General features: G+C 70.1%; 108 protein-coding genes (2 of these 108 running past the window's edge). 48 read left to right on the top strand and 60 right to left on the bottom strand.

Annotation, left to right across the window (positions count from 1 at the left end; translation table 11 throughout):
• The 4 genes from mmsB to AC3WSN_RS12445 form a co-directional block, all read right to left on the bottom strand.
• On the bottom strand, nt 1-579 hold the 5' portion of the coding sequence (gene mmsB, locus AC3WSN_RS12460) for a multiple monosaccharide ABC transporter permease (protein ID WP_192708985.1). Its footprint begins 651 nt before the window's first position; 579 of the gene's 1,230 nt are visible here — the first part of the coding sequence; its start codon is at nt 577-579; the stop codon falls past the left edge of the window.
• Nucleotides 576-2,111, bottom strand: a complete 1,536-nt coding sequence (gene mmsA, locus AC3WSN_RS12455) for a multiple monosaccharide ABC transporter ATP-binding protein (RefSeq protein ID WP_492538316.1) — start codon at nt 2,109-2,111, stop codon at nt 576-578. The genes mmsB and mmsA overlap by 4 nt, the downstream gene beginning before the upstream one ends.
• Before the next feature lie 95 nt (nt 2,112-2,206).
• The gene (gene chvE, locus AC3WSN_RS12450; RefSeq protein ID WP_492543098.1) at nt 2,207-3,265 is read right to left on the bottom strand and encodes a multiple monosaccharide ABC transporter substrate-binding protein; all 1,059 of its coding nucleotides are present in this window, start codon (nt 3,263-3,265) and stop codon (nt 2,207-2,209) included.
• A 624-nt stretch (nt 3,266-3,889) separates the two neighbouring features.
• Entirely contained in the window at nt 3,890-4,642 is a 753-nt protein-coding gene (locus AC3WSN_RS12445; RefSeq protein WP_492538314.1) for an SDR family oxidoreductase, read from the bottom strand.
• A gap of 215 nt (nt 4,643-4,857) precedes the next feature.
• On the opposite strand from AC3WSN_RS12445, the gene AC3WSN_RS12440 reads away from it, so the two are divergent.
• The 5 genes from AC3WSN_RS12440 (at nt 4,858) to mutS (ending at nt 11,187) form a co-directional block, all read left to right on the top strand.
• Nucleotides 4,858-6,591: a patatin-like phospholipase family protein gene (locus AC3WSN_RS12440; RefSeq protein WP_492538312.1), complete on the top strand. Its 1,734-nt coding sequence runs from the start codon at nt 4,858-4,860 to the stop codon at nt 6,589-6,591.
• Nucleotides 6,592-6,692: 101 nt separating this feature from the next.
• Entirely contained in the window at nt 6,693-6,860 is a 168-nt protein-coding gene (locus tag AC3WSN_RS12435; RefSeq protein ID WP_192709085.1) for a hypothetical protein, read from the top strand.
• 59 nt (nt 6,861-6,919) lie between these two features.
• Nucleotides 6,920-7,777: an alpha/beta fold hydrolase gene (locus tag AC3WSN_RS12430; RefSeq protein WP_492538310.1), complete on the top strand. Its 858-nt coding sequence runs from the start codon at nt 6,920-6,922 to the stop codon at nt 7,775-7,777.
• 233 nt (nt 7,778-8,010) lie between these two features.
• Nucleotides 8,011-8,319: a hypothetical protein gene (locus tag AC3WSN_RS12425; protein WP_492538308.1), complete on the top strand. Its 309-nt coding sequence runs from the start codon at nt 8,011-8,013 to the stop codon at nt 8,317-8,319.
• Between the two features lie 150 nt (nt 8,320-8,469).
• Nucleotides 8,470-11,187: a DNA mismatch repair protein MutS gene (gene mutS, locus AC3WSN_RS12420; RefSeq protein WP_492538306.1), complete on the top strand. Its 2,718-nt coding sequence runs from the start codon at nt 8,470-8,472 to the stop codon at nt 11,185-11,187.
• 221 nt (nt 11,188-11,408) lie between these two features.
• Here mutS and AC3WSN_RS12415 read toward each other — a convergent pair whose 3' ends face one another.
• Together AC3WSN_RS12415 and AC3WSN_RS12410 are read right to left on the bottom strand one after the other, a co-directional pair.
• Nucleotides 11,409-11,846: a response regulator gene (locus AC3WSN_RS12415; protein WP_192708978.1), complete on the bottom strand. Its 438-nt coding sequence runs from the start codon at nt 11,844-11,846 to the stop codon at nt 11,409-11,411.
• 57 nt (nt 11,847-11,903) lie between these two features.
• A complete protein-coding gene (locus tag AC3WSN_RS12410) occupies nt 11,904-12,941 on the bottom strand; it encodes a histidine kinase dimerization/phosphoacceptor domain -containing protein (RefSeq protein WP_492543096.1) in 1,038 nt (345 codons plus the stop codon).
• 244 nt (nt 12,942-13,185) lie between these two features.
• Between AC3WSN_RS12410 and AC3WSN_RS12405 the strand changes: the two genes are divergently transcribed.
• From AC3WSN_RS12405 to AC3WSN_RS12395, 3 genes are all read left to right on the top strand, one after another.
• Nucleotides 13,186-14,571, top strand: coding sequence for an AmpG family muropeptide MFS transporter (locus tag AC3WSN_RS12405; protein ID WP_492538304.1), 1,386 nt, complete (start codon nt 13,186-13,188; stop codon nt 14,569-14,571).
• Nucleotides 14,572-14,596: 25 nt separating this feature from the next.
• On the top strand, nt 14,597-15,535 hold the full coding sequence (locus tag AC3WSN_RS12400) for an EcsC family protein (protein WP_492538302.1): 939 nt from the start codon (nt 14,597-14,599) through the stop codon (nt 15,533-15,535).
• An 82-nt stretch (nt 15,536-15,617) separates the two neighbouring features.
• Nucleotides 15,618-16,277 (top strand): MgtC/SapB family protein, encoded by a 660-nt coding sequence (locus AC3WSN_RS12395; protein ID WP_192708974.1) that lies wholly within the window; start codon nt 15,618-15,620, stop codon nt 16,275-16,277.
• Between the two features lie 13 nt (nt 16,278-16,290).
• On the opposite strand, the gene ilvA is transcribed toward AC3WSN_RS12395, so the two are convergent.
• From ilvA to AC3WSN_RS12370, 5 genes are all read right to left on the bottom strand, one after another.
• On the bottom strand, nt 16,291-17,820 hold the full coding sequence (gene ilvA / locus AC3WSN_RS12390) for a threonine ammonia-lyase, biosynthetic (protein ID WP_492538300.1): 1,530 nt from the start codon (nt 17,818-17,820) through the stop codon (nt 16,291-16,293).
• A gap of 87 nt (nt 17,821-17,907) precedes the next feature.
• Entirely contained in the window at nt 17,908-18,255 is a 348-nt protein-coding gene (locus AC3WSN_RS12385) for a diacylglycerol kinase (RefSeq protein ID WP_192708972.1), read from the bottom strand.
• A complete protein-coding gene (locus AC3WSN_RS12380) occupies nt 18,252-19,307 on the bottom strand; it encodes an AbrB family transcriptional regulator (RefSeq protein ID WP_492538298.1) in 1,056 nt (351 codons plus the stop codon). The genes AC3WSN_RS12385 and AC3WSN_RS12380 overlap by 4 nt, the downstream gene beginning before the upstream one ends.
• 122 nt (nt 19,308-19,429) lie before the next feature.
• On the bottom strand, nt 19,430-20,917 hold the full coding sequence (locus tag AC3WSN_RS12375; protein ID WP_492538296.1) for an argininosuccinate lyase: 1,488 nt from the start codon (nt 20,915-20,917) through the stop codon (nt 19,430-19,432).
• A 155-nt stretch (nt 20,918-21,072) separates the two neighbouring features.
• Entirely contained in the window at nt 21,073-22,008 is a 936-nt protein-coding gene (locus AC3WSN_RS12370; protein ID WP_192708969.1) for a LysR substrate-binding domain-containing protein, read from the bottom strand.
• Between the two features lie 134 nt (nt 22,009-22,142).
• Between AC3WSN_RS12370 and AC3WSN_RS12365 the strand changes: the two genes are divergently transcribed.
• A complete protein-coding gene (locus AC3WSN_RS12365) occupies nt 22,143-23,732 on the top strand; it encodes a catalase (RefSeq protein WP_192708968.1) in 1,590 nt (529 codons plus the stop codon).
• An 87-nt stretch (nt 23,733-23,819) separates the two neighbouring features.
• Nucleotides 23,820-24,296 (top strand): cupin domain-containing protein, encoded by a 477-nt coding sequence (locus AC3WSN_RS12360; protein ID WP_492538294.1) that lies wholly within the window; start codon nt 23,820-23,822, stop codon nt 24,294-24,296.
• Here AC3WSN_RS12360 and AC3WSN_RS12355 read toward each other — a convergent pair.
• The 7 genes from AC3WSN_RS12355 to AC3WSN_RS12325 form a co-directional block, all read right to left on the bottom strand.
• A complete protein-coding gene (locus AC3WSN_RS12355) occupies nt 24,248-25,507 on the bottom strand; it encodes an MFS transporter (RefSeq protein WP_373622615.1) in 1,260 nt (419 codons plus the stop codon). The two genes, AC3WSN_RS12360 and AC3WSN_RS12355, sit on opposite strands and share 49 nt — an antisense overlap.
• Complete coding sequence (gene lnt, locus AC3WSN_RS12350; protein WP_492543094.1) at nt 25,504-27,183, bottom strand: apolipoprotein N-acyltransferase; 1,680 nt, start codon at nt 27,181-27,183, stop codon at nt 25,504-25,506. Before lnt ends, AC3WSN_RS12355 begins: the two co-directional genes overlap by 4 nt.
• Before the next feature lie 22 nt (nt 27,184-27,205).
• Nucleotides 27,206-28,339 (bottom strand): hemolysin family protein, encoded by a 1,134-nt coding sequence (locus tag AC3WSN_RS12345; RefSeq protein ID WP_492538291.1) that lies wholly within the window; start codon nt 28,337-28,339, stop codon nt 27,206-27,208.
• A 36-nt stretch (nt 28,340-28,375) separates the two neighbouring features.
• On the bottom strand, nt 28,376-28,855 hold the full coding sequence (gene ybeY / locus AC3WSN_RS12340; protein WP_492543092.1) for an rRNA maturation RNase YbeY: 480 nt from the start codon (nt 28,853-28,855) through the stop codon (nt 28,376-28,378).
• Between the two features lie 2 nt (nt 28,856-28,857).
• Nucleotides 28,858-29,964 carry a PhoH family protein gene (locus AC3WSN_RS12335; protein WP_192708964.1) on the bottom strand — a complete coding sequence of 369 codons (1,107 nt, stop codon included), beginning with the start codon at nt 29,962-29,964 and terminating at the stop codon, nt 28,858-28,860.
• 28 nt (nt 29,965-29,992) lie between these two features.
• Entirely contained in the window at nt 29,993-31,330 is a 1,338-nt protein-coding gene (gene miaB / locus AC3WSN_RS12330; RefSeq protein WP_492538289.1) for a tRNA (N6-isopentenyl adenosine(37)-C2)-methylthiotransferase MiaB, read from the bottom strand.
• Nucleotides 31,331-31,703: 373 nt separating this feature from the next.
• A complete protein-coding gene (locus AC3WSN_RS12325; RefSeq protein WP_492538288.1) occupies nt 31,704-33,440 on the bottom strand; it encodes an L-lactate permease in 1,737 nt (578 codons plus the stop codon).
• A gap of 300 nt (nt 33,441-33,740) precedes the next feature.
• Here AC3WSN_RS12325 and AC3WSN_RS12320 point away from each other — a divergent pair, with 300 nt between their 5' ends.
• On the top strand, nt 33,741-33,977 hold the full coding sequence (locus AC3WSN_RS12320; protein ID WP_492538286.1) for a pentapeptide MXKDX repeat protein: 237 nt from the start codon (nt 33,741-33,743) through the stop codon (nt 33,975-33,977).
• Nucleotides 33,978-34,098: 121 nt separating this feature from the next.
• Here AC3WSN_RS12320 and AC3WSN_RS12315 read toward each other — a convergent pair whose 3' ends face one another.
• The 4 genes from AC3WSN_RS12315 to AC3WSN_RS12300 form a co-directional block, all read right to left on the bottom strand.
• Entirely contained in the window at nt 34,099-34,968 is an 870-nt protein-coding gene (locus AC3WSN_RS12315; protein ID WP_492538284.1) for a lysophospholipid acyltransferase family protein, read from the bottom strand.
• A gap of 4 nt (nt 34,969-34,972) precedes the next feature.
• Nucleotides 34,973-35,488 carry a GNAT family N-acetyltransferase gene (locus tag AC3WSN_RS12310; protein WP_492538282.1) on the bottom strand — a complete coding sequence of 172 codons (516 nt, stop codon included), beginning with the start codon at nt 35,486-35,488 and terminating at the stop codon, nt 34,973-34,975.
• Entirely contained in the window at nt 35,485-36,159 is a 675-nt protein-coding gene (gene tsaB, locus AC3WSN_RS12305; protein ID WP_492538280.1) for a tRNA (adenosine(37)-N6)-threonylcarbamoyltransferase complex dimerization subunit type 1 TsaB, read from the bottom strand. Before tsaB ends, AC3WSN_RS12310 begins: the two co-directional genes overlap by 4 nt.
• Before the next feature lie 259 nt (nt 36,160-36,418).
• Nucleotides 36,419-36,985 (bottom strand): NifU family protein, encoded by a 567-nt coding sequence (locus AC3WSN_RS12300; RefSeq protein ID WP_192708957.1) that lies wholly within the window; start codon nt 36,983-36,985, stop codon nt 36,419-36,421.
• A 69-nt stretch (nt 36,986-37,054) separates the two neighbouring features.
• Here AC3WSN_RS12300 and AC3WSN_RS12295 point away from each other — a divergent pair, with 69 nt between their 5' ends.
• From AC3WSN_RS12295 to AC3WSN_RS12280, 4 genes are all read left to right on the top strand, one after another.
• The gene (locus AC3WSN_RS12295; RefSeq protein WP_492538278.1) at nt 37,055-37,627 is read left to right on the top strand and encodes an atp-dependent helicase; all 573 of its coding nucleotides are present in this window, start codon (nt 37,055-37,057) and stop codon (nt 37,625-37,627) included.
• Between the two features lie 237 nt (nt 37,628-37,864).
• Nucleotides 37,865-38,266: a DUF2934 domain-containing protein gene (locus AC3WSN_RS12290; RefSeq protein ID WP_492538276.1), complete on the top strand. Its 402-nt coding sequence runs from the start codon at nt 37,865-37,867 to the stop codon at nt 38,264-38,266.
• 155 nt (nt 38,267-38,421) lie between these two features.
• Nucleotides 38,422-39,087: an HAD family hydrolase gene (locus AC3WSN_RS12285; RefSeq protein ID WP_492538274.1), complete on the top strand. Its 666-nt coding sequence runs from the start codon at nt 38,422-38,424 to the stop codon at nt 39,085-39,087.
• A gap of 190 nt (nt 39,088-39,277) precedes the next feature.
• A complete protein-coding gene (locus tag AC3WSN_RS12280; RefSeq protein ID WP_492538272.1) occupies nt 39,278-39,484 on the top strand; it encodes a hypothetical protein in 207 nt (68 codons plus the stop codon).
• A 17-nt stretch (nt 39,485-39,501) separates the two neighbouring features.
• On the opposite strand, the gene AC3WSN_RS12275 is transcribed toward AC3WSN_RS12280, so the two are convergent.
• The 3 genes from AC3WSN_RS12275 to AC3WSN_RS12265 form a co-directional block, all read right to left on the bottom strand.
• The gene (locus tag AC3WSN_RS12275; protein ID WP_373622614.1) at nt 39,502-39,744 is read right to left on the bottom strand and encodes a hypothetical protein; all 243 of its coding nucleotides are present in this window, start codon (nt 39,742-39,744) and stop codon (nt 39,502-39,504) included.
• A gap of 166 nt (nt 39,745-39,910) precedes the next feature.
• A complete protein-coding gene (locus AC3WSN_RS12270) occupies nt 39,911-40,186 on the bottom strand; it encodes a hypothetical protein (RefSeq protein WP_492538270.1) in 276 nt (91 codons plus the stop codon).
• A 161-nt stretch (nt 40,187-40,347) separates the two neighbouring features.
• Entirely contained in the window at nt 40,348-40,728 is a 381-nt protein-coding gene (locus tag AC3WSN_RS12265) for a DUF6481 family protein (RefSeq protein ID WP_192708952.1), read from the bottom strand.
• Between the two features lie 951 nt (nt 40,729-41,679).
• On the opposite strand from AC3WSN_RS12265, the gene AC3WSN_RS12260 reads away from it, so the two are divergent.
• From AC3WSN_RS12260 to AC3WSN_RS12225, 8 genes are all read left to right on the top strand, one after another.
• On the top strand, nt 41,680-41,874 hold the full coding sequence (locus tag AC3WSN_RS12260; protein WP_192708951.1) for a DUF4089 domain-containing protein: 195 nt from the start codon (nt 41,680-41,682) through the stop codon (nt 41,872-41,874).
• Nucleotides 41,871-43,268, top strand: a complete 1,398-nt coding sequence (locus AC3WSN_RS12255; RefSeq protein WP_492538268.1) for an AtzE family amidohydrolase — start codon at nt 41,871-41,873, stop codon at nt 43,266-43,268. The genes AC3WSN_RS12260 and AC3WSN_RS12255 overlap by 4 nt, the downstream gene beginning before the upstream one ends.
• The gene (gene hpxZ, locus AC3WSN_RS12250) at nt 43,268-43,651 is read left to right on the top strand and encodes an oxalurate catabolism protein HpxZ (RefSeq protein WP_192708949.1); all 384 of its coding nucleotides are present in this window, start codon (nt 43,268-43,270) and stop codon (nt 43,649-43,651) included. Before AC3WSN_RS12255 ends, hpxZ begins: the two co-directional genes overlap by 1 nt.
• Before the next feature lie 110 nt (nt 43,652-43,761).
• On the top strand, nt 43,762-45,384 hold the full coding sequence (locus AC3WSN_RS12245; protein ID WP_492538266.1) for an ABC transporter substrate-binding protein: 1,623 nt from the start codon (nt 43,762-43,764) through the stop codon (nt 45,382-45,384).
• 191 nt (nt 45,385-45,575) lie between these two features.
• Nucleotides 45,576-46,529, top strand: a complete 954-nt coding sequence (locus AC3WSN_RS12240) for an ABC transporter permease (RefSeq protein WP_192708947.1) — start codon at nt 45,576-45,578, stop codon at nt 46,527-46,529.
• A 14-nt stretch (nt 46,530-46,543) separates the two neighbouring features.
• On the top strand, nt 46,544-47,479 hold the full coding sequence (locus AC3WSN_RS12235; RefSeq protein ID WP_492543090.1) for an ABC transporter permease: 936 nt from the start codon (nt 46,544-46,546) through the stop codon (nt 47,477-47,479).
• Nucleotides 47,476-48,531, top strand: coding sequence for an ABC transporter ATP-binding protein (locus AC3WSN_RS12230; protein ID WP_192708946.1), 1,056 nt, complete (start codon nt 47,476-47,478; stop codon nt 48,529-48,531). Before AC3WSN_RS12235 ends, AC3WSN_RS12230 begins: the two co-directional genes overlap by 4 nt.
• Before the next feature lie 8 nt (nt 48,532-48,539).
• The gene (locus AC3WSN_RS12225; RefSeq protein WP_192708945.1) at nt 48,540-49,565 is read left to right on the top strand and encodes an ABC transporter ATP-binding protein; all 1,026 of its coding nucleotides are present in this window, start codon (nt 48,540-48,542) and stop codon (nt 49,563-49,565) included.
• A 126-nt stretch (nt 49,566-49,691) separates the two neighbouring features.
• Here the strand turns inward: AC3WSN_RS12225 and speG are convergent, their stop codons facing one another.
• From speG to apaG, 3 genes are read right to left on the bottom strand one after another with little or no spacing between them, the layout of a single operon-like run.
• Entirely contained in the window at nt 49,692-50,261 is a 570-nt protein-coding gene (speG, locus tag AC3WSN_RS12220; RefSeq protein ID WP_192708944.1) for a spermidine N1-acetyltransferase, read from the bottom strand.
• Complete coding sequence (argE, locus tag AC3WSN_RS12215) at nt 50,258-51,427, bottom strand: acetylornithine deacetylase (RefSeq protein WP_492538263.1); 1,170 nt, start codon at nt 51,425-51,427, stop codon at nt 50,258-50,260. The genes speG and argE overlap by 4 nt, the downstream gene beginning before the upstream one ends.
• A 34-nt stretch (nt 51,428-51,461) precedes the next feature.
• Nucleotides 51,462-51,854 (bottom strand): Co2+/Mg2+ efflux protein ApaG, encoded by a 393-nt coding sequence (apaG, locus tag AC3WSN_RS12210; RefSeq protein ID WP_192708942.1) that lies wholly within the window; start codon nt 51,852-51,854, stop codon nt 51,462-51,464.
• 269 nt (nt 51,855-52,123) lie between these two features.
• Here apaG and AC3WSN_RS12205 point away from each other — a divergent pair, with 269 nt between their 5' ends.
• Together AC3WSN_RS12205 and AC3WSN_RS12200 are read left to right on the top strand one after the other, a co-directional pair.
• The gene (locus AC3WSN_RS12205; protein WP_492538261.1) at nt 52,124-53,248 is read left to right on the top strand and encodes a 2'-deoxycytidine 5'-triphosphate deaminase; all 1,125 of its coding nucleotides are present in this window, start codon (nt 52,124-52,126) and stop codon (nt 53,246-53,248) included.
• A gap of 36 nt (nt 53,249-53,284) precedes the next feature.
• On the top strand, nt 53,285-53,746 hold the full coding sequence (locus tag AC3WSN_RS12200) for an Lrp/AsnC family transcriptional regulator (RefSeq protein WP_192708940.1): 462 nt from the start codon (nt 53,285-53,287) through the stop codon (nt 53,744-53,746).
• Nucleotides 53,747-53,798: 52 nt separating this feature from the next.
• On the opposite strand, the gene AC3WSN_RS12195 is transcribed toward AC3WSN_RS12200, so the two are convergent.
• From AC3WSN_RS12195 to AC3WSN_RS12160, 8 genes are all read right to left on the bottom strand, one after another.
• On the bottom strand, nt 53,799-54,320 hold the full coding sequence (locus AC3WSN_RS12195; protein ID WP_192708939.1) for a cysteine dioxygenase family protein: 522 nt from the start codon (nt 54,318-54,320) through the stop codon (nt 53,799-53,801).
• A 243-nt stretch (nt 54,321-54,563) separates the two neighbouring features.
• Nucleotides 54,564-55,673: an HD-GYP domain-containing protein gene (locus tag AC3WSN_RS12190; protein WP_492538259.1), complete on the bottom strand. Its 1,110-nt coding sequence runs from the start codon at nt 55,671-55,673 to the stop codon at nt 54,564-54,566.
• Nucleotides 55,674-55,727: 54 nt separating this feature from the next.
• Entirely contained in the window at nt 55,728-56,453 is a 726-nt protein-coding gene (gene pgl, locus AC3WSN_RS12185) for a 6-phosphogluconolactonase (protein WP_492538257.1), read from the bottom strand.
• Between the two features lie 9 nt (nt 56,454-56,462).
• Nucleotides 56,463-57,440, bottom strand: coding sequence for a phosphogluconate dehydrogenase (NAD(+)-dependent, decarboxylating) (gene gnd / locus AC3WSN_RS12180; protein ID WP_192708937.1), 978 nt, complete (start codon nt 57,438-57,440; stop codon nt 56,463-56,465).
• Between the two features lie 319 nt (nt 57,441-57,759).
• Complete coding sequence (locus AC3WSN_RS12175; protein ID WP_492538255.1) at nt 57,760-60,606, bottom strand: bifunctional transaldolase/phosoglucose isomerase; 2,847 nt, start codon at nt 60,604-60,606, stop codon at nt 57,760-57,762.
• Nucleotides 60,607-60,789: 183 nt separating this feature from the next.
• On the bottom strand, nt 60,790-62,865 hold the full coding sequence (tkt, locus tag AC3WSN_RS12170; protein WP_492538253.1) for a transketolase: 2,076 nt from the start codon (nt 62,863-62,865) through the stop codon (nt 60,790-60,792).
• Nucleotides 62,862-64,751, bottom strand: a complete 1,890-nt coding sequence (locus AC3WSN_RS12165) for a glycoside hydrolase family 15 protein (protein ID WP_192708934.1) — start codon at nt 64,749-64,751, stop codon at nt 62,862-62,864. The genes tkt and AC3WSN_RS12165 overlap by 4 nt, the downstream gene beginning before the upstream one ends.
• 220 nt (nt 64,752-64,971) lie before the next feature.
• Entirely contained in the window at nt 64,972-65,607 is a 636-nt protein-coding gene (locus AC3WSN_RS12160) for a hypothetical protein (RefSeq protein WP_492538251.1), read from the bottom strand.
• 415 nt (nt 65,608-66,022) lie between these two features.
• Between AC3WSN_RS12160 and AC3WSN_RS12155 the strand changes: the two genes are divergently transcribed.
• From AC3WSN_RS12155 to cysG, 9 genes are all read left to right on the top strand, one after another.
• Nucleotides 66,023-66,610 carry an ANTAR domain-containing response regulator gene (locus AC3WSN_RS12155; RefSeq protein ID WP_192708932.1) on the top strand — a complete coding sequence of 196 codons (588 nt, stop codon included), beginning with the start codon at nt 66,023-66,025 and terminating at the stop codon, nt 66,608-66,610.
• The gene (locus tag AC3WSN_RS12150; protein WP_492538249.1) at nt 66,607-67,605 is read left to right on the top strand and encodes a CmpA/NrtA family ABC transporter substrate-binding protein; all 999 of its coding nucleotides are present in this window, start codon (nt 66,607-66,609) and stop codon (nt 67,603-67,605) included. Before AC3WSN_RS12155 ends, AC3WSN_RS12150 begins: the two co-directional genes overlap by 4 nt.
• A 145-nt stretch (nt 67,606-67,750) precedes the next feature.
• Nucleotides 67,751-67,912: a hypothetical protein gene (locus AC3WSN_RS12145; RefSeq protein ID WP_492538247.1), complete on the top strand. Its 162-nt coding sequence runs from the start codon at nt 67,751-67,753 to the stop codon at nt 67,910-67,912.
• A gap of 144 nt (nt 67,913-68,056) precedes the next feature.
• Nucleotides 68,057-68,290 carry a hypothetical protein gene (locus AC3WSN_RS12140; RefSeq protein WP_492538245.1) on the top strand — a complete coding sequence of 78 codons (234 nt, stop codon included), beginning with the start codon at nt 68,057-68,059 and terminating at the stop codon, nt 68,288-68,290.
• Between the two features lie 106 nt (nt 68,291-68,396).
• A complete protein-coding gene (locus AC3WSN_RS12135) occupies nt 68,397-69,665 on the top strand; it encodes an NAD(P)/FAD-dependent oxidoreductase (protein WP_492538243.1) in 1,269 nt (422 codons plus the stop codon).
• Between the two features lie 10 nt (nt 69,666-69,675).
• Nucleotides 69,676-71,493 (top strand): NirA family protein, encoded by a 1,818-nt coding sequence (locus AC3WSN_RS12130; RefSeq protein WP_492538241.1) that lies wholly within the window; start codon nt 69,676-69,678, stop codon nt 71,491-71,493.
• Entirely contained in the window at nt 71,490-73,091 is a 1,602-nt protein-coding gene (locus tag AC3WSN_RS12125) for a sulfite reductase subunit alpha (RefSeq protein WP_492538239.1), read from the top strand. The genes AC3WSN_RS12130 and AC3WSN_RS12125 overlap by 4 nt, the downstream gene beginning before the upstream one ends.
• A 178-nt stretch (nt 73,092-73,269) precedes the next feature.
• Nucleotides 73,270-75,966: a nitrate reductase gene (locus AC3WSN_RS12120; protein WP_492538237.1), complete on the top strand. Its 2,697-nt coding sequence runs from the start codon at nt 73,270-73,272 to the stop codon at nt 75,964-75,966.
• Between the two features lie 203 nt (nt 75,967-76,169).
• A complete protein-coding gene (gene cysG, locus AC3WSN_RS12115) occupies nt 76,170-77,642 on the top strand; it encodes a siroheme synthase CysG (protein WP_492538235.1) in 1,473 nt (490 codons plus the stop codon).
• Nucleotides 77,643-77,792: 150 nt separating this feature from the next.
• On the opposite strand, the gene nudC is transcribed toward cysG, so the two are convergent.
• From nudC to AC3WSN_RS12090, 5 genes are all read right to left on the bottom strand, one after another.
• Nucleotides 77,793-78,695 (bottom strand): NAD(+) diphosphatase, encoded by a 903-nt coding sequence (nudC, locus tag AC3WSN_RS12110; RefSeq protein ID WP_492538233.1) that lies wholly within the window; start codon nt 78,693-78,695, stop codon nt 77,793-77,795.
• Nucleotides 78,696-78,704: 9 nt separating this feature from the next.
• Entirely contained in the window at nt 78,705-79,124 is a 420-nt protein-coding gene (locus AC3WSN_RS12105; protein ID WP_492538231.1) for an HIT domain-containing protein, read from the bottom strand.
• Between the two features lie 92 nt (nt 79,125-79,216).
• Nucleotides 79,217-79,810, bottom strand: a complete 594-nt coding sequence (locus AC3WSN_RS12100) for a hypothetical protein (protein ID WP_492538229.1) — start codon at nt 79,808-79,810, stop codon at nt 79,217-79,219.
• Between the two features lie 113 nt (nt 79,811-79,923).
• Nucleotides 79,924-80,787, bottom strand: a complete 864-nt coding sequence (locus AC3WSN_RS12095) for a universal stress protein (protein ID WP_492538227.1) — start codon at nt 80,785-80,787, stop codon at nt 79,924-79,926.
• Nucleotides 80,788-80,813: 26 nt separating this feature from the next.
• Complete coding sequence (locus AC3WSN_RS12090; RefSeq protein ID WP_492538225.1) at nt 80,814-81,962, bottom strand: acyltransferase family protein; 1,149 nt, start codon at nt 81,960-81,962, stop codon at nt 80,814-80,816.
• 295 nt (nt 81,963-82,257) lie between these two features.
• Between AC3WSN_RS12090 and AC3WSN_RS12085 the strand changes: the two genes are divergently transcribed.
• The gene (locus AC3WSN_RS12085) at nt 82,258-82,962 is read left to right on the top strand and encodes a DUF4142 domain-containing protein (protein ID WP_492538223.1); all 705 of its coding nucleotides are present in this window, start codon (nt 82,258-82,260) and stop codon (nt 82,960-82,962) included.
• 88 nt (nt 82,963-83,050) lie between these two features.
• Here the strand turns inward: AC3WSN_RS12085 and AC3WSN_RS12080 are convergent, their stop codons facing one another.
• Genes AC3WSN_RS12080 through AC3WSN_RS12070 form a run of 3 tightly spaced genes read right to left on the bottom strand, consistent with a single transcriptional unit; the run spans nt 83,051 to nt 85,093 of the window.
• On the bottom strand, nt 83,051-83,716 hold the full coding sequence (locus AC3WSN_RS12080) for a carbonic anhydrase (RefSeq protein WP_492538221.1): 666 nt from the start codon (nt 83,714-83,716) through the stop codon (nt 83,051-83,053).
• Between the two features lie 45 nt (nt 83,717-83,761).
• Nucleotides 83,762-84,277 carry an NUDIX hydrolase gene (locus AC3WSN_RS12075; RefSeq protein WP_492538219.1) on the bottom strand — a complete coding sequence of 172 codons (516 nt, stop codon included), beginning with the start codon at nt 84,275-84,277 and terminating at the stop codon, nt 83,762-83,764.
• A 54-nt stretch (nt 84,278-84,331) separates the two neighbouring features.
• Nucleotides 84,332-85,093 carry a DUF429 domain-containing protein gene (locus AC3WSN_RS12070; RefSeq protein WP_492538217.1) on the bottom strand — a complete coding sequence of 254 codons (762 nt, stop codon included), beginning with the start codon at nt 85,091-85,093 and terminating at the stop codon, nt 84,332-84,334.
• 137 nt (nt 85,094-85,230) lie between these two features.
• Between AC3WSN_RS12070 and AC3WSN_RS12065 the strand changes: the two genes are divergently transcribed.
• The gene (locus AC3WSN_RS12065) at nt 85,231-86,112 is read left to right on the top strand and encodes an HpcH/HpaI aldolase/citrate lyase family protein (RefSeq protein WP_492538215.1); all 882 of its coding nucleotides are present in this window, start codon (nt 85,231-85,233) and stop codon (nt 86,110-86,112) included.
• Nucleotides 86,109-86,579, top strand: a complete 471-nt coding sequence (gene dut / locus AC3WSN_RS12060) for a dUTP diphosphatase (protein ID WP_492538213.1) — start codon at nt 86,109-86,111, stop codon at nt 86,577-86,579. The genes AC3WSN_RS12065 and dut overlap by 4 nt, the downstream gene beginning before the upstream one ends.
• An 8-nt stretch (nt 86,580-86,587) precedes the next feature.
• Here dut and AC3WSN_RS12055 read toward each other — a convergent pair whose 3' ends face one another.
• On the bottom strand, nt 86,588-87,463 hold the full coding sequence (locus AC3WSN_RS12055) for an ATP-binding protein (protein ID WP_492538211.1): 876 nt from the start codon (nt 87,461-87,463) through the stop codon (nt 86,588-86,590).
• Between the two features lie 164 nt (nt 87,464-87,627).
• On the opposite strand from AC3WSN_RS12055, the gene AC3WSN_RS12050 reads away from it, so the two are divergent.
• The 5 genes from AC3WSN_RS12050 (at nt 87,628) to AC3WSN_RS12030 (ending at nt 91,537) form a co-directional block, all read left to right on the top strand.
• Nucleotides 87,628-88,071 (top strand): OsmC family protein, encoded by a 444-nt coding sequence (locus AC3WSN_RS12050; protein WP_492538209.1) that lies wholly within the window; start codon nt 87,628-87,630, stop codon nt 88,069-88,071.
• A gap of 78 nt (nt 88,072-88,149) precedes the next feature.
• Nucleotides 88,150-88,515 (top strand): nuclear transport factor 2 family protein, encoded by a 366-nt coding sequence (locus tag AC3WSN_RS12045; protein WP_192708911.1) that lies wholly within the window; start codon nt 88,150-88,152, stop codon nt 88,513-88,515.
• Nucleotides 88,516-88,767: 252 nt separating this feature from the next.
• Nucleotides 88,768-90,114, top strand: coding sequence for a serine--tRNA ligase (gene serS / locus AC3WSN_RS12040; RefSeq protein WP_492543088.1), 1,347 nt, complete (start codon nt 88,768-88,770; stop codon nt 90,112-90,114).
• The gene (gene surE, locus AC3WSN_RS12035) at nt 90,114-90,878 is read left to right on the top strand and encodes a 5'/3'-nucleotidase SurE (protein ID WP_492538207.1); all 765 of its coding nucleotides are present in this window, start codon (nt 90,114-90,116) and stop codon (nt 90,876-90,878) included. Before serS ends, surE begins: the two co-directional genes overlap by 1 nt.
• A 62-nt stretch (nt 90,879-90,940) precedes the next feature.
• Entirely contained in the window at nt 90,941-91,537 is a 597-nt protein-coding gene (locus AC3WSN_RS12030; protein WP_492543086.1) for a protein-L-isoaspartate O-methyltransferase family protein, read from the top strand.
• Nucleotides 91,538-91,645: 108 nt separating this feature from the next.
• Here the strand turns inward: AC3WSN_RS12030 and AC3WSN_RS12025 are convergent, their stop codons facing one another.
• The 6 genes from AC3WSN_RS12025 to AC3WSN_RS12000 all read right to left on the bottom strand — a co-directional run bounded on the left by AC3WSN_RS12025 (nt 91,646) and on the right by AC3WSN_RS12000 (nt 97,131).
• Nucleotides 91,646-92,524 (bottom strand): phytoene/squalene synthase family protein, encoded by an 879-nt coding sequence (locus AC3WSN_RS12025; RefSeq protein WP_492538205.1) that lies wholly within the window; start codon nt 92,522-92,524, stop codon nt 91,646-91,648.
• Nucleotides 92,524-92,922, bottom strand: coding sequence for an Mth938-like domain-containing protein (locus AC3WSN_RS12020; RefSeq protein ID WP_192708908.1), 399 nt, complete (start codon nt 92,920-92,922; stop codon nt 92,524-92,526). The genes AC3WSN_RS12025 and AC3WSN_RS12020 overlap by 1 nt, the downstream gene beginning before the upstream one ends.
• Nucleotides 92,923-92,934: 12 nt before the next feature.
• Nucleotides 92,935-93,876, bottom strand: coding sequence for a protein translocase subunit SecF (gene secF, locus AC3WSN_RS12015; RefSeq protein ID WP_192708907.1), 942 nt, complete (start codon nt 93,874-93,876; stop codon nt 92,935-92,937).
• Nucleotides 93,877-94,122: 246 nt separating this feature from the next.
• Nucleotides 94,123-95,727 (bottom strand): protein translocase subunit SecD, encoded by a 1,605-nt coding sequence (gene secD / locus AC3WSN_RS12010; RefSeq protein ID WP_192708906.1) that lies wholly within the window; start codon nt 95,725-95,727, stop codon nt 94,123-94,125.
• A gap of 57 nt (nt 95,728-95,784) precedes the next feature.
• Nucleotides 95,785-96,117 carry a preprotein translocase subunit YajC gene (gene yajC / locus AC3WSN_RS12005; protein WP_192708905.1) on the bottom strand — a complete coding sequence of 111 codons (333 nt, stop codon included), beginning with the start codon at nt 96,115-96,117 and terminating at the stop codon, nt 95,785-95,787.
• 132 nt (nt 96,118-96,249) lie between these two features.
• The gene (locus tag AC3WSN_RS12000) at nt 96,250-97,131 is read right to left on the bottom strand and encodes an alpha/beta fold hydrolase (protein WP_492538202.1); all 882 of its coding nucleotides are present in this window, start codon (nt 97,129-97,131) and stop codon (nt 96,250-96,252) included.
• A gap of 125 nt (nt 97,132-97,256) precedes the next feature.
• Between AC3WSN_RS12000 and AC3WSN_RS11995 the strand changes: the two genes are divergently transcribed.
• On the top strand, nt 97,257-97,679 hold the full coding sequence (locus AC3WSN_RS11995; RefSeq protein WP_492538200.1) for a YidB family protein: 423 nt from the start codon (nt 97,257-97,259) through the stop codon (nt 97,677-97,679).
• A 429-nt stretch (nt 97,680-98,108) separates the two neighbouring features.
• Nucleotides 98,109-98,438 carry a YidB family protein gene (locus AC3WSN_RS11990; RefSeq protein ID WP_492538198.1) on the top strand — a complete coding sequence of 110 codons (330 nt, stop codon included), beginning with the start codon at nt 98,109-98,111 and terminating at the stop codon, nt 98,436-98,438.
• A 346-nt stretch (nt 98,439-98,784) separates the two neighbouring features.
• Here the strand turns inward: AC3WSN_RS11990 and AC3WSN_RS11985 are convergent, their stop codons facing one another.
• Nucleotides 98,785-100,275: a peptidoglycan DD-metalloendopeptidase family protein gene (locus tag AC3WSN_RS11985; RefSeq protein ID WP_492538196.1), complete on the bottom strand. Its 1,491-nt coding sequence runs from the start codon at nt 100,273-100,275 to the stop codon at nt 98,785-98,787.
• Nucleotides 100,276-100,465: 190 nt separating this feature from the next.
• On the opposite strand from AC3WSN_RS11985, the gene AC3WSN_RS11980 reads away from it, so the two are divergent.
• The gene (locus AC3WSN_RS11980) at nt 100,466-101,020 is read left to right on the top strand and encodes a GNAT family N-acetyltransferase (RefSeq protein ID WP_492543084.1); all 555 of its coding nucleotides are present in this window, start codon (nt 100,466-100,468) and stop codon (nt 101,018-101,020) included.
• Nucleotides 101,021-101,174: 154 nt separating this feature from the next.
• On the opposite strand, the gene AC3WSN_RS11975 is transcribed toward AC3WSN_RS11980, so the two are convergent.
• The 7 genes from AC3WSN_RS11975 to AC3WSN_RS11945 all read right to left on the bottom strand — a co-directional run bounded on the left by AC3WSN_RS11975 (nt 101,175) and on the right by AC3WSN_RS11945 (nt 107,057).
• Complete coding sequence (locus AC3WSN_RS11975; RefSeq protein ID WP_492538194.1) at nt 101,175-102,452, bottom strand: porin; 1,278 nt, start codon at nt 102,450-102,452, stop codon at nt 101,175-101,177.
• A 223-nt stretch (nt 102,453-102,675) separates the two neighbouring features.
• Nucleotides 102,676-103,524: a 23S rRNA (adenine(2030)-N(6))-methyltransferase RlmJ gene (locus tag AC3WSN_RS11970; protein ID WP_492538192.1), complete on the bottom strand. Its 849-nt coding sequence runs from the start codon at nt 103,522-103,524 to the stop codon at nt 102,676-102,678.
• Nucleotides 103,525-103,588: 64 nt separating this feature from the next.
• The gene (locus AC3WSN_RS11965; protein ID WP_492538190.1) at nt 103,589-104,251 is read right to left on the bottom strand and encodes a ribonuclease T2 family protein; all 663 of its coding nucleotides are present in this window, start codon (nt 104,249-104,251) and stop codon (nt 103,589-103,591) included.
• A gap of 2 nt (nt 104,252-104,253) precedes the next feature.
• Nucleotides 104,254-104,715 carry a hypothetical protein gene (locus tag AC3WSN_RS11960; RefSeq protein WP_238195525.1) on the bottom strand — a complete coding sequence of 154 codons (462 nt, stop codon included), beginning with the start codon at nt 104,713-104,715 and terminating at the stop codon, nt 104,254-104,256.
• Between the two features lie 178 nt (nt 104,716-104,893).
• Nucleotides 104,894-105,151, bottom strand: a complete 258-nt coding sequence (locus AC3WSN_RS11955; RefSeq protein WP_192708896.1) for a hypothetical protein — start codon at nt 105,149-105,151, stop codon at nt 104,894-104,896.
• Nucleotides 105,152-105,341: 190 nt separating this feature from the next.
• A complete protein-coding gene (locus AC3WSN_RS11950; protein ID WP_492538187.1) occupies nt 105,342-106,634 on the bottom strand; it encodes an App1 family protein phosphatidate phosphatase in 1,293 nt (430 codons plus the stop codon).
• Between the two features lie 24 nt (nt 106,635-106,658).
• Nucleotides 106,659-107,057, bottom strand: a complete 399-nt coding sequence (locus AC3WSN_RS11945) for a DUF3775 domain-containing protein (RefSeq protein WP_192708894.1) — start codon at nt 107,055-107,057, stop codon at nt 106,659-106,661.
• 194 nt (nt 107,058-107,251) lie between these two features.
• Between AC3WSN_RS11945 and AC3WSN_RS11940 the strand changes: the two genes are divergently transcribed.
• Complete coding sequence (locus AC3WSN_RS11940) at nt 107,252-108,838, top strand: hypothetical protein (protein ID WP_492538185.1); 1,587 nt, start codon at nt 107,252-107,254, stop codon at nt 108,836-108,838.
• Between the two features lie 61 nt (nt 108,839-108,899).
• Entirely contained in the window at nt 108,900-110,222 is a 1,323-nt protein-coding gene (locus AC3WSN_RS11935; protein ID WP_192708893.1) for an HlyC/CorC family transporter, read from the top strand.
• 204 nt (nt 110,223-110,426) lie between these two features.
• Here the strand turns inward: AC3WSN_RS11935 and AC3WSN_RS11930 are convergent, their stop codons facing one another.
• Complete coding sequence (locus tag AC3WSN_RS11930) at nt 110,427-111,815, bottom strand: aminotransferase (protein ID WP_492538183.1); 1,389 nt, start codon at nt 111,813-111,815, stop codon at nt 110,427-110,429.
• A 135-nt stretch (nt 111,816-111,950) separates the two neighbouring features.
• Here AC3WSN_RS11930 and AC3WSN_RS11925 point away from each other — a divergent pair, with 135 nt between their 5' ends.
• A protein-coding gene (locus AC3WSN_RS11925) for a hypothetical protein (RefSeq protein WP_492538182.1) crosses the window boundary here: on the top strand, nt 111,951-111,992 show its start. It continues 492 nt past the right edge of the window; the window shows 42 of its 534 coding nt (coding positions 1-42); the start codon lies at nt 111,951-111,953; its stop codon lies off the right edge, out of view.

Raw genomic sequence — 111,992 nt, 5'->3', positions numbered from 1 at the left:
GCCGGCGAAGTTGGCGAGGAAGCCCTTGGCGAGAAGCTGGAATACCTCCGGGAACGGCCCGATCGAGGCGCCTTGCAAGAGTGCCAGCGTCAGGCCGCGGAACACCAGCATGCCGGCGAGCGTGACGATGAAGCTCGGAATGCCGAGATAGGCGACGAAGTAGCCCTGCAGCCCGCCGATCGCGGCGCCGACCGCCAGGCACAGGACGGTGGCGGTGAATGGATCGAAGCCGAATCGGACCATCAGAAGGGCCGCGAGCGCCCCCACGAATCCGACCACCGAGCCGATCGACAGGTCGATATGGCCGGCCACGATGACCAGCAGCATCCCCAGCGCCATCACGACGACGTAGCTGTTCTGCAGGATGAGGTTGGTCAGATTCAGCGGCTGGAACAGCACGCCGCCGGTGGCATACTCGAAGAACAGGGTGATCGCCGCCAGGGCGAAGACCAAGCCGTAATCGCGCAGCTGCGCCATCGCCAAGCGCCCGCGCCGGGCCTGCGGCTCGCCCGCAGCCTTGGTGCCCGGAAGGGGTTCGGTCAGACGGATCATGGCCTTGCTCACAGAGATGTCGCTCATCCGTTCAGCTCCTTGGAGCGCATGATCGCGCGCATGATCGCTTCCTGGCTGGCCTCGGCGCGCTGGAACTCGCCCACGAACCGCCCCTCGTTCATGACGTAGATGCGGTCGCACAGGCCGAGCAGCTCGGGCATCTCGGACGAGATCATCAGGACGCCCCGGCCGGCATCGGCCAGCTCGTTGATGATGCTGTAGATCTCGTACTTGGCCCCGACATCGATGCCGCGCGTCGGCTCGTCGAGGATGAGCACCTTGGGCTGGGTGAACAGCCACTTGCTGAGCACGACCTTCTGCTGGTTTCCGCCCGACAGGTTCACGGTCTGCTGCTCCACGCCGAAGGAGCGGATGCGCATCTTCGAGCGGTAGGCATTCGCGACGCGGTGCTCCGCATCCTCGTCGATGACCGTGGCGGTGGAGACTCCGGGCAGGTTGGCGAGCGTGGTGTTCTTGGTGATGTCCTCGCCGAGCACGAGCCCCAGTTGCTTGCGGTCCTCGGTGACGTAGGAGATGCCCGCCGCGATCGCCTTGTCGATCGTCGAGACATCGACCTCCCGGCCCTCGAGGCGGACAATCCCGCTGGTGCCCTGGCCGTAGGACCGGCCGAAGACGCTCATGGCGAGTTCCGTCCGGCCCGATCCCATCAGGCCGGCGATCCCGACGATCTCGCCCCTGCGCAGGTTCAGGCTGACATCGCGTACGACCGCCCGCTCGGCATGGACGGGGTGATGGACCGTCCAGCCCTCCACCTCCATCAGCACGTCGCCGATCCGCGGCTCGCGGACAGGGTAGCGGTTGGCCATCGTGCGGCCGACCATGCCGCGGATGATCCGATCCTCGTCGATGCCGCCGTTCCGGCAGTCGAGGGTCTCGACGGTGGTGCCGTCGCGCAGCACGGTGATCCGGTCGGCGACCTTGGAGATCTCGTTGAGCTTGTGCGAGATCAGGATCGACGCAATGCCCTGGGCCTTGAAGCTGAGGAGCAGCTGCAGCAGCGCCTCGCTGTCCGTCTCGCTCAGGCTCGCGGTCGGCTCGTCGAGGATGAGCAGCTTGACCTTCTTGGAGAGCGCCTTGGCGATCTCGACGAGCTGCTGCTTGCCAACGCCGAGATGGGTCACGAGGGTGTCGGGATTCTCGGCAAGGCCGACCATGGCCAGCAGCTCCCGGGACCGGGCATAGACCCGGTCCTGGTCAATGATGCCGAAGCGGGCGGGCTCGTTGCCGAGAAAGATGTTCTCGGCGATCGACAGGAACGGGACCAGGGCCAGTTCCTGATGGATGATCACGATGCCCAGGCGCTCGCTGTCGGAGATGTCGCGGAACTGGCCGGGCTGTCCCTCGTAGGTGATCTCGCCATCGTAGGATCCGTGCGGATACACTCCGCTCAGGACCTTCATGAGCGTCGACTTGCCGGCGCCGTTCTCGCCGACCAGGGCGTGGATCTCGGCCGGTGCGATGCTCAGATTGACGTCGTTGAGGGCTCTGACGCCGGGAAACGTCTTGGAGATCCCCCGCATTTCGAGGACGGGCTGCATGCGACCCCTTCCGGCTCGGTCTGCACAGGTTTCTGCCCGCGCCGGCGGCACCGGCGCGGAGACGGGTTCGGCCGGGGCGGCGCGGGCCGCCGCGCTCACTTGAGCTGGTCGAGGGTGTAGTAGCCGGTGTCGACGAGGGCCGGCTTCCAATTGGCCTTGGTGACGATGACCGGCGTCAGCAGGAAGGACGGGACGACCTTCTTGCCGTTGTTGTAGGTCTTGGCGTCGTTGATCTCAGGCTGCCGGCCGGCCTCGATCGCGTCGATCATCGCGACTGTCACCTTGGCCAGTTCGCGCGTGTCCTTGAAGATCGTCGCCGTCTGCTCGCCCGCGATGATCGACTTGACCGCCTGCAGCTCGGCATCCTGGCCGCTGACCACCGGCAGCTTCACATTGCCGGAGCCGTAGCCGACGCTCTTCACCGACGAGATGATGGCGGTGGAGATGCCGTCGTAGGGCGAGAGCACCGCGTCGAGATGCGCGTTGCCGTAATAGGCCGAGAGCAGGTTATCCATCCGGGCCTGCGCGGTCGCGGGATCCCAGCGCAGCGTGGACACCTTGTCCATGCCGAACTGGCCCGAGCGCACGACGAGCTTCTTGGCATCGATGTAGGGCTTCAGCACCGACAGGGCGCCGTCGTAGAAAAAGTATGCGTTATTGTCGTCGGGCGAGCCACCGAACAGCTCGATGTTGAACGGTCCCTTCCCGTCCCTCAGGCCGAGCGCGTCGACGATAGAAGTCGCCTGCTGGACCCCCACCTTGTAGTTGTCGAACGTGGCGTAATAATCGACGTTCGGCGTTCCCTTGATCAGGCGGTCGTAAGCGATGACCTTCACGCCGCGCTCGCTCGCCTTTGCCAGCACATCGCTGAGTGTGGTTCCGTCGATTGAGGCGATCACCAGCAGCTTCACGCCCTTCGTGAGCATATTCTCGATCTGCGCGAGCTGTGTCGAAATATCGTCGTCGGCATATTGCAGATCCGGCTCGTAGCCCTTGGCCTGCAGCAGCTTCACGATGTTGTTGCCGTCGTCGATCCAGCGCTGCGACGACTTGGTTGGCATGGCGACGCCGATCGGATCACCACCGCCCGCCCGCGCCGCCGGCGCAGCCAGCGCGCTCAGGAGTGAGACGCCCAGGACGAACTTGAGAAACATTGGCTTGACGATCATGGCTCCCCCGTTCTTGTTGTCTTTTGCGGACCTACGGCACAATTCCAGAACCACCGACTGGATCAACGCCGACTCGGACACTCGGTTAAAATCCGATATTGATTCCTACGCGCCTCAAATATACGGCCAAATACGCGCTCCTTCCTGCCAAACTACTTACATTTACGGCAGATTTACAATCGAAGACCGACGCAAATCGTCGGTGTCACACAACAGCGCGGAGCAGCAAAGCCGGTCGAGACGGTGTGCAGTCAGCGTTTTTCCTCTCCCATGGCACCGGGTTGGGTCCCGGCCGTTCTTCGTTCTCGTATTTGTATGAGTTATGAAAACGATCGTCAATCGCGGGCGTGCGCGGCCGGCCTCGCAGCGGACCTGTGGATGGCATCTGGCGCGGGTCGGTGCGTCCGTGATCAGCGTGCAGCTGGACCGGGACGTTCGCGGTTCGGTATTTGTGCAAGCCGCCGGTTGTCGAGACGAGATTGCTCGCCCGGATCTGAAACCTGCCGGGACGAACGGGCCACGCGGGCCCGGATTCCAGGGCTCGGCGGCAGCCCGGGAAGCGCCGCTATGCGGATCATGTGGTCCGCAGAGCGGGACAGGAGCGGCGGCTCAGCCGCGTCCGACGAACGGCATCTTGGTCGCCATGATGGTCATGAACTGCACGTTGGTTTCGAGCGGCAGGCTTGCCATCGTGAGGACCGCCTGTCCGACGTGATCCGGATCCATCACGGCTTCGGGCCGGAGCGACCCGTCCGCCTGGCGGACGCCCGCCTTCATCTTGCCGCCCATGGGCGTGTCGGCGTTGCCGATATCGATCTGCCCGCAGGCAATGTCGTAGGCACGGCCGTCGAGGGACGTTGCCTTGGTCAGGCCGGTCACGGCGTGCTTGGTCGCCGTATAGGCGATGGAATTCGGCCGCGGGGCGTGTGCCGAGATCGAGCCGTTGTTGATGATCCGGCCGCCGCGGGGATCCTGGTCGCGCATGATCCGGAAGGCGTGCTGCGTGCACAGGAACAGGGCGGTGAGGTTGGTGTCGACCACCTGCCGCCATGTCTCCAGCGGCAGATCCTCGAGGGGCACCGGCGGGGCGCCGATCCCGGCATTGTTGAACAGCAGGTCGAGCCTCCCGTATGCCGCCCGCGTGCGGGCGAACAGGTTGGCGATCGAATCGGGATCGGTCACATCGGTGGGCACCACGAGCGCCCGGTCGCCGCCGATCTGGGCCGCTGTCTCGTCGAGGGGCGCGGGCCGCCGCCCGGACAGCACGACGCGCCAGCCGGCTCCAGCCAGCGCCAGGGCCGCGGCCTTGCCGACCCCCGTCCCCGCCCCGGTCACGATCGCGATCCGACCTGCTTCCGACATGCGCTCCTCCCGGCCTTGTTGTCGCCCGGCTGTAGCGGATGGCCGCCGCGGCGCGAAGGCATCGGCGTTTCAGATGCGCGGCTCGGTCACGCGGCGCCCGCTTGACGGCGGGCGCGCTATGGTGGCCCGAACATGCGAGAGCGGGGAGGGGACGGAACGATGCGGCGGAGACCGACGGCAGAGCTGCGCCGCGTTGCGTCTCCGGCGGTGCACCGGTGAGCGCGCCCGAGATCCCGTTCCTGTCCGGTCTCGATGCCGCGGCCGCCGCGGCGGTCCGGGCCCGCATGGTCCCGGTCGCGGTGCCGGGCGGCCAGATCCTGTTCGAGCAGGGCGCCTCGGGAGACGCGCTCTACACCCTCGTCTCCGGGGCAATCGGCGTCTCGGCCCGCGACCACAACGGCAGCCCGACCCGGATCGCGCGCCTGCGCCCACCCGAGACCTTCGGCGAGATGGCTCTGCTGTCGGAGGCCCCTCGGGCGGCGACCGTGATGGCCCTGCGCGACTCCCATCTGCTGAAGCTGACCCGCGACGCCTTCGAGGCGGTGATCGTCGAGCATCCGCAGACGCTCCTCTACTTCGCCCGCATGCTGGCCGAACGGCTGCGGGCGATCTACGACGGTTACTCGGTGCATCACGCGCCCCGGATCTTCACGATCCTGGCGGTGACCGAAGGGCCGAACCCGGAAATCCTCGCCCGGCAGCTCGCGGCCGCCTTCGACGCGCTCCTGCCGGGCGAGACCGGCTGCCTCACGGACTGGCCTGAGGGCGCCGACGAGGCGTGGTTCCAGACCTTCGAGGGCCAGCACGCGCGTACCATCTTCGCTGCGCACGAGATCGACTGTCCCTGGTGCCGACAGAGCCAGCGCCGGGGCGACCACGTGCTGCTACTGGCCGAGCCCGGCGCCCCGCCGCGGTCGGGGGCGGCGGAATACCTGGAGCGGGTGCGCTCCGACTGGATCCGCATGGACCTGGTGATCCGGCAGGATCCCGATGTGCGGCGCCCGAAACCGCTCCATCCCGCCGTCTCGGCGCTGCCGGCCGCGATGCGGATCCAGGTCCGCGACGGACGGCAGGACGACCTCCACCGGCTGGCCCGGCTCGCCAGCGGCGCGGCCCGGGGTCTGGTGCTCGGCGGCGGCGGCGCCCGCGGCCTCGCTCATCTCGGGGTCCTGAAGGCCCTCGACGAGGTCGCCTGCGCGCCGGACTTCGTCGGCGGCACCAGCATGGGCGCGATCATGGCGGCGAGCCTCGCCATGGGCTGGCCCCTCTCGGAGATCCAGTCGCAGATCGAGGCATTCTTCGCCACCAGCAACCCGCTCAACGACTACACCCTGCCGCTCCATGCCCTGACCCGGGGCGCCAAGGTCGATGCCGGCCTGGCGGCGCGCTACGGCGGCGTGCGCATCGAGGATCTGTGGCTGCCGTTCTTCTGCGTGTCGTCGAACCTGACCACCGGGAACACGATGGTCCATCGGTCGGGCGACCTGCCGAAGGCGCTGCGTGCCAGCATCGCCATCCCCGGGCTCCTGCCGCCGGTCCTGTGCGACGAGGGCGTGCTGGTCGATGGCGGCATGATGAACAACCTCCCGGCTGACGTCGCCGCCGGGCTGGAGCGCGGCCCGGTGCTCGCCGTCGATGTCGGCAGCGACCGGGCCTTCCAGGACATGCCCCATCGCGGCTGGAGGGGCCGGCTCGTGCGCAAGCTGATCGGCTCGCCGCTGGCCATGCCCGGCCTCGCGCCGCTGCTGCTGCGCGCCGCGACGGTCTCGAGCGACGCGCAGAGCCTGATGGCGGCGGCCCACGCGACCGCCGTGCTCAAGCCGCAGCTCTCCGGCATCGACCTGCGGGCGTGGTCGCGCTTCCGAGAATCGGCGGAGCTCGGCTATCGCGAGACGCGTGCCGGCCTCGACGCCGGCACCCTGGCGCGCTGGCTCGATCCGCTGCGCTGACGTGTCCTCGTGCGGCAGCGCACGCGCATGTCCCAAGGCCCTGTAACCCCCGGCGCCGGGCGCCGATCTCCCGTCAGAGACGGAATCAGGAGACCAGCGCCATGACCCAGTTCGCCACCCTTCCGGCCGAGGCCCCTGCCGCGGCCTCCCGGACCCTGCTGCACGGCGCGGCCTTCGTGTTGCTCTGCCTGTGGACCCGCAGTTCGCCGGACGAGCTGCGCGACCAGCTCTCCGCCGAAGCCGGCACCTGCGCGGCGCTCGGTTTCTGACGGGATCACCCGCGCGGGCGCGGGCGTTCTCCGCCGATCAGCAGGGAGCGCCGAAGCGGATGGACGTTGCGGGTGTGAATTTTCGCCAAGTCGCTCTGCCGGAGGTGCGCCTGCACGTGGCCGAGGCGGGTCCGGAGAGCGGCCCGCCGACCATCCTGCTGCACGGTTTCCCCGAGTTCTGGTTCGGCTGGCGCCACCAGATCGGGCCGCTCGCCGAGGCTGGCCTGCGGGTGATCGTGCCGGATCAGCGCGGCTACAACCGCAGTGACAGGCCGCAGGGCCTCTCCGCCTACCACCTCGACAGGCTGGCCGGCGACGTGCTGGCACTGGCGGATGCCTACGGCCTCCCCACGATCCGGCTCGTCGGCCATGATTGGGGCGGTCTCGTCGCGTGGTGGCTGGCCAGCCGCCATCCCGAGCGGATCGAGCGGCTCGCGATCCTCAACGCGCCGCATCCCGGCATCGTCGGCGCGTATATGCGGCACCATCCCGGCCAGTGGCTGCGCAGCGTCTATGTCGGCCTGTTCCAGCTCCCCGGCCTTTCCGAGCGGCTGCTGACGGCCGACCGGTGCCGCGCCCTCCGGCACGCGCTGACCTCAACCAGCCGGCCGGGCGCGTTCTCGGCCGCCGATCTCGATCGCTACGTGGAAGCGTGGCTCCAGCCCGGCGCGATGACCGCCATGCTGAACTGGTACCGGGCGCTGGTGCGTCTGCCGCGGGACGAGCCGGCCCGGGTCCGGGTTCCGACCCTGATCCTCTGGGGCAAGCAGGATACAGCCCTTCAATCCGGCCTCGCGGAAGCGAGCCTGGCCTTCTGCGACGCGGGCCGGATCCGCTGGTACGAGCGCGCCAGCCACTGGCTCGCGCACGAGGAGCCGGATTCCGTCAACTTGGAATTGACGCGTTTCCTGTCCTGATCGGCACGGGCGAACGCGACACAGGCATACGCCGCCAGATTGCACAAAGCATCTCGCTTCGCTTTTAAGTTATAGATGCCTCCGCACCGAATGTCGGCAACACGCGTCACACGAGAACTTATTCCGCGCCAGAGATGAAATCGACAGCTTCATTTTTCCTGCACGCACCGGAACTTACCTCCGACCATTCTCTTGGGTGGTGGCTCACACGGTAGGATCGGAGTTACTCGCACATGTCTATGCGTTCTCTTCTGACGGCAGGCCTGCTGATCGGCGGCCTGATGGCCGGCGCGGCGACCGCTCAGGCGGCACCGGCCATGCCTCAACCCGGCCTCGCCGGCCACGACATGGTCGAGTCCGTCGTGATGCATCGCCATCACCGCATGCATCAACACCGGATGCACCGGCACCACACCACGCGGCACGAGCGGCGGATGCGCCGGCTCAACACCATGCGTCACGGCAACCCGAACGCCAAGAATCCCGCCCTGCGCGGCTACCAACAGAATCTGGGCGGCACAACGAACGGCCCGCGCTACTGAGGCCCGGCAGATCTTCGACGCCGGCCGCGGTCGCGTTCGCCGTGCCGGCCCCAAGGCCGCGATGAACCCATCCACCGCCGACGCGGCTTCTCCCCAGCCGCGTCGGTGTGCGTGTCCTGATTCGCGGGCGGCGCTCTGCTAAGAGGCGGCATGGCCCGTACCGCCGTCCGCCCCGCCGCCGACATGACGCCCGCCCCCGGCCTGGATCCGGCCGGCGCGACGCCGATGATGGCGCAGTACATCGAGATCAAGGCCGCCAATCCGGACTGTCTGCTGTTCTACCGGATGGGCGACTTCTACGAGCTATTCTTCGAGGACGCGGAGATCGCGTCCCGGGCGCTCGGCATCGTGCTGACCAAGCGCGGCAAGCACGCGGGCAGCGAGATCCCGATGTGCGGCGTGCCGGTCGAGCGCTCCGACGACTACCTCAACCGCCTGATCGCCCTCGGGCACCGCGTCGCCGTCTGCGAGCAGACCGAAGATCCGGCCGAGGCCAAGAAGCGCGGCCCGAAATCGGTGGTGCGCCGCGAGGTCGTGCGGCTCGTCACTCCTGGGACGATCACCGAGGATCGGCTCCTTGACCCGGCCAGGGCCAACCTCCTCCTGGCGATTGGCCGCCGCAAGACCGGGGAGGGCGCCGTCGCCTACGGCCTCGCGGCGGTCGACATCTCCACGGGGCGCTTCGCCTTGAGCGAGGTCGCGGGTGGCGATCTGGCCGGGGCGATCGCCCGGCACGATCCGCGGGAGATCGTCCTGTCCGAGGCGATCCACGCCGATCCGGCGCTCGCGCGGATCTGGCAGGAGAGCCGGGCCGCCATCGTGCCCCTGGCGCAGGCCGAGCTGGAACCCGCGGCGGCGGAGCGGCGCCTGCGTGAGCAGTACGGGGTCTCGACACTGGAGGGCTTCGGCCAGTTCACTCGTGCCGAGATCGCGGCCGCCGGGGCGGTACTCCTCTACATCGCTCGCACGCAGCTCGCGGCCCGGCCGACCCTGGCCGTGCCAACCCGCGAGGATGGCGGCGCGACTTTGGCGATCGATGCGGCGACGCGCGCCAACCTCGAACTCACCCGGACCTTGTCGGGGGAGCGGACCGGGAGCCTGCTCGCCACGATCGACCGGACCGTGACGGCCAACGGCGCGCGGCTGCTGGCCGAGCATCTCGCCGGACCGCTCACCACGCTCGACGCGATCGCCCGGCGGCACGCCGCCGTGGCGCATCTGGTCGATGACGGCTCGCTCCGCGGCGCCCTGCGCGAGGCCCTGGCCCGAGCGCCGGATCTCGCCCGGGCGCTGTCGCGCACCGGCCTCGGCCGGGCGGGACCGCGGGATCTGGCGGCGATCCGGGACGGCTTGGCGGTGGCGGCGCAACTCGGCGCCCGCCTCTCCGCCAACCCGAACTTGCCGGACGACCTCGTCCGTCTCGCCGGGCACCTGGCCGAGGCCGATTCGGAGCTGATCGCGACCCTGGCGGCGGCGCTCGCCGACGATCTTCCGTTGAGCCGCCGCGACGGCGGGTTCGTGCGGCAGGGCTATCATCCGGAAATCGACGAGGCGCGGACCCTGGGCCAGGATTCCCGTAAGGTGATTGCCGCCCTGCAGGCCCGCTACGCCGAGCAGACCGGCTGCCGGACCTTGCGCATCAAGCACAACAACCTGCTCGGCTACTTCATTGAGGTACCGCAATCGGTCGGCGAGGCCTGCCTGAAGGGTCTGCAGAGCGAATTCGTCCACCGTCAGACGATGGTCGACGCGATGCGCTTCACCAGCGTCGAACTGGGCGAACTCGAATCCAAGATCTCCGGCGCCTCCGACCGGGCGCTGGCCCTCGAAGGCGGCGTGTTCGACGACCTCTCCGCCCGCGTGCTCGCCAAGGCCGATTCCATCGCCGAGGTGGCTGCGGCGCTGGCCGGGCTCGACGTCGCGGCGAGCCATGCCGAGCTCGCGGTCGAGCTCGACTGGCGACGACCCATGGTCGACGACTCGCTCAGCTTCGTCGTGGTCGGCGGCCGTCATCCGGTGGTCGAGGCGGCCCTCCGCCGGGCGGGTGAGCCGTTCATCGCCAACGATTGCGATCTGTCGGGCGACACGCGCGGCCGGATCCGGCTGATCACCGGCCCCAACATGGGCGGTAAGTCCACCTTCCTGCGCCAGAACGCGCTGATCGCGGTGCTCGCTCAGATGGGCGCCTTCGTGCCGGCCGCCGAGGCGCGGATCGGGCGGGTCGACCGGCTGTTCTCCCGCGTCGGCGCCGCCGACGATCTCGCCCGCGGGCAATCGACCTTCATGGTCGAGATGGTCGAGACCGCGGCGATCCTCAACCAGGCGACGCGGCGCTCCCTGGTGATCCTCGACGAGATCGGCCGCGGCACCGCAACCTTCGACGGTCTCTCCATCGCCTGGGCCTGCCTGGAGCACCTGCACGAGGTGAATGCCTGCCGGGCGCTCTTCGCCACTCATTTCCACGAACTCACCGCGCTGGGCGACCGTCTGGCCCGGCTGGAGAACGCGACCCTCAAGGTCGCCGAGCATCGGGACGGCGTCGTGTTCCTGCACGAGGTCGTTCCGGGCGTCGCCGAACGGAGCTACGGCCTGCAGGTGGCCCGGCTGGCGGGCCTGCCGGGCAGCGTCGTGTCGCGGGCCGGAGCAATCCTAAAGAGTCTGGAGAAGGCGGAGCGCGGCCGCCCGGCGCGGGCGCGAATCGACGACCTGCCGCTCTTCGCAGCACTCGCGCCGCCTCCGCCGCCGGAGCCGCCGCCGGAGGATCCGCTCGGGGCGCTGCTCGATTCCATCGACCCGGACGCGCTCACGCCCCGGGAAGCGCTCGACGCGCTGTACCGGCTGAAGCGCGAGCGGACGGGCGGGCGCTGAGCGGGCGATCCAATCCCATCGCCTCAAGAATAGAGGTGACCGCAACAGCCTCACGTCATCCCGGAACCGCGCAGCGGAGCCCGGGATCCAGAACCGCCGACACGCCAAGGACTTGCGCAAAGTGAGGGTCCGGGTTCCGGACTCACCTGCGGCGCCCCGGAACGACGGGACGACGCCGCATCCAAAGCGGCCCAGGATTAGGGGCCGAGCTTGCGGCCTGCTCAGACGGGGGCGGGCGAGAAGCCGTCCGGGCAGGCCGGCTCCTGGCGTCCGGACCGGCGGTCCGCCACGTAGTCGAGGGTGCTGGCCACGACGCGCTCGGAATAGGGTTTCGCGATCACGCCGATCGCGCCCGCGAAGTCGTTCGGGATGCGCTTGGCGTTCGCGGTCATGAACACCACGGTGGTGCGCTGGTCGGCGGAAAGCGCCCGGGCGACCTCGATACCAGTCGGGCCGTCGACGAGGTGGATGTCCACCAGGGCGACATCGGGCGCCGTGGACCGGCCCATCGCGATGGCTTCGGCCGCGTTGCCGGCGACGCCGACCGTCACGTGCCCGAGGTCGTCCAGCAGGCTCTCGAGTTCGAGCGCGATCAGGGCCTCATCCTCCACCACGAGGATGCGGAGCGCGGTTTCCGCGGCGGCGTTCCCGGTCCCCATGCGCTCTCCGATTCCCGGCTTCGCGGCCGCTGAGCTTGAAATGTCCGCGCGGATTTCTCAAGCCGCGGGTTGCAGCGGGATGTCGATCTCCACGGTCGTGCCGGGACCGGCATCCGACCACGCGATGGTTCCGCGCATCTGCCGGACGACCATCTCCACCAGATTCCGTCCGAAACCGGCCGGGTTGGGGGGCGCTGCCGCGAGGCCGACCCCGTCATCCCGGATGGTCAGGTGCATGCCGCCTTCGTTGCGGCGGGCCACAATCGAGACACGGCCCTCGCGCTCGTCCGGGAAGGCGTGGCGTAGGGCATTCGCGGTCAGCTCGTGGATGAGCAGGGCGAGGGGCGCCGCCATCGCGGCCGCGACCGCGATCGGCTCGACATCGGCCTCGACACGGAGGTGATCTGGGTCCAGCCCGGCATTCATGTCGGCCAGGAACTCGGCCGCGAAGTCCCCGAGATTGAAATGCGTGATGTCGCCTTCGGAGTAGAGCATCCGGTGGGCGGTCGACAGCGCGCCGATGCGTTCGGCCATGCTCTGAAGCGCGTCGCGTGCCTCGCCCTCCGGCGTCCTGCGGGCCTTCAGCAGCATCAGCGAGGAGATCACCTGCAGGTTGTTCTTCACCCGGTGATCGACCTCGTGGAGGAGCGCCGTCTTCTGCTCCAACGCCGCGCTGAGGTCATGGGTACGCGCGCTGACGAGGCGCTCCAACTGATCGTTGGTGCCGCGCATGGTGACTTCCATCTGGTGGACATGGGTCATGTCCGCCTGGGCGGCGTAGAAGAAGGCCACGCCTTCCGTGTCGGAGACCGGCGTGATGGTCATCGCATTCCAGAACGCCGTGCCGTCCTTCCGGTAGTTGAGCAGCTCGACCGAGATCGGCTCCGCGGCCCGAACCGCGTTGCGGATCCGGTCGACCGTGGTCCGGTCCGTGGCTGGCCCCTGCAGCATGCGGCAATTGCGTCCGACAATCTCCTCCGCGGCGTAGCCGGTTGCCTGGAAGAATGCGTCGTTCGCCCAAGCGATCGGGTTGTCGGGCGCGCGGGCGTCGGTGATCACCATGGGCGATGGGCTGCGCGCGAACGCGTCGACCAACGTCGCGGGCGGTGGACTGGGCTCGGGTCGGGCACTCAACTCGGTATTCCACACTCAGGCGGCGTCAACCGTTCGTCCTTCGGCACCTCGATCGCGCCGCGCCGCGCGGGACGTGGGCGCCGCGTTAAGCAAGCTTCGATCAAGATTGAGGCAAAAGACATCACAATCCAGCGAAATTCCATGCGGCGTAAGGCTGCCACGATTTCGCGGGATCAAGGCCACGAAGGCTCAGGAGTTCCATGCCATGGCCAACCAGCCACAGGCGATGCGCCGTTTCCGGCTCCGCGACATCGTCGAGGATCGGCGCATCATGCTGATGCTCGCCCTCGGGTTCTCCTCGGGCCTGCCGCTGCTGCTCGTCCTCGGGACGTTCACGCTCCGGCTCGCCTTCTCGGATATCGACGTGCGCGCCATCGGCCTGTTCAGCTACGTGGCACTGCCGTACTCGCTGAAATTTCTCTGGGCGCCCGCGATCGACCGCCTCACCGTGCCGGTCCTCGGCGCGCGCCTAGGACGCCGCCGCGCCTGGATGGTAACGACGCAAGCGGCCGTCGCCCTGTGCCTCGTCCTGATGGCCTTCTCCGACCCGAAGACCAGCCTCGCGCTCCTCGGCCTCGGGGCGTTCCTGGTGGCGTTCTGCGCGGCCAGCCAGGACGTGGTGATCGACGGCTGGCGCATCGACGCGGCCGGCAGCGACTTCCAGGGCATCCTGGCGGCGACATCGAACCTCGGCTACCGCCTCGGCCTGATCACGGCCGGGGCCGGGGCGCTGTTCATCGCCTCCGCTGGGGGCTGGACCCTGGCCTACCTGATCATGGCCGCGCTGATGCTGGTCGGGATGATCGCCGCCCTGCTGGCCCCGTCCTTCGACACGGCCCGCGCCGCCCAGACGGAGACACCGGCCCGTTCCCGATTCTGGTCGATGCGCCGCGCCGTGCTGGAGCCGCTGACCGAGCTGCACGCGCGCTTCGGCGGCGCGCTCTGGGGCATCCTGCTGCTGGTGGCGCTCTATCGCCTGCCGGACTTCCTGTCCGGCGTCATGGCGAGCCCGCTCTATCGGACGCTGGGCTTCGACCTGAAGGAGATCGCCACCGTCACCAAGCTCTACGGAATCTGGATCGGGATCGCGGGCGGCTTTGCCGGCGGCTGGGCGCTGGCTCGGCTCGGACTGTTCCCGACTCTGCTTCTGGGCGCCTTCCTAGCCGCCTCCTCGCACCTCGCCTTCGCTTGGCTCTCGGCCGGACCGGCCGACCTATGGCGGCTGACCGTGGCCATCTCCATCGAGAATTTCTGCGGCTCCTTCGCAGGGATCGTGCTGATCGCCTACATGTCGAGCCTCACCAGCGCGGCCTACGCGGCGACGCAGTACGCGCTGTTCTCCTCCCTGTACGCGCTGCCCGGCAAGCTCGTCGCTGGCTCATCGGGCTTCGTCGTCGCGGCGATCGGCTACCCGGCCTTCTTCGTGATGACCTCCCTGGTGGGCATCCCGGTGTTGGCGCTCTGTCTCGCGGTCGGACGCCGCAGCGGCCGTCCGGCCGCGAAACCCGCGTCGCGCGAGGCCGACGAGGCGGGGAACCGCATCCCGGGGCCCGAGCTTCCTTCCACGGCGCGCGCGCCGGGTGCGGCGTGAGCGGGATCAATCCAGGAATTTGCGGATGAGCACGAGCGACCTCACCCTCGCCGGCGAGACGCTGCCGGCAGCGGCCCCAGAGACGGTCCTGAGCGACGCGGATTTGGCGGCCCTGCGTCGGGCCGTTCAGGTCCTGGAGCGCCCGAGCCTCGCGGCCCGCCTCTCCGCGGCGGCGGGCGCCCCGCTCGACATCATCGGCCGCTCGCTGCCCGCCCCGGTCACAGAGGCGGTCGGCCGCAGCACCGAGGCCGCCATGCGCGGCGCGATGCGCGTCGCCCTGGCCACCCTCCCGCGCAAGGAACTCGTTCCGGCTGAAGGCGGGGACCTCGGCTCGACCGCCGGGAAGATCGAGGGCCGGCTCGCGCGGCTGCTCGGGTCGGGTGAGGCCAAGCACAAGGCGATGGCGGCCCTTTCCGGGGCGGTCGGCGGAGCCTTTGGGCTGACGACGCTGGCCGTCGAGCTGCCGGTCTCCACCACCCTGATGCTCCGCTCCATCGCGGAGATCGCCCGCGAGGAGGGCGAGGATCTGGAGACGCCCGAGGGTGCGCTCGCCTGCGTTCAGGTCTTCGCGCTGGGCGGCCGCACCGCTGCCGAGCCGGAGGCGGGCTCGCCGCTGACCGAGAGCGGCTACTTCGCGGTCCGGGCGGCCCTCGCCAAGACGCTGGCGGAAGCGGCCCGCTACGCCGGCAGCAAGACCCTGCTCGATCAATCTGCCCCCGCGCTGATCCGCTTCACCGCGCAGATCGCGGCGCGGTTCGGCCTCGTGGTCTCGCAGAAGGTTGCAGCGCAGGCCGTGCCGATCCTAGGCGCTTTCGGCGGCGCGGCGGTCAACACCGCCTTCATGAACCATTTCCAGGGGACCGCGCGGGCGCATTTCACCGTCCGGCGCCTGGAGCGGACCTACGGGGCCGCCGCCGTCCGAGCCGCCTACGAGGTCGAGAAGGCCGCCCTCGGCATCGCTTGATAAGCCGGCTCAAAATCCGCAAGGATCGTCCGCTTTCGCACATGGCGGATGATGGGAGGCGGACCTGATCGGCAACGCGGAGATGGTGGCCCGGCTGGCGCTGGCGGCACTGTTCGGCAGTGTGATCGGCCTAGAACGCGAGCGCCTGCTCTGGGCGGCGGGTCTGCGGACCCACATGCTGGTCTGCGTCGGTTCGTGCCTGATCATGCTGGTCTCAGCCTTCGGCTTCGCCGACGTGCTCGGGACCGACCATGTCGTGCTCGACCCGTCCCGTATCGCCGCACAGGTGGTGTCCGGCATCGGCTTTCTCGGGGCCGGCACGATCCTGCTGCGCGGCGAGGTCGTGAAGGGCCTGACCACGGCTGCCAGCCTCTGGGGCGTGGCGGCGATCGGGCTCGCCATCGGCAGTGGGCTCTATGTGCCGGCGCTCGCCGCCACGGCGCTGATCGTCGGCATCCTGGCCGGGGTGAAGCCTTTCGAGGAGCGCTGGCGCGACCGGATGCGGGCCCAGACCCTGCGGCTCACCGCGCGCAAGGGTGCGCTGTCGATCGACACCCTGCAGGCGGCGACCGGCGAGCGCGCCTCGCGGGTGCGGACCTTCACGGTCCGTCCGAGCGCCGACCCGGAATTTGACGAAGTCACCGTGACCTTTGTCCGCCTGTCCCGCACGAGCTTCGAAGCGATCGCCTCGAAGTTGCGGGCCATGCCCGACGTGACGGCCGCAGAGGAGGCGGACGAATGACCGGGGTGCCGGCTCACATCGCGCCGGCACCCTCGCCGTCGAGGAACAGGCGGTAGGCCGGGTTCTCGGTCTCGTCCGTGGCCGGGTAGCCGAGCGCCTCGACGACCGCATCGAACCGGACCCGTTCGCCCGGCGGCACGGCGATGCCGGCGAGCACCCGGCCGTAATCGGCGCCGTGGTTGCGGTAATGGAACAGCGTGATGTCGAAGTCCGGGCCCAACGCCTCGAGGAACTTCATCAGCGCGCCCGGCCGCTCCGGGAACTGGAAGCGGAACAGCCGCTCGTGCGCGACCCCGACGGCCCGGCCGCCGACCATGTAGCGGACATGGACCTTGGCCATCTCGTTGTCGCTCATGTCGAGGACCCGGTAGCCGGCCTCGCGCAGGGAGCCGATCAGCGCCTGCTTCTCGCGCTTGCCCCCGCTGACGTTGATGCCCACGAAGATCTGCGCCTCGGCGCCGGGGGCGTGGCGGTAGTTGAACTCGGTGACGGCGCGCGGACCCAGCGCCTGGATGAAGGCCCGGTAGGCGCCGGGCCGCTCCGGGATCGTCACCCCGATCAGGACTTCCCGCTGCTCGCCGATCTCCGCCCGCTCGGCGATGTGACGCAGGCGGTCGAAGTTGAGGTTGGCACCCGACGAGATGGCGATCAGCGTGCCGTCGCCGCCCTCGCGCTCGGAATAGAGCTTGGCGCCGGCCAAGCTCAGCGCGCCGGACGGCTCGGACACGGCGCGGGTATCGTCGAAGATATCCTTGACGGCCGCGCACATGGCGTCGGTGTCGACGGTGATGACCTCGTCGAGATGCTCGCGGCAGAGCCGGAAGGTCTCCTCGCCGGCCTGACGCACGGCGACGCCGTCGGCGAACAGGCCGACGGAGGGCAGGCTGACCCGCGTGCCGGCGGCCAGTGCCGCAGCCATGCAGGCGGCATCCTCGGGCTCGACGCCGATCACCTTCGTGCCGGGCCGCAGGTACTTCACGAAGGTCGCGATGCCGGCGGCCAGGCCGCCGCCGCCCACCGGCACGAAGATCGCCTCGATCGGTCCGGTATGCTGCTCCAGGATCTCCTTGCCGATCGTGCCCTGGCCGGCGATCACGTCGGGATCGTCGAACGGGTGCAGGAAGGTCAGGCCCTGCTCGGCCTCGAGGATCTTGGCCTGGGCCAGCGCCTCATCGAAGGCGTCGCCGTGCAGCACCACCTCGGCACCGCGGGCCCGGCAGGCATCGACCTTGATGGAGGGCGTGGTCCGCGGCATCACGATCACGGCCCGGGCGCCGAGCTTGGCGGCGGCCAGCGCCACGCCTTGCGCGTGGTTGCCCGCCGAGGCGCAGACCACGCCGCGGGCGATCTGGTCCGCGCTCAGGCCAGACATCTTGTTGTAGGCGCCCCGCAGCTTGAACGAGAAGACCGGCTGCAGATCCTCGCGCTTGAGCAGGACCCGTCGGCCCAGCCGCTGCGTGAGGCGCGGCATCGCGTCGAGCGGGCTCTCGATCGCCACGTCGTAGACGCGGGCGGTGAGGATCTTGCGGATGTAGTCCGTCACGGTGTGGGGTCTCGGCCGATCTGCGGGGCTATGTCGGCCCAATAGACCCTCCGGCCCGCGGATGCGAGCGCGCACCCCTGGCGCAGATCAGCCCAGCCGCTCGATCAGCGCCGCCACCCAGACCAGCAGCGCCGCCATCTGAGCCATGAAGGTGCCGGCGGAGGCGAGGTCCTTCACGGTGCCGATCATCGGATGGTGGCCCGGATGGACGTGGTCGCAGAGTTTCTCGACGGCGGTGTTGAGGAACTCGGCGGCCAGCATCAGCAGCAGGCTGACCATCAGCGCGACGCGCACCCACAGCGTCGCGCCGAGGAGCAGGGCGACCGGCACGCCGAGCGCCAGCAGGACCAGTTCCTGCCGCACGGCCCGTTCGGTGCGCGCCCCGTGGCGCAGGCCGCGCCAGGAATTAAGGAAGGCGAGGACCAGGGCGTTCATCGGGCCGCCTCCGGCACGGAGCGGCTGATCCACTTGGCGAGCAGCGGGCCGGTGAGCAGCACCACGAACAGGCGCAGCGTCTGCACCGCCAGCACGAAGGACACGTCGGCCTTCGAGCCGACCGCGATGATCGCCACGGAATCGAGACCGCCGGGGCTCGTCGCCAGCACCGCGGTCAGCAGATCGATCGGCAGCAGCAGAGTCAGCCCAAAGCCCCAGGCAGCGCACAGGGCGATCACCGAGAACGTCGCCGCCAGGATGCCTGGCAGGGCCGTGAAGGTCAGCCGCAGGGTCTCGCGGGTGAAGCGCAGGCCGACATAGACGCCGATGCAGGCATAGGCGAGTTCGAGAAGCGGTACCGGCAGCGCCATGCGCACGAGCCCGGTAGCGTGGAGCAGGCTGCCGAGCACCATCGGGCCGACCTGCGCGCCGGCCGGGACCCGCAGGGCGAGCGCCGCCCCGGCGCCAACAACGGCGACTGCGAGCGTCGCCAGGAGGGAGAGCGCCCCGGTCACCTCGCCGGCCCCCGCGGCGGCACCCGGAACAGGAGCCTCCATCAGGAAGCGCGCCGCCAGGGAGGCCGAGAACACCACGGCGGCGACACGCACATACTGCATGAAGGCGACGAGGCGCGGATCCGCGCCGAAATCCTCGGCCATCGCCACCATGGCGGAGGCGCCGCCCGGAGAGGAACCCCAGGCGGCTGTGGTCCCGGGCAGGACCCGCAGCCGGGTGAGGATCCATCCGACGAGGCCGCTGACTGCGACGGTCACCAATACGACCGCGACGATGAGCGGTCCGTCCTCCAGCAGGGTCTGGGCGATCTGGCCCGTGACGGCGTGGGCGACGAGGCAGCCGATGGCCGCCTGCGAGGCCTGGAATACGGCGCGGGGCACGCGCAGGCGCGAGCCGCCGACCCCGAACGCAATAGCGCCGATCATCGGGCCGAGCAGCAGTGCGGCCGGAAACTGCGCGCGCACCAAGCCGTAGGAGATGAGCGCGGACGCAGCGATGAGGGCGGCCCAGAGGCCGAGTGTGCGGGGAGAGAGCAAGGCGACCGACGAGGAGGTGCCCGCAAGGACCGTCGGGCGTCAGGCGCGCTATAGCGCAATCTTGGCCCTGTCGCGGCAGAGTTTCGGCACGGCGGCCGTGCGCGACCGTCAGGGCTCTTGGCTCAAGGATCCTGCGTCAGGGCCGCGAAGGCCTTGTCGAGGCGCGCCCGGGCATCGGTCAGGCTCTGGCGCCGGCTCTCGAGCCAGCCCTGGTCCGTCTCTAACCGCGCCCGGGCGACGCCGAGCATGCGCCGGATCTCGGCGGGCTGCGGTCCGCCGAGGCCCTTGGCGGCATCGATCATGCCCCGCGCCGACAGCGCCGCCCGGAAGCGGGCCTCGTCGAGGGGCAGCTCCGGCTTCAGCCCGGACCCGGCGGCGGCCTCGGCGTAGATCTTCTGCACCTCCGGGAAGGGGAGATCGGCCGGGCGCAGGTCGTGGCCGCGGCCGTAGCTCACAAGTTCGGACGCGAAGTGATGGCCGAGCCGGAACGGCACGTCCGCCTCGCGCTGGAGCGTGTCGGCGAGTTCGGTGGTCGTCGCGTAATCCGCCGCGACCTCGTCGGCGGCTCGCGCCCGGTCCACGACAAGCCCGTCCAGCACGCGGGTCCAGCGCCGGCACATCTCGGTGGCCTCGGCGAGGGTCCGGCCCGGCGGCTCGGCCTGGTTGCGCTTGTAGTCCGGCATGCCCGAATCGACGTTGTGCGCCATGATCACGAAGGCCTGCGCGGCACCGACGACGTCGCTCGCTTTCATCCGCAGCCCGTAGAGCGCCACCGGATTGCGCTTCTGCGGCATGATGCTGCTCGGGCCCGTCAGCGCACCCTCGCGCAGCAGGATCCACGGCCGGGTCTGGTGATACTGCGCGTAGAGATCCTGCGCGAAGCTCCCCGCGGTGGTGGCGAGATTCGCCGCGAGCCCGGTCAGTTCCAGGCCCATATCCAGCGGCGCGAGCTGGCCCGCGTCGTAGCTGTTCTCCACGGGCGCATCGAAGCCGAGCAGATCCGCCAGGCGCTTGCGATCCACCGGGAAGCTCGACGTCCCGAGCGCCGCCGCGCCGAGGGGCGAGAGGTTCAGGCGCGCCCAGGTCTCGCGCAGGCGGTCCGCGTCGCGCGCGAGCGCCCCTGCATAGCCGAGGAGATAGTGGCCGAGGGTCGTCGGCTGCGCCTGTACGCCGTTGGTGTAGGCCGGGATGATCGTGTCCGCCTCGCGCTCTGCCACCGTGAGCAGGGCCGCCCGGGTCGCATCCAGGGTCTCGGCCAGGGCGAGGAGGCGGTCGCGCTGCTCCAGCTTCAGCACCGTCGGGATGATGTCCTGGCGGCTGCGGCCGGAATGCATCCGCGTGGCGTCCGGACCGGCGATGGCGGTGATCAGCGGCTCGATCCGCAGGTAGTCGTCCGGACGCTCGGCCCCCGGCTTGGCGCCATCGGCGGCGACCTGATCGAGTGCGCGGGCGATGGTCGCCCCAAGGCTGCGCGGGACGATGCCGGTCTCAACCGTCATTACCAGCGAGGCGCGGTCGATCGCGTCGATGCGGGCGAACGTGTCTCGGGGCTCGGCGCGAGCACCGGGGGCGAGCAGCGCCAGAATCGCCCAGATCGTCGTGCGCCGCATCGGTCAGCTCCGTGGGTTTCGCGGAGGCCTGATAGACCGTTTTCTCGCCTCGTTCCTATTCACACCCTCTTGTTGAGGTGCTGCGTGAGCCGCCGCGAAGGAGGGTGTCGTCGGGAAGGCCATGCGCGTCGCCTGATCGGCCGGAACGCAGCGTCTCACGCCACAGCATCCCCGTCGCGGCAGGCCGCCGTGCCCGGGGGCGCATGCGCGCGAAAGAACGCGGCGAGGTTCGCCAGCCCGGCGGCGCGCGGGTCGCTCGCCCGCCAGACCAGCGCGATGGTCCGCCCCGGCCCGTCGACATCGAAGGCCCGGGTCACGGTCAGCCCGGTCGGATCGGGGCCGGAGGGCACGGCGAGGGCCGGGAGCAGCGTGTAGCCGGCACCCGCCGCCACCATCGAGCGCAGGGTCTCCAGGCTCGTGGCGTGCCGCCCGACCGACGAGCCGGCGCCGCAGGCCGCGATCGCTTGATCGCGCAGGCAATTGCCCTCGTCGAGGAGCAACAGGTCCGGCCCGGCGATCTCCGTCGCCGAGAGCGCGCCGCCCCGGGCGAGGGCGTGCTCGGCCGGGCAGGCCAGCCAGAACGGCTCGACGAAGAGCGGCGAGACGGCGAGCCCGTGCAGCGGCAAAGGCAACGAGATCAGCGCCGCATCGATGCGGCCGTCGCGCAGGCCCTCGACGATCTCGGCGGTGCGCGATTCGGACAGCGACAGCATCAGCAGCGGGTACTGCTCGCGCAGCGGACGCAGCACCAGCGGGAAGAAGTAGGGCCCCAAAGTCTGGATCGCCGCCAGGACCAGCCGCCCCGTCAGCGGCGAGCCCCGTCCCTCGCTGGCGAGCGCCAGCAGACGCTGCGCCTCCGACAGGACCACCCGCGCTTGCCGGACGATGGCCTGCCCGGCCTCCGTCAGCAGGACCCGCCGATTGGAGCGCTCGAACAAAGTCAGGCCCAGCGCGGTTTCCAGCTTACGGACCTGCACGCTGAGGGTCGGCTGGCTCACGTTGCAGCGCTCGGCGGCCCGGCCGAAATGCCCCTCGTCCGCCACGGCGACGACGTATTCAAGGTCGCGGAGCGACAAGCCGGCGAGATTCATAGGCTGCGCCTATCACAACCTTTGCGACGATGCATTTGCCTCGGGGTCACGCCGGGGTCATAACCATTCACCAGAACGGTTCCAGGTTGGCCTCGTCGTCTGCCGAGAGCCTTCGAAATGGAGAGACGGAACGCATGAGCGATCAACGCCCGATCCTGACCACCCGCCAGGGCCATCCGGTCCGCGACAACCAGAGCACCCGCACGGTCGGCGAGCGCGGCCCGGCGACGCTCGAGAACTATCAGTTCATCGAGAAGATCACGCATTTCGATCGCGAGCGGATCCCGGAGCGCGTCGTCCACGCCCGCGGCGCCGGCGCCCACGGCTACTTCGAGGCCTACGGCAAGATCGGCAACGAGCCAGCCTCCAAGTACACCCGCGCCCGCGTGCTGAACGAGACCGGCGTGAAGACGCCGATGTTCGTGCGCTTCTCGACCGTGGCCGGCGCCAAGGAGAGCCCGGAGACGGAGCGCGACCCGCGCGGCTTCGCGGTCAAGTTCAAGACCGTCGACGGCAATTGGGACCTCGTGGGCAACAACCTCAAGGTCTTTTTCATCCGCGACGCGATCAAGTTCCCCGACATGATCCACGCGTTCAAGCCGGATCCGGTGACGAACCGTCAGGAGGCGTGGCGCTTCTTCGACTTCGTGGCCCAGCACCCCGAAGCCATCCACATGGTGACGCACCTCAAGTCGCCGTGGGGCATCCCGGCTAATTACCGCGAGATGGAAGGCTCGGGCGTCAACACCTACAAGCTGGTTAACGACCAGGGCGAGGCGGTCCTCTGCAAGTTCCACTGGATCCCCAAGCAGGGCGTCCGGAACCTGACTTCGCAGCAAGCCTCCGAGATCCAGGCCAAGGATGTCGGTCACGCCACCCGCGATCTGTACGACAACATCAAGGCCGGCAATTTCCCCGAGTGGGAATTTGCCGTGCAAATCATGCCGGACGGCCCGAACGATCACCTGTCGTTCGATCCGCTCGACGACACGAAGCTGTGGCCGGTGGACCAGTTCCCGCTGCTGCCCTGCGGCCGGATGGTCCTCGACCGCGTGCCGGACAACTTCTTCGCTGAGGTCGAGCAGTCGGCCTTCGGCACCGGCGTGCTTGTCGACGGCATCGACTTCTCGGACGACAAGATGCTGCAGGGCCGGACGCTGTCCTACTCGGACACGCAGCGCTACCGCGTCGGCGCCAACTACCTGCAGCTGCCGATCAACGCGCCGCAGCCCGGCGTGAAGGTCTATTCCAACCAACGGGACGGCCAGATGACCTACGGGGTCGACGGCACCGGTCCGAACAAGCACATCAACTACGAGCCGTCGACGCTGGCCGAGGGCCTGCGCGAGGCGCCCAAGCCCGCCAAGGACTACCATCAGCCGGTCCAGGGCAATCTCGGCCGGTATCAAACCTCGCGCACCGAGGACGATTACACCCAGGCGGGCGTGCGTTACCGGTCCTTCGAGGATTGGGAGCGCGAGGACCTGATCGCCAACCTGGTCGGCGACATGAAGCAGTGCCCGGAGCCGATCCAGCTGCGGATGGTCTGGCACTTCTGGCACGCCGACGAGGATTACGGCCGCCGCGTTGCCGAGGGTGCCGGTATCGATCTGGAGAAGGCCAAGGCCCTGCCGCCGCTGCCGGGCCGCGCCGCCCCGGGCAAGCGCCTGCAATCCGAGACCTACTCGGACGGCTCGCAGGCTCATAAGGTCGCCGCGGAGTAAGCCTCGCGGTCTCGACCGCCTGAAGAATGCCCCGCGCGGTCACCCGGCCGCGCGGGGTTCTTGTTTGGAGACGGGGCGAGGGCGGCGATGGCGAGTCTCGTGCACCACGGCCCGGGGCCGGACGCCGTCATCGGCGGGGTGCGGATCACGTATCTGGCGCGCAGCGACGAGACGGCCGACGGCCTCGGCATCTATCGGGTCGACATGGATCCGCATGCGCCGGGCGCCGGGCTTCACCGCCACGCCCGGCTGACCGAGACCTTCGCGGTCGAGGCAGGCCGGCTCGCGCTCCGCGTCGACGGTGCAGATCACGACCTCGGGCCCGGCGATTTCGCGCTGATCCCGCCCGGCGTCGCGCACGCCTTCGCCAATCGCGGCAACCGGCCGGTGCGCTTCACCCTGAGCTTCGCGCCGGCGCTGAGCCGCGAGGGCTTCTTCGACGGCTTGGCGCGGCTGGCCGCGGAAGGCCGCCTCGCGGATCAGGCCGCGATGACCGACCTGATGGCGCGCTACGATCAGGAACCGCTGGCCGGGTTTGCCGGCTGGAGCGAGGTCAGCGGCTGAGCCGATGCGCCGTTCGGCGCCGGCTCGACCGCGTTGACCTTGCGGTCGCGACCGGCGGCTTGACCGATCAGGATTGCCGCCGTGGCGATGCCGACGAACAAGGCCCCCGGCACGCCCCAGCCGCCCGTGGCGTCATGGGCTAGGCCGAAGACCAGCGGGCCCAGGCAGGCGCCGGTATAGCCGATGCCCTGCGCCATGGCCGAGAGGCCGGCGGCGCTGGCCGCGTCGGCGGCGCGGAGCACGATCAGGGTCAGCCCGAGGCCGAAGCAGCCGCCGATCCCGAAGCCCAGCGCGCCGGCAGCTGGGATGCGCAGCCAATCCGCCCCGAAGGCGAGGACCAGGAAGGCCGCGGCGGTGAGGCCCGGGATGGCGACGATCCAAGCCCGTTGATCCCGGGCGCGGGCGGCCAGCATGGCGGTCAGCAGCGCCCCGGGCGCCTGGACCAGCGTCGTGAGCGACGCGTAGAGACCGGCATCCAGCGGACTGAGGCCGCGTCCCTGCAGGAGCAGCGGCAGCCAGCCGAACAGGATGTAGGCGAGCGACGATTGCAGGCCCATGAAGCCCGTCACCCACCAGGCCAGCGGGCTGCGGAGCAGCCGCCCGGCGGAGGGGGCCGCGCTGGACGCCGTCCGGCGGGCGAAGGGAATCCACAGGAAGGCGGCGGCGAGCGCCGGCAGCGACCAGATGGCGAGCGCCGAGGGCCAGCCGCCCGCGAGCGCGTGCTCCACCGGCACCGCCGCCCCGGCCCCGGCGGCTGCACCGAGGCAGAGGGTCATGGTGTAGAGGCCGGTCATCAGGCCGCCGCTGGCGGCGAAGTCGCGCTTCACCAGCGCGGGCAGCAGAACGTTGTCGAGCCCGATGCCGATGGCCGCGAGGGCCGTTCCGGCGAAGAGCGGTACCAGCCCGCCAAGGCCGCGGAGGGTGAGGCCTGCCGCCAGGATCGTCGAGCCGGCGAGGACCGCGAGGTCGGGACCGATCCGCCGGATCAGCGGCGCCGCCAGCGCGCAGGCGATGCCCAGGCACAGGACCGGCAATGTGGTGAGAATGGCGGCCCCGCCCGCACTCAGGCCGGTGCCGTCCCGGATGGTGACCAGCAGCGGGCCGACCGTGCTCAGTGCCGGCCGCAGGTTGAAGGCGACCAGCATCAGCGCGACGCCGAGCAGCAGCCGGCTCGACGTTGCGCGGCTCGGGGCGGCGCGGTTCGGGGTCACGGACGCCGCCGCGCGACGAGAGCGCCGCCGAGACAGGCGGCAAGCATCAGCGCGAACGCCGCGTCGCCGAACCGGCCGTACAGCGTACCGCCGGGGATCCGGGCAGGTAGGTCGGCATCGAGCCAGGTCTCCTCGTCGAGGGGCGTGCGGCCGAGGATGCGACCGTGGGGGTCGATCACCGCGGAGATCCCGGTATTGGCGTCACGGACAAGCGGTAATCCCTCCTCGACTGCGCGCAGGCGGGCCTGGGCGAGGTGCTGGCGCGGGCCCGGCGTGTCGCCGAACCACGCGTCGTTGGTCACATTCAGGATCAGTCCTGCCGGCTCCTGCGCCGGGGCCACGTGGCCGGCGGGCAGGATCGCGTGCGGGAAGATCGCCTCGTAGCAGATCGTCGCCGCCACCGGCGGCAGGTCGGGCACCGACAGGATCCGCTGGGCGGCGAGGGAGCCCGCGGAGAAGCCGCCCGGGATCGCCACGAACTGGCGCAGGCCGAGCGCCCGAAGGGCGGCGTCGAGGGGCGCCGGCAGGTACTCGCCGAACGGGACGAGGTGGACTTTGTCGTAGCTGTCGGAGATCCGGCCGTCCGGCCCGATCACCATCACGGCGTTGAAGTAGCGCAGGCGCTCGCCGGGCAGGGGCTCCTCGGCGCGGGCCGCGCCGGTGATCAGGTGCTGCCCGGGCTTCAGGCCGGCTGCCACCTTGGCCAGGGCATCGGGATCGCGCTGGATCAGGAACGGAAAGGCCGATTCGGGCCAGACGATGTGGGTCGGCTCGGGCGCGCCGGCCTCCACGGGCCGCTGACTCAGCTCGATGTAGCGGTCGACGATGTCGGCCCGGTTCTCGGGCCTGAACTTGGCGTCCTGCGGCAGGTTGGGCTGGACGAGGCGCAGGCGAACCCCGGCCACGACCGGATCAGGCGGCCCAAGGCGCTCGACCCCATAGGCAGCCATGCCGGCGAGGAGGGCGGCGGCGGCGGCAGGCGGACCGAATCGGCCGAGCGGACGCGGGCCGGTGGCGAGCGTCGCGGGCGCGGCGCAGACGAGCACCGCCAGAATGGTCAGGCCGTAGAGCCCGATCAGCGCGGCTCCCTGCATGAGCCAGAGGTTCTGGGCGAGCGACATCCCGAGGGTGTTCCAGGGAAAACCCGTGAACAGGTGGCCGCGCAGCCATTCGGCGGCGGCGATCCCGAAGGCGAGGGCGGCGATCCGCGCCGCTCCACGGCTCCATAGCAGGCCGGCGGCGCCGAAACCCGCGCCGTAGAATAGGCCGAGGGCGAAGGGGAGGCCGATCACGCCGAGCGGCAGGGCCCAGAGGAACTCGTCGGCCTCCACCAGGAAAGCCTGGCCCAGCCACCACAGGCCGGCGGTCAGATAGCCGAAGCCCCAGGCCCAGCCGATCAGGAAGCAGGGCCAGAACCGCCGCAGCGGGGTTCGGCCGGCCGCGGCGCCGTCCTGCAGCCAGACCGCAACCGTCAGCGACACGGCCAGGGCCGGCACGATGCCGTAGGGCGGCATCGCCAGGGCACCGAGCGCGCCGACGAGCCACGCGAGCCCGAGCCGGCGCCAGCCGGTCAGGCGCGCGATCGCCAGAACGGCGCCCGGCACGGCCGCGCGGCCGGGTTCAGGGTCCCGTACGGGCGCGCTCGGAACCGCAGCGGACCGTGCGTAGCCGTCCACCAACCGTGTCACGCCGGGGCCGTCACGGATGCGGTGTCTCGGCGGCCGGCGGGTTCGAAGGCGGGGGCAGGGCAAGGGGCACCACGTTACCGATCCGCGCCGCGCCCTTGTGGAAGCGCAGCCGCTTGAGGCGGCGGGGATCGGCGTCGAGCACCTCGAATTCCAGATTGCCGGGTCCGGCGATCAGCTCGCCGCGGGACGGCACGCGGCCGACCAGGGTCACGATCATGCCGCCCAGCGTGTCGATCTCCTCGGCCATCTCGCCGACCGCGGCCGCGAGATCGACGCCGGTCGCCTCCGAGACCTCCGCCAGCGGCGTGCGCGCATCGGCCACGAAGACCTCGTCCTCGCCCTCGACGCGCTGGACCTGCTTGTCTTCCGCGACGTCGTGCTCGTCCTCGATGTCGCCGACCACCACCTCGATCAGATCTTCGATGGAGATCAGCCCGTCGGTGCCGCCATACTCGTCGATGACCAGCGCCATGTGGGTGCGGGTCGCCTGCATCCGCACCAGCAGGTCGATCGCCGGCATGGATGGCGGCACGAACAGCACCGGCCGCTGGATGCGCGCGGCCGCCAGGGTCGTCGACAGGTCGACTTTGCCGAGATCGAGGCTGCGCGGCAGACGCGCCGACGGCCGCCGCGGGCGCGCGGCGGCGGACACATCCGCGGCGCCATCCAGGGCCGTGTCGGCAGGTTTCGCCGCGACCGGCGGGTTGCGCCGGGCCGGCTCGGCCTTGGCGGCGATGTGGTCGACGAGGTCGCGGATGTGCACCATGCCGCGCGGGTCGTCGAGGGTCTCGCCGTAGACCGGGAGCCGCGAATGGCCCGCGGTGCGGAACAGCTTGAGCAGTTCACCGAGGCTGGTTTCGTTGGATACCGCGACGATGTCGGCCCGGGGGACCATCACGTCGTCGACGCGCACCTTGTGCAGGCCGAGGACGTTCTTGAGCATCACGCGCTCGAGCGGGGTGAGGCCGCTCTCACCGGCATCCGGCTCCGCGAGCGCCTCCTCGAGACCTTCGCGCAGGGAATCGCGCGGCTTGAGGTGCAGCGCCTGGAGCAGGCGATCGTACCAGGGCTCCCGGTTCTGGGATTCGCCCTCGGTGGAACTGGGCGCGGCCAGGGCCGCGCCGCGACTTCGATCGTTGGTCATGTCTCTCGGATCTGGGAGCGTTCGGGCGTCGTGCGCTCAGGCGTAGGGGTCCGGGATGCCGAGAATCGCGAGTGCCGCGACCTCCAGGGCTTCCATGGCGTCGGCCTCGGCCTCGCCGATCTCGTGGTCCTGACCGAGACAATGCAGGGTGCCATGGACGAGGAGGTGAGCGAGGTGATTCTGGAGCGGCTTCGACTGCTCCGCACTCTCGCGCACCAGGGTCTCGTACGCAAGGACCACGTCGCCGAGGGGCGTCGCGGCTTCGTCATGCCGGGGCTGCGGGGCGGCCGGGAAGGACAGGACGTTGGTCGGCTTGTCCTTGCCGCGCCACGTCCGGTTGAGGTCCTGGACGGCGGCATCGTCCGTCAGCAGGACGCTGACCGCGACGGGGCCGTCGGGCTTCTCGGGGGCGATGGAGAGGCCGGCTTCCACGGCGCGCGCGACCAGGGCTTCGAGGCCGGGGATCGCGGTTTCCCACCGCGCGTCCTCGACGGCGAGATCGATCTCGTGCGGCATGCTCACGCCAGCGGCCGGCGCCGGGGATTCGGGTTGCGATCGGCCTCGCCCTCGCCGTGCGCGGCGCGCTCGTAGGCGGTGACGATCCGGCGCACGAGGTCGTGGCGCACGACGTCGACGTCCTTGAACCGCACGCGCCCGATGCCCTCGACACCGTCGAGCACGTTCACGGCCTCGACGAGGCCCGACTTCTGGCCCGGCGGCAGGTCGATCTGGCTGGGATCGCCCGTGATGATCATGCGGGATCCCTCGCCCAGGCGGGTGAGAAACATCTTCATCTGCATCGAGGTCGTGTTCTGCGCCTCGTCCAGGAGCACCACCGCGTTGGTCAGGGTGCGCCCGCGCATGAAGGCCAGCGGCGCGATCTCGATCGTGCCGGTCTGCAGGCCCCGGTCGACATGGCGCGCCTCCATGAAGTCGTAGAGGGCGTCGTAGATCGGCCGCAGGTAGGGATCGACCTTCTCGCGCATGTCGCCCGGCAGGAAGCCCAGGCGCTCGCCGGCTTCGACAGCGGGACGCGATAGGATCAGCCGCTCGGCATGACCCTGCTCGAGCAGCGACACGGCATGGCCGACGGCCAGCCAGGTCTTGCCGGTCCCGGCAGGCCCCTCGGCGAAGACCAGCTCGTTGGTGCGCAGGAGCTTGATGTATGCGTCCTGCGCCTGGTTGCGCGCCCGCACGGCGCCGCGCTTACGGGTGGCGATCTGGTCGAAATGCGGCTTGTCGGCCTCGGCAGCGACCTCGGCGGCCGGAAACAGGGTCGCCTGGGCGGTGGCCTCGCGGATCGCGCCGTCCACGTCGCCGAGCGTCAGCGTGCTGCCGCCGGTGCGCACCCGGGCGTAGAGCTTCTGGAACACCCGCCGCGCGGTCTCCACCGCATCGGCTGGCCCCTTGATGACGAGGTGGTTGCCGAGCGCCGTGGCGGTGACCTCCAGCCGGCGCTCGATATGGGCGACGTTCTGGTCGTACTGGCCGAAGACGAGGCTCGCGAGGCGGTTGTCGTCGAAGGTCAGCGGCACCTCGACCGCCTCGTCCGATCCGGCGGGCCGCGCCGCCGGGCCGCGACCCCGCAGGGCGCCACGCGCGCCCGCACCGTCCGATGCGCTCAAGCCCTCATCCTCGCCATCTTCCTCTCCGTCACGCGGCCGCGGCCTCCGGGACAAGCTGCCCGAACAGGCTGTTGGAGCCCGACTTAATGATCCGCACAGGCACAACCTGTCCGATATGGTGAGACGCGGCGTCGAACTGCACCGCGAGCAGGTGCGGCGTCTTGCCCGCGACCTGCCCTGGATGCCGCCCGGGCTTCTCCACCAGCACGTCGAACACCTGGCCCTCGGCCGCCCGCTGGTAGGCGTGGCGCTGGCTGTCGAGAAGCGCCTGCAGCTCGGCGAGCCGGGCTGCCATCACGGCCTCCGGTACCTGATCGGTGCGGTCGGCGGCCGGCGTGCCGGGGCGCGGGCTGTACTTGAACGAGAACGCGCTCTCGAAGCCGACATCGCGCACGAGCCGCAGGGTCTCGGCGAAATCCGCGTCGGTCTCGCCGGGGAAGCCGACGATGAAGTCCGACGACAGGGCGATGTCGGGCCGCGCGGCCCGGACCCGGTCGATCAGCCGGCGATACGCGTCGCCGGTGTGCTTGCGGTTCATCGCGGCGAGGATCCGATCCGAGCCCGACTGCACCGGCAGGTGCAGGTAGGGCATCAGGGCCGGCACTTCGGCATGGGCCCGGATCAGCGCGTCGTCGAAGTCGTTCGGGTGGCTCGTCGTGTAGCGGATCCGCGCGATGCCGGGGATCCGGGCCACGGCGCGCACCAATTCGGCGAGCCCGACAGGGGCATCATCTGGGCCGTCCCCGTGATAGGCGTTGACGTTCTGGCCGATGAGCGTGATCTCGCGCACGCCCGCTTCGGCGAGCTTCTCGGCCTCGGCGAGCACGGCCGCGACCGGCCGCGAGACCTCGGCGCCGCGGGTGTAGGGGACGACACAGAAGGCGCAGAACTTGTCGCAGCCTTCCTGCACGGTGAGGAAGGCCGACGCCCCGAGGGTCCGCCGCCGAGGCAGATGGTTGAACTTGTCCTCGATCGGAAATTCGGTGTCGACGACGCGGCGCTCGCGGGACCGGGTCAGCAGGTCCGGCAGGCGGTGGTAGCTCTGGGGGCCGACCACGACGTCGACGGCGGGCTGGCGCGCCTGGATCTCGGCGCCCTCGGCCTGGGCGACGCAGCCGGCCACGACGATGCGCGTATCAAGACCTTTCGCCTTCCGCTCGCCCTTCAGGACGCGCAGGCGACCGAGCTCGGAATAGACCTTCTCGGCGGCCTTCTCGCGGATGTGGCAGGTGTTGAGGACCACGACATCCGCATCCTCCACCGAGTCGGTCGCCGTATAGCCCTCAGCGCCGAGAACGTCGGCCATGCGGGCCGCGTCGTAGGCGTTCATCTGACAACCGTAGGATTTGACGAAAGCCTTCTTCAACGCGCGCCGTCCTGAACCAGTCCGCTTTGATCCTCACGGCCGCCCCGCGAGGGCAGGCCGGCGGTGGCCTGTAGCACGGATCGCACGGGCCGTCGCGGAGGATGGACATTTGGGGAGCGGCGGGTTTGACTCCTTGCGGAACCAACTCACCCTGTCATTCCGGGACTGCGAAGCAGGACCCGGAATCCAGAGCCGCTGTCGGCGCCAGGACTTGCCACGTCGGTGGTTCTGGATTCCGGGCTCCGCTATGCGGCCCCGGAATGACAGGGCGACAGAGCTCGAAAGCCGGGCGGGGATCCGTCGTGCGAAAACGTTTCTGCTCCCGGGCAGTCACGCCGGCCGCCCGTGAGCGACCGGCGTGACCCGTCTTACTTCAGTGGGCCGCCGGCGCCGCCGCGGGCAGGTCGATGACCATGTGCTGGAAGAACGGCACGTAGGCCTGCAGCATCACGAACAGGCCGACGAGGCAGGCGAGCGCGATCGAGTGCCAGAACACGAAGCGCAGGATCTTGCCTTCCTGGCCGAAATAACCGGTGGCCGTGGACGCGACAACGATCGACTGGGCGTCGATCATCTTGCCCATCACGCCGCCCGACGAGTTCGCTGCCGCCATCAGCACGCCCGAGAGGCCGAGCTGCTCGGAGGTGATCCGCTGCAGGCCGCCGAACAGCACGTTCGAGGCCGTGTCCGAACCTGTGAGCGCCACGCCGAGCCAGCCGAGCAGCGTCCCGAAGAACGGGTAGAGGATGCCGGTGCCCGCGAAGGCGAGACCAAGCGTGGCATCGACGCCCGCGTAGCGGGTGAGGACGCCGAGCGCGAGCATCGCCGAGATCGTGATCAGCGAGTAGCGTAGGGCCCAGATCGTCTCGAAATAGGCCGTCACAAGGCGCAGCGGCGAGAAGCGCATGATCAGGCCGGAGATGATCGCGGCGATCAGCACTCCCGTGCCGGTGAACGACATGTAGGTGAACAGGAAGACCGCGCTTTCGGGAGCCGGCTTCGGCACCACCGGCGGCACCTTCATGATCACGTTGTGCAGGCCCGGCACCTCGTACTTCCAGGTGAAGAGCGGGTTGACGATGCCCTTGAACCAGCCGGTTCCCCAGACCGCCACGATGACCGAGAGGACGATCCACGGCACCCAGGCTATCAGGATCTCGCCCTGCGACGCCGTGCGGGCACCAACATGAACCGGGGGCGTGCCGGGCACGCCGGCGCCGAGCGCAACCGGACGGGGACCGGCCACGGCCAGCGACGGATCGTGGCCGCGCAGAGCCGGCGAGGTCCAGATCTCGCGGGGCTGCCAGACTTTCAGGAACAGGACCAGCGCGAGCATCGAGGCGAGCGAGGCGCCGATGTCGACGATCCACGGGTTCACGTAGTTCGAGATCAGGAACTGCGCGACCGCGAAGGTGGCGCCGCAAACCAGGATCGGCGGCCACACCCGGATCATGCCGCGGAAGCCCGCAAACACCCAGATCAGCCAGAACGGCACGATTAGCGAGAACAGCGGCAGCTGCCGGCCGATCATCGCGCCGAGGATCTCGGGCGGGTAGCCAGTCACCGAGGCGAGGCCCTGGATCGGAGCGCCGAGCGCCCCGAAGGCGACCGGGGCGGTGTTGGCGATCAGCGACAGGCCCGAGGCGGCGAGCGGCGAGAAGCCGAGGCCGATCAGGATCGCGCCGGTGACGGCCACCGGCGTGCCGAAGCCGCCCGCACCCTCGAAGAAGGCGCCGAACGCGAAGGCGACCAGGAGCAGTTGCAGACGCCGGTCAGCCGTGATTCCGGCGACCGATTGCTGCAGGATCGCGAACCAGCCCTTCTCCACCGTCAGCCGGTAGAGGAAGATGACGTTGAGGATGATCCAACCGATGGGGAAGAAGCCCGTGACCATCCCGAGGATGGCCGCCCGGGTGGCGAGTTCGGTCGGCATGCCGAAGCCGACGATGGCGACCAGCATGGCCAGGCCGAGGGCGATGACGGCCGCGATGTGGGCTTTCACGCGCCCGCTGGCAATCATGGCGAGCAGTGCGATGACCGGCACTGAGGCGGCGATCGTCGAGAGCCAAGCGCTCCCGAACGGATCGTAAACCTGATTCCAGGTTTGCAACGGGCGTCCTCCACAATTCCCGACTGTTCCGGGTTGCGGCCTAGCTAGCAGAGCGGTTCAGCCCGCTCAATGCGCTGCATCATGTATTTCGAGGCCATTTCTACGGAGCTTCGCAGGTACAACCGGATCTAGACACCGGGTTCGGTACGGGCTCTGCCCCTGATCACCGCAAGCGCGGACCTGCTCGGGCACGCGCATCTTGGCCAAACGACAGCTGTCGGCTTTGCTGTAACCTTGGATTGCGACGCGTCGAAAGCCCGGAAGTGCTGCAGGAGCGGCACGATTGTCGAGGGTTACGACATGCGCAGCTGGATCCGTCTCTCCTCCGCCACCCTGCTCGCCGCCGTGGTTGCCGCAGCGCCGGCCCTTGCCGCGGAGGGCCAGGGCAAGGACGCCATGAGCAGGAACGCCATGAGCAAGGACAGCATGGCCAAGGACTCGATGCACAAGGGCAGTTCGGGGAAGCCTGATGCGATGGGAAAGACCGACGCGATGGACAAGAATACCATGAGCCGGCGTGACGGTTCGAAGAAGTAGCGCCGCGCAAGCGCGACGGGAGCAGGTGCGGTCGGAGGACACTCCGGCGCGTCTCGACCTGCCGTGTCGGGCGGGAGGGGGAGCCCGCGCGCAGCGTCAACGTGTGGCCCGCCGGCCCCGGTCAGATCGGCGCGACCTCAGCGCCGCGCAGGCCGAGGTCGGAGGACGCCGGCCTGGTGCCCGGCGCGGGCGCATTGTCTCCGGTCGCCGCACCGACGCCCCGCAGGGCGGCCCGCACCTCGGCCTCGGCGGCGGCCGTGGCCGCCTTCCTGTCGGTGCTGGCCTCGAAGGCGATCGGCGCCCCCCAAACCACATGCACGTCGATGGGACCGCCCTGCACGAAGGCGGCGACGTGCGGCGCGAGCTCCATGTCGCCGTACCAGGCGATGTCGACGCGCTCGGCGCGCGTCACCGGAAGGCCGTTGCGCCGGGGATAGGTGATCGCCAACGGCTGAAGGCGGACCCGACCGCGGCCGGCCTCGGCCTGCAGGGCAGCCCGGGCCGCGCCGACCAGGGAGGAGCGGAACGGCAGGAGCCGGGTGCCATCGCCGGTCGTACCTTCGGCGAACAGCACCACCAGCTCGCCTTCGGCTAGGCGATGTCCCATCGCCGTGCTGACCGCGGCCGTCGCGCCGCGCCGCTGCCGGTCGATGTAGATCGTGCGCTGCAGCGCCGCGAGCGCGCTGATCACCGGCCAGCCGGCGATCTCCGACTTCGCCACGAAGGAGAGCGGGCGCAGCGAGCCGATCGCGACGATGTCGAGCCAGGACACGTGGTTGGCGAGCACCAGAGCCGCCTCGCCGGAGGCGGGCGGCGTCCCGCTCTGCGTCACCCGGACCGAGAACAGGCGCAGGAAGACCCGGTGGAACAGGATCGGCGCCAGGGTCGCGCGGCGGCCCAGGAGCCGCAGGGCCAGCCAGTGCGGCGGTCCCAGGACCGCGAAGGCGAAGGCGAGGGCCGCGACGCGCCAAGCGATGCCGAAACGGCTCACGGCGTCACAGGTCGGCGCTCATCGTCAGCGCGGTCGCCCGGCTGCCGTCGGCCTTGAGATAATAGCCGGTGCGCGCACCGACCTGCCGGAAGCCGTTGCGGGCGTAGAGCCGCAACGCCGGGGCGTTGCCCTCGTCCACCTCCAGATGGACCCGCGCGACGCCGGCGAGCGCGAGGCTCGACAAGTGCTCGCGCAAGAGCTTGCGGCTGTGTCCGCCGCCGCGGAGCGCCGGAGACAGCACGACCGTCAGGATCTCCGCCTCGTCGGCCGCTCGACGCGAGAGCACGAATCCCTGCAGGGTCCCGGTCCGCCATAGGCCGTGTGCCTGGGTCGAGCGCTCGCAGAGCATCCGCTCGAACTCATGCGCATCCCAGGGCCGGGCGAAGGCCGTGGCGTGCAGCCGGGCGAGGGCAAGGGCCTGCGCGGCGTCCGTCAGCGGCGCCACGTAGGGCTCCGGGGTCAGCGCGTCCCACCACGCGAACCACCAATCGAAGGGCCAGAACGGAAGCGGACGCGTCATCGCCGGGCGATCCGCGCGTGGTCCTGGGGCCGCGCATCGGGGCCGCGCAGGTAGAGGGGACGCGCCAGCGCCTGAGCCGGATCGGCCACGAGGCCGAGCGATGCGACGGCGGCGATATCCGGGCCGCCGACACCGGCGACACGGGTGGTCACGCCGCGCTCGGCCAACGCGGTCGCGAGGATCGGCGCTCCAGACCCGGTCAGGACCACCGGCCCGCGTCCGAGCCGCTCGGCGGCCTCTTCGACCGCCAGATGAGCGGGCGCCAAGCCCTCGCCGTGACCCAGCGCCTGGACGTAGACGGCCCCGTGCCGGGCATCGATCGCGGCCGCGATGGTCCCCTCAAAGGTCTCGGCCAGAAGCGGCGCGAGCAGCGCCGAGAGCGTGCCAACACCGACGACAGGCTTTCCGGTCGAGAGCCCGATGGCTCGGGCGGCCGAGAGGCCGACACGCAGTCCGGTGTAGCTGCCCGGTCCGACCGTGACGGCGACGCGATCGATCGCCGCGAAACCACCTTCCACACGGGCGATGACCCGCTCGATCAGCGGCAGCAGGGATTCGGCGTGGCCCCGCGCCATCGGGAGCGTCTCGGCGGAGAGCGGCGCCTCGGCAGCGTCTGCCGTTACGCAGGCGGCGCAATGGTCCAGCGCCGTGTCGATGGCAAGAATACGCACGCTCACTCCCACATGCCGGTCCGGACCGGCCGCCGCCTCCCTGCGGCCCCGAGGGGCGCGAAGAGTCTCAAGCGTTAGAGCAAAACGGCCGTCCCGTCAGCGTCGCGGCGGCGGCAGCACCTGCATCTGCGGTGGAGTGTTGCCGGCTTGCGCCGGTCGGCGCGCCTCTGAGAGGCGCGCCTTCGCGAGTCGCGGCGGTCGCGGTTCCCGACGCTCTGGTGACGCCGGGTCCGATGCCGAACCGCCGCGCGGCGGCCGCCTAGATGGCCTGGACCTCGCGGATCTCCGGCAGGAAGTGCCGGAACAGGTTCTGCACGCCATGCCGGAGGGTCGCCGTCGAGGACGGACAGCCCGAGCAGGCGCCCTTCATCTCCAGGTAGACCACACCCTCCTTGTAGCCGCGGAAGGTGATGTCGCCGCCATCGCCCGCCACCGCCGGCCGGACGCGGGTTTCGAGGAGATCCTTGATGGTCACGACTGTGTCGTGGTCGGCCTCGTCGTAGAACTCGTCGCCGGCCTCGATCTCGCCGTGGCCGCCCTCGGCCATCACCGGCGCGCCGGACTGGAAATGCTCCATGATCGCGCCGAGCACGGCAGGCTTCACCTGCGCCCAGTCGGAGCCGTCTTCCGCCTTGGTGACGGAGATGAAATCGTGCCCGAAATAGACGCCGGACACGCCCGGCACGGCGAACAGCGCCGCCGCGAGCGGCGAGCGGGCGGCAGCCTCGGCGTCACGGGCTTCGAAGGTCGCTTCAGCGAGGACCACGCGGCCGGGCAGGAATTTCAGGGTCGCCGGGTTCGGCGTAGCTTCGGTCTGGATGAACATGATGGGCTTCACTCCGCTGCGCCGGTTCAAGGCCGGCCGGGACAGGCGCCGCGAGGCACCGCCTCTCATGTGGACCGGCGACCGGATTTTCTCAACCTGGGCGTGGGGCCGGGAGAGTGGACATTCCGCCGATCCCACGACAGGACGGCACCAATCATGGTGCCAGAGGAGCCGGCTTTGGATGTGACCGGGGACGAGACGCGCGCGCAGGATCTGGCGACAGAGCTGCGCGCGGTTCAGGCCAGGCTCGAGGCCGCCCTGGCAGAGGCGGCGTCCTTGAAGGTGCTGCTCGCCGTGCGCACGCACCAGCACGATCAGACCTGGCAGGCCAGACAGCGCCTCGCGGCGGAACGCGACGCCGCCGGCGCCCAGGTGGCCGCGCTTGCCGCGGAGTGCGAGGCGGCCGCGTCGCGGTCCGCGGAGGCCGTGGCCGAAGCCGACGAGCGCGCCGAGGCGATCCGCACGGTTCTGAGCGCCGTCCTCGCGAGCATCGGTGCACGCGCCCTCGATCGCCGACGGTTCCAGGATCTCATCGCCCGCGCCGGGCGTGAGGCGCCCGATCAGGGTCCCGGCGCCGCACGGCATGCCGTGCTGCTGACCGAGGCGCGTCGCGTCCTGGGGATCCCCAGCCAGGGATCCTGAGACCGCACGATGGCTTGCGCGTGTCGGGCGAGCCCTCGTCACCACGGGGGACCTGAACCCGCGCCGAGGCCATTGGACGGGGAGGTGTTCCGGCACGTAGTCCCCGCGGCGTTGTCCGTCGGCGGAAGCACTCGCGGTGCTGCTCCGTACCCTGCGTCGCGCGGCGAACAGCAGGGTTAACCGACGCTTAACCCTCGCCTCCCATCGTTGCATGCGGGACGTTGAGGAGATCACCGCATGCAGATCAGCGAGCACCACGTGCGCGAATGCGCGTACTACATCTGGGAGAACGAGGGCCGGATTCACGGGCAGGCCGCCGCGCATTGGCTCCGCGCCGAAGCCGAGCTGCGCGCCAACGCCATGCTGGCGGCCGGCGTCGCCGCCGAGGCGACCGTGAAGGCTGCGGCCCCGAGGGCTGCCAAGTCCGCGACCAAGACCACGACCAAGACCGCCGCCAAGGCTCCTGCGAAGGCCGTCGCGTCCAAGGACACCGCCGCGAAGGTCGCCGCACCGAAGCCCGCCCCCAAGGCAGCCGCCAAGCCGGCCGCGCCGAAGCCTGCCCGGGCCTCCAAGGCCGCCGTGACGGCGGGCCTCGCCGCCAAGGCGAAGCCCGCGCGCGCTCCGGCCTCGATGCACTGAAGCGCCCGCGCTTCGGCGCGACCGAGCATTCAACGGAAGCCCGCCCTGCGACCCGGGGCGGGCTTCCGCCGTTTAGGCGGCCAGCGACGGAACAGGCCGGTCTCCATCCGGTTGACTGCGCTAATGCGGGCGCCGTGCACCGCGATGAGGCTGCGATGCGCGCGGTGATCTTCGACATCGATGGGACCTTGCTCGACAGCGTCGATCTGCACGCACGCGCCTGGGTCGAGGCGTTCGCGCATTTCGGCGTGGAGACCGACCCGGCGGAGGTCCGCAGCCAGATCGGCAAGGGCGGCGACGAGTTGATGCCCGTCTTCCTTCCGCAGGCGCGGATCGACCGTGAAGGGAAAACGATCGAGGCGTACCGCTCGGACCTCTTCAAGCAGAAGTACCTGCCCGAGGTTCGACCGTTCCCCGGTGTCCGCGCGCTGTTCGAACGGATCCGCGAGGCTGGCTTGAAGATCGCCCTGGCATCCTCGGGCAAGCGCGCCGAGGTCGAGCGCTACACGGAGATTTTGGAGATCGGCGACCTCGTCGACGTCGCCACCAGCTCGGACGACGCGGACCGCTCGAAGCCACATCCGGACATCTTCGAAGCGGCGCTGAAGAAGCTCGACGGGATCCCGCCAAGCGCGATCATCGTCATCGGCGACACCCCGTACGACGCCGAGGCAGCCGCGAAAGCGGGCCTGCGCACGATCGGCGTGCTCTGCGGCGGCTTCCCGGAAGCGGACCTTTCCGCCGCGGGCTGCGTGGCGATCTACCGCGATCCGCAGGATCTGCTCGACGGGTTCGAGCAGTCCTTGCTGGCAACCAGCTGAACGGCCGCCCTGGCAAGCCATCGCCGCGTATTACGCACCGTCATCCACAGTTTCCCGCCATGCTGTTGCGCTGCGGTAACGGAGCATGATGCCGGCTACGCAATTCGACGAAAGGGGCTGGTGTCACCCGGCCGAAAGGCGTAGCGAGCCGCCCGCCAATCTGGATCCTTTCGAAGGACGAGTGCCTCGTATGCCCCAGACTCACCAGGTCAGCCCGGCCTTGCGCTTCGTGCCGGGAGCCAAGACCCTGCCGGAGCAGATCGCAGAGGCGGTCGGCAGCCGATCAACGCCCTTGAGCCAGCTCCTCCGCCTGATGGCGGCGCTGGAGGCGGAGGGCGGCAACGAGGCGCTGCGCCTTCAGCTGCGCGCCCGGATCGGCGCGCCGCTCAACGCCTGAATGCAAAATCCCGCGCGTCAGTGCCGCCGATGTCGGTGACGATGTCGGCGGCCTGATCGCCGCGCGGTCTGGACCGAGGCTGGGCTGATCCGCTTCATGCAGGTGAAGTAGATCTGCCGCCCGACCTCCTCAATCGCCAGACCGCTTGGATTCGGCGCGGAGAAGACCTTCGCGCGCGCCTCCATCCGGCAGGCCGCGTCCTCGGGACTGCGGATCGGCGGCTCGGCATGCGCCGACCCGACCCACAGGATCGATCCCATGAGGATCCCGGACGCGATCGATGCGGGACGCGTCCCTCTCCACCAAATATTCGGCATACGGAATGCTGTCCTCACGCGGTCGAAAGGCAGAAATAGAGCACCTTCGCGACCCGTGAAGCTTCGTCAGACTGCTGGCCTGGGTCGGCGGGCCCGCCGCGAGCCAGGATCACGGCACGATCCAGAGGCACCGGCCCGCGCCGGCAATGGTCATGCATTCATAGGGTGCGCCGCCGATCATCGCTCGCTGTTCCACGGTCCCGATCTCGCGGCGCGCGATCCGGCGGCATCCGGCCTCCGACGGGCCTTGGTGCCCCGACCCGGCAGCATCGATCCGGCGCGCGGCCAGCAGGGTGTCGCAGGCCGTGACGTCTGCCGCCGGAGCGCAGGCGCCGCTCGACCAGAGCACGACAGGCGCGATCACCAGAACCAGTCGGGACATCATGTTAGTCTCGTCGGAGGGCCGCGTCGGCTGTGGTCAACCTTGCGGCGGCCCTCAACGCAGGGGCATGCGCGAAGGTTGCCGATCGCACAGCTCCACAAATGCAACGACGCCCGCTTTGTGGGCGGGCGTCGTTTGATCGCGAGACTTCGGATGGATGCCGATCAGCGCTTGATCTTGGCCTTTGCCTTCCGGGCGGCGTAACGGGCGTCGCGCTGCGCCTTCTTGGCCTCAAGGTCAGCCGACTTGCGCTCCTGCGCGGCGGCGAGTTCGGCCGCCTCGCGGGCGAGTTGCGCGGCGAGCTCGGCCTCCTCGCGCTGGCGCTTCTCCTCGGCGGCCTTCAGCTCGGCGGCGATGCGAGCCGCCTCGCGCTCACGGGCGCGCTCCTCACGCGCCTGCGCGACCTCGGCCCGAGCCTTGGCTTTGGCAATCACCTCCGGGTCATCGGCCGGCGGACGAGCCTTGAATTTGGCCAGCAGTGCGGCCTTGGCATTCTGGGAGTTCTGGCGACGGTCGTCGAAGTTCCTGTAGTCGAATGCGCTCATCTGACCTTTCTCGGTTAATACGCTTGGCGTGTCCCAGGGACTTCCGGCACAGCCGGTCACGTCGTCTCTGCAAGCCCCCATGGCGTCCCTGGCCATTGGAACCGCACCGATCCATCGATTCTACCGATGGTCAGACCCGAGCGCTGGCCCACGCCGGAGCGCTCGGGTCTGACCACATGCCGAAAACGGAAAGCCCTTAACCAGAGCGGCGTGTCCTACGCAATCGCGTCGATCCGCGCCCAACGGGTGCAATGCGACAATCCTGGCAATCTCTGTATGGATTTCGCAGACCGGTGCCGAAAAACCTCAAGGCATCCAGGGCCCACCTGTCGGGAACAGAGTACGAGGTCATGCCGCTCTCTGATTGCCATCTTCAGATAGGTCGCCCAAGGATGAGCGGCAAGGTTGAAGGGCTGTCTCACCAGCGTTGCTCGATGCGTACAAAGGTGAGCCCGAGCCCGATGCGGGATTGCGGACACGCTCAACAGCAAAGCGCTGTGGCCGCAGCGCATTCGCAAGCAGCAACCCACGTCTGCAAATTTCACATCGGATATTTGATCGCTGTACAAGCCATTGATCGCTGCTGGCTGCCTGTGATGTCGATCGACCCTCGCCCCGGCTTTCCAGGCGACGGGCGGCATCTGGGGCGGAGCTGACCGTGCAAGCACGAACGCCAGCCACATGGTTGGCCCAGTCAGGCCGCAGGTGGACCTGAAAGCGGCGTGGCTCCAGGAAGCCTCAGAATGATCGGCCGCTAAGCCAACAGAGGAACGCCGAGCGAACGCCTACGAAATAGGCAAACCGCGGTGGTGGTTCCATCTCGCTCGAAGGGCGCGCTATTCTGCTGCAAAATGAGGCATACTCGGTGAAAGTCCGAAAAACGCCGTCGGCGGCATGAGCCCTGCTAAAGATCAGTCCCGGCAGCGTACCAAGGACAGCGCGAGAACCCCGATGCCCGACCCATCCGCCACCTTCGATCCTGAAGCTTATGCCGCAGCCGCGACCCCGCTGCTCGGGCTGTCCCTCGATCCACGCTGGATGGATTCCGTCACCGCCAACCTCCGCGTTCTGGCGAAAGCCGCCGAGCTGGTGAGCGATTTCCCGCTTGCCGACGAGGTCGAAGCTGCGCCGACCTTCGAGGCATGAGCGCGCCCCAGCCCCTGAGCGCGGTGGCGCTCGCCAACGCGGTCAATCGTCGGCAGCGCAGCGCGCGGGACGTCGTGGCCGAGGCTCTGGCTCGGATCAGGCGCCACGACCCATCCGTCAATGCCTTCACCGACCTGCTTGACGGGCGTGCGCTGGCGCAGGCGGACGCGCTCGATGACGCCCTGAACGGGGGCGGCCTGCCCAAACCGCTCGCGGGCGTGCCCTTCGCGGTGAAGAACCTGATCGACATCACGGGCCTGCCGACCCGTGCAGGCTCGAAGATCAACCGGGAGCGACCGCCGGCCAGCCGTGACGGCACCCTTGTTCGGCGCCTGGAGGCGGCCGGGGCGATCCTGGTCGGCGCCCTCAACATGGGGGAATACGCCTACGACTTCACCGGCGAGAACGTCCACGACGGTGACGCGCACAACCCGCACGCCCTCGGTCACATGACCGGCGGCTCGTCCGGGGGCTCCGGGGCGGCCGTCGCCGCCGGGATGGTGCCGCTGACGCTCGGCTCCGACACGAACGGCTCGATTCGCGTTCCCGCCGCCTTCTGCGGCTGCTTCGGGCTAAAGCCGACCTATGGGCGGCTCAGCCGCGCGGGGAGCTTCCCCTTCGTCGGCAGCCTCGACCATCTCGGTCCGATGGCCCGGAGCGTGAGCGACCTCGCGCTCGCCTATGACGCCATGCAGGGTCCGGATCCGGACGACCCCGTCGCGACGACCCGACCGCCGGAGCCCGCCATGCCGGCCCTTGAAACGGGGATCGACGGACTGCGGATTGCGGTGGCGGGAGGCTACTTCGCGCGCGGCGGCGATCCGGAAGCCTTCGCCGCGGTGGCGCGCGTCGCTGAGGCCCTCGGCGTGCGCCGCACCGTCGAACTTCCCGAAGCGGCACGCGCCCGCGCGGCCGCCTACCTCATCACCGCCGCCGAGGGTGCGACGCTCCATCTCGACCGCCTGCGCACCCGACCGCAGGATTTCGACCCGGCCGTGCGCGACCGGCTGATTGCCGGGGCGATGCTACCTGCGCCCCATGTCGAGCGGGCGCAGCGATTCCGCCGCTGGTACCGGGCGCGCGTGCTCGACGTGTTCGACACCGTCGATGTGATCTTGGCCCCGACCACGCCGTGCCGGGCACCGAAGGGTGGCCAGACGCATTTCGTCCTCGACGGCGTGACGCTGCCCGTTCGGGCCAATATCGGTGTGTTCACGCAGCCGATCTCGTTCATCGGCCTGCCCGTGGTGGCGGCGCCGGTCTGGCTCGATGACGGGTTGCCGCTCGGCGTGCAGGTGATTGCCGCCCCCTGGCGCGAGGATCTCGCCCTGCGCGTCGCGCGCCATCTCGAACGGACCGGCATCTGCACGGCACCCATCGCGGAGCTCGCCTGATGATCATCGACGATCCCGCCGTCAGAGCCGAGGTCGAGGCCGCCTTCCGGTCCTACGAGACTGCGCTCACCACCAACGACGTCCCGACCCTGGAGGCGCTGTTTCGGGACGATCCGCTGACCATCCGCTACGGGATCGGCGAGAACCTGTACGGCATGGACGCGATCCGCGCCTTCCGCCGGGCCCGCTCGCCGGTGGGCCTGGAGCGCGTTCTGGCGCAGACGCAGATCACCACCTACGGGCGCGACTTCGCCACCGCCATGACGCTGTTCACCCGCACGAGCGTGCCCGGAAAGATCGGCCGGCAGAGCCAGACCTGGGTCCGCTTCCCGGAGGGCTGGCGGGTGGTCGCCGCCCATGTGAGCCTGATCGACGCCGAATAGGCGCCGGACAGCCCCGGCACGCGGTGCGGACTGACTGGCCGCGGGCTTGCATACGGTCGAGCGTACCCCGGGCCCGTCAGGCTCGGACCAACGCGAGTACCCGACCCAAGATGCTGTCCCGTTTGAGAAATCTCGGCGCCCGTGCGGCGCTGGCCGGTGTCCTGGCGCTCTCCGCGAGCACCGCCGCCCTCGCGCAGGGAACGCTGCGGATCGGCATGACCGCCTCCGACATCCCGCTGACCACCGGCCAGACCGACAATGGCGGCGAGGGCATGCGGTTCCTCGGTTACACGGTCTATGACGGCCTGATTGATTGGGACCTGTCGAGCGCAGAACGCGCTTCCGACCTCGTCCCCGGCCTCGCCAGCAGCTGGGGCGTCGACGCCGCCGACAAGACCAAGTGGACGTTCAAGCTCCGGCCGGGCGTCAAATTCCACGACGGCTCCGACTTCACCGCCGACGCGGTGGTCTGGAACCTCGACAAGCTCCTGAAGGCCGACGCGCCGCAATACGACCCGCGCCAGTCCGCGCAGGGCAAGACCCGCATCCCGGCCGTGGCCAGCTACCGCGCGGTCGATCCCATGACCGTCGAGATCACCACCAAGGCGCCGGACGCGACGCTGCCCTACCAGATCGCCTGGATCATGATGTCGTCGCCGGCCCAGTGGGAGAAGCTCGGCAAGTCCTGGGACGCCTTCGCCAAGCAGCCCTCGGGCACCGGCCCGTGGAAGCTGACCCTGTTCGCCCCGCGCGAGCGCGCCGAGATGGTGCCGTTCAAGGAATACTGGGACACGAACCGCGTCCCGAAGCTCGACAAGCTCGTGCTGATCCCGCTGCCCGAGGCCAATGCCCGGACCGCGGCCCTGCGCTCCGGTCAGGTGGACTGGATCGAGGCGCCGGCACCCGATTCCGTGGCCTCGCTCAAGAGCGCCGGCTTCACCATCGTCACCAACGCCTATCCGCATAATTGGACGTGGCACCTGTCGCGGGTCGAAGGCTCGCCCTGGAACGACATCCGCGTCCGCAAGGCCGCGAACCTCGCCATCGACCGCGATGGGCTGAAGGAGCTGCTCGGCGGCCTCGCGATCCCCGCCAAGGGCTTCATGCCGCCCGGCCACCAGTGGTTCGGCCACCCGACCTTCGACGTGAAGTACGATCCCGACGCCGCCAAGAAGCTGCTCGCCGAGGCCGGCTACAGCCCGGCGAAGCCGCTGAAGCTGAAGGTCGCGATCTCGGCCTCGGGCTCGGGCCAGATGCAGCCGCTGCCGATGAACGAGTTCGTCCAGCAGAACCTCGCCGACGTGGGCATCCAGGTCGATTACGAGGTGGTCGAGTGGAACACGCTGATCAACATCTGGCGGGCCGGCGCCAAGGCCGACATCTCGCGCGGCGTTTCGGCGATCAACTACTCGTACTTCATCCAGGACCCGTTCACCGGCTTCATCCGCCACCTGCAGTGCAACTTCGCCCCGCCGAACGGCACGAACTGGGGCTATTACTGCGATCCGGCGATGGACAAGCTGTTCGATCAGGTCCGCAACACCTTCGACAAGGCCGAACAGACGAAGGTTCTGGAGAAGATCCACGAGAAGTACGTTGACGATGCGCTGTTCATCATGATCACGCACGACGTAAACCCGCGGGCAATGAGCCCCAAGGTGAAGGGCTTCGTTCAGGCGCAGAACTGGTTCCAGGATTTCTCGAAGATCACCATCGCGACGGCGGGGCGGTAGTCGGGCCAGAGATCTCTCCTCCCCTGGCGATCCCCGGCCTGCCCGGGTTCGCTCAAGCTTGCGGGGAGGAGCCGAAGGTGGAGGTGATGCAGGATCGCGCGATCGGGTTCCTTGAGCGCCACTCCCACCCCTGACCCCTCTCCGCAAAGGGGAGGGGAGTTGCCTCGGCTGTGTCGACAACAGGTCCTTGAATGCTCCTCTACATCCTCAAACGACTGGTCTACGTGACCCCCGTGGCGTTCGGGGTCAGCGTCGTCTGCTTCCTCCTCGTCCACCTCGCGCCGGGCGATCCCCTGAGCGCCGTGCTGCCGGCCGACGCAACCCAGGCGACCATCGACGAGATGCGGGCCGCCTACGGCTTCGATAAGCCGCTGCCGGTCCAGTACCTGATCTGGCTGTGGCACGTGCTGCACGGCGATCTCGGGGTCTCGATCGCCACCGGACGGCCGGTGCTGGGCGAGGTCAGCCGCGCCGTGGTGAACTCGCTGATCCTCGCCTCGGTGGCGACCGTGATCGGCTTCACCTTCGGGACGCTGTTCGGCTTCGTGGCCGGCTATCACCGGAACTCGCTGGCAGACCGGGCGGCCTCGGCCCTCTCGGTCTTCGGCGTGAGCGTGCCGCATTACTGGCTCGGCATGGTGCTGGTGATCGTGTTCTCGGCCACCCTCGGCTGGCTGCCGCCGACCGGCGCCGGGCCCGATGGCTCGGGCAACTGGCGGCCCGATTTCGATCATCTGCGCTACCTGATCCTGCCCGCGGTCACGATGTCGGTGATCCCGATGGGCATCATCGCCCGCACGGTCCGGGCGCTCGTCGCCGACATCCTGTCCCAGGACTTCGTCGAGGCCCTCCGCGCCAAGGGCATGGATGAGCGCGGCGTGTTCCGGCACGTCGTGCGCAACGCCGCCCCGACGGCGCTCGCCATCATGGGCCTGCAGCTCGGCTACCTGCTCGGCGGCTCGATCCTGGTCGAGACCGTGTTCGCGTGGCCGGGCACCGGCTTCCTCCTCAACGCCGCGATCTTCCAGCGCGACCTGCCCCTGCTCCAGGGCTCGATCCTCGTGCTGGCGATGTTCTTCGTGGTCCTCAACCTCCTGGTGGACGTGATGCAGACCGCCCTCGACCCGCGCATCGAGCGCGCCTGAGCCGGAGCCCGATGATGACTGCTCCCGTCACCGCGGCCTCCGTGGCCCTCGACGGCGGCGTGCTCGCCGCCGAGGACGTGACCCACGGTCCCGAAGCCGCCTTCGCCCCCTCCCGCGGCTTCTGGGGCCATGTCGGCCACCGGCTGGTGCGCGACCCCGTCGCCATGGGCGCCGGCGCCCTGATCCTGCTCGTCGTGATCATCGCGATCCTGTCGCCCTGGATCACCCCGATGGATCCCTACAAGGGCTCGATGCTGCGCCGGCTGAAGCATGTCGGCGACGCCACGTACTGGCTGGGCTCCGACGAGCTCGGGCGCGACATGATCAGCCGGCTGATGCTGGGCTCGCGGCTGTCGCTGTTCATCGGCGTCACCCCGGTGCTGATCGCCTTCGTGATCGGCTCGGCCATCGGCATCCTGGCGGGCTATGTCGGCGGCTGGACCAACACGATCCTGATGCGCACCATCGACGTGTTCTTCGCCTTCCCGTCGGTGCTGCTGGCGATCGCCCTCTCGGGGGCGCTCGGCGCCGGCATCTTCAACTCGATCGTCTCGCTGACCTGCGTGTTCGTGCCCCAGATCGCCCGGGTCGCCGAGAGCGTCACCACGGGGATCCGCCGCCGCGACTACATCGACGCCGCCAAGCTGTCGGGGGCCTCGGCGCTGACGATCATGCGCGTGCAGGTGCTCGGCAATGTCATCGGCCCGATCTTCGTCTACGCGACCAGCCTGATTTCGGTCTCGATGATCCTGGCCTCGGGCCTCTCGTTCCTCGGCCTCGGCGTGCGCCCGCCCGAGCCCGAATGGGGCCTGATGCTCAACACCCTGCGCACCGCGATCTACGTCAATCCGGTCGTGGCCGCCCTTCCAGGTGTCTGCATCTTCGTCGTCTCGATCGCCTTCAACCTGTTCTCGGACGGCCTGCGCGCCGCCATGGAGATTCGCCAGTGAGCGTCATCCCGGACGCCTCCGATCCGTTCGCCCGCGACCGCGGCGGACCCGCCCAGCCGCTCCTGTCGGTCTCAGGGCTGATCAAGCACTTCCCGGTCCGCAAGGCCGGCGGCAAGAAACAGGTCGTGCGCGCCGTCGACGGCGTCGATTTCGACGTCCTGAAGGGGGAGACGCTCGGCATCGTCGGCGAGTCCGGCTGCGGGAAGTCGACCACCGCCAAGCTGCTCATGGGCCTGATCGCGCGCGATTCCGGCGAGATGCTCTACGACGGCCAGGCGATCGGCGAGCGCGCCATGCCGTGGCGGGCCTACCGCCGGCAGGTCCAGATGGTGTTCCAGGACAGCTACGCCTCGCTCAACCCGCGCATGACGGTGGAGCAGTCGATCGCCTTCGGCCCGAAGGTCAACGGCGTGCCCGGCCGCGAGGCGGTGGAGCGGGCCCGCGCGCTGCTCGCCCGGGTCGGCCTGGAGCCGAAGCGCTTCGCCGGCCGCTACCCGCATGAGATCTCCGGCGGCCAGCGTCAGCGGGTCAACATCGCCCGCTCGCTCGCCCTGGAGCCGCGGCTGGTGCTGCTCGACGAGGCCGTGTCGGCGTTGGACAAGTCGGTGGAGGCGCAGGTGCTCAACCTGCTCCTCGATCTCAAGGCCGAATTCGGTCTGACCTACATCTTCATCAGCCACGACCTGAACGTCGTGCGCTTCATCTCGGACCGCGTGATGGTGATGTATCTCGGTCGGGTCTCCGAGATCGGCCCGTCCGACACGGTGCTCGACGCGCCGGCCCATCCCTATACCGGGGCGCTGCTCGCCTCGATGCCGTCGCTCGATCCCGACAACCGCACCCAGGCCGCGCTGCTGCAGGGCGACCCGCCGAACCCGATCGACCCGCCCACGGGGTGCCGCTTTCATCCGCGCTGCACCCTCGCGGAGGGGATCTGCAGCCAGAAGGAGCCGCCGCTCGACGCGATCCAGCCGCTGCATCGCGTCGCCTGCCTCGCCCGGCAACCCGGCTCCGGCCATTCCGCGGCGCCGACCCAGGCGCTCGCGGCATGAGCAATCCGATGTCGCCTTCAGAACCCGCGGTCGCCCTCAGGAACCTCCGGGTCGCATTCGGCAAGGTGCAGGTCGTCGACGGCGTCGATCTGACCGTCGAACGCGGGCAGGCCCTGGCGCTCATTGGCGAGTCCGGCTCGGGCAAGAGCGTGACGCTCCGCTCGATCCTCCGCCTGTTCCCGGAGGGGCGCAGCCGCATCGAAGGCCAGATCCTGGCCGCTGGGAAGGACGTGCAGGCGCTGACCAAGCGCCAGCTCGCCGACTTCCGCGGCGGCGCGGTGTCGATGATCTTCCAGGAGCCGTTGCTCGCCTTCGACCCGGTCTACACGGTCGGACGGCAGATCACCGAAGCGATCCTCCGTCATGAAAAGATCTCGAAGGACGAGGCCCGCAAGCGCGCCCTCGCTCTGTTCGAGCGGGTGCGGATCCCCAGCCCGGAGCGGCGTCTCGACAATTACCCGCACGAGATGTCGGGCGGCATGCGCCAGCGCGCCATGATCGCCCTGGCGCTCGCCTGCCGGCCGCAGGTGCTGCTCGCCGACGAGCCGACCACGGCGCTCGACGCCACGGTGCAGATCCAAGTGCTCCTGCTGCTGCGCGAATTGCAGCGCGACTTGGGCCTGTCGATCGTGATCGTCACGCACGATCTCGGCGCGGCCGTGGAAGTCGCCGACCGGATCGCCGTGATGTACGCGGGCAAGATCGTCGAGACCGGGACCGCCCATCAGGTGGTCCTGAACCCGCACCACCCCTACACGATCGGCCTGCTGCGCAGCCGGGCCGAGGGGGCGCTGGCCAAAGGCTCCCGCCTGCAAACGATCCCGGGGAGCCCGCCCGATCTCGCCAATCGTCCGCCGGGCTGTCCCTTCGCGCCGCGCTGCTTCCTCGCCGAAGAGCGCTGCCGCCGGGAGATGCCGCCGGTGGGCGAGATCGCCCCCGGCCATCAGGTCGCGTGCTGGCGGACCGAGGAGGCGTCGGCCGCCTATCGCGCCGGCCCGACCCCGGTCCGTGCCGCGGAGCCGGTCCCGGCCTGAGCCGCCTCGCCGCGCGGATCCGGTTCAAGAACCCGGATCCGCGCGGCGCGCCGTGGCCGGCGTCATTCCAGGGCGCGGCGGGGCAGCCCCGGGATAAGGCCGCAGGATCCGGCGATCCCGCCGTCGTCACACCTTCAGCACGGGTTCGGCGATGTCGCCGCCGCCGCCCCGGGCCTTCAGGTAATCCGGCTGGAACAGGCACATCCGCACAGCGTCCCGATAGCGCCCGTTGACGAAGAATTCGTCCTTCAGCACACCTTCGGGCCGGAAGCCGCAACGCTCGTAGATCCGCACCGCCCGGGCATTGTCCCGGTCGACGTGCAGGTAGAGCTTGTGGATGTTGAGCACGCTGAACGCGTAGTCCATGGCGATCCGGGTCGCCTGCCAGGCATAGCCGCGCCCCTGGAAGCTCGGGTGGATCGCGATCTGGAACTCGCAGCGCCGGTGAAGGTGGTTGATCTCGACGAGCTCGATCAGCCCGGCCGGCTCGCCGCCGGGATCTGCCACGATGAAGCGGCGCTCGGTCTGGTTGTGGATGTTGCGCTCGTAGAGCTGCTGCAGTTCGGCGAAGGACTCGTAGGCCTCCTCGAACCAGTAGCGCATGATGCTGTCGTTGTTGTTGAGCTGGTGGACGAAGCGCAGGTCCTCCCGCTCAAGCGGCCGCAGCTTGATGGTGATTCCGGTCACCGCGTTCATGACGCATAGGCCTCAATCAGGTTGCGCAGGAACCGCTCGCCCTGGCCGAGGGCGTCGAGGGTGATGAACTCGTCGGGCTGGTGGGCCTGCGCGATGTCGCCCGGCCCGCAGACCACGGTCGGGATCCCTGCGGCCTGGAACTGCCCGGCCTCCGTCGCATAGGGGACCGCGATGGTGCGGTTGCGCCCGGCCAGCCGCAGGCAGAGCCGCTCGGCCTCGGATCCCGGCTCGGGGGCGAGGCCAGGAATGTCGACCTCCTCCAGGGTCTCGATCCGCCCGAACGCGCCGTAGCGGTTGAGGCGCTCGCGCGTCACCCGCTCGACCTCCGCCGCGAAGAGCCGCGGGATCTCGGCCGGGTCGAGGTCCGGCAGGCCGCGATACTCCCAATGGAAACGGCACTCCTTGGCCAGGATGTTCCGGGCGGTGCCGCCGTGGATCGTCCCGACATGGACCGTGGTCGAGGCCGGGTCGAACCGCCCCGACGGGTCGCCGCGCTCGATCATCAGATCGGCGATCCGGTTCAGGCCGGCGACGAGCTCGCAGGCCGCCGTCACGGCGTTCGCCCCGAGGGCGGGCCGCGCCGAATGGGCCTCATGCCCGTGGACGGTGGTGAGGCAGGTGACGATGCTCTTGTGCGCGTCCGCCACCTCCATGCCGGTGGGCTCGCCGACGATCACGGCGCCCGGCCGTGGCAGGTCGGCCCCGAAGCGGGCGATCCCGTCCATGGAGCCCAGGCAGGTCGTCTCCTCGTCGTAGGAGAGCAGGATGTGGATCGGCCGCTTCAGGTCGGCAGCCAGCATGTCGGGCACCAGCGCGAGCGCCAGGGCGTCGAAGCCCTTCATGTCGACGGCGCCCCGCCCGTAGGCCCGGCCGTCGGCGACACGCAGCGTGAACGGGTCGCCGGTCCAGGCCTGCCCCGCAACCGGCACCACGTCGGTATGACCGGACAGGACGACGCCGCCATCGACCACCGGGCCGATGGTCGCGAGAACGGCCGCCTTGTCGCCTGCGGCGTTCGGCAGGCGCAGGTACGGAACGCCCCAGCCATCCAGGTAGCCGCAGACGGACTCGATCAGCGCCAGATTGGACTTGTCGCTCTCCGTGTCGAAGGACACGAGGCGGGCCAGCATGTCGAGCGTGCTCAGCCGCTCGCCGGTCGCAGGCATGGATTCCTCCGGAGCGGGGCCCCGGGCCGGGGCCTCAGTGCAGGCTGCGGCGGACGTGCGGGCTGTCGAGGGAGAAGGCGGGGATCTCCGCCTCGAAGCTCTCACCGGCCACCGTCGCCATGGTGTAGCTGCCGGCCATCAACCCGTCGGGCGTGTTGAGCGGGCAGCCACTCGTGTAGCAGAAGGTCTCGCCCGGCTCCAGCACCGGCTGCTTGCCGACGACTCCGGTGCCGCGCACCTCCTGGCAGGCACCGTGCCCGTCGATGATGCGCCAGTGGCGGGAGCGCAGCTGCACCTGTTCGCTGCCGTTATTTACGATCTCGACCGTATAAGCGAAGAAATACCGGCTCTCGTTCGGCGAGGATTCCTCCTCAACGAAGCGGGACTGGACCGTCACGCTGATTCCCCGAGTCTCGGCCTTGTACATCGCCCTAATAGGCCCTTCTTCGGACGGTTCGATTCGCTGAAGCCGAACGGAACGCGCTTCACCCGGGGGTGGTAGTTGGCGCCGGAATCCCCGTCAATCGCGGTGGACTACCTCGCGGGACGCCGATCCGCCTCGCAGGCTCCGCCGCGCACGGGCCGCGGGGTGCGGCACGATGAGGCGCGGCGCGGGTTAAGCCCGCATTAGCCAGTCCCGGCGGAAAACGGGCGAGGGACGCGGACCTGCCGGGGCGCGCGAAGGAGTCAGGCGCGATGAACGCGGGCGCACGCAGAGGAGCCGCCGATTCGGGCGTGAAAGGCAGCGCCGGGATCCTGCCGGCCCAGGCGATCGCCGAACTCGCTGCGGCGGGCGGCATCCGCACCGCGCGCGCCTTCGCGGCCGATCAGATCCAGCCGGCAAGCCTCGATCTGCGCCTCGGCGACAAGGCCTACCGCGTCCGCACGAGCTTCCTGCCCGGGTCGGGTCGCACGGTCCAGGCCTGCGTCGAGCGGCTGTCGCTCCACGCGATCGATCTGCGCCCCGGCGCGGTCCTGGAAACGGGCTGCGTCTACATCGCCGAATTGCAGGAAGGCCTGGCGCTTCCGGCCGACCTCGCGGCCGCGGCGAACCCGAAGAGCTCGACCGGGCGCATCGACGTGTTCACCCGGGTGATCACCGACCGGGGTGAGGCTTTCGACCAGGTCGAGCCCGGCTACACCGGCCCGCTCTACGCGGAGATCTCGCCGCGCACCTTCCCGGTCCTGGTCCGCACCGGCTCGCGCCTGTCGCAGATCCGCTTCCGCCGCGGCGCGCCGCGCCTGACGGAAGCCGAGCTCGGCCTGCTCCACGCCCGCTCGGCGCTGGTCGATGCGGGCAGCCCGTCCTTCCAGGGCGGCGTCGCGGTCTCGGTCGACCTGTCCGGATTCGACGGGCTCGTCGGGTATCGCGCCAAGCGCCACACCGGCCTCGTCGACGTGGACGCCCCCGGGCGCCACCGGGCCGCGGATTTCTGGGAGCCGCTCGCCGCCGACGGCTCGGGCAGTCTAATCCTCGATCCAGGCCAGTTCTACATCCTGGCCTCGAAGGAATCGGTGCAGGTCCCGCCGGACCACGCCGCCGAGATGGTGCCGTTCGATCCCCTGGTGGGCGAGTTCCGGGTCCACTACGCCGGCTTCTTCGATCCGGGCTTCGGCTATGCCGGGGCCGGCGGCGAGGGTGCCCGCGCCGTGCTGGAGGTCCGCTCGCGCGACGTGCCGTTCTTGCTCGAGGATGGCCAGATCGTCGGCCGCCTCGTCTACGAGCGGATGCTCGATTTGCCGGAAACGCTCTACGGGGCAGGGGCCGGCTCGAACTACCAGGCCCAGGGCCTCAAGCTCTCGAAGCACTTCGTCCTGTAGGCGGGGTGCGGATCCACCGACGGGAGCCTCGATCGCATGGATGCGGTGGACCGAAAGATCCTGGACATCCTCCAGCAGGACGCGACGCTCCCGGTGGCGGAACTCGCCGAGCGGGTCGGCGTCAGCGCGGCCCCGTGCTGGCGCCGGGTGAAGAAGCTGGAAGCGTCCGGCGTCATCCGCCGCCGGGTGGCGCTGGTCGATCGCCGCAAGGTCAACGTGCCGACGACGGTCTTCGTGGCCGTGAAGGCGCCCCGCCACGCCGCCGACTGGTCCGATGCCTTCCGGCGGGTCGTCGCCGGTTTCCCCGAGATCGTCGAGGCGTGGCGCCTGACCGGCGAGATCGATTACCTGCTGCGCATCGTCGTGCCCGACATCGAGGCCTACGACGCGGTCTATCAGCGCCTGATCGCCAAGCTCGAGTTCTCGAACCTGTCGTCCTCCATCGCCATGGAAGAGATGAAGTATACGACGGCGGTCCCGACGATCTACGTGGCGTAGGCGGAGACGGGCTCGCCCCGATCTGGCGCTCGCGCGGTGGGACCCGCGGCCGTCACCCCGCCGCGACCGCGTAGGTGCGGTGGATCGACGAGGCCTGCACCCGGTGGTCGTACCCGTAGACGTGGATCGACACGGCCGCCTCGGGCCCGTCATTGGCGATCCGGTGCAGGTTCGGGCCGGACGGCATCATGCAGGCCACGAAGCCGGGCGTGCGGACCGCGTCCCGGGTCGCCACGGCATGCGTGTCGCTGATCGCGCGGTACCAGGTCTCGCGGAGGTTTCCGCGGAGCAGGCCGAAGCAGCACGAGCAATGATGGTCGTGAACCGGCGTAATGGCCCCGGGTGCCCAGACCATTGCCCAGACACTCAACGCCTCGGTGCCGAACAGCAGGTTGCGCGAGAGGCCTTCGCCGTGCGCCGTCAGCCGCGACGGGTCGAGCAGCTCCGGCCGGGCCAGGAGGCGCAGAAGGGTCGCGCGGGCCGAGGCGAGATAGGCGTCCGGTGTGCGGCGGGCCGAGACGGCAAGATCGGCCATCATCGCCGCTACTTCGGCCGAGACGGTTGGCTGCGTCATCACCACGCTCCGAGCACGTTTTGAGGCTGCGCGGAGCGTAGCGCACAGGGACCGCCACGCGTTTGCGAAGTTCGCCGCCATTCCGCTCGCGGGCGCAATCTGATTGCGCAAGAGAGGCGAAAAGCGAAATCGGCTGCCAACGGTCCAATAATCCGCGAAACGATGGGTTCGACCGCCGGCCGCGGGTGCGGCGGCGCTCGTCATCGGCGCTCGGTCACAGGATCGAACGGGCCGCACCGCGGCTCAGGAGCTGGCGACGGACCGCTCGAAGGCGCGCACCAAGTCGATGTCGAGCTTGCCTTCCATACCGTAGAGGATCTCCATCGCCTTCGCGGACGGCATGGGCGCCCGGTAGGGGCGGCGCTCCACAAGGGCCGCGTAGACGTCGCAGACGGTGATCAGGCGGACGATGTCGCGGATGGCCTCGCCCTTCAGCCCGTCCGGGTAGCCCGAGCCGTCCAGCATCTCGTGATGGTGGCGCACCACCGTGAGGACCGTCTCGTCGAACCCGCCGGCCTTGACCAGGATCTCGTGGCCGAGGGCCGCGTGCTCGCGCATCACCGCGCGCTCGCCCGGATCGAGGGGCCCGGGCTTGTTCAGGATCGACAGGGGGATCTTGGCCTTGCCGACGTCGTGGACCAGGGCGGCGCGGACGAGGTGCTCGCGATCCGCCGTCGAGAATCCCAGGTCGATCGCGAAGGTGGCCGCGAGGCCCGCAACCAGCAGGCAGTGCTGGTAGGTCGCGTCGTCGTAGGCGCGCACGGTCTCGAGCCAGGCTTTGAGGCCGCCGGTGCCGATCGCCCCGAGGATCGGCTCCAGGGTGGCGTCGATGACGGCCGCGTCGACGGTGCCGTGGTCCCGCGCCGAGTCGAGCAGGTTGGCGATGGCGGCGCTCGCTCGGCCGGCGGCCTGGACGACGACCGGGCTGCCCGTCACGGGCCGGCTCGACGTCTGCGGCGCCGCGGGCCGGAGTTGCGTCTGCAGCGCCTCGACCACCGTGGCGACCGGCGTATCCATCGGCAGGCACAGCCGCCCGCCGAGATTGCGCGCCACGGACAGGCTGCGCTGGCCCATGCTGCGCATCAGGAAGACGCGGGGGAGCCCAGGGTTCGCCGCGATGAGGTTCCGCAGACCGGTGAGCGGCGAGGGTAGCAGGTCGAAGTCGATGACCACGCCAACGCATGGGACCGGCGGTGGCGGCTCGGAGGCGCTGATCACCGTGCAGGGGGCGATCTGCGCGAGCGCGTGCAGCAGATCGGCGCGGCTGTCCGGCTGGTCGGTGTAGAGGACGAGCGTGCCCGCGCGCATCTGGGTCTTGGCGAGGAAGGACACCGCCGGGTTCGGCCGGGGCATCGGGTTCCGTGTGTTAGCACACGGATCTTGCCAGAGCTTTACGGGCGACGCGCGTCAGCCGGCAGCCGCCGCGTCGAGGAGCCACGCCACCTGGCCCGCGCTGGTCACGCGGCCCGCGGGGAGATCCGCGCCTGCGGCGAGGCGGGCGAGCGGCGCCCGCTTGCCGGCACCGGTCACGAGGAACAGCACGTGCCGGGACGAGGCGAGCGCCGGGAAGGTGAGGGTGATCCGCGGCACGAACGGCGCCAGCCCGGCCTCCGGCACGGGCGCGACGAGCCGCGCGGTCTCATCCACGGCCGGCTTGCCGGGAAACAGCGAGGCGGTGTGGCCGTCCTCGCCGAGACCGAGGAGCACGAGGTCGAAGAGCGGCCGTGCGGGGTCGAGACTGTCGGCTCCGTAGAAGTCCAGCAGCGCGCGCTCATAGGCCCGGGCGCCCGCCTCCGCGCCTTCATCCGACGGGATGAAGTGCAGGTGGGTCGGCGGGATCGAAGCGCCGTGACCGAACGCCTCGCGGACCATCCGGACGTTGCTGCGCGCGTCGTCCCACGGGACAACCCGGTCGTCGCCGAAGAACCAGTGGACCCGCTCCCACGGCACCCGTGTCGCGTAGTCCGGGCCGGCGAGCAGCCCGTAGAGCACCTTGGGCGTCGAGCCGCCCGACAGGCAGATCGCGATCCGCTCGGACCGGCTCTCGCCGCAGGCCACGATCAGCCGCTCGGCCGCCTCGCGGGCGACGGCCTCGGGATCCTTCAGGACATGGGTGCCGGCGGGAAGGCTCATGGAACGCCCCTACTTCTTCGGCTCCTGGTGGCCGCCGAAGCCCTTGCGCATCGCCGAGAGGAGCTTGTCGGCGTAGCTCTCGTGCTCGCGGGAGCGGAAGCGGCGGTACAGAGCCGCGGACAGCACGGTGGCCGGCACGCTCTCCTCGATGGCGGCATTGATGGTCCAGCGCCCTTCGCCGGAATCCTCCACGTAGCCGGAGAAATCCGTGAGTTGCTCGTCGCCCGCCAGCGCCTGGGCGGTGAGGTCGAGGAGCCAAGAGGAGACGACGCTGCCGCGCCGCCAGACCTCGGCGATGTCGCCCATGTTGAGGTCGAAGCGGCGCTCGGCCGGCAGCGCCTCGGAATTGGCGTGGCGGAGGATGTCGAACCCCTCCGCGTAGGCCTGCATCAGGCCGTACTCGATGCCGTTATGGACCATCTTTACGAAATGGCCGGCGCCGGTCGGCCCGGCATGGATGTAGCCCTGCTCGGCGCGTGGGTCGCGGCCGTCGCGGTTCGGGGTCTTGGGAATGTCGCCGATGCCCGGCGCCAGGGTCTTGAAGATCGGGTCGAGGCGGTCGACCGTCGCGGTGTCGCCGCCGATCATCATGCAGTAGCCGCGCTCCAGCCCCCAGACGCCGCCCGAGGTGCCGACATCGACGTAGTGCTGGCCCTTCTCCTTCAGGGCGAGGCCGCGGCGGACGTCGTCGCCGTAGAAGGAGTTGCCGCCGTCGATGATGCAGTCACCGGACTGCATCAGGCCCGAGAGGGTCTGGACCGCCTCCTCGGTGATCGCGCCCGCCGGCAGCATCACCCAGGCCGCGCGCGGCACCTCCAGCTTGGAGACCAGATCCTCCAGGCTCGACGCGCCGACCGCTCCAGCCTCGACCAGGGCGGCGACCGCGGACGGGTTCTGGTCGAACACGACGGCCGTGTGCCCGTCCCGCAGGAGGCGCCGGACGATGTTGCCGCCCATCCGGCCGAGGCCGATCATGCCGAGTTGCATCTTCGATCTCCTCAGATGTCCCCTCCCGCTTGCGGGCAGGGTCAGGGGTGGGCGTGTTTCAGGGTCGCGTGGCGCAGAGACTCCTGCACCACCCTCTCAGTCATCCCGGGGCCGCGCAGCGGCGCCCGGGATCCAGAGCCGCCGTTGCGCTCAGACCTTGCGCCACAGGCGGTTCTGGATTGCCCGCCTCCGGCGTTCCCCGTCGGGTCCGGGCTCGGCTTCGCCGCCCCGGAACGACAGCGGAAGTCATCACCGTGCGAGGAGATGAATTTTCCAACCTTTGTAGCCCGTAGCCGCAGGCGAGCGGAGTGGGGCGCACCTACGCCACCGCCGCCTTCAGCGCCGCCGCGATACGCTTCAGGCCGGCCTCGAGATCGCCCTTGATGTGGACCCGCAGCGCGCGCCGGCCGCGCTCGGCGAGCACCGCGAAATCGCCCCGCGCCTGCGCGGCCGCCACGGTGGCGAAACCGAGCTTGCGGCCGGGAATCGGCAGGTCCTGCGTCGGATCGGCGGTGATCTGGAGGAACACCCCGGTATCCGGGCCGCCCTTGTAGGCTTGGCCGGTGGAGTGCAGGAACCGAGGCCCGAATTCCAGGCAGGTCGCCACCTTCCGCGCATCGCGCACCGCGATCCGCGCCTCCTGCAGGATGCCGGCCGTCGCGGCGTTGCGCGGCACGTAGGCGAGCAGGCCCAGATAATCGCCGTCCTTGAGCCGGGCGAGCTGTGCCTTGAGGGCGGGTTCCAGGCCTTCGGCCGCCTGCTTCAACCCGTCCGCATTCTGCGGGTCGGCGTAGAGCGCGATCGCGTCGTCTGAGAAGAGCGGCGTCTCCGAGGGGAGGGCGCCGCTCGCCTCGGCCTCCGCGAACAGCTTCTTGGTCTCGACCTTGCTGGCCTCGACATCCGGCTGGTCGAACGGGTTGATGCCGATCACCGCGCCCGCAACCGCGGTCGCCATCTCCAGGCGATAGAATTCCTGGGGCAGCTGCTCGATCCGGTCGAGGGTGATGCGGGCGATCGGGTGGCCGTCCCGCTCCAGGGCGCGCAGGGCTTCGTCCTGCGCCGCCTCCGCCTGGCCGTCGAGGCGCAGGTAGATGAAGAACCGGTCGCGGCCGTAGACCGCCGGAACATCGACCGGCTCCCCGTCCACCGGCACGAGGCCCTTGCCCTGCTTGCCGGTCGACTCTGCGATGAGCTGCTCGGCCCAGGCACCGAAGCTGTCGAGGGCCGGCGAGGCAATGATCGTGACTTTGTCGCGCCCGGCCAGAGCGGCCGCGCCGATGGCGGTCCCGAGCAGCACGCCCGGATTCACGGCCGGAGGCACTGCCGGGCCGCAGGAGCGGACCATGATGCGGGCGGTCTCGAGCAGCGCCTTGACGTCGAGGCCCATGGCGGCCGCCGGCACGAGGCCGAAGGCCGAGAGCACCGAGTAGCGCCCGCCGATCTGCTTCACCCCGTAGAAGATCTTCTTGAAGTGGTCGGCCTTGGCGGCGCGCTCCATGTCGGAGCCGGGATCGGTCACCGCCACGAAGTGTTCCCCGGCCTTCTCGCCGAGCACGTCCTTCGCGCGAGCCAGGAAGTAATCGCGAAACACGTTGGGCTCCAACGTCGAGCCGGACTTCGACGAGACGATGAACAGAGTCTTGGCCAGATCGATGCTCGCCTCCAGGGCGCGCACCTGATCCGGGTGGGTCGAGTCGAGGATCTGCAGCTTCGGGAAGCCCTCGCGCGGGCCGTAGGTCAGGCTCAGCACCTCCGGGCCGAGGCTCGACCCGCCCATGCCCAGCACCACCGCGTCGGTGAAGCCTTCGGCCTTCACCCACTCGGAGAAGGCAGCGTAGTCGGCGGCCTTCTCCAGTTCCTCCTCGACGATGTGCAGCCAGCCGAGCCAGTTCGCCTCGTCGTGGCCGGACCAGACCGAGGCGTCCCCCGCCCAGAGCCGGCGGATCGAACCGCTGGCGCGCCAGGATTCGACGGTCTTCTTGGCATCGGCCGCGAGGGTGTCGTCCATCGCGAGGGTCTGGCCGTCGAGGCGCTGGCCGAGCAGGGCCGCGCGCTTGCCGGCCACCGCGCCGAGCAGGTTGTCGGCCGCGTCGATGAAGAGCTGCACGCCCTCGCGCACCAGCTGCTCGGCGACCTTCTCGATGTCGATGCCGGTCCGCGCGAGCCGGGCCATCACGGCCTCGGCGCCGGGCACGTCTTCCTCGATGGTTGCCCGCACCACGCCGTGGTCGCGGAACGCGTCCATGGTGGCGGGCGGCATGGTGTTGACGGTGTTCGGGCCGATCAGCTCCTCGACGTACAGGACGTCGGAATAGGCCTTGTTCTTCACGCCCGTGGAGGCCCAGAGCAGCCGCTGCGCCTTGGCGCCCTTCTCGGCCAGAGCGGTCCACTTGGGCTCGGCGAAGATCCGCTTGTAGCGCTGGTAGGCGAGCTTGGCGTTGGCGATCGCCACCTTACCCTTGAGCTGCTCCAGGGCGATCTTCTCGTCGGGGTCGTTGGCCTCCGCGATCTTCTCGTCGAGGAGCTTGTCGACCAGCACGTCGATGCGGCTGATGAAGAAGCTCGCCACGCTGGCGATCCGCGAGACGTCGTGGCCGGCCTTCGCGCGCGCGTCGAGGCCGTCGATGAAGGCGCGGGCCACGGCCTCGTAGGCCTCCTGCGAGAACAGCAGGGTGACGTTGATCGAGATGCCCTCGCTGGTTAGCTGCCGGATCGCCGGGATGCCCTGCGGGGTGGCCGGCACCTTGACCATCAGGTTGTCGCGGGAGACCGCCTTGTGCAGGCGCCGCGCCTCCGCGAGGGTCTCCTCGGTGTCGAGGGCGAGGTAGGGCGAGACCTCCAGGCTGACGTAGCCGTCGGCGCCGTCGCTCGCCTCGTAGACCGGGCGCAGCACGTCGGCGGCCGCCTGGATGTCGGCGATGGCGAGGCCTTCGTAGAGGTCGATGACGCGGCTGTCGCCGGTCGCCTGCACGGATTTCAGGCTGTCGTCGTACTCGTCCGAGTGGCCGATCGCCTTCTCGAAGATCGACGGGTTGGAGGTGACGCCCCGCAGGCCGTCGCGCTCCACGAGCTGCTTCAGCTCGCCTTTCGCGATGAAGCCGCGGGCCACGAAGTCGAGCCAGACCGCCTGATCCTGTTCGTCGTGCAGGGCCTTGAGCGCGTTCATGTCGATTCCTCGTCTCGCGTACCGCGTCCCGGACCCGGAACGCGTGCTCCTCCCCCATGTGGGGAGAAGTTTGGGGATCGAAGATCCCGCGTGGGGGTGGCGCAAGAACGAGCGCATCGGTGCCTTCCGCACCACCCACACCTCTAGCCCCACCCCACTAAGGGGAGGGGGAAAGCCGTTGAGCTACTTCCTGTGCTTGGCCACCTGCGCCTTGGCGGCCTCCAGGACCTTCTCGGGAGTAAAGCCGAACTTGGTCTGGAGATCCTTGATCGGCGCCGAGGCGCCGAAGGTGTGCATGCCGATGATCGCGCCCTCGGAGCCGGCGTAGCGATCCCAGCCGATGACGCTGCCCTGCTCGACGGCGACCCGCGCCTTCACGGCGGGCGGCAGTACCGAGTCGCGGTAGGCCGCATCCTGCCGCTCGAACAGCTCCCAGGACGGCATCGACACCACCCGGGCCTTCACGCCCTCGGCCTTCAGCGCCTCGTAGGCGCCGACGCAGAGCTGCACCTCGGAGCCCGAGCCCAGCAGGATGACGTCGGGCGTGCCCTCGGAATCGGCCAGCACGTAGCCGCCCTTGGCGGTGCCTGAGGCCGCACCGTACTTGGTGCGGTCGAGGGTCGGCAGCGGCTGGCGCGACAGCGCGAGCACCGCCGGCTGGTTTCGCAGCGAGAAGATCACCCGATAGGCCTCGGCGACCTCGTTGGCGTCGGCCGGGCGCAGGGTCACGAGGCCAGGGATGCAGCGCAGCGACAGGAGCTGCTCCACCGGCTGGTGGGTCGGCCCGTCCTCGCCCACGCCGATCGAGTCGTGGGTGAAGATGTGGAAGACCGGCAGCTCCATGAGGGAGGCGAGCCGGATCGGCGGGCGCATGTAGTCGGCAAAGACCAGGAAGGTCGCGCCGTAGGCCCGCAGGCCGGAAAGGCCCAAGCCGTTCACGACCGAGCCCATGGCGTGCTCGCGGACGCCGAAATGCAGGTTGCGGCCACCCGGCGAGAACGGACCGAACGAGCCAGCGCCCTCGAAGGTCAGGTTCGACTTGTTGGACGGCGCCAGGTCCGCCGAGCCGCCGAGGAGGAACGGCACGTGCTGGGCGATCGCGTTGAGCACCTTGCCGGAGGATTCGCGGGTGGCGAGGCCCTTGGCGTCGGGTTCGAAGACCGGGATGTCCTTGTCCCAGCCCTCCGGCAGGCGGCCCTCCAGGAAGGCGTTCAGGTCCTCGGCGTGGTCGGCATCGGCCTCCTTGGCCTTGGCGAGCAGGCCCTGCCACGCGTCGTAGAGGCCGGCGCCGCGCTTGCCGATGCCGTTCCGGAAATTCTCCTGCACGCCGTCCGGCACGAGGAACTGCGCGTCCTCCGGCCAGCCGTAGGCGCGCTTGGCGCCCTTGACCTCGTCCTCGCCGAGGGCGTCGGAGTGGGCCTTGGAGGTGCCCTGCTTCTTGGGCGCGCCGTAGCCGATCACCGACTTGACGATGATCAGCGTCGGCCGGTCGTTGGTGGCCAGGAACGTCTCGATCGAGCCCGCCAGCGCGTGCACGTCGTTGGCGTCGGCGACGCGCAGCACCTGCCAGCCGTAGGCCAGGAACCGGGTCGCCACCTCCTCGCCGAAGGCGAGTTCCGTATGGCCCTCGATGGTGACGGTGTTGTCGTCGTAGATCCAGCAGAGGTTGGCGAGCCGCAGGTGGCCGGCGAGCGAGGCGGCCTCCGAGGCGACGCCCTCCATCAGGTCGCCGTCCGAGCAGACGGCGTAGACGTTGTAGTCGAACAGCGGTAGGTTCGGCCGGTTCAGGTGCTGGCCGAGGAAGCGGCTGCCCATCGCCATGCCCACCGAGTTGGCGACACCCTGGCCGAGCGGGCCGGTGGTGGTCTCGACGCCGGTGGTGAAGTGGTACTCCGGGTGGCCGGGCGTCCGGCTGTCGAGCTGGCGGAACTTCTTGATGTCCTCCAGCGCCACCGCCGGGCTGTTGCCGCCGTCGCTCTCGGCGACACTCGCGAGGTGCAGCAGCCCGTAGAGCAACATCGAGGCGTGGCCGCAGGACAGCACGAACCGGTCGCGGTTCGGCCAGTGCGGATGCGCCGGATCGTAGCGCAGGTAGCGGTTCCACAGAGTGTAGGCGACCGGCGCCAGAGCCATGGGCGCGCCCGCATGGCCGGAATTGGCCTTCTGCACCGCGTCGATCGCCAGCGTGCGGATCGTGTTGATGCTGAGCGTATCGATCTCAGCCAGGGCCGCCTTGGCGGGAGTGTCAGCACCGCTCATGATTTCACGTCTTCCAGTTCGCCTCGCGCATTCCGCTTCGCGGCTTCGCGCTGCCGCAGGACGGCGGGAGGAGCTCCGTTGGCCTTACCACCCTGCCGATCCGCCGGCCCTTCGCCGCGCGTATAGCTGAGGAGCGTGTTGACGAGCGCGACGTGGGTGAATGCCTGAGGGTAATTACCCACAAGGCGTTTGGCTTGCACGTCATATTCCTCGCTGACGAGACCCAGTTCGTTGCAGATGCCGATCAGGCGCTCGATGATCGCCCGCGCCTCGTCCCGCCGACCGAGGCCGATCAGGTTGTCGGCGTACCAGAAGGTGCAGGGCAGGAACGCACCCTCGTTGCCCGACAGGCCGTCGGTGGTCTGCCCCTCGGTCTCGTAGCGGAGGATGAAGCCGTCCCGCATCAAGCCCCGGCCGATCGCCTCCACGGTGCCGATCACCCGCGGATCGTGCTGCGGCAGGAACCCCGTATGGGCGATCAGCAGCAGGCTCGCGTCGAGCGCCTTCGATCCGTAGGACTGGACGAAGCTGTTGAGCTCGGGATCGAAGCCCTTCTCGCAGACTTCGGCGTGGATCTCGTCACGGACAGCGCGCCAACGCTGGGCATGTTCCTCGGTGGCGCCGGATTCGTGCATCTCGTGCATGCGCAGGGCCCGGTCGAAGGCCACCCAGGCCATCACCTTCGAGTGGGTGAAATGGCGCGGGCCACCGCGCACCTCCCAGATCCCCTCGTCGGGTTGGCGCCAGGCCTTCTCGAGATGGCCCAGGATCGCCAGACCGACCCGCAGCCCGTCCTTGCTGACCGGCAGACCGCGGGCATGGGCCTGATAGAGCGCGTCGAACAGCTCGCCGTAGACGTCGAGCTGGAATTGGCTGGCGGCCGCGTTTCCGATCCGCACGGGCTTCGAGTTCTCGTAGCCGGGCAGCCAGTCGAGCTCGATCTCGGGTAGCAACCGCTCGCCGCCGATGCCGTACAGGATGTGCGCCTGCTCGGGGTTTCCGGCCACCGCCCGCTGCAGCCAGTCGAGCCAGTTGCGGGCCTCGTCGATGTAGCCGCCGTCCATCAGGGCGATCAGCGTCAGCGTCGAGTCGCGCAGCCAGCAGAACCGGTAATCCCAGTTGCGCTCGCCGCCGAGGCCCTCGGGCAGGGAGGCGGTCGGCGCCGCCACGATGCCGCCGGTGGGCTCGTAGATCAGGGCCTTCAGCGTCAGCAGGGAGCGCTGCAGCATCCGGTCCCAGGCCGTTCCTCCGGCGCAGCGGCTGGACCACGTCCGCCAGTGCTGATCCGTCGCGTCGAGGGCCCGGCGCGGCTCGATCGCCACCGGGTCGTTCTCGTGGGACGGGCCGTAGCTCAGGACGAACCGGTGCTTCTCGCCGGCATGGACGGTGAACTCGGCGACCGTGGTCTGCGCCGCCGAGCCTTTCAGATGGACGTCGGTGCGCAGCACGACCTTGTGGGGTCCCGAGACGGCCCGCAGGTCCCCGAGTTCCGAGCGGGACACCCAGGGCACCGCCGAGCCGTAATCGAAGCGGACCGCCATCTCCATCCGCATGGCGACGCGCCCGTGCACGCCCTCGACGAGCCGGACGAGGTGCGATCCGTCGCCGATCGGCATGAAGTCGGTGACCAGAACCTCGCCCTGGCGGGTGACGTGCCGCGTCTCCAGCACGAGGCTCCCCGGGCGATAGGCCCACCGGGTCTCGACCTGTTCGGCTTCGGGGAAGATCTTCCAGAAGCCGTGCGCCTCGGTCCCGAGCAGGCTGGTGAACAGGGCCGCCGCGTCGAAGCGCGGCCAGCACAGCCAGTCGATGCTGCCCTGCCGGCTGACCAGCGCGGCGCTGCGGCAATCGCCGATCAGCGCGTAATCTTCGATGCGTGCAGCCATCCGGCCCTGGCTCCGGTCTGCGGACGTCTGCCCGAACCGTCCGCTGCAACGCACCTAGGACGGCGGATCGGGAGGTCCAGGGGAGCCGTGAACGGCCGGGCGCTACATCAGGACGGTGGCGCAGCTCAGTCCCAGGCCTGCTCAAGGCGCGTCGTGATGACGGGGAGGGCCGTCCGCGACCGCTGCTCGCTTCGACCGATTCGCGGAAGCCGTCCGCCGCTCAGCGGAGGCAGTCGGCCACCGCCAGGGAGACGGACCCTTTCACCGCGGCAGCACCGGTGCGCACGAGATCCGCGGCATCACCGACGACCCGCGCGGCAGGCGCCAGGGTCTCGGCCACTGTCGCGACGAACGGCAGGGCCGGCTCCGGGACCAAACCCTCCCCGCCCGGCTCCGCAGCCTCCGCGTGAGCGGCGGCGAACGGATCGACGGACCGTTGCGGGACCTCCGGGCACCGGCGGCCCGGGCAGGAGCGGCGGTTCGCGGCGAGACGCGGCGACAGCCGCGCCGGCGTTCCCGCATGAACTGCTGCGGCCTTCGCGGCCGAACCGTCGAGCGGGTAAGCCTCCGCGAAGGCCATCGAGGCCGGCAGACGACCGGGCACCGGGACGATTGCGGCCGTCCGCGCGAAATCCGTCGGAGAGGGAGCCGCCCTGGCGGGGGCGGCAATCGACTCGGTCGTGAGGGGATCGAGTTCCGACATCACCGCCTGAGAAACGGGCGGAGCCGGGTTCGACGACGGACAATAGAGCGAGGCCACGCCCAGAACGGCCACGACGGCCAGCGTCGGCAGGAACGGCATCGAGACACGGCCGGTGCCGGTTTCCGTCAGGGCGGGCTGATCTGGCCTGCGCATCCGAATCACCGATCTCCATGACCGCTTCACGAGCTCCAAGAGCGGCCAGCATTGCGGCGGAAGCTGGACCATTTCTTTTCGCGACGATTGCAGACCGTTGCGGCGCGGCAGGGCTTCCCCCAAGGCCGACGACTCGCGCTGTCGCTTTCGGACGCCGCAGACGGGCCCGGAGCCGGGCAATCCAGGATCGAGATCGTGCAGAGGCGTGGCGCCTCGGCGTGTCTGGATCCCGCGCTCCGCTGCGCAACTCCAGGATGACAGAGCTGATATCGCCTCAACCAGGTCTCCGATTCAGGACGGGATGCCTCTCCACGGGGCTTTCCGCCACCGCATCCGGAGGGCACAGAGCTTGCTTAGCTTGGGCAGCCCGGACCGGGCTGCCCCGCCCAGACGACCCGCCCCGAACCGGGCTCCAATGACCGAAACCAACCTCACCGTCGCCGTGATCGACCCGAGCCGCGCCCGCGCGGCGATCCTGGAGGAAGGACTGCGCGCGGCCGGCGTCGGACGCGTCGTTGTCATCCCCGACACCGCGGAGTTGCTGGAGCGCGTGACCGCGCTGAAGCCCGACGTCGTGGTGATCCATCTGGAGAGCCCGAGCCGGGACATCCTGGAGCAGATGTCGGGGGTGTCGCGGCAGGTCGAGCGGCCGGTGGCGATGTTCGTCGACCGCTCGGACACCACCATGATGCAGGCCGCCGTGGATGCGGGGATCTCGGCCTACGTGGTGGACGGGCTGCGGGCCGAACGGATCAAATCGATCCTCGACATCGCGATCCTGCGCTTCAACGCCTTCGCGCGGCTCCAGCGCGAACTCTCGGAAGCGCGGGGCGAACTCGCCGATCGCAAGCTGATCGAGCGGGCCAAGGGCATCCTGATGAACCTGAAGGGACTCAGCGAGGAGGAGGCGTACAAGCAGCTGCGCCGCAAGGCCATGAACGAGAAGCGCAAGATCGCCGACATCGCCCGGGCGATCGTCACCACGGCGGACCTGCTCGGATGAGGCTCCAGCTCGGCTACGTCCCGCTCTGCGACGCCGCACCCCTCATCGCCGCGCACGAGCTCGGCTTTGCCCGGGCCGAGGGGCTCGACCTCGACCTCACGGCCGAGCCGTCCTGGGCGACCCTGCGCGACCGGCTGGCGCTGGGGCACCTCGACGGCGCCCACATGCTGGCGCCGCTGGCGCTCGCCAGCCGACTCGCCCTGTCGGGGCCGCCCTCCGACCTGATCGTGCCGCTGCAGCTCAGCGTCAACGGCAACGCCATCACCCTGTCGCGCGGCCTCTGGGCGGCGATGGATCCGGCGAGCGAGGACCCGACGGACGTCGCCCGTGCCTTCACGCGGGCCGCGGAGGAGCGGGCCCGAGCCGGCCGGCCCCTCACGCTGGGCACCGTCCATCCGTTCTCGTGCCACAGCTACCAGCTGCGGCTGTTCGCCGAGGCCGGCGGGCTCGACCCGGCGACATTCCGCACCGTGGTCGTCCCGCCCCAATACAGCGTCGAAACCCTGGCGCGCGGCCTCGTCGACGGGTTCTGCGCCGGTGCTCCGTGGAACGACGTGGCGGTCGCGGCCGGGCACGGGCGCATCGCCGTGCAGGGCGGCGCGCTCGCGCCCGACGCCCCCGAGAAGGTCCTGGCCGTGTCGGAGCGGCTCGACGGTGCGATCCTGCCGCTGGTGCGGGCGGTGGCGCGCGCCGGCCGCTGGTGCGGCGATCCGGAGAACCGCGCCGAGCTGATCCACCGCCTCGCGCGCCGCGGCTATCTCGACCTCGACGCGGCTCTGTTGGGACGCGCTTTCGCGGGCGATCCCAACGCGCGATCGGAGCCCGGCCTGTTCCTGCGCTTCGGCGCCTCCGTCGAGGAGCCGCGCCTCGAAGACGCCGAGTGGCTGATGGCGCAGATGCGCGCCGCGCAGCAGGTCAGATCGGGCGTCCTCGAAGGGTCCGCCGCGACGGTTTACAGGCCCGACCTCTACCGGGCCGCGGCGTCGGATCTTTGAGGCCGGAGACAGACAAACAGGTTCGTCATTTTCGTGTGACGGCGGGCCCGCAAATGCTGGAACGTCGGGCGGAGTTGCCCGTTGTGTCTCCGCCATGCCCGGATGCCGCAAGCTCGATACTGGATCGTCGTCGTCGCATCCGCAAATGCGGGTCGAGCTTCGACGCTACGTCTGCCGGGGCGCCAAGCCGCCCCGAGCGGGTAACGACAACCGCCGTCCCGGTATCGGCCACGCGTGGTACTGGGTTCTGGCAGCTGGCGTGATGCCGACGCTGGGCCTGCTGGCGATGCTGTCCTCGCTGATCTGAAGCCGCCTGACCGGCCGGGCGATCTCTCACCCCAGTAGCGGGTGATGCGAGATTCGGCCCGTATAGTCTGGGCCGCCGTCAAGCCGCCAAGGCCTGTACTGGCAACGTGTGCGAGGGCGCCCGAGCCACGGCGGAGTCCGGGCCGTGACGCGCATCCCAAACCGCATCCCGAGCTCGTCGCCTGCCGATTGGGCCGCCGCGCGCCTGTTTTTTGTGCAGCGCATCGTGCAGAGCCGCGCCGCATCCATCCGCAGCAGTGATCGAATTTTTCCCCGTACCCTGAGGGGTTTGGCGGGGCTGATCCTGCTTGGCACGAAGCCTGCTTGCTTCTCGCTGTCCGTCAACGGCGACGGACAGCGCCGTCAGCGAGGCCGCTGATCCGGTTCTCCTGAGGCAGCCCCCTGCCGAGAGACGACCGGCAGCGGCTTTTTCGTGGCGGTCCGCCAACGATCCTGCATCCGAGGTTCCAACACGCGATCGAGCGATGGCGACATCTCCTACGCACACCCGCGTTCCTGATACGGGCGCCGAACCCGGTCCACCGCGCGAGAGGCTCGTCGTGGTCGGCAACGGCATGGCGTCCTTGCGCTTTCTGGAGCGCCTGACCGAGGGCTCCCCCGGCCGCTACGACGTGACCTGCATCGGCGCCGAGCCGACTGCCGCCTACAACCGGGTCCTGCTCTCCTCGCTGCTCGGAGGCGAGGTCGACGAGGCGGCCTGCGCGTTCCGCAACCTCGACTGGTACGCAGCTCACGGCATTCGCCTGATCACCGGCGCGCCGGTGACGCGGATCGACCGGGAGAGCGGGCTGGTGATCGTGGGCGAGACCCACGTCCTCCCGTTCGACAAGCTGGTGCTCGCAGTCGGATCCCTTCCCATCCGCCTGCCGAAGCCCGGCATGGACCTTCCCGGCGTCATCACCTTCCGCGACCTCGCCGACGTCGCGGCGATCCGGAAGGCCGCCGTCCAACACGCCCGCGCCATCGTCATCGGCGGCGGCTTGCTGGGCCTTGAGGCCGCGGTCGGGCTCGCGCGCCTCGGGGTCGACACGACCCTGCTCCACGTCATGGACCGGCTGATGGAGCGCCAGCTCGATCACCACGCCGCCGGGCTGGTGAAGCGCGCCATGGAGGCGCGCGGCGTGCGGGTCATCCTCAAGGCCGACACCGATCGGATCGAGGGGGATGGCCGCGTCGAGCGCCTCGTCCTGGCCGACGGTACCGTTCTCCCGGCCGATCTGGTGGTGATGTCCGTTGGCGTGCGCCCCTCGGTGGCGCTGGCGCAGGCGGCCGGGCTGACGATCGGTCGCGGCATCGCGGTCGACGACCGGATGACGACCTCGGATCCGCGCATCTTCGCGCTGGGCGAGTGTGCCGAGCACCGCGGCCAGATCTACGGCCTGGTCGAGCCCGCCTATGAGCACGCCGAGACGCTGGCCCGCCATCTCGCCGGTCATCCGGCCGAGTACCGGGGGACGGCTCTGTCCACGAGCCTGAAGGTGTCGGGCCTGCCGGTCTTCTCGGCCGGGATCGTGGATACGCCCGACGATGCCGAGGCGATCGTGCTCTCCGATCCCGGTGCCGGTCTCTACCGCAAACTGCTCGTGCGCGAGGGCCGGCTGATCGGCGCGGTATTCGTCGGCGACATCGCCGAGCAGGGCGCCTGCAAGGGCCTGATCCGCTCCGGCGATCCGATCGAGAGCGTGGACGACTTGATGTTCGGGCGCCCCGTGCCCGAGCCGCTCGCTGCTTGAGGAGGCGCGGATGTCCGAGACCACCACCCAGGGCGCCGCGGGCGCGTTCGAGGCCGAGCAGAAGCGCTACCTCGAAGGCTTCGCTTCCGGCATCGCCGCCGTCCGGCTGACCGGCGGCCTCACCACGGGCGGGGCCGGCGCGGCCGCACCGCCGGCCGAGCCCACCGGCCCGGACGCGATCCACATCAAGGCGCAGGACCGGACCGTCAAGGATGGCGGCAAGCTCTGCGAGCAGGAGAAGTGGAAGCGCGCCGAGAATCCGTTCGACGGCCACAACCGCCTGATCCAGGAGGCCGCCGCCGGTAAGCAGCCGAAGCCGGAGGACAATTTCCGCTGGCGCTACCACGGGATGTTCTGGGTCGCGCCGAACCAAGTCTCGTACATGTGCCGGATGCGGATCCCGAACGGGATCCTGCACCATTGGCAGTTCGCGGGCGTCGCCGACCTCGCCGACCAGCATGGCGGCGGCTACGTCCACGTGACGACCCGGGCGAACCTGCAGGTGCGCGAGATCAGCCCCGAGCACGCCCAGCCCTTCCTCGACGGGCTGACCGATATCGGGCTGACCGCCCAGGGCGCGGGGGCCGACAACATCCGCAACGTCACCGGCTCGTCCACCGCCGGCATCGACGCGCAGGAGCTCTTGGACACGCGCCCGCTCGCCAAGTCCTGGCACAACTGGATCCTGAACGACCGCTCGCTCTACGGCCTGCCGCGGAAGTTCAACGTCGCCTTCGACGGCAGCGGCGTGATGCCGACGCTCGAGGAGACCAACGACATCGGCTTCCAGGCCGTGGAGGTGCTGGACGGCGCCGCCGTGCCGCCGGGGATCTACATGCGCCTCGTCCTCGGCGGCATCTCGGGCCACCGCGACCTCGCCCGCGACACCGGCATCGTGCTGAAGCCCGAGCTGTGCAACGCCGTGGCGGATGCGATCATCCGGGTGTTCATCGAGAACGGCGACCGGACCAACCGCAACAAGAGCCGGATGAAGTACGTCCTCGACGCCTGGGGCTTCGACAAGTACCTCGCCGCCGTCGAGGACAAGCTCGGCCGCAAGCTCGACCGGGTCGCGCCGGAGCACGTCGCGCCGCGCAAGGCCACCGACCGCTTCGCCCATGTCGGCGTTCACGCCCAGAAGCAGCCGGGTCTCAATTGGATCGGCGTGGTCCTGCCGGTCGGCAAGATGACCAGCGATCAGGTGCGGGCGCTCGCCAAGATCGCGGCCGAGTGCGGCGACGGCCAGATCCGCCTCACCGTCTGGCAGAACTTCATCTTTTCGGGCGTGTCGGACGCCAAGGTGGCGGAAGTCGAAGCCCGCGTGGACGCGCTCGGCCTGACCACGAAGGCGGCGGGCATCCGCTCCGGCCTCGTGGCCTGCACCGGTGCCCGCGGCTGCAAGTTCGCGGCCTCCGACACCAAGGGTCACGCCCTGATCATCGCCGACCACATCGAGCAGGCGCTGCCGAACCTCGACGTGCCGGTGAACGTCCACCTCACCGGCTGCCACCACAGCTGCGCCCAGCACTACATCGGCGATATCGGTCTGATCGGCGCCAAGGTCGTCGTGTCGGAGGAGGGCGACACCGTCGAAGGCTACGACGTCGTGGTCGGCGGCGGCTTCGCCGAGAACCCGAAGATCGGCACCGAGATCTGGAAATCCGTCAAAGCCGAGGATGCGCCCTCCCGCGTCGAGGCGCTTCTGCGCGCCTACCTCGCCCTGCGACAGGGGCCTGAGGAAAGCTTCCAGGCCTTCACAAGCCGTACCGGCGCGGAGGCGCTCCGCGACGCCGCCGAGGACCAGCCCGCCCTGAAGGCCGCCGCATGACCCAGCACGTCTCGCCCCCCCTCGTCCTGATCCCCGAGACCGCGCCCTTCAACGAGGACCAGCGCGCCTGGCTCTCGGGCTACTTCGCGGCCTTGCTCGGGCCCTCCGTCGCGGGTGCCACGGCGCTGGCCCCCGGCGATGCACCCGCGACCGGCCCGAAGCTCGCCGACAACGACGATGCGCCCTGGCACGACCCCTCCGTGCCGATCGGCGACCGGATGGCGATGGCCAAGGACCGTCCCGAGCCGCAGAAGCTGATGGCCGCCATGGCCCAGCAGGATTGCGGCCAGTGCGGCTACAACTGCGCCGACTACGCCAACGCGATCTTCCTGAAGAACGAAGCGCGCCTGAACCTTTGCCAGCCCGGCGGCAAAGAGACCCTGCGCATGCTCAAGAAGCTGGACGAGGAGTTCGGCGCCGCCGGAGGCACCCCTGCCGCGCCAAACGCGGACGACGACGCCCCGAAGGCGGCCGATCTCGGTCCGCTGGGCTATTGCCGCGAGAACCCGGTCGAGGCGCTGTTCCTGTCCCGCCGCCGGCTCAACGATCCGGGCGGCGAGAAGGAGACGTGGCACATCGAGATCGGGCTGGACGGCACGCCGATCCAGTACGAGGTTGGCGACTCGCTTGGCCTTTTCCCCGCCAACGCCCCGGCGCTGGTGGACGCGGTGATCGCGGAGCTGGGCGCCCGCCCCGAGCGGGTGATCGGGGAAAAAACCCTGCGCGAGCACCTGCTGATCAACTACGCGCTCGGCGCGGCGCCCGACAACCTCTACCAGCTCCTATCGCTGCTCACCTCGGGCGCGGCGCGCAAGAAGGCGCAGGCGCTCGCCTCCGGCGAGGATCCGGACGGCGACGCCGCCTATCTCGACGTGCTCGGCGCGCTGCACAAGTTCCCCGGCGCGCGGCCCGACGCCGAGGTCTTCCTCGAGGCGCTCGATGAGCTGCAGCCGCGGCTCTACTCGATCTCGTCCTCGCCGAAGATGGATGTCGGCCGCGTGTCGCTGACCGTGGACGCGGTGCGCTATAACCACCGCTCGCGACTGCGGCTGGGCGTCGCCTCCACCCACCTGGGCGAGCGCCTGCCGGAGCAGACCAGGGTGAAGGTCTATCTCCAGAAGGCGCACGGCTTCGGGCTGCCGGCTGACCTGTCGAAGGACGTGATCATGTGCGGCCCCGGCACCGGCATCGCGCCGTTCCGGGCCTTCCTGCGCGAGCGCGCCGCCACGCAGGCGCCCGGCCGCAACTGGCTGTTCTACGGCCACCAGCGGCAGGCCAGCGACTTCTTCTACAAGGACGAGCTGACCAAGCTGAAGGACGACAAGGTGCTCACCCGCCTGTCCCTGGCCTGGTCCCGGGACGGCACGGAGAAGACCTACGTCCAGGACCGGATGCGCGAGAACGGCGCCGAGCTGTGGAAGTGGCTCGAGGGCGGCGCGCATTTCTACGTCTGCGGCGATGCCAAGCGCATGGCCAAGGACGTCGAGCGGGCGATCATCGACGTGGCGGCGCAGTTCGGCGGCAAGAGCCCGGAGGACGCGGTGGCGTATCTCGCGGCGCTCAAGAAAGCCGGCCGGTATCAGGCCGACGTGTACTGAACCGCGACGTGCTCTCCTTCCCCTTGTGGGGAGGAGCCGGAGGTGAGGGTGGCGCAGGATGGGGCTCGGGCGGTGCCTTCTGCACCATCCCCATCCCTAGCCCCTCCCCACAAAAGGGAGGGGAAGTGGCGGCGCGAAGCTTGCTCCAGCCCGGAACGACCCTTCGAGGATTCGAGCCATGACCCAGCCAGTGGCGGCGCCGACGGTTCGGACCACCTGCCCCTATTGCGGGGTCGGGTGCGGCGTGCTCGCGACCCCGGACGGGCAGGGCGGCGCCACGATCGCGGGCGATGGCGAACACCCGGCCAATTTCGGCCGCCTGTGCTCGAAGGGCTCGGCGCTGGGCGAGACCCTGTCGCTGGAGAACCGCCTGCTCCACCCGCAGGTCGACGGCGCCCAAGTCTCGTGGGACGCGGCGCTCGACACGGTCGCGGGCAAGCTCCGCGCGGTGGCGGACGAGCACGGGCCGGACGCGATCGCCTTCTACCTCTCGGGCCAGCTCCTCACCGAGGATTACTACGTCGCCAACAAGCTCGCGAAGGGCTTCATCGGCACGCCGCACGTGGACACCAATTCGCGGCTGTGCATGTCGAGCGCGGTCGCGGCCCACCGCCGGGCCTTCGGCTCCGACACGGTCCCGGGCTGCTACGAGGATCTCGACGAGGCCGACCTGATCTTGCTGGTCGGCTCCAACACGGCCTGGTGCCACCCGATCCTGTTCCGCCGCATGGCCGACGCCAAGGAGCGCCGCGGCACCAAGTTCGTGGTTATCGACCCGCGCCGGACTCAGACCGCGCAGGAATCCGACCTGTTCCTCGGCATCCGGCCGGGCACCGACACCGCCCTGTTCTCGGGCCTCCTCGTCTACCTGTCCGACAACGGTTTTCGCGACCGCGCCTTCATCGATGCCCATACGGCCGGGCTCGACGGCGCCCTCGACCGCGCCCGCCAGATCGCGCCGGATCTCGCAGCGGTCGCCGCGGTCACCGGCGTGCCGGAGGCCGACATCGCGGCCTTCTACGCCCTGTTCGCCGGCACGCGCCGGGTGGTCACGGCCTTCTCGCAGGGGGTGAACCAGTCGGCGCAGGGCACCGACAAGGGCAACAGCATCATCAACTGTCACCTGATCACCGGCCGCATCGGCGAGACCGGGATGGGGCCGTTCTCCCTGACCGGACAGCCCAACGCCATGGGCGGGCGCGAGGTCGGGGGGCTGGCCAACATGCTGGCCGCCCACATGCATTTCACCCCCGAGGAGGTGGACCGGGTGCGACGCTACTGGGGCGCCCCGCGGATCATCACCGGCGAGGGCATGAAGGCGGTGGCGCTCTACGAGGCGATCGCCCGGGGCAAGATCAAGGCCCTCTGGGTGATGGGCACCAACCCGCTGGTCTCGATGCCGCGGGCCGACGCGATCCGCGAGTCGCTCGCCGGCCTCGATCTCTACGTGGTGTCCGAGGCGGTGTCGGATTCCGACACCGCAAGGGGCCGGGCCAGGACCACTGTGCTGCTGCCCGCTCAGGCATGGGGCGAGAAGGACGGCACTGTCACAAATTCCGAGCGCCGGATCTCGCGCCAGCGCCGCTTCCTGAAGAGCCCCGGCGAAGCGAGGCCCGACTGGGCGGTGCTGGCCGATGTCGGTCGCCGGCTCGGGCACGGCCGGGCCTTCGCGTTCGACTCCGCCGCGGCGATCTTCCGCGAGCATGCCGGGCTCTCGGCCTACGAGAACAACGGCACCCGCGACTTCGACCTCGGCGCACTCGCGGACATCGGCGACGCCGCCTACGACGCGACCCTGCCGGTGCAATGGCCGATCCCGAAGCGCTCCGGCTTCCGGGGCGCGCCGCAGGGCAAGGCGCGCCTGTTCGGCGACGGCCGGTTCTACACCTTCGACCGGCGCGCTCGCTTCGTGGCCGTGCAGCCGCCGGGCCTCGCCCAGTCGGTCTCGGAGGCGTTCCCCTTCGTGCTGAACACCGGTCGGGTGCGCGACCACTGGCACACGATGACCCGCACCGGGAAGAGCCAGCGCCTGTCGGCGCACCGGGCCGTTCCGTTCGTCGAGGTGCATCCGGACGACGCGGCGATCCAAGGGCTCACGGATGGCGGGATCGCCCGTCTGACCACCGAGCACGGCGAAGCCGAGCTGGAGGTGATGGTCACCGACACGGTGGTGCCGGGCAGCCTGTTCATGCCGATGCATTGGGGCGGCGCCTTCGCGTCGCAGGCTCGGGTCGGCGCGCTGGTGCGCGGCGTGCCGGACCCGGTGTCCGGACAACCCGAGCTGAAGGCGACCCCGGTCGCCATCGCGCCGGTCGCCTACCGGGCCAGGGGCTTCCTGCTGTCGCGGCAGCAGGTGGCGCTGCCCGACGGCTGGTGGTGGGCGCGGGCGGCGGTCACGGGCGGCTGGGGCCTGCAATTCGCCACCGAGGCGAGTTCCCGTGCCGTCGCGCTGATGATCCGCGGACTGATCCAGAGCGGCGCGCTCCCGGGCGGCGATCTGGCCGAGTATGCCGACCACGCCCGGGACCGCTACCGTTGCGCCGTCTACGACGGCTCCCGGCTCGTCGCCTGTCTCGCCTACGGACCCACGGAGGCGCAGCCCGACTGGGAGGCGGCGAAAGCGCTGTTCGCCGCCGAGGAGCCGGAGGCCGCGGCGCGACGGGCGCTGCTCTCGGGCCGCGCGGCGACGGCCTCGGCGGGGCCGGTGGTCTGCGCCTGCCACGGCGTCGGCGCCGACGTGATCGCCGCGACCATCGCCGAGGGCGCCGGCTCCGTGGAGGCCGTGGGCGCCTCCTGCAAGGCCGGCACGAATTGCGGCTCCTGCATCCCTGAGATCCGCAAGATGCTGGTCGGGCAGACCGCCCGCGCCGCGTGATTTTCTGATACACTCACCGGAGAGGACGGACCGGGTGATCCCATCCGATCCCCTCATCCCGAGGCGCCCGCGTCGGCGGGCCTTGAAGGAGCCCTCCAGCCGGCCGCGCGATCCCTGGAGCCCTCCTTCGAGGCTGCTGCGCAGCACATCAGGATGAGGGGACGGACGGGACGGACCGACCGAGGACGATTCAGGACAGGCCCGTGACCGAGACTCCCCTGCGCGCCGCCCGCGCACCCCGCGAGACCAAGGCTGCTGGCCTGGAGCCGCTGGCGGTGCTGCCCGTCTTCGTGCCCCTGCGCGGCAAGCGGGTGGTGCTGGCCGGCTCCTCCGGCGGCGCGCCCTGGAAAGTGAAGGTCCTCGCCGCGACCGGGGCCCATGTCGACGTCTACGCCCCCGAGCCCAGCGAGGAGCTGCGCGCCGTGCCGGGCGAGATCGTCGACGGGCAGGTGGTGCTGCACGAACGCGCCTGGAGCCCCGACGACCTCTGGGGTGCGGCCTTCTGCATCGGCGCTATGGAGGACGAGGCCGAGTGCGTCGCCTTCGTGGCGGCGGCGCGCGGGGCCGGCGCCATCGTCAACGCGGTCGACCGGCCGCATCTCTGCGACGTGAAGTTCGGCGCCATCGTCAACCGGTCACCGCTGGTGGTCGGCATCTCGACGGAGGGCGCCGCCCCGGTCTTCGGCCAGACCGTGCGCGCCCGGATCGAGGCGATGCTGCCCCGCGGGTTCGCCCGCTGGATGGGCGCCGCCCGCGACTGGCGGGACGGCGTCACCGCGCGCTTCCACGGGTTCGCCGAGCGCCGGGCCTTCTGGGAGCGCTTCACCGACCGCGCCTTCGCGGAACCCGACCGGAGACCGACGGAAACCGACCTCGCCGAGCTGCTCGGCGAGACCGAAGCGGCTCCGAAGGGCGGGGCGGTCACCCTGGTCGGCGCCGGCCCCGGTGACGCGGAACTCCTCACGCTCAAGGCCCTGCGGGCGCTGCGCAACGCCGACATGATCCTGTACGACGACCTCGTCGCCCCGGAGATCCTCGATTACGCCCGCCGCGAGGCCCGCACCATGCTGGTGGGCAAGACCGGCCACGGCCCGTCCTGCCGGCAGGACGACATCAACGCGCTGATGGTGCAGCTCGCCCGCTCCGGCAAGCAGGTGGTGAGGCTGAAATCCGGCGACCCGCTGGTCTTCGGCCGGGCCGGCGAGGAGATCGAGGCCTGCCGCGCCGCCGGCATCCCGGTGACCGTGGTGCCCGGTGTCTCGGCCGCGCAGGGCGCCGCGGCGGCTCTCGGCGTATCGCTGACCCACCGCGATGCCGCGCGCCGCCTCCAGTTCGTCACCGGCCACGACCGACGCGGGGCGCTGCCCGACGATCTGAACTGGGGTGCGCTGGCCGATCCCAGCGTCACGACCGTCGTCTACATGCCCAAGCGTACCTTGCGAGCGCTGCTCGCCCGCGCGGTCGCGGAGGGGCTGGCGCCCACGACGCCGGCGCTCCTCGTCTTCAACGCAACGCGCCCGAACCAGACGGCGCTGCGCGGCACGGCGATCGATCTCGCCGACCGGGTCGAGGCGGCGGGGCTCGACGGGCCGGCCCTGCTGATGGTGGGCGAAGCCTTCTCCGAGATGCGGGGCGCGCTTCCAGCCCAGGCAGAGCAGAATCGCGTGGCGGTCTGAACCTGCTCTCGCCGAAGGCCACCCGCGACGCCCTCACCAGGCGGAGCGACGTGACCCAGGGCAGCGCGACATCGGTCAGCGTCGCGCCGCCTGGATTGCTTCGCGCCGCTCGCAAGGACGGCAGCGCCGTAATCATCGACCGAAGCTGGCTCAGGTCTCGCCGGCCACGAAGGCGCGCATCAGGTAATTGGCGATCGCCATGGGCGGCGGCGCCTGGATCCCCTCGGGATGGGTGCCGTCCAGCATCGCGGCGACGGCCGCGCGATCGAACCAGCGGGCATCCTCAAGTTCGTTCGGATCGGTGACGATGGCGCCGTCGAGGGCCTCGGCGGCGCAGCCGAGCATCAGAGACGACGGGAACGGCCAGGGCTGCGAGGTCCGGTAGGTGACCGCGCCGACGCGGATCCGCGTCTCCTCGAACACCTCGCGGCGGACCGCGTCCTCGATCGTCTCGCCGGGCTCCAGGAAGCCCGCGAGGCAGGAATACATGTGCGGCCGGAAATGCGGCCCGCGGCCGAGCAGGCAGGCGTCGCCTCGGCGCACCAGCATGATCACCACCGGGTCGACCCGCGGGAAGTGGTGGGCGCTGCAGTTCGGGCACTCGCGCCGGAAGCCGCCGGCCTTCACCGCGGTGACGGTGCCGCAATTGGCACAGAAGCCGTGACGGGCATGCCAGTCGAGCATCGACTTGGCCACGGCCAAAAGCCCGAGTTCCTCCGCCTCCACGATGGATTCGGTGGCAATCGAACGCAGGTCGAGGGTGCGGATCCCGTCGTCGGCGAACCGCTCCGCGGCCTCGGCCGGCGCCGCGGCGGCGAAGACCGGCTGCCCGTCCCGATGCCCCAGGAAGATCCGCATCCCGTCGGTCAGGCCCGCCGCGTCGGCGGGATCGATAAGGGCCGTCGCGCCGCGCAGGACGAGCCGGTCGCCGCAGAGCAGGACCAGGCGCGCCTCCGGCGCGTCGAGGGCGGGAACCGCTTCCTCGGGCTGCTCGGCCGAATGCCGATCGAGACGGTTCCGGACGAAGCCGAGGGTGTCGCGGGGATCGGTCATGCGTTTCGTTCAGGCCGCCGAGAACAGGGCGCCGGCGCGCTCGATGAGCTGCGCGCGGGCGTGAAGCGGGTAGGGCGTGCGGGTCCCGACGCCCCAGACCGGTCCGGGCCAGGCCGGGTCCGAGCGGAAGCGTCCGACGACATGGACGTGAAGCTGCGCCACGACGTTGCCGAGAGCCCCGACATTCACCTTGTCGGGCCGGGACAGGGCCTGCATCACGCCGACGGCGATGCGGGTCTCCTGCCAGAGCGCCTGCGCGTCCGACTCTGAAAGATCGGTGATCTCGACGAGATCCGGACGGCGCGGCACGAGGATCAGCCAGGGAAACCGGGCATCGTCCATCAGCAGCACGCGGCACAGGGCGAGGTCGCCGACCTCGACGGTGTCGGCGGCCAGGCGCGGATCGAGGGTGAAGACCGAGTCGCTCATCGGTGACCGATGTAGCGCAGCTTCGACCGCGGCGCGCGGTCCGTTCGCCGGAACGGTGACGCAGCCCACGCGCGGCGCCGGGGCCGGCCCGGTCAGAGGCCCGGCACGACGCCCTGACGCCCGACCGCGATCGTGCCGGCGTCGAGCGATCCGTCCGGAGCGGACCGGGCGAAGATGGTCACGGCCGCACCGGGTTCGAGCAGCGCCTTCTCGCCTGGCGACAGCTGGGTGACCGGCGTGTCGCGCGGGACTTCGAAGGCGGATCGGCCGCCGGTGTAGGACAGCGCCACCCGCAGGGGCGATCCGGCCTGCAGGTCGGTCACCCAGCCGGCCGTCAGGCTCGCGCCGGGGGCGGTGTCCCAGGGTTGGCTTCCCGCCTCGAAGCCCCGCTCGGACGGCGAGTACAGCGTCACCGCCGTGGCGCGCTGGGGCTCCGATCCGGGCGCACCGACCACGCTGACGTAGCTCTCCGGCTTGATCGACCACAGGCTCGACTGGTTCACCGCGTAGATCCGGGTCCGCGGCCCCATCCGCAGGGTGAGGGTGCTGCCGCTGGACCGCCGGATCTCCAGACGGTCGGCCTCGGCCCGGATGATTGTGCCGCGGAACCGGGGTGAAATCGGCTCGGCGCGGACGGCGGCCGTGGCGGCCAAGGCCAGCACGGGGGCAAGGAGAAGGCGTTTCACAGGGCTCACGGGCTCCTTGTCGCTCAGGTCCGGGAGCCGAACGTCAGGCGCCACGCCCGGTTCCCGGTCGCAGGCGTGCCATCCCCGATGGCCGCCGCTCAAGGTCGGGGCCGTCAATGCGCCATCAGGACCGGCATGTCGGCGTGGGCGAGCACGTGGCTGGTGACACCGCCGAAGATCATCTGGCGCAGGCGGCTCTGGGTGTAGGCGCCCTTGATCAGCAGGTCGCAGCCGAAGGCCTGCGCCTCGGTGAGGAAGGTCTCGCCGGGCGCGCGCCGACCGGCCGGCAGCGCCCGGTGGGACGCGTCCACGCCTTCGCAGGCCAGCGCCTGGGCCAGATCCTGCGCGGTCGGGCCCGGCACCATGCCGCCCTCGACGCTGAGCACCAGCACCCGCTGCGCCTTCCGCAGGAACGGCATCGCGAAGGCGACGGCGCGGGCGGTCTCGGTGGAGCCGTTCCAGGCGATCAGGATCGCATCGCCGAGACTCGCCGGCGGGGTCGGCGGCGCGAGCAGGATCGGCCGGCCGCTCTCGAACAGGGCGGTCTCGAAGGTGGTCATGCGCGGCGCGTTGTCGGTGGTGCCCGGACGGCCGACCACGGTGGCCGAGAACAGCCGCGCGTACTGGCCGAGGAAGGCGTCGCCGGTCGGCACGTCCTGCCGCCAGCGAAAGCGCGGTCCGGCCTCCGCGACCCGCTCCGGAATGCACAGCCCGTCACGGGCATGCCGGGGAATGCCGGCCGCATCCATGAAGGCGACGAAGCGGCCACCCGCCTCCTCGGCCTCGGCCCGGTCGGCCTCCTCGTCGCGCAGCCACGTCATGCCCCCGACCATGTCGACCGGCACGTATTCGGCCAACGCAGGACGCAGGGACACGCCCTCGATCAGGCTGCCGAAGCGCGAAGCCGCCAGCCGGGTCGTCTCGAACACGGAGGGCAGGGCGTCGTGCATTGCGACGGGTACGAGCAGCGTCTTCATGGCAGCGTCCTCCTCGGGGGACGAGGCTAATCCGGGCGGCCGCTCTGTGGAACCGGGCACGGCACGGCGCGCACACGGTTTTGCGCGTCGCCTGGATCGAGACGGGACCGGGCCCACCGGGTAAGCGGCCGCTCGACGAGGCGGTGGACCAGCAGGGCGGCCGCGACGCTGCCCGCGAGCATCAGGGCCATCCCGCCCCAGGGGTGCACGGCCGGCGCGAGGCCGAGCCGGAGCAGCGCCTCGCGGACGAGGCGCAGCGCGAAGGGATGCACGAGATAGAGGGCGTAGGACGCGTCCCCGAGGATCACGAGGCCCCGCACCGCGGCCGGCAGGCGTGAGACCTGCGCGGCGTCGCGCTCCGGCCCGAGCGCGGCCGCCACCAGCAGCGCCGCCGGCACGCCGACGAGCAGCGGGCGGAGGAACCCGTCGGCCCCGTCCAGGCCGGCAAGCCAGCGGGCCGCCAGGACAAGACCCAGGGTGCCGAGGGCCGCGAGGACGAGGCGGACCGGCAGCCCAGGCTGGAATCCGTTGCGATAGGCGAGGGCGAGGCCGGCGCCGGCCGCGAATTCCAGCACGATTGGATCCGCCCAGAAGCGCAGCGGCACCGGCAGGTCGGGCATGAGTCTCCCGGCGGCAACCAGAAGCGCCAGGACCAGGACCAGCCAAGCCACCGCGCCGCGTCGGCCGAAGCCGAGTCCGGCCGCGAAGAGGACGTAGAAGAAGGCCTCGTAGTTCAGGGTCCAACCCAGGCCGTAGGGGGGCTGGACGGTGCCGTCGGGCCGGGCCGCCGGCCAGAACAGGAACCCGGCGACGAGCGCCCCGGGATCATGGGCCAGCGCGGCGGCCTCGCCGAGAAGCTCCGGGCGGGCGAGGGCGAGGCCGAGATAGGCGAGGCTCACCAGCCAGTAAAGCGGCACCACCCGGGCGACCCGGTGCGCCAGGAAGCGCCCCCGGCTGCCCGGCTGCCCGAACAGGCGCCCGGCCGCCAGGACGATGACAAGGCCGGAGATCACGAAGAACAGATCGACCCCGCCCCACCAGGGCAGCAGCGTGCCGGGGTCGAGGGCCGGGCCGGCGCCGCGCCCGGCGAGCAGCCCGGCCTCGTGCCGCGCGTGGTGCCACACCACCATCAGCGCCGCCGCGGCGCGCAGGATCTGGACGGCGACGAGGCTCATGTAGCGGCCGCGGCCCGGTCGCGACGAGCCGCCCGTCCGAGGTTGGACGATCGCGCCGTCATTGCGGCGCGCCGGGAGCGAGCCCGAAATCCATCACCCTGGTTGGTCGGTGACACGTGTCTCCAAGGCCGCCAATCCATCGTAGATCCTGCCTGGCGCGAAGCAAAAACAGCAGGAACCATAAGCCGATGGCCTCGTTGACGCACCAATTCGCGAACGCGCCGGCGTGAGGTCTGCGATCTCCGCGTGCAGCGTACCATGCCCGTTCGCGCGTCCACTTTGACAAGAGGTTCCGATGCTCAAGAATTATGCTGCTGCCTCCGCGCTCGTCCTGGCGCTGTCGACGCCGGCTCTCGCGCAGAGCGCCAACGACTTCCGCGTCCAGTCGATGCAGGCGAACGCATTCGAGATCCAGTCCTCGCAGATCGCGCTGTCCAAGTCGCGCAATCCGCGGATCCGCTCCTACGCCCAGGAAGTGCTGCGTGACCATCGCGCCGCCAACGTCGCCCTCGCCGGCGGCCAGACCGGCGCCATGGCGGCCGGCGATCCGGGCCTCGGCGGCCTGATCACCGCCCCTGTCGCTGTAGCGGGCAGCGCGGTCGGCGCCGGTGTCGGCGCGGCGACCGGCGTGGTCGACGGCACCCTGTCGGGCGGCCCGGTCGGCGGCCTCGAGGGCGCGGGTGCGGGCGCAGCGCGCGGTGCCGCAGCGGGCAGCCAGATCGGTCGTGGCGAGGTCATGGCCACCGGCGCCTCCACCATCGTGCCGCCGAACCCCGAGCAGCAGGCGATGCTGTCGGAGCTGTCGGCCGCCCCGGCCGGCGCGCGGTTCGATCGCCTGTACGCGACCCAGCAGATCCAGGCGCATCAGATGAGCCTGGCGATGACCCAGGCCTACGCCCAGGGCGGCCCGAACCCGGCCCTGCGCAACTACGCCCAGCAGGCCCTGCCGGCCCTGCAGATGCACCTCCAGATGGCCCAGCGTCTGCCGGGCGCGATGTAAGACACGATCCGGCACAAGGCCCGGCTTCGCGCCGGGCCGATCGGCGGCGGGTGCGAGCCCGCCGCCTTTTTTTATGTCCGCGTCGCGCTCAGTCGCACGCGATGGCGGCGACCGAACGGACCGCCAACCCGGCAGTGTCGAGCGGCGGCTTGAACTCGCCGGTCGTCGGATCGCAGACCAGCAGCGAGCCGGTGGCCACGCCGAAATGGGCGCCGTGGAGCTCGATCCGGCCGTCGTCGACCCGCTCCTTCACGAACGGAAAGGTCAGCAGGTTCTCGATGCTCTGCTTGACGACGGCGAGTTCCAGCTTGGTCAGGTAGTCCGGCGCGTCGGGATCGCCCGCCTTGGACTCGGCCTGCCCCACGAGCGAGACCCACTTGCCGATGAAGTCGCCCGGGGAGAGCGGCTTGGCCTTGTTGGCGTAGGCCTTGATGCCGCCGCAGGTGGCGTGGCCGAGCACGACGATATGCTTCACCTCCAGCGCCTGGACGGCGAATTCCAGAGCCGCCGAGGTGCCGTGGTACTGCCCGTCGGGCTGGTAGACCGGCACGATGTTGGCGACGTTGCGGATCGTGAACAGCTCGCCCGGACCGGCATTGAAGATCGCGCTGGGCGAGACACGGCTGTCGCAGCAGCTGATGATCAGGATCTCGGGATTCTGGCTGGAAGCGAGCTGCGCGAAGCGGCGGCGCTCCGTCGGGAAGCGATCCTGCAGGAAGGACCGGTACCCTTCAGTCAGGTAGATGGGGAACATCAATTGGTCTCCGGTTAGAGGATTCCGCGTTGCGCGGAGTGGAACTCAAGGATCCTGCCAACTCAGAACGCGCGGCTGGACCGGAATAGTCCCGCTCGCGACTTCGGCTGCAAGCTCGGCGAGGCCCACGGGCTCGACGCGCTCGCCGCTGGCGCGCAGTTCATCGAGCGGCCACCAGCGCGTGCCGATCAGGGGGTTGTCCTCGGTCTCGGCGAGGCGGCTGGTATCGACCCGGTCGTCCGGCAGGCGGACGAGGAAGTAGCGCTCGCGCGCGTCACGCGACTGGCGGAACAGGTGGAACGGCCCGTCGCAGGCGGCGACCTGCGGGCCGATGGTCGCGTCGGCGCGGCCGATCTCCTCCTCGAGCTCGCGCCGGCAGGCGGTGACGTGGTCCTCGCCGGGCTCCAGACCGCCGCCGGGCATGAACCAGAACCGGAGCGGCGCCCCGTCCGGACCCTTGGCGTGGACCGACGTGTAGGCGATCAGCAGGATCCGGTCCTGCGGATCGAGGACGATCGCCCGGGCAATATGACGGATCGGAAGCGGGGTTTCTGCGCTCATGGCGGCTGAGCTAGCGCGCGCGGTTCGCGATGAACACCGGTATGGTGCAAATGATCACTGTTCCGGCGGGGTTCGATCGTCCGCCCGTGAGGCCGGCGCCCAGATCACCACCGGCAGCCCATGCGCGTCGCGCTCCGGCCGCGCCGGCAGCGGCACGGCGCAGCCGTCGAGAAAGTCGCGGGCGACGACCAGCGCCGCGAGGGCGTCGAGATGGTCATCCTCCGGGACACCTTTGACCCGGCCGGCGATCAGCGCAGCGGGCAGGCCGGCGGCAGCCAGGAGGGTCCGCCGCAGGGCGAGACCCGCCTGCGCGTTCCGGCCCTTCTTGGGCAGGCCGAGGGGCCGGTCGCCGTTGAGCGCGTGGAACGCGACCTCCGGGTGCACCTCGTGGAGCCGGTCGCGCGCCTCCGGGCGCTCCCGCAGGAGCGTGTCCACCGCGCGGACGTAGCGGAAGATGTTGAAGCCCTGGATCGAGGGCGCGAAGGGCGGCTCGCTGCCGGCGCGGGAGGCCGCCTTCGCGGATTCGTAGTCCGGCGCGTACACCGCGGCGCGGGGCGGCATTGGGAAGACCGAGGAGCGCGCCGGCCCCAGGCGCGCGCGGGCGGCGCGATCGGCGGACCGTCCGCCACCGAAGATCCGGTCGGGCAATCCGATCGGCACGTCGATTCCGACGATCAGCGGCTGTTCCGGCGTGTCGAGGAGCGCGGCGACGTCGGGGAACAAGGCGCAGCGGTGGCGAGCCGGATCGTCAACGTCGATGAGGGCGCCCGCCCAGGCGCCCCGGCAACCGTCCAGCCCCGCGATCCAGCGCGCCATCCTCGCTCCCTCTGCCGGTCCCGCGCCGCGCCTCTGGCCCGGAACCCGAAGCCCGCGATGGTCTTGTCTGCCTTGCCCGTCCGGGCGCGGAAAGCTATCCGCGCCCGGACGGGCGCCGCAGCCCCGGGAGAAGCGTGATGAGCGAGATCCGTCCCCGCCGCAGCGTGCTGGCGATGCCCGGCTCCAACGCCCGGGCGCTGGAAAAGGCGCGGACGCTGCCCGCCGACGTGATCTTGATCGACCTTGAGGACGGCACCGCACCCGCGGTGAAGGCTCAGGCCCGCGCGCAGGTCGCTGCCGCGGTTGCGGCGAGGGGCTTCGGCCAGCGCGAGATCGTGGTCCGCATCAACCCGCCCGAGACCGAGGACGGCGAGGCCGACCTCGTCGCGCTCGCGCCGGCCGCCCCGGACGCGATCCTGGTGCCGAAGGTCCGCGCCTCCGACGCGCTGATCGCCGTGGGCTCGCGCCTGCGCCGCCTTGGCGCGCCGCTGGCGACGCGGGTCTGGGCGATGATCGAGACGCCGATGGCGGTGGTGAACGCCGCCGAGATTGCGGGCGCGGCCCGGGACGTGGACGGGCGGCTCGGCGCCCTGGTGATCGGCCCGAACGACCTGCTGAAGGCGTCTCGGATCCGGCCGCCCGGGCGGGCCGCGCTGATGCCCTGGTTGATGAACGTCCTGGCCGCCGCCCGAGCCTACGAGATCGAGGCGATCGACGGCGTCTTTACCGACCTCACCGACGCGGCCGGGTTCGAGGCCGAGTGCGCGCAGGGGCGCGACCTCGGCTTCGACGGCAAGATGCTGATCCACCCGAGCCAGATCGGCCCGGCCAACGCGGCCTTCGGGCCGGACGCCGAGGAGATCGCGCAGGCGCGGCGGCTGATGGGCGACTTCGACGCGCCGGAGAGCCGCGAGCGCGGCGTGATCGCGGTGGACGGCAAGATGGTCGAGCGCCTTCACGTCGAGGCGGCCCGGCGGACGCTTGCCATGGCCGAGGCGATCGCGCGGCTCTCCGCGTGAGCGACCTGCCCGAGGTCGGCCTGCGGCTGCTCGACCCGCGCCTGCCGGGCTGGGGCTTCCCGCGCTGGGGCTCGTCGGCCGCGGCAGGCCTTGACCTGCATGCCTGCCTCGATGCGCCCCTGGTCCTGCCGGCTCAGGGCAAGTCGGTCCTGATCCCCGCCGGCTTCGCCGTGCTGATCCGCGAGCCCGCCTGGTGCGGGCTGATCTTCCCCCGCTCGGGCCGCGGCCACAGGGAGGGCCTTGTGCTCGGCAACGGCACCGGCGTGATCGACGCGGATTACGAGGGCCCGCTGATGGTCTCCGCCTGGAATCGGGACGAATCCGAGCCCGTCCGGATCGAGCCGGGCGAGCGGATCGCGCAGCTCGTCTTCACCCGGATCACCCGGCCGGTGCTGACCATGCTGGAGGGCGCGCCCGGCCCCGGCTCGGACCGGGGCGCCGGCGGGTTCGGATCGAGCGGGCGCTAGGCCGCCCCTCAGTCGAGGGTCTTGCCGAGCCGCCCCGCCAGATCCTGGGTGAACTGGAAGGCGGTGCGGCCCGAGCGCGAGCCGCGGGTGGTGGCCCATTCGAGGGACTCGGCGCGCAGCTGCTCCGGCTGGACGGCGAGGCCGTAGCGGTCAGCATAGGCGCGGATCATCGCCAGGTACTCGTCTTGGCTGCACTTGTGGAAGCCGAGCCAGAGGCCGAAACGGTCCGAAAGCGAGACCTTCTCCTCCACGGCCTCGCCGGGATTGATCGCCGTCGAGCGCTCGTTCTCCATCATGTCGCGGGCGAGGAGATGCCGGCGGTTCGAGGTGGCGTAGAACAGCACGTTCCCCGGCCGCCCTTCGATGCCGCCGTCGAGCGCCGTCTTGAGCGACTTGTATGAGGTGTCGTCGGCGTCGAAGGAGAGGTCGTCGCAGTAGACGAGCCAGCGGTGCGGGTCCGGCCGCAGCAGGGCCATCAGGTCCGGCAGCGCCTCGATGTCCTCGCGGTGGATCTCCACGAGCTTCATCGGCAGGCTGCCGGCAGGCCGGCGGGCGTTGATCTCGGCATGGGCCGCCTTGACCAGCGAGGACTTGCCCATGCCGCGGGCGCCCCACAGCAGGGCGTTGTTGGCCGGCAGGCCGCGGGCGAAGCGCTCGGTGTTCTCCACCAGGGTGTCGCGTGCCCGGTCGATGCCGGTAAGCAGGCCCATCTCCACGCGGGCGACCTGCGGCACCGGGGTCAGCCGGCGCTCGGGGCCCCACAGGAAGGCGTCGGCGGCGTTCGGGTCGAAGGCCGGCGGGATTGCGGGCGCGGCCCGCTCCAGCGCGGTGGCGATGCGCTCCAGGAGCGGCATCAGGGTGTCGAGGGTCGCGGGGCTCGTCATCGGATCGGGGGGTTCGCGTGCAGGTCGGTCAGGCGGCCGGTTCTACGGGGAAGATTCCGGGAAATCATCCGTATCCGGACGCATGACGCAGGTCTTCCGAACGCGAACCCGGATCGGGCGTTGAGTCTCCCGGCGGGGTGGGCGCCATGACGCCGGGGAGCACGATGGAAACAGGACCGACGATCCGGATCACCCAGGTCGCCGATTACGTCTTCACGGTGGATTTCGGTTCGGCCCTGCCGGCGCTGATCACCGACGAGGCGCCGCCGATCGGCGGCGGGACCGGGCCGTTCCCCGAGCAGCTCCTGATCTCCGGGGTCGCGAACTGCCTCTGCGCCAGCCTCGTCTTCGCCCTGGGCAAGTTCCGCCAGGAGGCGCGGGGTGTGGCGGCCGAGGCGTCCTGCCGGGTGGAGCGCAACGCCGAAGGGCGGCTGCGGGTCACCGGGATCGGCGTCCACATTCAGCTCGGGGCCGGCGCCGCCGAAATGCCCCGGATCGACCGGGTGCTGGAGCAGTTCGAGCGGTTCTGCACCGTTTCGGAGAGCGTGAAGGCCGGGATCCCGGTAGCCGTCTCGGTAACGGACCGCGACGGGACGCGCCTGAAATGACCCAGGCCGGGGAAAAATCGGCGGCCCGGCGCATTTCCGCAGGATCAATCGGCCGCCAGGGCCGGACGAGGAGACGCCATGTCGGACCAGACGCGAGAGCCCGCCCGCGCCCCCGAGGAGCTTGCCGCCCTGTTCAACCGACGCGCCAATGCCGGCGACGTCGAGGGCCTCGTCGCCCTCTACGAACCCGACGCGGTGCTGGCAGCCGGCCGCGTGGTCGCCACCGGCCATGCCGAGATCCGGACCTTCTACGCCGACCTGCTGGCGCGCAAATCCGACTTCCCGGCGCCGGAAACGCCGCCGCCCCTGCGCAACGGCGCGCTCGCCATGACCTTCGCGCAGCTGCCCAAGGGCGCGTTCTCGGTGGAGGTCGCCCGCGAGCAGGCGGACGGGACGTGGCTCTGGGCGATCGACCAGCTCAAGCTCGCGCCGCCGAAGGCGTGACGGCCGGCTCATAGGCCTCGTCACCACGCGGCCGCGCAGCGGAACCCGGGGTCCAGACGCACCAACGCGCCAGGTTCCGGTGCGCGTCGCGGTTCTGGATTCCGGGCCCGCCCCCGGCGCCCCGGAATGACTGTGAGAGAGAATGCCGATCCGAGTCGGACCGGTCCGACACCCGCGCTTGTCCCACCGGACGCGATGCGGCAAAGCGGGGCCCGCGCGCTCGACGCCGCGCAGAAGACCCGAGCCGACTCGATGCACGACATCCGCGCCATCCGGGAGAACCCGGACGCCTTCGACCGCGACCTCGCCCGCCGGGGCCTCGCGCCGCTCTCGGCCGAGCTGATCGCCCTCGACGAGACGCGGAAATCGTCGGTCTCGGCCGCGCAGGCCAATCAGGAGCGGCGCAACGCGCTGGCCAAGGAGATCGGCGGCGCCAAGAAGGCCAAGGACGAGGACCGTGCCGCCGCCCTGATGGCGGAGGTCGCGGCCCTGAAGGAAGCCGAGCCCGAGCTGAAAGCCGCGCAGGACGCGGCCGACAAGACCCTGGCCGACCGGCTCGCCGCGATCCCGAACCGGCCGAAGCCAGACGTGCCGGAAGGCGCGGACGAGCACGGCAACGTCCTCTACCGCAGCCACGCCTCCACCCGCGAACGGCTGACCGAGGGCAAGGAGCATTTCGAGCTCGGCGAGGCCGTCGGCCTGATGGATTTCGAGGCGGCGGCCAAGCTGTCCGGCTCGCGCTTCGTGGTGCTCAAAGGCCAGCTCGCGCGGCTGGAGCGGGCGCTCGGCCAGTTCATGCTCGACCTGCACACGCAGGAGCACGGCTACCTGGAGGTGGCGCCACCGGTGCTGGTGCGCGACGCCGCCATGTTCGGCACCGCGCAGCTGCCGAAGTTCGAGGACGACCAGTTCTCGGTCTTCAAGGGCCTCGATTACGTCAAGGCGCTGCAGGGGCAGGCGGGCGCGGACTCGGCGCCGGTCAGCGACGAGCATTTCTGGCTCGTCCCGACCGCCGAGGTGCCGCTGACGAACCTCGTGCGCGAGTCGATCCTCCGCGAGGAAGAACTCCCTCTGCGCTTCACCGCACTCACCCCCTGCTTCCGCGCCGAGGCCGGGGCGGCGGGGCGGGACACCCGCGGCATGCTGCGCCAGCACCAGTTCAGCAAGGTCGAGCTGGTCTCGATCACGACGCCGGAGGAATCCGCCAACGAGCACGAGCGGATGCTGTCCAGCGCCGAGGCGGTGCTGAAGAAGCTCGATCTGCCCTACCGGGTGATGACCCTCTGCACCGGCGACATGGGCTTCGCCAGCCAGAAGACCTACGACATCGAGGTCTGGGTGCCGGGCCAGCGCACCCACCGCGAGATCTCGTCCTGCTCGGTCTGCGGCGACTTCCAGGCACGGCGGATGAACGCCCGCTACCGGGGCAAGGACGGCAAGCCGGCCTATGTCCACACCCTCAACGGCTCGGGCGTCGCGGTCGGCCGCGCGCTCATCGCCGTGATGGAGAACTACCAGAACCCGGACGGCAGCATCACGATCCCGTCGGTGCTCCACCCCTACATGGGCGGGCTCAATCGGATCGAGGGCACCCGCTGATGCGCATCCTGGTCACCAACGACGACGGCATCCACGCGCCGGGGCTCAGTACCCTGGAGGAGATCGCCCGGGAGCTCTCGGACGACGTCTGGGTCGTGGCGCCGGAGAGCGACCAGTCCGGCGTGTCGCACTCGCTCTCGCTCAACGACCCGCTGCGGCTGCGGCAGGTTTCGGAGCAGCGCTTCGCCGTGAAGGGCACGCCGTCGGACTGCGTGATCCTGGGCGTGCGTCACATCCTGGGCGATCACGGCCCGGACCTCGTCCTGTCGGGGGTCAACCGCGGCCAGAACGTCGCCGAGGACGTGACTTATTCGGGGACGATCGCGGCCGCCATGGAGGGGACGATCCTCGGGATCCGCTCGATCGCGCTCAGCCAAGCCTACGGCGCCGGCGGGCGCGGCGCGCTCAAGTGGGACTGCGCCCGGACGCACGGCGCGAGGGTCGTCCGCAAGATCCTGGAGACCGGGATCGAGCCCGGCATCCTGGTCAACGTGAACTTTCCGGACTGCGAGCCGGCCGAGGTGCGGGGCGTCGCGGTGGCCGCACAGGGCTTCCGCAACCAGGCGCTGCTGTCGATCGACGCGCGGGTCGACGGGCGCGGCAACCCGTATTTCTGGCTGGCCTTCGCCAAGGCGCGGTTCGAGCCGGGCCACGGCTCCGATCTCAAGGCCATCGCCGAGAAACGGATCTCGGTGACGCCGCTGCGCCTCGACCTCACCGACGAGCCGACGCTGACGCGCTTCGCGCAGGCCTTCGCCGGGTGATCGAACGGACGTCGATCGATCTGGGCAGCCTGGAGGCGGCTGCCGGCAACGCGGCCTTCGTGATGGCGCTTCGGGGCCGGGGCCTGCGGGACACCGCGGTGCTGCGGGCCATGGAGCAGGTGCCGCGGGACGCCTTCGCGCCGCAGCCGCATCGGGAGCATGCGCGGCGCGACATTGCCCTGCCGTTGCCCTGCGGCGCGTCGATGACGGCACCGTCCACGGTGGCGCTGATGCTGGCGCTGCTGCGGCTCGAGCCGGGTCAGCGCGTCCTGGAGATCGGCACGGGCTCGGGCTACGTGACCGCGTTGCTGGCCCAGCTCGGCGCCGGCGCGGTTCTGAGCCTGGAGCGCTACACGACGCTGGCCGGGATGGCGACGCGACAGCTGGCGTCCCTCGCCGAGGTGCATGTCGTCCGGGCGGACGGGCTCGCCCCGGAACTGCCCGATGGCGGCTTCGACCGGATCCTGGTCCACGGCAGCGTCGCGGCGATCCCGGCGCACTGGCGCGCGGCCCTCGAACCGGGCGGGCGGCTGGTGACGGGGCTTAGCGGCGACGGGCTTTGCCGGGCCGCCGTGCTGGCTTCGCCGGAGGCCGATGCGGAGTTGGGCGCGCAGGTCCGTCTCGCGGCGCTGGTCCCGGGGCTCGCGCGCGTACTCTGACAACGCTCCGACATCGCGAGCGCAGCAAAGCAATCCAGCGGCGCGACATCCATGGGCGTGGCGCCGCTGGATTGCTTCGCTCCGCTCTCAAGGACGCCGAAGCCGCGGCTATCTCACCCGCCGCGCCGCCCGCCAGAGGCGCCACAGCCGCCGCCAGCGCGGCAGCTCCACGGGCGTGTTGAGTGGGTCGTAGGACGCCCGCTCCATGGCGGCGAGATAGGGCTCCACCAGGGCTACGGGCAGGAACGCCGCCCCGGCCGACGGCGCGATGGTCGGGCGCGCCGCCTCGAAAGCCTTCAGGTGCTGCCGGGCGAGGGCGCGCAGGTCGGCGCAGGCCCGGCGCAGGCCCGGCCCGCCGCGGCCCGTGACGATGTCCTCGCGGGTGACGCCGTAGCGGCCGAGGATGTCGGCCGGCAGGTAGACCTGCCCCGAGCGGGCGTGCCAAGGCAGGGCGCGCAGGAGCCCGGTGATCCCGTAGGCCACCCCGGCATGACCGGCCGCGCCCGCGCCGCCCGGCTCGGTACCGTTGGCGATCACGAGACTCGCCAGCCGGAACAGGGCCGAGGCGGTCTCGCCGCAATACCCCTCCAGGTCGTTCACCCGGGGCATCGGGTCCTCGTAGAGGTCGAACACACGGGCATCGATCAGGTCGACGAAGGGCTGGCGCCCGAGGCGGTTCACCCGGATCGCCTCCTCAAGGGCGGCCGCCACCGGGTTGGCCCGCACGTCGCCCCGTGCCTCGCCCTGGAGGGCGTCGCGCCACCATTGCAGGCGGATCTCACCGGCCATGGGGGCCGACACCGCCTCGCGCACCCGCGCGACGGTCAGGCTGAAGGCGTAGAGCGCGAAGAGGTGGGGGCGGGCGGCGGCCGGGGCGAACAGGGTCGCGTAGTAGCGGTCCGGGTCGCCGGCCCGCACGAGATCCTCGCAGTGGGACTGCGCGAAGGCGAGCCCGGTCTCCGCCGTCTTGCCGTCGGCCTCCGGCATCAGGCCACCGCGATCAGCGCGGCCGCGACCTTGCGGTTCTCGGCCACGAGGATGTTGTAGGTGCGGGCGGCGGCGCCGGTCTGCATCACGTCGAGCCCGACGCCGAAATCCTTGAGCCAGCCCCGCAGCGCCGGGTCGATCGCCGCAATGTCGAGGCCGGTGCCGACGAGAAGCAGCTCGATCCCCGCCGCCTCGGCCTGGACCGGGCGGAGCGCCGTCCGATCAATCGCCCGAGGCTCGGTGACGTCCCAGGCGCGGACCCCCGAGGGCAGCATCAGGATCGAGCCGCGATGGGACATGCCGGCGAAGCGAAAGCCGCCATTGCCGTAGGTGTCGATGATGTGGCGGCCCGGCACGAAGCCGGACTCGAAGCTCTTCGGGGTCTCCCGCTCGGCCATGTCCGAAACAAACTACTCCGCCGGTTGCGGGACGCTCGACCGCTCGGCCGCCGCGCGGGCGCCCGAGAGCATCAGCCCCAGGTAGATCAACACCGGCGTCGAGATGAAAATCGCCGAGTAGGTGCAGATCACGACGCCGCAGAGCATCACCACGGCGAAGCCCTTGATCGCCTCGCCGCCGAACAGCACCAGCGCGAGCAGCGACAAAGACGACGAGATCGACGTCATCACGGTGCGCGACATGGTCGAGTTGATCGACAGGTTGAGCAGATCGACGGTGGGAATGGTCTTGTACCGGCGCATGAGCTCGCGGGTCCGGTCGAACACCACGACCGTTTCGTTGAGCGAGTAGCCCACGATCGTCAGGATCGCGGCGATCGAGGTCATGTTGAACTCGATGCGGGTGATGATGAACACGCCGACCGTCAGCACGATGTCGTGGAGGGTGCCGACGATGGCGCCGAGCGCCAGTTCCCGCTCGAACCGGAACCACAGGTAAAGCAGCACGGCCACGACCGAGAGCACGACGCCGAGCGTGCCGGACTGGACCAGCTCGCCGGATACGCGTGGGCCCACGGTCTCGGTGCGGCGGAAATCGTAATCCTTGTCGAAGGCGGCGTGCGCCTTGTTCATCACCGCGGTCTGGCCCTGTTCGCCGGGCTGGAGCGGCAGGCGGACCAGCACGGTGCCCTGGTTGCCAAGTTCCTGCACCTCCGGCTCGCCGAAGCCGAAGCCCGCGGCGGTGTGCCGGATCGAGGCGACGTCGGCCGTGCCGGACTTCGCCTGCAGCTCGACCAGGGTCCCGCCCTTGAAGTCGATGCCGAAGTTCAGCCCGATCGTCAGGAACAGGGCCACCGTGGCGAGCGAGAGCAGCGCCGAGAGCGGGAAGGTGAAACGCCGGAATCGCATGAAGTCGAAATGCGATTCATCGGGCCAGAGGCGGAGCAGGCGCATGGTCGGTCTCGATAGGCGGGGCTGCTGTACGGTCTCGCTGATCCGCCGTCATTCCGGGCCGCCCGAAGGGCGAGCCCGGATACCAGAACCGCGGCCGCGCCAGGGCCGGCGCCGTCGGCGTGTCTGGATCCCGGGCTCTGCTGCGCAGCCCCGGGATGACAGGGTGGGCCGCCCGGTCGGGCGATCAGACGAGAGACGCTTCGCCAACCTCCTGAAAAAGCACTTGGGTGTGCGACGACCCCGTCGTCAGAACGGCAGGGCCTTGGGCCGGAAGGTCTTGTACCACACGGCGATCATCATCCGGGTCAGCGTCACGGCGGTGATGACCGTCGTCAGGATGCCGAGGATGAAGACCACGGCGAAACCCTTCACCGGGCCCGAGCCGAGGAAGAACAGGATCAGGGCGGCGATCGCCATGGTCGAGTTCGAGTCGATGATGGTGGCAAACGCCCGGTCGAAGCCGGCCTGGAGCGCCGAGATGAGCGAGCGTCCGGCATGGCTCTCCTCGCGCATGCGCTCGTAGATCAGCACGTTGGAATCCACCGCGGTGCCGATGGTCAGCACGATGCCGGCGATGCCCGGGAGCGTCATGGTCGCCTCCAGCACCGACATCAGACCCAGGATCAGCCCGACATGGACCATCAGGGCGATGTTGGCGATGAAGCCGAAGGTGCCGTAGGTCGCGAACATGAACGCCACCACGAGGGCCGCCGCCACCAGGGTCGCGAGCTTGCCGGCCTCGATGGAGTCGCGGCCGAGACCCGGTCCGACGACGCGGCGCTCGACCACGGTGAACTTAGCCGGCAGCGCGCCGGCCCGGAGCAGCACCGATAGGTCGTTGGCCTGCTGGACCGTGAAGTTGCCGGTGATCTGGCCCGAGCCGCCGGTGATCGCCGAGCGGATCACGGGCGCCGACACCACCTCGTTGTCGAGTACGATCGCCATGCGGCGGCCGACATTCTCCGAGGTCGCCTGCCCGAAGCGCTGCGCGCCGCGCAGGTTGAACTTGAAGCTCACCATCGGCTCGTGGGATTGCTGGTCGAAGGCCGGCTGCGCGTCGGTCAGCTCGCCGCCATCGGCCATGACCCGGCGCTCGACCGGCACCTTGGCGCCCTTCTCGTCCTTCGACGGCAGCATGTCGACGTCGCCGGACGGGCTGTCGGCGAGCATCCGGAATTCGAGCTTGGCGGTTGAGCCGAGAAGCTTCTCCAGGCGCTCAGGATTCTGCTCGCCCGGCACCTGGATCAGGATCCGGTCGGCGCCCTGCTGCTGGATCGACGGCTCGGTCGTGCCGGTGGAATCGAGGCGGCGTCGGATGACCTCGATGCCCTGGCTCACCGCCCGGCGGGTCCGGTCGGTGATCCCGGCATCGGTCAGCGTCAGGCGGATCACGCCGCCGGGCTGCTCGGAGACGTCGAGGGTCCGGGCCGCCGTCTGGCCGAGCGACGTGGTGATCGGCAGCGACAGTTCCTGAAGCTTCGGCAGGACCTTGGCCCGGGCCGCGTCGTCCGCGACCTTCACCTGGACGCCGCGCTGGAGCAGGCCGATGCCGCCGTCGGCACGGACGTTCTCCTGCTGAAGCACCCGGCGAACGTCGTCGCGCAGGGCCTTGGCCTGGGAGGCGATCAGCTCGTTCTGGTCGACCTCGAGCAGGAGCTGCGAGCCGCCCTGGAGGTCGAGGCCGAGCACGATGGCCCGGGTCGGCACCACCCAGCTCGGGAACCAGGAGGGCAGGCTGGCGACGAAGCCCTTGCGCTGCTCGGGCGAGAAGAAGCTCGGCACGGCGAGCATCAGCCCCACCAGGATCAGGCCCAGCGTCGCGATGATCTTCGCACGGGAGAAGCGCAGCATCGGCCGTCTTTTTCTCTTGTGGGCCGGCGCGTTACGCCGGCCAGTTCAAACGGAAGCTCAGGCGGCCTTCACCGAGCCCTTGGCGCGGACCTCGGAGATCATCGTGCGGACCACGCGCACGCGGACGTTGGGGGCGATCTCCACCTCGATCTCGGCCGCGTCATCGGCCGCCTTGGTCACGCGCCCGACGAGGCCGCCATTGGTCACGATCGTGTCGTCCCGGCGCACGGACTTGAGCAGAGTCTGGTGGTCCTTGACCCGCTTCTGCTGCGGCCGCAGGATCAGGAAGTACATGATCACGAAGATCAGGACGAACGGGATCACCTGAAAGGCGATCTCCGCTCCGCCAGCGGCCGTACCGGCCCCTTGCGCGAAGGCGGGGGTGATCAACGAGCGTCTCCTGCAAATGGCGATCGGGCCTGCCGCCGGTTTTCGGCGTGGGCAGACCTGTCGAAAAGCGCGCGGACTATAGCCAGGGGCTTCCCGAAAGCAACGTCGAAGCGACGGGCATCGGCTGCGGCCTCACAGCAGGGCGCGCACCGCAGCCGCGAAGGCGTCGGGTGCCTCCTGGGGAAAGTTGTGGCCGACCCCCGCGACGATCTCACGCCGGTACGGGCCGGTGAAGCGGCGGGCCTCCGTGTCGGTCGCGGACGGCGGCGCGACGCCGTCGTCGGCGCCGAGCAGCACGATCGACGGCACGGTGATCGCCGGCTGGGCGGCGAGCCGGGCCTCGATCTCGACCAGCGCCGGATCGCTCGGCACCAGTCCGAAGCGGTGGCGGTAGGAATGCACCACCACGTCCACGAAGTCGGGATTGTCGAAGGACGAAGCGGTTTGCGCGTAGGTGTCCGCATCGAAGGCCCAGGTCGGCGACCAGAGCTGCCAGAGCAAGCGGCAGAACGCGTGCCGGCCGCCCGCGAGGCCGGCGCGACCGCGCTCGCCGTGCAGGTAGTACTGATACCAGAGCCGGTGCTCCGCCTCCGGCGCAACGGGCCGCCCGGAGGCCGGGATGTTCTGGATGTTGTAGCCGACGCCGCAACTCACCAGGCCCTTGGCCCGGTCCGGCCAGAGCGCCGAGACCACGCAGGCCGCCCGTCCGCCCCAATCGTACCCGGCCAGCACGGCGCGCGCGATGCCGAGGGCGTCAAGGAAGGCCAGCAGGTCGCCCCCGAGCGCCGCCTGCTCGCCTGAGCGCGGGGTCGCCGGATCCAGGAACCGCGTCGGCCCGTAGCCGCGCAGATAGGGGACGAGGCAGCGAACCCCGGTGGCGGCGAGCCGCTCGGCCGCCGCGGTGCAGGCGCGGGCATCGTACGGGAAGCCGTGGAGCAGCACGGCGGGCGGTCCGTCCGGCGGACCGAATTCCAGATACGCAACGTCGAGGACGCCGGCCTGCACACGCTTCATGGATGATTCCCGCGATGCCGAGACAGGGATCCTAATCGCTCCTCGTGCAATTGCCGCACGCGCTTGCCGGCGCCGATCCGCGCCCGACCTTCCCGCGCGATCGACCAACGCGACGGAGGAGTTTGATGGGCCTGCTTGACGGTGCGAAGAATCTGATCGGCGACGTTGCTGCTGCAGCCGACCGGGTCCTGGAGCAGACCGGGAGCGGCAAGCTAGCCCTGACGATGGCCAAATTCTATCCCGGCGGTCTCACTGCCTTCCTCGACCGCTTGCGAGAGGCCGGTCACGGCGACGCCGTCGCGTCCTGGCTGGCCTCCGGGGCTGGGCCGGAGGCGCGGCAGCCGGTGCCGGCGGCCGCCATCGCACGATGCCTGCCAGAGGGGGTCGCGGAGCGTCTCGCCTATGACCTGAGTGTGCCGGAAGGCCGCGTGGCCGTCGTTCTGTCGGAATTCCTGCCGGCCGCCGTGGCGGAGCAGAGCGAGAACGGGCAGCTGAAACCGCAGCCGAATTTCAGCACGCAGGTGCGATCAGCACCCGACGCTGCTTAAGGGGTCGGGCATTTCATCAGCGGCGGCGCGGTCGCGCAGCTCAGGTAGCAGGTCTGTTTCGCAAACCAGAACCAGGATAGCTCACCGCTCTTGAGGCAGGCCCCACCACAATGCCGGTACGTGCCGAAGAGCGGTCGGACAAAGACCACGTCGGTGAGAGGACGCGCCTCCGCGTGCCGGGTCGTCTCGGGCGGCGCCGCCGGTGCCGCACCCGACCAGACCGAGACAAGGAGGGGCAGGACCAGCGATCGGATCGGGATTCTCATGACCGCACGACCGCCGGACGTGTTGCGGGCCGTCATTCCGGGCCACGGCCGAACCGCTGTCGACTAAATTGCGGTTCACGGAGTCCGGTCGCGCCGCAGGTCTCTCGCTCTTCGGGCGATGTGCTCTAGTATCGCCGCCGACGTTGCACGACGGGAGACCCGCATGAGCCTGCTCAATTCCCTCGGGGAGATCGCGCTCAAGGCGTTGCCCGGCGTCATCCAGCAGGTTCTTCCCGGCGGACTTAACGCGCTGGTCGATCAGCTCCGCCGCTCGGGCTACGAGAGCCAGGTCAATTCCTGGCTCGGCCGCGGACCGAATGAGCCGATCACGGCGGAGGATCTGCGCAAGGTCCTCGACAACGATCAGGTCCGCCAGATCGCGCAGAAGCTCGGCATCCCGATGGATCAGCTGTTCCCGACGCTGGCACAGGCGCTGCCGGAGGCGGTGGACCGCCACAGCCCAGACGGCACCCTGCAGGCGCCGAAGGCCTGAGCGCGCCTGTTCTCGCGGCCGGTCGGGCGGAGACGCTTCGGAGATCGCGGCGACGGGTCTGCCGCCATTCCCGGGGTGATCGCTCCGGCAGCACCGTCTTTGCGAGCGGAGCGAGACAATCCAGTCGGCGCGACGATGCCTGAAGTCGCACTTCCCTGGGTCACTTCGCTGGGCTCGTGACGACGAGGAATACACCGCCCGCGGGCTTCAGCCGGAAACTGTCTGGATCCGGCATCCCCCGCGCCCTGGATCGCCGACGCGCAGCAATTCCGGTCGAGCCTGTGCCGCAAACGCGAACGGCGGCCCCTCTCGGGACCGCCGCCGGACACAGGCAGCTCCGCGCCGCTCAGTTGCTGGCGAGCTGGGACATCGGATCCACGGGCGAGCCGCCCTTGCGGATCTCGAAGTGCAGCTGCGGCGAGGTCACGTTGCCGGAGGCGCCGGACTTCGCGATCGTCTGGCCGCGCTTGACCTTCTCGCCGGGCTTCACGTCGATCTCGCCGTTATGGGCGTAGGCCGAGACGTAGCCGTTGGCGTGACGCACCAGCACGAGCTTGCCGTAGCCCTTCACGTCCGAGCCGGCATACGCGACCGTCCCCTCCTCGGCCGCCTTGACCGGCGTGCCCTCTGGCACGGCGATGTTGATGCCCTCGTTGCCAGAACTGCCGTAGCCGGCGATCACCCGGCCCTTGGCGGGCCAGCGGAAGCTCTCCGACGGCGTCGCATCGGCCACGGAGCTGGTGGTGACGGGCTCGGACTTGGCCTGGGTCGGAGGCGTCACCGCCGCAACCGGCTTCGGAGCCTCCTTGGCGGCGACCTTCTCGGCCTTCTCCGCGGCGGCCGCCTTCTGCGCAGCCTCCTTGGCGGCCTTGGCTTCCGCGAGCTTCTGCGCAGCCTCGGCTTTCGCGGCGGCCTTCGCCTCGGCCTTAGCCTCAGTCGCCTTCGCCTCAGCCTTGGCCTTCGCCTCGGCCTTCGGATCCGCCTTCTTCTCGTCGGCCTTGGCGACCTGTCCGGGGCGCACGTGCCGCGGCTTCTCGTCGTCCTTCGACGCGCTGTCCTTGCGGGTCTTGGCTTCGGCGACCTTCCGGGCCGCGGCGTCGCGGGCGAGCGCCTCCTTGCGCTCCGCCTCCTTCTCAGCGGCGGCGCGCTTGGTCGCCTCTTTCGCGGCTTCCTTGGCAGCCTGCTTGGTCTCCTCGCGCTTGGCGTCCTCGCGCTTGGCGGCTTCCTTGGCCTCGTCGCGCTTCGCGGCGAGCTTGCTCTCGACCTGCTTGGCGTCCTCGCGCTTCTCCTCGGCCGCGCGGGCCGGGCGAGCGGTCATCGGGGCCGCGGCCGGGTTCATGCCGGAGGCGTTGTAGACCGGGATCACGAGCTGCCGACCCGGGGTGATCTGGCTGGCGCTGGTCAGGCCGTTGGCAGCCAGGATCGCCGAGGCGGGCACGCCGAAGCGGGTGGACATCTGGTTCAGGCTGTCGTTCTGCGACACGGTGATCTGCGTGCCGCCCTGAGCGCTCCAGCCGACCGGGCCGGTGGAGGCGACGCGGGTCGCGGGTGCGGCGGCGTGCGTCTGCGCCGGCGTGGCGGCCGCGACCGGGCGCGAGGCGCCGGGCGGGCTCAGGGCCTCCGACTGGATGCGGCCGGTGCGGATCGCGGGCACGGACTTGAGGCTGCCATCCGGCAGGCTCCCCGTAGCAGCAGGCTCCGACTCGAACGGGTTCGAGAAGGGGTTGCTCAGGCGCGACGCGTCCGAGGAACAGGCGGCAGCTGCACCGCCAATGATGCCGATGAGGGCGACCCGCGACAGCGTCCGCAACATCTGACCCGTACCGCGCACCCGCATCGACGCACCCGTTTGCCTGACGCAACCTGATGCGCCAATGAAGACGGATTCAGGTTAAGCAACCGTTCCAGTTCAGCATGTCTGCGACCGTGGCGCGAAGACTTCTTCGGCCTTTCGCGCAGCGCGCGGGATGATCCGAGGGGCCGCCTTCGTGCCTTTTCCGTCCCGGCCGGCACCCCACATCGAGGGGATGTTCACCATCCGCGCCGCCCGCGACAGCCTTGCCGATCTGCCCGCGATCGAGACCGCGCGCCTGTCGATCGCGGGACTCCGGACTGAGGATGCACAGGCCCTCCGTCGGCTAACGGACGATCCGGCGATCACCGCGGCGGTGGACTTCCTGCCGACCCCGTTCACCATCCAGGATGCCGAGGATCTGATTCGCAGCGGCTCCCGCGGCCAGGACCGCTTCCTCGGCGCCTGGACGCGGGAGACTGGCGGGACCGGGGCGCCGCAGGCGTCGGCAGGGCGCGACCTGGTCGGGGTGGTCGGAACGCATCTGCGCGGCGCCGGCGTGATCGAGATCGGCTACTGGATCGGCGGCGCAGCCCGCGGGCGCGGCTACGCCTTCGAAGCGGTCTCGGCGGTCATCACCTTCCTTGGCAAGCGCTTCCCGACACGCAGTGTCGTGGCGGAGTGCCGCCCGGCCAACGTCGCGTCCTGGGGCCTTCTGGAGAAGCTCGGCTTCCGCGATACCGGGGAGGAAGGCCACCGGCCGGGACGCCGCCTGCTCCGGCGATCCTGATCGCCGGAAGCGTCACGCAGGCCGCAGCACGCCCGCGCAGCGGCGGACGGTGCTGCTCTTGCCGGGGACCGACCGGCGCCAGAACATAAAAAGCCCTCGGCGGTGAGCCGAGGGCTAGTCCGGAACCGGCCCGTAGGCCGGCCGTCAGACCGGATCAGAAGGTGATGCCGGTCTCGACCATGTAGCGGTCCTGCGAGGTGCGGTTGCCGTCCCGGCCGAAGCCGGTGCCCAGCGTACCCTCCGCGAGGTTGCCGCGGGTGATGCCGCCGAGCTCGACGTGCGCGTACTCCACCCGGAAGAAGTAGCGATCGAACGTGAAGGTCGGCGTGACGGTGACTGAGAACGCGTTGCTGCCGGCCCCGAAGCCCAGCAGGTTCGTCCCGCCCGAACCCCGGACGCCCGTCTGCTCGGTGTACTCGATGCGGCCGGCCAGCGAGAAATTGTCGGTGAACGAGTAGGCCGCCAGCAGGGCGCCGCCATAGGTCGAGGCCGTGTTGCCGATCCCGACGCGCAGGTCGCGCTCGACATTGGTGAACTGGAAGTACGGCGAGATGATCCAGGGGCCGTTCGCGTAGGTGTAGTTGATGTTGAAGATGCCGCTGTTCTGCTGCGCGTTCGGCGTGGCGAACTGGTAGCGGGCGCTCCGGTCGAGGGCGTTGGTCCGGCCGACGTTCAGGCCGCCGTTGACGCCGATCGTGTTGTAGTCGTCGAGCTTGTAGGCGACGTTGCCGGTGAACCACGTGATCTCGTTGGAGAAGAACCCGTCGGTCCCGGCGAGGGAGACCGAGAGCGGGCCGCTGCTGTAATTGATCTGAACGCCCTGGTTGATGAAGTTCTCCTGCACGAACAGGAGGCCGCGGTTGATGTTCAGGTTCTGGTAGGTGAAGAGCAGCTCGGTGCCGATCAGGGTGAACATCCGTCCGCCCTGGATCGACCATTCATCGTTGATCTGGATCTTGCCGTAGGCGACCGGCACCGGGCCGAACAGCAGGTCCGTCTGCGTGAAGGTCCCGAGGGTCGGGAAGCCAAGCTGCGGGATCGAGTAGCCGCCGGCCTGGATGTAGAACTGGAACGCGCCCTCGGGCTTCTGGATGATGCCCTGGATGTTCGAGAAGTCGAATCGCGCGGACCGGTCGCGGTCGTTGGGGGCCGCCGGGGTCGAGAACGACGCGAACGGGTTGGTCTGCGTGTAGCCGTAGCCCGTGACGGCGCCGCCTACGTAAAGGTCGCCGAGCGGACCCGCGGCGAAGCAGGTCGGGTTCGGGTTGGCCTTGATCACGCCGCTATAGACCGGGCCGAGGAGCGTGGCCTTGCACGGTTCGGCGGGGGGCGGAACAGGCGTCGGAGCCGGGGCGGCCAGATCGGCCGCGAGGATGCTGGTCGAGGACAGCAGCACGGTGGCCAGGCCGGCCAGGGTGGATCGCTTCAGCATGGTGTCGCAGCTCGTTCGGGTTCGCTCACGGCCAAGCTGACATCGCGTTGCGTTTGACACAAAACTAAACATAGAGCATTTGCATATTTTTTGAGCAGATCGATATCCCGCACAACGATCGCTCAGGAAATGTGACTTTGCAGCCACATTTGCCCTGTCGGCCGCCTGCCTTGACTGCGATGAGCACCGAACAGCTTGGCGAGACCTGTCCAATGCTGTCGCGTCAGGCCGCCGCACCGATCGGGTCGCAACGAAATCCTCCGAACTCATGGCGGGCCAATCGCTCGGCAAGAGCTGGAAGGAAAGTCGCCGCTTCCTCGGCGAGGCGCCAGGGCGGGTTGACGACGATCAGGCCGCTGCCGGTCAGACGCGTCGGGTCGTCGGGCCGGTCGATCAGCAGGTCGAGGCGCAGCGCCGGGCGGGGTAGGGCAGCGTCGAGGTCCCGGACCATCCGTTCGAGGGCGGCGGCGTCCTTGATCGGGTACCAGGCCAGGAACAGGCCGGTCGGCCACTTCGCCACCGCCCGGACGAGGTGGGTCCCCAACCGCTCAATCTCGCCGGGGACCTCATAAGGCGGATCGATCAGCACGAGGCCGCGCCGCTCGGGCGGCGGAATCTGGGCGTTGACCGCGATCCAGCCGTCGAGGTTCAGCACCTTCGTGCGCGTGTCGCGCTCGTAGCGCGCCCCGAGGGTGACGGCATCCGCCGGATGCAGCTCGACGAACACGCCCTTGTCGCCGGGGCGGAGCGCCTCGCGGATGATCGCGGGCGATCCGGGATACGCGGTCGCCCCGTAGCGTGCCTGAACCGCCGCCACCGCCGCCCGGTAGGGCGCGAGCAGCGCCTCGACGTCCGACGCGAAGGGCGTATCCATCCGGCCCCAGCCGTCCCGCCACTCGCCGGTGCGCGACGCCTCGTCGGCCTCCAGGTCGTAGATGCCGAGGCCCGCGAAGGCGTCCAACGCCCGGAACGGCTTGTCCTTGAGGCGCAGGTGGTCGAGCACGCGCGCGAGCACGAGATGCTTGAGGACGTCGGCGTGATTGCCGGCGTGGAAGGCGTGCCGATAACTCATGGAGACGCGCTGAAGCCGATCCCGCGTCTCGGGTCCAGCGCCGCGCGCCGAAACCGCCGAAAATTCAGCGCGCGGCGTCGAGGGTGATCTCCGGCGCGCGGCAATTGGCGCGGGCGACCTCGGGGCAGGGGGTGAAGCCGCGCAGGTCCTTGCCGAAGCAGATCCGGACCTCCTGCAGCTGGCCGCGCGTGCAGGTGACCGCCATCATGTCGGGACGCAGGCCGCGATTGGCGGCCACGAATTGCCGGGCGATCTCGATGGGCGCTAGATTCTGCGTCGGGCCGCCGCCCTTGAGGCTCTCCGGGATCGTCACGGCGAGCCGGGCCTCCCGGGCCGCGTTGAAATAGGCGGCCGGGTCCAGCCCCGAGCAGGTGCCGTGCTTGCGCCACTCGTAGCGGGCGAGGCCTTCGCTCGGATAGACCTGCCCGGCCACCTCGATCGCCTGCCGGGTCGGCTGGCGCGCGACCGCCGAGCAATTCTCGGGATAGCCGCGCGCATATTGCGGCCACAGCCCGTGCAGGACGAAGCCGAGACCCCGCCCCGGCGCGCACTGGACATCGTCCCGGCGCTCGCCCGCCCCGGCGCAATAGGTCGGCGACCACGACAGGGCCAGCACGTAGAAGTCGAAATCGCCGTGCGAGCCCCGCCGGGCGAAGCCGCCGTAATCCTGCGCGGCGGCCGGGCCGGCGAGCAGCAGGCCGGCGAGGCAGGCGGCGAGGCCGCGCATGATCAGGGCCGCGCCATCCGGCAGGCCGTCGCGTAGGCGTAGGCCAAGTCGCGGTCGAGGCCGTGGACGCAGAATTCCACGCCCCAGGTCGCCCCGATGATGCCGAGGCTCTCGCGCACGGAATAGTCGACCTTCCGGCGCAAGCCGTCCGACGTGGTCACGGTCGCGGTGCAGAAGCGCCGGGGATAGGTGTCGAGCCCCCAGGGCCGCCAGGCGGTGCGCTCGATCCTGTCGAACGAGACGATCGTCATCGACGAGTTCCAGAACTTCGCCTCCTTCTCGGCGAAGTTGGTCGAGACCCGTTCCAGCACCGACGGGTCCTGGCAGCCGGGGATCTGCGCGTCGAACGGAAATTCCCGCTCCTCGGCGGGCTCGATATCCTCGCGCGCCGAGCGGGCGAGGGCCGGCTGAGCGAGGGAGAGGAGGGCCAGCCCAAGGGCGAGGCCGTTCAGGATCGGGCGCATGGCGCGAGTCTCGGCGGGTGTGCGGTCCAGCATCCCGGAACGATGGCCCCGCAGACCCGCCAGTCAAGCGTCAGCGGCCCAAGGGCCGCCGTTGGGCCGTCGTTTGGCGGAGGGTGCGGCGCGGCCGCTACACTGGGCCGCCTGATCCGATGCGAAGGCCGAACCAGCCCGCGCTCTGTCAGCTCAGGCGGCGGACCGCGTAGCGATAGCGGCGGCCGTGCGCGTCCAGAAGCTCGCTGTCAGGACCTTCCTGCCAGACGACCTCGTCATCGGGTCGCGCGGCGTTGGTCAGGGTCGCGCCGCGGACGATGTCGAGGCTGAGGCCGAACCCATAGTTGGTGGCGGTCGCGTCTGTGATCGCGGCCGTGATGTCGGCTTCGTCGGGCAGGCAGGCGAAGAGGACGCCGTCGGCAATTGCGAGGGTGTAGGTTTGCACGAATGGGCTCCAGCGAACGCGACGGGCATGGACCAGCATGCGAGCGCCCGAACCTAGGCATCACGACGGGGATGTGAACCCTTCGGATCGCGATGCTGCGTTGCAGCATTTCGTGAGCGCAAGCTCGGCGCAAGCCTGCCGAGCTGTTCGCGCAAGACCGGGAGGACAACAACGCCGACAACAGCCCGGATCAGGATTCGAGGCCCGGGAGGACGGCCGGCTTCTCAGGCGCGACCACGACGGTCGCCGGCACGGTGCCGTCGCCCGCCAACGCGTCCGTGATCGCCTCCGGTGCAATCGGCGTGTCGACCGCGTTGCCGTCACAGCCCGGCGGCCCCGGAATGATCCGGGCCGTCTCGCGACGCGGCCCGGTCTCGGCGTCGGCGGCGTGCTCGTCGGCGACGCCGGCCACGGCCTCAGGCGCGATCAGGCCGAGGGATGCCGCGTGCTCGGCCACCGCGACGCTGTCGGCCGCGAGAACCAGGCTCGAGCCCGCCCGGGCCACGGCTCCTGCGAGCCGGACGATCTCCTCGATCCGACCAGCGTTGCGCGACACGTTGCGGATATACACCGCCAGCACCCGCCCCGGATTCTCCTCGACGATCTGCGCGTAGACCTCCGGATCGTGCTGGCCGCTGTCGCCGATCAGCACGAAGGGCAGGTCGCGATAAAGGGCGAGCATGTGCCGGATCAGCGCCTGCTTGTGGTCGGTCGCCCGGCGCGGCAGCGGGTGCGTCCATGAGAGTCCCCATTCCCGCAGGAACAGCACCGGCCCCGCCGGGATGCCGTGGCGCTGGAAGAACTCGGACAGCATCTCGTAGAGGCCCCAGGGCGCGCGGGAGACGTAGAGCATGGGATTGCCCTCGTTGCCGCTGGCCCCGGTATGCAATGCGCGGTAGAGGGCGGCGACTCCGGGAAACGCCACGCGACTCTCGGCGTCCTCGACGAACAGCCGCCACAGCATCTTCAGCTTGTTGGCGACGCCGGTGCGCATGACCGTGTCGTCGATATCGCTCACGACGACGTACCGGCAGCCAGTGGGCGGAACGAACACTGCGCCCTGGGCCGGGATCGGCGGGTCCGCCTCGAGCACGAGATCGACCCCATGCCACTCACCTGCGCCGGTCGGGAGGCCGCGGGGATGCAGGTTCAGACGGAAGTAGCCGTCGCGGTCGGTCTCGACCCGGGCGGCATCACCGCCGAACCGAGCGGTGACGGCGGCACCCGCCACCTTCCGCCGGGCGATGCGGCGGCGCAGGTCCCGCCACTGGGCCCGCAGGGATTCGGGATCCTCGCCGGGTATGCCGGCCGATTGCCGGAAAACCCGGCCGATCAGGAAGATCTCGTCATGCGAGCCGTAGCCGCGGTAGGGCTCGACCACGAGCCCACCGCGGCCCTTGCCGCCATAGCCCTGCGCGCGCCGGACCGGCCGGATGAGAACCCGCAGCGCCTTGGTGGCGCCCCTGCGCACGCGTGAGGCCATCGCATCCGCGACCCTTACGGCCGCTCAGGCCTGCGGCAGTTCGGGGCTGAGCCCCAGTGCGTCGAGACCCTCTTCGAGCATATCGCCCGCGATCGGCGAGCCGAGCAGGGTCTTCACCGTGCCCTCTCCGGCAGCCTCGCGTTCCCGGGCAAAGCGCACCGCCTCACCCCATTCCTCAGGCTCCATGTCGCCGCGCCCGACATAGAACAGGGCCAGCAGCTCCGCGCGGGAATCGTCGTCGAGCCCAGCGATGAAGCTGCGAACCTCCGATTCCGTGGCATCGTCGGTGCCCGAGATCAGCACATCCGTGGCTCCGTCATCGATCGGGTTCGAGCCCGAATCCGGATCGGTGTTGCCTTCCTTCACCTCGATGGCGCGCAGCCTCATGACGATGTCGATGACGGTTTCGACGGCGATATCCATGCGCGGGTCTCCGAACGCTGACGGGGTCGGGCCGATCGGGCCCTCAAGCCGCGACAACGGACGAGCGGGGCAACGGGTTCGCCGCCTTCCCCATCGAAGGCGGGCTGCGTGGTCCGCGCCCCTTCCCGGCTCAACGACCTTCCGCTAGAGGCTGCGAAACTTCTTCGACACCCGTGTCAACATCGGCGATAGACGTGGATTCTTCAAAGAGTACCGAAGCGTCGCCTGCCGATACCGTCGAACCCGCATCACGCGACGCCCAGTCCCGGGGCGGCGCGCCGCGCGCGCTGCTGGCAGCCGGATCCGCACTCTGCGCCCTGACCGCGCTCGCGTCGGTCTCGCCGCAGCCCGCCGCTGCCCGCCCCACCACCTACGAGGCCAGCGCGCCGAGCTGCTTCATCACCGGCGGCGGCAACCTTGAGATCTGCCGCGAAGGCTCGGAGGCCGAGGGCGTCCTGATCTCGCCGGCCCCCTGCGCGTTCGCCCGCGGCGTCCAGATCCTGCGGCTCGGGCGGTCCGAGGCACCCGGCCCGCTGCAGGCGATCTTCCAGGGCCAGACCCCGATCGCGTCCCGCCGCCGCGACGAGCCCTGCCCGGAGCGGCGCGCCACCGACAGTCGCGACGGCGGCTCGCTGCGCACAGGTCGTAACCTGGAAGCCCTCGCGACGACGCTGCCGCCCTCCGCCGACCGGTTCTGGGTCGATCTGCCGGAGGAGCGGGCGCAGACCCGCGGCTGGTCCGAGCCGACGCCCTCGGCCGAGGCGATCGGCCCGCGCGATCCGATTGCCATCTCAGGCCGGGATTGGGCCGGGGAAGCCTACAGCTACGTCTTCCTGCTCGGGCAGGAGCGGGTGGGTGCCGCGGCTCCGGGAAACGACGCGCCGGAGGGGCGTCGGCGACGCGGCCGCCGGCAGGCCGAGCCGGACGACGGCGGCGCGGGCCCGGCCGATGTCCGGCGCCGCGTGCAGATCGAGGCCCGGACCCTCGACTTCCAGACCTTCGAGATCCGCACCCGCACCCCCGACGGGTACGGCCTGACCTGGACGCCGTTCGAGGCCGGCTCGGGCCGCGGACGGAGCGATCCGCCCACCCCGGCCGCGGTGATCGACGAGACCGGCAAGCCGGTAGCCTCGGCCTGCACGGCGCCGGCCTTCGAGACGCACGGCCTCGCCGGCTCGATCAGCATCGTCGATCGCACCTATCACTACATCTATACCGACGTGCTCCCTGAGGATTGCGGCCTCGCGCCCGAGAAGCGCCGCACCGCGCTCTACCTCCGCACGGCCCAGGACTTGGCGGGGCCAAAGGTCTGGTCCGCGGCACGGAAGCTCGCCGGTCCGCTGCCGCCCGGGACCCTCGTGCGAATGGCGCGCGGCAAGGGCATGCAGCGCTGGGCGATTGCCTATACCTGCCAGCGCCCGGCCAATGCCCCCGGCGGCCCGGTCGCCGATATCTGCCTGCAATACACGGTCGACATGAATCTCGACGGGATCGGTGCCCTCAAGCTGTACGCCGATCCCGTGGAGGCCGGTCGCTCGCCGGCCTATCTCGGGCTGCGCTCGGGCGGCGACGGCAGCGGTCGCTACGACCGGAGCGCGCATTTCTGGATGACGGATGCGGAGGGCAACCTCGACACGCCGTCGATTTACCCGGGCAAGGCCGGTTTCCTGACCTGGCTCGACCGGCTGGCGCCGACCGCCGCGGGCCGCGACACATCGAGCCTCTACGGCCGCCCGGTCTATTGGGCGACGTGGACGGTGCGCCGGATCGACGCGCAATAAGCCGCGGGACTCGCTATATGGGCGGCCGACCCGCCACGAACGGCGCCCCCTGACGGACCCGATGGAAACCCATATCGACCTGTGGTTCGCCGCGAGCATCGTGGTGATCTCGCTGCTGCTCTCGGCCTTCTTCGCGGGGGCCGAGACCGCCTTCACGGCCGCCTCGCGGGCGCGGATGCACGCCCTGGAACAGGCGGGCGATCCCCGGGCCGCGATCGTCAACCGCATCCTGGCGATCCGCGAGCGGTTCATCGGCGCGATGCTGATCGGCTACAACATCGTGGCGATCGGCGCCTCGGCCTTCACCACCAGCGTGCTCACCGCCCTGTTCGGCAAGAGCGGCGTGATCTACGCCACCGTCGGAATGTCGGTGCTGGTCATCGTCTTCGCCGAGGTGCTGCCGAAGACGCTGGCCATCTCCAAGCCCGACAAGGCGGCGCTGCTCACCGCCCGGCCGGTGGCCTTCGCGGTGGCTCTGATGGGCCCCCTCGCCATCGCGATCGAGCATCTGGTGCGCCTGATGCTGAAGCCCTTCGGCGTCACCATCGGCGAGCACCAGTCGATCCTAACGGCCGCCGAAGAACTGCGCGGGCAGGTGGCGCTGATGCACCGCGAGGGCGGGGTCGCCAAGGCCGAGCGCGACATGCTGGGCGGCCTGCTCGACCTGTCGGACCTGACGGTCTCCGACGTCATGGTCCACCGCACCAAGATGCGGGCGATCGACGCCGACCAGCCGTCCGAGGACATCGTGCGCGCGGTCCTGTCCTCGCCCTATACGCGGATGCCCCTTTGGCGCGGCACGCCGGAGAACATCGTCGGCGTGCTCCATGCCAAGGACCTGCTGCGGGCGCTCGACGCCGCCGGGGGCGACGCCTCGGGTCTCAAGGTCGAGGCGTTGGCGCTCGAAACGTGGTTCGTGCCGGGCACGACGTCGCTGCGCGCCCAGCTCAAGGCCTTCCTCACCAAGAAGACCCATTTCGCCCTGGTGGTCGACGAGTACGGCGAGGTGATGGGCCTCGTGACCCTGGAGGACATCCTAGAGGAGATCGTCGGCGACATCGCCGACGAGCACGACGTCACCGTCTCGGGCGTGCGTCCGCAAGGCGATGGCTCGGTGAACGTCGACGGCGGTGTGCCGATCCGCGACCTCAACCGCGCCATGGACTGGAACCTGCCCGACGAGGAGGCCACCACGATCGCGGGCCTCGTCATCCACGAGGCCCGCACGATCCCCGATCAGGGCACGGCCTTCAACTTCCACGGCTTCCGGTTCCAGGTGCTGCGGAAGGCCAAGAACCGGATCACGACCTTGCGCATCACGCCGCTGACCCCGGCGGGGCTCCAGGCGGCGGGCCAGCCTGAGGCGCAGCGCGACGCGATGTGATTGGGGCCATCTCTGCGGCCGGCTTCTAGATGCGCATTGCCACACCGGACGCCGTCATTCCGAGCCCGCGAAGCAGAGCCCGGAATCCAGAGCCGCCGACGGGCCTAGGTCCGCAGCGATGGTGTTTCTGGATTCCGGGTTCGCCTGCGGCGCCCCGGAATGACGGCGTTGGACCCCCAATCTCCGAGGCGCGGCAGATGCCTCTTACCCCGGCATCGCCTCCAGCCCCTCGGCGCGGATCCAGTCGCGGGTGCGGTCCAGCGCCCGACCCAGCCTGTCGAACAGCGCGTCGATCTCGTCCGGGGTGATGATCAGCGGCGGGCAGACGGCGACACGGTCGCCGGCGAGCGCCCGCACGATCAGCCCCTCGCCTTGCGCGAAAGCGACGCAGCGGGACGCGACGCCCGCCTTCGGGTCGTATTGCCGCTTGCTGGCCTTGTCGGCGACGATCTCCAGGCCGCCGATCAGCCCGATGCCGTTGGCCTCGCCCACGATGGCATGCTCGGCGAGGGACGACAGGCGGCGCTGAAACTGCGGCGCCTTCTCGGCGGCGCCCTCGATTACCCGGTCGCGCCGGTATATCTCGATTGCCTTCAGCGCCACCGCGGCCGCAACCGGATGGCCCGAATAGGTCGTGCCGTGGCCGAACGTGCCGATCTTCTCGCTCTGTGCGATGAGCGCCTCGTAGAGCGGCTCGTCGATGCTCACACCGCCGAGCGGCATGTAGGCGGAGGTGAGCGCCTTGGCGAAGGAGATCGAGTCCGGCCGGAGGCCCAGAGCCTCGCTGCCGAACCACGTGCCGAGCCGGCCGAAGCCGCAGATCACCTCGTCGGCGATCAGGCGGACGTCGTATTTCGCGAGCACCGCCTGGATGTCGGCGAAGTAGCCCCGCGGCGGCACGATCGCTCCGCCCGCGCCCATCACCGGCTCGGCGATGAACGCCGCCACGGTCTCGGGCCCCTCGCGCAGGATCGTCTCCTCCAGCTCGGCGGCGAGTCGAGCCGAATAGGCCTCCTCGCTCTCACCAGGTCCGGCGCCCCGATAATGGTGCGCGGGCGCGACGTGCAGGAAACCCGGCAGCGGCAGGTCCCAGTCGGCGTGGTTCGCCGCGAGCCCAGTCATCGAGGCGCTCGCCACCGTGACCCCATGGTAGCCCTTCTGTCGGGCGATGATCTTCTTCTTCTTCGGCCGGCCCAGTGCGTTGTTGTAGTACCACGTGAGCTTGACCTGCGTATCGTTCGCCTCCGAACCCGAGGAGGTGAAGAAGATCTTCGAGGTCGGGACCGGCATCAGCTCCTTGAGGGTTTCGGCGAGTTCGATCCCCGGATCATGGCTGCGGCCCGAGAAGAGATGCGTGAACGGCAGCCGCGCCATCTGCGCCCGGGCCGCCTCGACGAGCTCCGCGTTCGAGTAGCCGAGCGCCGTGCACCACAGGCCGGACATGCCCTCGATGTAGGGGCGGCCCTCCGTGTCGTAGACGTAAACGCCTTCGCCACGCTCCAGCACCAGCGGGCCGGTGTGCCGATGGGTGGACAGGTTCGTGTAGGGGTGGAGCAGGGTTTCGACGTCGCGGGTTGCGAGGTTCGACAACATGGATCGCACGGTCCTCTTGCGGAGGGGAGAGCGGCCGCCACACTACCGACCCGATGCCCGTGCAGGTAGTCCGGCATGCGGCCGGCCGTTGCCGGACGCATGCCGGAAGCGACTGCCTCTCGCGACGCACGAACCATGCTCAATCCCGAAGCTTTCGTCGCGCAGCCCGCGCCCGGG

The organism is Methylobacterium sp. FW102-HT35C08 (assembly GCF_058790235.1).
This window is presented reverse-complemented; position numbering and strand designations above follow the sequence as displayed.

Bases quoted from the DNA above. Each gene is read 5' to 3' on its own strand.
- mmsA (WP_492538316.1), bottom strand. From the start codon at position 2,111: ATGCAGCCCGTCCTCGAAATGCGGGGGATCTCCAAGACGTTTCCCGGC.
- chvE (WP_492543098.1), bottom strand. From the start codon at position 3,265: ATGTTTCTCAAGTTCGTCCTGGGCGTCTCACTCCTGAGCGCGCTGGCT.
- AC3WSN_RS12445 (WP_492538314.1), bottom strand. From the start codon at position 4,642: ATGTCGGAAGCAGGTCGGATCGCGATCGTGACCGGGGCGGGGACGGGG.
- AC3WSN_RS12435 (WP_192709085.1), top strand. From the start codon at position 6,693: ATGACCCAGTTCGCCACCCTTCCGGCCGAGGCCCCTGCCGCGGCCTCC.
- AC3WSN_RS12430 (WP_492538310.1), top strand. From the start codon at position 6,920: ATGGACGTTGCGGGTGTGAATTTTCGCCAAGTCGCTCTGCCGGAGGTG.
- AC3WSN_RS12425 (WP_492538308.1), top strand. From the start codon at position 8,011: ATGTCTATGCGTTCTCTTCTGACGGCAGGCCTGCTGATCGGCGGCCTG.
- mutS (WP_492538306.1), top strand. From the start codon at position 8,470: ATGGCCCGTACCGCCGTCCGCCCCGCCGCCGACATGACGCCCGCCCCC.
- AC3WSN_RS12415 (WP_192708978.1), bottom strand. From the start codon at position 11,846: ATGGGGACCGGGAACGCCGCCGCGGAAACCGCGCTCCGCATCCTCGTG.
- AC3WSN_RS12405 (WP_492538304.1), top strand. From the start codon at position 13,186: ATGGCCAACCAGCCACAGGCGATGCGCCGTTTCCGGCTCCGCGACATC.
- AC3WSN_RS12400 (WP_492538302.1), top strand. From the start codon at position 14,597: ATGAGCACGAGCGACCTCACCCTCGCCGGCGAGACGCTGCCGGCAGCG.
- AC3WSN_RS12395 (WP_192708974.1), top strand. From the start codon at position 15,618: ATGGTGGCCCGGCTGGCGCTGGCGGCACTGTTCGGCAGTGTGATCGGC.
- AC3WSN_RS12385 (WP_192708972.1), bottom strand. From the start codon at position 18,255: ATGAACGCCCTGGTCCTCGCCTTCCTTAATTCCTGGCGCGGCCTGCGC.
- AC3WSN_RS12375 (WP_492538296.1), bottom strand. From the start codon at position 20,917: ATGCGGCGCACGACGATCTGGGCGATTCTGGCGCTGCTCGCCCCCGGT.
- AC3WSN_RS12370 (WP_192708969.1), bottom strand. From the start codon at position 22,008: ATGAATCTCGCCGGCTTGTCGCTCCGCGACCTTGAATACGTCGTCGCC.
- AC3WSN_RS12365 (WP_192708968.1), top strand. From the start codon at position 22,143: ATGAGCGATCAACGCCCGATCCTGACCACCCGCCAGGGCCATCCGGTC.
- AC3WSN_RS12360 (WP_492538294.1), top strand. From the start codon at position 23,820: ATGGCGAGTCTCGTGCACCACGGCCCGGGGCCGGACGCCGTCATCGGC.
- AC3WSN_RS12345 (WP_492538291.1), bottom strand. From the start codon at position 28,339: ATGACCAACGATCGAAGTCGCGGCGCGGCCCTGGCCGCGCCCAGTTCC.
- ybeY (WP_492543092.1), bottom strand. From the start codon at position 28,855: ATGCCGCACGAGATCGATCTCGCCGTCGAGGACGCGCGGTGGGAAACC.
- AC3WSN_RS12320 (WP_492538286.1), top strand. From the start codon at position 33,741: ATGCGCAGCTGGATCCGTCTCTCCTCCGCCACCCTGCTCGCCGCCGTG.
- AC3WSN_RS12310 (WP_492538282.1), bottom strand. From the start codon at position 35,488: ATGACGCGTCCGCTTCCGTTCTGGCCCTTCGATTGGTGGTTCGCGTGG.
- AC3WSN_RS12300 (WP_192708957.1), bottom strand. From the start codon at position 36,985: ATGTTCATCCAGACCGAAGCTACGCCGAACCCGGCGACCCTGAAATTC.
- AC3WSN_RS12290 (WP_492538276.1), top strand. From the start codon at position 37,865: ATGCAGATCAGCGAGCACCACGTGCGCGAATGCGCGTACTACATCTGG.
- AC3WSN_RS12285 (WP_492538274.1), top strand. From the start codon at position 38,422: ATGCGCGCGGTGATCTTCGACATCGATGGGACCTTGCTCGACAGCGTC.
- AC3WSN_RS12280 (WP_492538272.1), top strand. From the start codon at position 39,278: ATGCCCCAGACTCACCAGGTCAGCCCGGCCTTGCGCTTCGTGCCGGGA.
- AC3WSN_RS12275 (WP_373622614.1), bottom strand. From the start codon at position 39,744: ATGGGATCGATCCTGTGGGTCGGGTCGGCGCATGCCGAGCCGCCGATC.
- AC3WSN_RS12270 (WP_492538270.1), bottom strand. From the start codon at position 40,186: ATGATGTCCCGACTGGTTCTGGTGATCGCGCCTGTCGTGCTCTGGTCG.
- AC3WSN_RS12265 (WP_192708952.1), bottom strand. From the start codon at position 40,728: ATGAGCGCATTCGACTACAGGAACTTCGACGACCGTCGCCAGAACTCC.
- AC3WSN_RS12260 (WP_192708951.1), top strand. From the start codon at position 41,680: ATGCCCGACCCATCCGCCACCTTCGATCCTGAAGCTTATGCCGCAGCC.
- AC3WSN_RS12255 (WP_492538268.1), top strand. From the start codon at position 41,871: ATGAGCGCGCCCCAGCCCCTGAGCGCGGTGGCGCTCGCCAACGCGGTC.
- hpxZ (WP_192708949.1), top strand. From the start codon at position 43,268: ATGATCATCGACGATCCCGCCGTCAGAGCCGAGGTCGAGGCCGCCTTC.
- AC3WSN_RS12245 (WP_492538266.1), top strand. From the start codon at position 43,762: ATGCTGTCCCGTTTGAGAAATCTCGGCGCCCGTGCGGCGCTGGCCGGT.
- AC3WSN_RS12240 (WP_192708947.1), top strand. From the start codon at position 45,576: ATGCTCCTCTACATCCTCAAACGACTGGTCTACGTGACCCCCGTGGCG.
- AC3WSN_RS12235 (WP_492543090.1), top strand. From the start codon at position 46,544: ATGACTGCTCCCGTCACCGCGGCCTCCGTGGCCCTCGACGGCGGCGTG.
- AC3WSN_RS12225 (WP_192708945.1), top strand. From the start codon at position 48,540: ATGTCGCCTTCAGAACCCGCGGTCGCCCTCAGGAACCTCCGGGTCGCA.
- speG (WP_192708944.1), bottom strand. From the start codon at position 50,261: ATGAACGCGGTGACCGGAATCACCATCAAGCTGCGGCCGCTTGAGCGG.
- argE (WP_492538263.1), bottom strand. From the start codon at position 51,427: ATGCCTGCGACCGGCGAGCGGCTGAGCACGCTCGACATGCTGGCCCGC.
- apaG (WP_192708942.1), bottom strand. From the start codon at position 51,854: ATGTACAAGGCCGAGACTCGGGGAATCAGCGTGACGGTCCAGTCCCGC.
- AC3WSN_RS12205 (WP_492538261.1), top strand. From the start codon at position 52,124: ATGAACGCGGGCGCACGCAGAGGAGCCGCCGATTCGGGCGTGAAAGGC.
- AC3WSN_RS12200 (WP_192708940.1), top strand. From the start codon at position 53,285: ATGGATGCGGTGGACCGAAAGATCCTGGACATCCTCCAGCAGGACGCG.
- AC3WSN_RS12195 (WP_192708939.1), bottom strand. From the start codon at position 54,320: ATGACGCAGCCAACCGTCTCGGCCGAAGTAGCGGCGATGATGGCCGAT.
- AC3WSN_RS12190 (WP_492538259.1), bottom strand. From the start codon at position 55,673: ATGCCCCGGCCGAACCCGGCGGTGTCCTTCCTCGCCAAGACCCAGATG.
- pgl (WP_492538257.1), bottom strand. From the start codon at position 56,453: ATGAGCCTTCCCGCCGGCACCCATGTCCTGAAGGATCCCGAGGCCGTC.
- gnd (WP_192708937.1), bottom strand. From the start codon at position 57,440: ATGCAACTCGGCATGATCGGCCTCGGCCGGATGGGCGGCAACATCGTC.
- AC3WSN_RS12175 (WP_492538255.1), bottom strand. From the start codon at position 60,606: ATGAACGCGCTCAAGGCCCTGCACGACGAACAGGATCAGGCGGTCTGG.
- tkt (WP_492538253.1), bottom strand. From the start codon at position 62,865: ATGAGCGGTGCTGACACTCCCGCCAAGGCGGCCCTGGCTGAGATCGAT.
- AC3WSN_RS12165 (WP_192708934.1), bottom strand. From the start codon at position 64,751: ATGGCTGCACGCATCGAAGATTACGCGCTGATCGGCGATTGCCGCAGC.
- AC3WSN_RS12160 (WP_492538251.1), bottom strand. From the start codon at position 65,607: ATGCGCAGGCCAGATCAGCCCGCCCTGACGGAAACCGGCACCGGCCGT.
- AC3WSN_RS12155 (WP_192708932.1), top strand. From the start codon at position 66,023: ATGACCGAAACCAACCTCACCGTCGCCGTGATCGACCCGAGCCGCGCC.
- AC3WSN_RS12150 (WP_492538249.1), top strand. From the start codon at position 66,607: ATGAGGCTCCAGCTCGGCTACGTCCCGCTCTGCGACGCCGCACCCCTC.
- AC3WSN_RS12145 (WP_492538247.1), top strand. From the start codon at position 67,751: ATGCGGGTCGAGCTTCGACGCTACGTCTGCCGGGGCGCCAAGCCGCCC.
- AC3WSN_RS12135 (WP_492538243.1), top strand. From the start codon at position 68,397: ATGGCGACATCTCCTACGCACACCCGCGTTCCTGATACGGGCGCCGAA.
- AC3WSN_RS12130 (WP_492538241.1), top strand. From the start codon at position 69,676: ATGTCCGAGACCACCACCCAGGGCGCCGCGGGCGCGTTCGAGGCCGAG.
- AC3WSN_RS12125 (WP_492538239.1), top strand. From the start codon at position 71,490: ATGACCCAGCACGTCTCGCCCCCCCTCGTCCTGATCCCCGAGACCGCG.
- AC3WSN_RS12120 (WP_492538237.1), top strand. From the start codon at position 73,270: ATGACCCAGCCAGTGGCGGCGCCGACGGTTCGGACCACCTGCCCCTAT.
- nudC (WP_492538233.1), bottom strand. From the start codon at position 78,695: ATGACCGATCCCCGCGACACCCTCGGCTTCGTCCGGAACCGTCTCGAT.
- AC3WSN_RS12105 (WP_492538231.1), bottom strand. From the start codon at position 79,124: ATGAGCGACTCGGTCTTCACCCTCGATCCGCGCCTGGCCGCCGACACC.
- AC3WSN_RS12095 (WP_492538227.1), bottom strand. From the start codon at position 80,787: ATGAAGACGCTGCTCGTACCCGTCGCAATGCACGACGCCCTGCCCTCC.
- AC3WSN_RS12090 (WP_492538225.1), bottom strand. From the start codon at position 81,962: ATGAGCCTCGTCGCCGTCCAGATCCTGCGCGCCGCGGCGGCGCTGATG.
- AC3WSN_RS12085 (WP_492538223.1), top strand. From the start codon at position 82,258: ATGCTCAAGAATTATGCTGCTGCCTCCGCGCTCGTCCTGGCGCTGTCG.
- AC3WSN_RS12080 (WP_492538221.1), bottom strand. From the start codon at position 83,716: ATGTTCCCCATCTACCTGACTGAAGGGTACCGGTCCTTCCTGCAGGAT.
- AC3WSN_RS12075 (WP_492538219.1), bottom strand. From the start codon at position 84,277: ATGAGCGCAGAAACCCCGCTTCCGATCCGTCATATTGCCCGGGCGATC.
- AC3WSN_RS12070 (WP_492538217.1), bottom strand. From the start codon at position 85,093: ATGGCGCGCTGGATCGCGGGGCTGGACGGTTGCCGGGGCGCCTGGGCG.
- AC3WSN_RS12065 (WP_492538215.1), top strand. From the start codon at position 85,231: ATGAGCGAGATCCGTCCCCGCCGCAGCGTGCTGGCGATGCCCGGCTCC.
- AC3WSN_RS12055 (WP_492538211.1), bottom strand. From the start codon at position 87,463: ATGACGAGCCCCGCGACCCTCGACACCCTGATGCCGCTCCTGGAGCGC.
- AC3WSN_RS12050 (WP_492538209.1), top strand. From the start codon at position 87,628: ATGGAAACAGGACCGACGATCCGGATCACCCAGGTCGCCGATTACGTC.
- AC3WSN_RS12045 (WP_192708911.1), top strand. From the start codon at position 88,150: ATGTCGGACCAGACGCGAGAGCCCGCCCGCGCCCCCGAGGAGCTTGCC.
- serS (WP_492543088.1), top strand. From the start codon at position 88,768: ATGCACGACATCCGCGCCATCCGGGAGAACCCGGACGCCTTCGACCGC.
- surE (WP_492538207.1), top strand. From the start codon at position 90,114: ATGCGCATCCTGGTCACCAACGACGACGGCATCCACGCGCCGGGGCTC.
- AC3WSN_RS12030 (WP_492543086.1), top strand. From the start codon at position 90,941: ATGGCGCTTCGGGGCCGGGGCCTGCGGGACACCGCGGTGCTGCGGGCC.
- AC3WSN_RS12025 (WP_492538205.1), bottom strand. From the start codon at position 92,524: ATGCCGGAGGCCGACGGCAAGACGGCGGAGACCGGGCTCGCCTTCGCG.
- AC3WSN_RS12020 (WP_192708908.1), bottom strand. From the start codon at position 92,922: ATGGCCGAGCGGGAGACCCCGAAGAGCTTCGAGTCCGGCTTCGTGCCG.
- secF (WP_192708907.1), bottom strand. From the start codon at position 93,876: ATGCGCCTGCTCCGCCTCTGGCCCGATGAATCGCATTTCGACTTCATG.
- secD (WP_192708906.1), bottom strand. From the start codon at position 95,727: ATGCTGCGCTTCTCCCGTGCGAAGATCATCGCGACGCTGGGCCTGATC.
- AC3WSN_RS12000 (WP_492538202.1), bottom strand. From the start codon at position 97,131: ATGAAGCGTGTGCAGGCCGGCGTCCTCGACGTTGCGTATCTGGAATTC.
- AC3WSN_RS11995 (WP_492538200.1), top strand. From the start codon at position 97,257: ATGGGCCTGCTTGACGGTGCGAAGAATCTGATCGGCGACGTTGCTGCT.
- AC3WSN_RS11990 (WP_492538198.1), top strand. From the start codon at position 98,109: ATGAGCCTGCTCAATTCCCTCGGGGAGATCGCGCTCAAGGCGTTGCCC.
- AC3WSN_RS11985 (WP_492538196.1), bottom strand. From the start codon at position 100,275: ATGCGGGTGCGCGGTACGGGTCAGATGTTGCGGACGCTGTCGCGGGTC.
- AC3WSN_RS11980 (WP_492543084.1), top strand. From the start codon at position 100,466: ATGTTCACCATCCGCGCCGCCCGCGACAGCCTTGCCGATCTGCCCGCG.
- AC3WSN_RS11975 (WP_492538194.1), bottom strand. From the start codon at position 102,452: ATGCTGAAGCGATCCACCCTGGCCGGCCTGGCCACCGTGCTGCTGTCC.
- AC3WSN_RS11970 (WP_492538192.1), bottom strand. From the start codon at position 103,524: ATGAGTTATCGGCACGCCTTCCACGCCGGCAATCACGCCGACGTCCTC.
- AC3WSN_RS11965 (WP_492538190.1), bottom strand. From the start codon at position 104,251: ATGCGCGGCCTCGCCGCCTGCCTCGCCGGCCTGCTGCTCGCCGGCCCG.
- AC3WSN_RS11960 (WP_238195525.1), bottom strand. From the start codon at position 104,715: ATGCGCCCGATCCTGAACGGCCTCGCCCTTGGGCTGGCCCTCCTCTCC.
- AC3WSN_RS11950 (WP_492538187.1), bottom strand. From the start codon at position 106,634: ATGGCCTCACGCGTGCGCAGGGGCGCCACCAAGGCGCTGCGGGTTCTC.
- AC3WSN_RS11945 (WP_192708894.1), bottom strand. From the start codon at position 107,057: ATGGATATCGCCGTCGAAACCGTCATCGACATCGTCATGAGGCTGCGC.
- AC3WSN_RS11935 (WP_192708893.1), top strand. From the start codon at position 108,900: ATGGAAACCCATATCGACCTGTGGTTCGCCGCGAGCATCGTGGTGATC.
- AC3WSN_RS11930 (WP_492538183.1), bottom strand. From the start codon at position 111,815: ATGTTGTCGAACCTCGCAACCCGCGACGTCGAAACCCTGCTCCACCCC.